Source organism: Catenulispora sp. EB89 (assembly GCF_041261445.1).
Lineage (GTDB): Bacteria > Actinomycetota > Actinomycetes > Streptomycetales > Catenulisporaceae > Catenulispora.
In genome coordinates, this window is sequence record NZ_JBGCCU010000014.1 from 1 (window position 1) to 114,455 (window position 114,455).

General features: G+C 71.4%; 101 protein-coding genes (1 of these 101 running past the window's edge). 62 read left to right on the forward strand and 39 right to left on the reverse strand.

The features are described from left to right. Positions 1 to 395: 395 nt before the first annotated feature. The 4 genes from ABH920_RS27205 to ABH920_RS27220 all read left to right on the forward strand — a co-directional run bounded on the left by ABH920_RS27205 (position 396) and on the right by ABH920_RS27220 (position 8,223). Complete coding sequence (locus tag ABH920_RS27205) at positions 396 to 3,599, forward strand: AMP-binding protein (protein WP_370351979.1); 3,204 nt, start codon at positions 396 to 398, stop codon at positions 3,597 to 3,599. Further along, complete coding sequence (gene cmdF, locus ABH920_RS27210; RefSeq protein WP_370351980.1) at positions 3,596 to 5,224, forward strand: tyrosine 2,3-aminomutase; 1,629 nt, start codon at positions 3,596 to 3,598, stop codon at positions 5,222 to 5,224. The genes ABH920_RS27205 and cmdF overlap by 4 nt, the downstream gene beginning before the upstream one ends. Positions 5,225 to 5,285: 61 nt before the next feature. Next, complete coding sequence (locus ABH920_RS27215; protein ID WP_370351981.1) at positions 5,286 to 6,815, forward strand: 4-hydroxyphenylacetate 3-hydroxylase family protein; 1,530 nt, start codon at positions 5,286 to 5,288, stop codon at positions 6,813 to 6,815. A gap of 226 nt (positions 6,816 to 7,041) precedes the next feature. Next, positions 7,042 to 8,223: an acyl-CoA dehydrogenase family protein gene (locus ABH920_RS27220; RefSeq protein WP_370351982.1), complete on the forward strand. Its 1,182-nt coding sequence runs from the start codon at positions 7,042 to 7,044 to the stop codon at positions 8,221 to 8,223. A gap of 842 nt (positions 8,224 to 9,065) precedes the next feature. On the opposite strand, the gene ABH920_RS27225 is transcribed toward ABH920_RS27220, so the two are convergent. The 3 genes from ABH920_RS27225 to ABH920_RS27235 form a co-directional block, all read right to left on the reverse strand. After that, complete coding sequence (locus ABH920_RS27225; protein ID WP_370351983.1) at positions 9,066 to 9,896, reverse strand: helix-turn-helix transcriptional regulator; 831 nt, start codon at positions 9,894 to 9,896, stop codon at positions 9,066 to 9,068. 216 nt (positions 9,897 to 10,112) lie between these two features. After that, positions 10,113 to 11,783, reverse strand: a complete 1,671-nt coding sequence (locus ABH920_RS27230) for a GMC family oxidoreductase N-terminal domain-containing protein (protein ID WP_370351984.1) — start codon at positions 11,781 to 11,783, stop codon at positions 10,113 to 10,115. Further along, positions 11,780 to 12,310, reverse strand: a complete 531-nt coding sequence (locus ABH920_RS27235; RefSeq protein WP_370352214.1) for a DUF5987 family protein — start codon at positions 12,308 to 12,310, stop codon at positions 11,780 to 11,782. The genes ABH920_RS27230 and ABH920_RS27235 overlap by 4 nt, the downstream gene beginning before the upstream one ends. Before the next feature lie 327 nt (positions 12,311 to 12,637). Here ABH920_RS27235 and ABH920_RS27240 point away from each other — a divergent pair, with 327 nt between their 5' ends. Then, positions 12,638 to 13,525: a helix-turn-helix domain-containing protein gene (locus tag ABH920_RS27240; RefSeq protein WP_370351985.1), complete on the forward strand. Its 888-nt coding sequence runs from the start codon at positions 12,638 to 12,640 to the stop codon at positions 13,523 to 13,525. A gap of 132 nt (positions 13,526 to 13,657) precedes the next feature. Continuing rightward, on the forward strand, positions 13,658 to 15,025 hold the full coding sequence (locus tag ABH920_RS27245) for an extracellular solute-binding protein (RefSeq protein ID WP_370351986.1): 1,368 nt from the start codon (positions 13,658 to 13,660) through the stop codon (positions 15,023 to 15,025). 311 nt (positions 15,026 to 15,336) lie between these two features. On the opposite strand, the gene ABH920_RS27250 is transcribed toward ABH920_RS27245, so the two are convergent. Together ABH920_RS27250 and ABH920_RS27255 are read right to left on the reverse strand one after the other, a co-directional pair. Next, positions 15,337 to 15,465, reverse strand: a complete 129-nt coding sequence (locus ABH920_RS27250; RefSeq protein WP_370351987.1) for a hypothetical protein — start codon at positions 15,463 to 15,465, stop codon at positions 15,337 to 15,339. Further along, positions 15,462 to 16,985, reverse strand: coding sequence for an FAD-binding oxidoreductase (locus ABH920_RS27255; RefSeq protein ID WP_370351988.1), 1,524 nt, complete (start codon positions 16,983 to 16,985; stop codon positions 15,462 to 15,464). Before ABH920_RS27255 ends, ABH920_RS27250 begins: the two co-directional genes overlap by 4 nt. 117 nt (positions 16,986 to 17,102) lie before the next feature. On the opposite strand from ABH920_RS27255, the gene ABH920_RS27260 reads away from it, so the two are divergent. Next, positions 17,103 to 18,380: an RNA polymerase sigma factor gene (locus tag ABH920_RS27260; protein ID WP_370351989.1), complete on the forward strand. Its 1,278-nt coding sequence runs from the start codon at positions 17,103 to 17,105 to the stop codon at positions 18,378 to 18,380. A 165-nt stretch (positions 18,381 to 18,545) separates the two neighbouring features. On the opposite strand, the gene trxA is transcribed toward ABH920_RS27260, so the two are convergent. The 5 genes from trxA to ABH920_RS27285 form a co-directional block, all read right to left on the reverse strand. After that, positions 18,546 to 18,851 (reverse strand): thioredoxin, encoded by a 306-nt coding sequence (gene trxA / locus ABH920_RS27265; protein ID WP_370352215.1) that lies wholly within the window; start codon positions 18,849 to 18,851, stop codon positions 18,546 to 18,548. Continuing rightward, positions 18,733 to 19,236, reverse strand: coding sequence for a MerR family transcriptional regulator (locus ABH920_RS27270; RefSeq protein WP_370351990.1), 504 nt, complete (start codon positions 19,234 to 19,236; stop codon positions 18,733 to 18,735). The genes trxA and ABH920_RS27270 overlap by 119 nt, the downstream gene beginning before the upstream one ends. Positions 19,237 to 19,342: 106 nt before the next feature. Then, entirely contained in the window at positions 19,343 to 20,503 is a 1,161-nt protein-coding gene (locus tag ABH920_RS27275; RefSeq protein WP_370351991.1) for a hypothetical protein, read from the reverse strand. A gap of 34 nt (positions 20,504 to 20,537) precedes the next feature. Then, on the reverse strand, positions 20,538 to 21,368 hold the full coding sequence (locus ABH920_RS27280; protein WP_370351992.1) for an SDR family oxidoreductase: 831 nt from the start codon (positions 21,366 to 21,368) through the stop codon (positions 20,538 to 20,540). A 116-nt stretch (positions 21,369 to 21,484) separates the two neighbouring features. Beyond that, on the reverse strand, positions 21,485 to 22,873 hold the full coding sequence (locus ABH920_RS27285; RefSeq protein WP_370351993.1) for an FAD-binding oxidoreductase: 1,389 nt from the start codon (positions 22,871 to 22,873) through the stop codon (positions 21,485 to 21,487). Positions 22,874 to 23,063: 190 nt separating this feature from the next. Between ABH920_RS27285 and ABH920_RS27290 the strand changes: the two genes are divergently transcribed. The 5 genes from ABH920_RS27290 to ABH920_RS27310 all read left to right on the forward strand — a co-directional run bounded on the left by ABH920_RS27290 (position 23,064) and on the right by ABH920_RS27310 (position 34,751). Then, complete coding sequence (locus ABH920_RS27290) at positions 23,064 to 24,329, forward strand: NAD(P)/FAD-dependent oxidoreductase (RefSeq protein WP_370351994.1); 1,266 nt, start codon at positions 23,064 to 23,066, stop codon at positions 24,327 to 24,329. A gap of 377 nt (positions 24,330 to 24,706) precedes the next feature. Next, positions 24,707 to 32,503: an RHS repeat-associated core domain-containing protein gene (locus ABH920_RS27295; protein WP_370351995.1), complete on the forward strand. Its 7,797-nt coding sequence runs from the start codon at positions 24,707 to 24,709 to the stop codon at positions 32,501 to 32,503. Beyond that, positions 32,500 to 32,742 (forward strand): hypothetical protein, encoded by a 243-nt coding sequence (locus ABH920_RS27300; protein WP_370351996.1) that lies wholly within the window; start codon positions 32,500 to 32,502, stop codon positions 32,740 to 32,742. Before ABH920_RS27295 ends, ABH920_RS27300 begins: the two co-directional genes overlap by 4 nt. Before the next feature lie 502 nt (positions 32,743 to 33,244). Continuing rightward, a complete protein-coding gene (locus ABH920_RS27305) occupies positions 33,245 to 34,258 on the forward strand; it encodes a Glu/Leu/Phe/Val dehydrogenase dimerization domain-containing protein (protein ID WP_370352216.1) in 1,014 nt (337 codons plus the stop codon). A 34-nt stretch (positions 34,259 to 34,292) separates the two neighbouring features. Next, on the forward strand, positions 34,293 to 34,751 hold the full coding sequence (locus ABH920_RS27310) for an Lrp/AsnC family transcriptional regulator (RefSeq protein ID WP_370351997.1): 459 nt from the start codon (positions 34,293 to 34,295) through the stop codon (positions 34,749 to 34,751). Positions 34,752 to 34,785: 34 nt separating this feature from the next. Here the strand turns inward: ABH920_RS27310 and ABH920_RS27315 are convergent, their stop codons facing one another. The 3 genes from ABH920_RS27315 to ABH920_RS27325 form a co-directional block, all read right to left on the reverse strand. Continuing rightward, complete coding sequence (locus tag ABH920_RS27315) at positions 34,786 to 34,917, reverse strand: hypothetical protein (RefSeq protein WP_370351998.1); 132 nt, start codon at positions 34,915 to 34,917, stop codon at positions 34,786 to 34,788. A gap of 161 nt (positions 34,918 to 35,078) precedes the next feature. Continuing rightward, positions 35,079 to 35,960, reverse strand: a complete 882-nt coding sequence (locus ABH920_RS27320) for a DUF4436 family protein (protein ID WP_370351999.1) — start codon at positions 35,958 to 35,960, stop codon at positions 35,079 to 35,081. Positions 35,961 to 36,053: 93 nt separating this feature from the next. Next, entirely contained in the window at positions 36,054 to 36,563 is a 510-nt protein-coding gene (locus tag ABH920_RS27325; protein ID WP_370352000.1) for a cupin domain-containing protein, read from the reverse strand. A 75-nt stretch (positions 36,564 to 36,638) separates the two neighbouring features. Between ABH920_RS27325 and ABH920_RS27330 the strand changes: the two genes are divergently transcribed. Beyond that, entirely contained in the window at positions 36,639 to 37,553 is a 915-nt protein-coding gene (locus ABH920_RS27330; protein WP_370352001.1) for a LysR family transcriptional regulator, read from the forward strand. Here the strand turns inward: ABH920_RS27330 and ABH920_RS27335 are convergent. From ABH920_RS27335 to ABH920_RS27350, 4 genes are read right to left on the reverse strand one after another with little or no spacing between them, the layout of a single operon-like run. Next, positions 37,531 to 38,304, reverse strand: coding sequence for an ABC transporter permease subunit (locus tag ABH920_RS27335; RefSeq protein ID WP_370352002.1), 774 nt, complete (start codon positions 38,302 to 38,304; stop codon positions 37,531 to 37,533). The two genes, ABH920_RS27330 and ABH920_RS27335, sit on opposite strands and share 23 nt — an antisense overlap. Beyond that, a complete protein-coding gene (locus ABH920_RS27340; RefSeq protein WP_370352004.1) occupies positions 38,301 to 39,275 on the reverse strand; it encodes an ABC transporter ATP-binding protein in 975 nt (324 codons plus the stop codon). Before ABH920_RS27340 ends, ABH920_RS27335 begins: the two co-directional genes overlap by 4 nt. Beyond that, positions 39,272 to 39,616, reverse strand: coding sequence for a hypothetical protein (locus ABH920_RS27345; RefSeq protein WP_370352005.1), 345 nt, complete (start codon positions 39,614 to 39,616; stop codon positions 39,272 to 39,274). Before ABH920_RS27345 ends, ABH920_RS27340 begins: the two co-directional genes overlap by 4 nt. 14 nt (positions 39,617 to 39,630) lie before the next feature. Next, positions 39,631 to 40,599, reverse strand: a complete 969-nt coding sequence (locus ABH920_RS27350; RefSeq protein ID WP_370352006.1) for an SPFH domain-containing protein — start codon at positions 40,597 to 40,599, stop codon at positions 39,631 to 39,633. Positions 40,600 to 40,825: 226 nt separating this feature from the next. Between ABH920_RS27350 and ABH920_RS27355 the strand changes: the two genes are divergently transcribed. The 4 genes from ABH920_RS27355 (at position 40,826) to ABH920_RS27370 (ending at position 45,521) form a co-directional block, all read left to right on the forward strand. Next, the gene (locus tag ABH920_RS27355; protein ID WP_370352008.1) at positions 40,826 to 41,803 is read left to right on the forward strand and encodes an alpha/beta hydrolase; all 978 of its coding nucleotides are present in this window, start codon (positions 40,826 to 40,828) and stop codon (positions 41,801 to 41,803) included. A 110-nt stretch (positions 41,804 to 41,913) separates the two neighbouring features. Continuing rightward, complete coding sequence (locus ABH920_RS27360) at positions 41,914 to 42,228, forward strand: WhiB family transcriptional regulator (protein WP_370352009.1); 315 nt, start codon at positions 41,914 to 41,916, stop codon at positions 42,226 to 42,228. Continuing rightward, positions 42,225 to 43,835, forward strand: a complete 1,611-nt coding sequence (locus ABH920_RS27365) for an MFS transporter (protein ID WP_370352011.1) — start codon at positions 42,225 to 42,227, stop codon at positions 43,833 to 43,835. The genes ABH920_RS27360 and ABH920_RS27365 overlap by 4 nt, the downstream gene beginning before the upstream one ends. A 120-nt stretch (positions 43,836 to 43,955) precedes the next feature. Next, positions 43,956 to 45,521, forward strand: a complete 1,566-nt coding sequence (locus ABH920_RS27370) for a response regulator transcription factor (protein WP_370352012.1) — start codon at positions 43,956 to 43,958, stop codon at positions 45,519 to 45,521. Here the strand turns inward: ABH920_RS27370 and ABH920_RS27375 are convergent. Continuing rightward, the gene (locus ABH920_RS27375; protein WP_370352013.1) at positions 45,482 to 47,863 is read right to left on the reverse strand and encodes a BTAD domain-containing putative transcriptional regulator; all 2,382 of its coding nucleotides are present in this window, start codon (positions 47,861 to 47,863) and stop codon (positions 45,482 to 45,484) included. The two genes, ABH920_RS27370 and ABH920_RS27375, sit on opposite strands and share 40 nt — an antisense overlap. Positions 47,864 to 48,002: 139 nt before the next feature. Here ABH920_RS27375 and ABH920_RS27380 point away from each other — a divergent pair, with 139 nt between their 5' ends. Further along, entirely contained in the window at positions 48,003 to 49,268 is a 1,266-nt protein-coding gene (locus ABH920_RS27380) for a flavin-dependent oxidoreductase (protein WP_370352014.1), read from the forward strand. Positions 49,269 to 49,280: 12 nt separating this feature from the next. Here the strand turns inward: ABH920_RS27380 and ABH920_RS27385 are convergent, their stop codons facing one another. Further along, complete coding sequence (locus tag ABH920_RS27385; protein ID WP_370352015.1) at positions 49,281 to 51,047, reverse strand: MFS transporter; 1,767 nt, start codon at positions 51,045 to 51,047, stop codon at positions 49,281 to 49,283. Continuing rightward, entirely contained in the window at positions 51,032 to 51,589 is a 558-nt protein-coding gene (locus tag ABH920_RS27390; protein ID WP_370352016.1) for a MarR family winged helix-turn-helix transcriptional regulator, read from the reverse strand. The genes ABH920_RS27385 and ABH920_RS27390 overlap by 16 nt, the downstream gene beginning before the upstream one ends. Positions 51,590 to 51,721: 132 nt before the next feature. On the opposite strand from ABH920_RS27390, the gene ABH920_RS27395 reads away from it, so the two are divergent. Further along, positions 51,722 to 53,422, forward strand: a complete 1,701-nt coding sequence (locus ABH920_RS27395) for an MFS transporter (protein WP_370352017.1) — start codon at positions 51,722 to 51,724, stop codon at positions 53,420 to 53,422. Between the two features lie 40 nt (positions 53,423 to 53,462). Here the strand turns inward: ABH920_RS27395 and ABH920_RS27400 are convergent, their stop codons facing one another. Beyond that, positions 53,463 to 54,683 (reverse strand): ricin-type beta-trefoil lectin domain protein, encoded by a 1,221-nt coding sequence (locus tag ABH920_RS27400; RefSeq protein ID WP_370352018.1) that lies wholly within the window; start codon positions 54,681 to 54,683, stop codon positions 53,463 to 53,465. Positions 54,684 to 54,869: 186 nt separating this feature from the next. Beyond that, complete coding sequence (locus ABH920_RS27405) at positions 54,870 to 55,469, reverse strand: TetR/AcrR family transcriptional regulator C-terminal ligand-binding domain-containing protein (RefSeq protein ID WP_370352019.1); 600 nt, start codon at positions 55,467 to 55,469, stop codon at positions 54,870 to 54,872. Positions 55,470 to 55,564: 95 nt separating this feature from the next. Here ABH920_RS27405 and ABH920_RS27410 point away from each other — a divergent pair, with 95 nt between their 5' ends. Continuing rightward, entirely contained in the window at positions 55,565 to 56,272 is a 708-nt protein-coding gene (locus tag ABH920_RS27410; RefSeq protein WP_370352020.1) for an O-methyltransferase, read from the forward strand. Here the strand turns inward: ABH920_RS27410 and ABH920_RS27415 are convergent. After that, complete coding sequence (locus ABH920_RS27415) at positions 56,256 to 57,053, reverse strand: helix-turn-helix domain-containing protein (RefSeq protein WP_370352021.1); 798 nt, start codon at positions 57,051 to 57,053, stop codon at positions 56,256 to 56,258. The two genes, ABH920_RS27410 and ABH920_RS27415, sit on opposite strands and share 17 nt — an antisense overlap. 63 nt (positions 57,054 to 57,116) lie before the next feature. On the opposite strand from ABH920_RS27415, the gene ABH920_RS27420 reads away from it, so the two are divergent. Then, the gene (locus tag ABH920_RS27420; RefSeq protein WP_370352022.1) at positions 57,117 to 57,935 is read left to right on the forward strand and encodes an SDR family oxidoreductase; all 819 of its coding nucleotides are present in this window, start codon (positions 57,117 to 57,119) and stop codon (positions 57,933 to 57,935) included. Between the two features lie 48 nt (positions 57,936 to 57,983). On the opposite strand, the gene ABH920_RS27425 is transcribed toward ABH920_RS27420, so the two are convergent. Beyond that, positions 57,984 to 60,896, reverse strand: a complete 2,913-nt coding sequence (locus ABH920_RS27425) for an RICIN domain-containing protein (RefSeq protein ID WP_370352024.1) — start codon at positions 60,894 to 60,896, stop codon at positions 57,984 to 57,986. Positions 60,897 to 61,192: 296 nt separating this feature from the next. On the opposite strand from ABH920_RS27425, the gene ABH920_RS27430 reads away from it, so the two are divergent. From ABH920_RS27430 to ABH920_RS27445, 4 genes are read left to right on the forward strand one after another with little or no spacing between them, the layout of a single operon-like run. Beyond that, entirely contained in the window at positions 61,193 to 62,305 is a 1,113-nt protein-coding gene (locus ABH920_RS27430; RefSeq protein ID WP_370352025.1) for an ABC transporter substrate-binding protein, read from the forward strand. Positions 62,306 to 62,361: 56 nt separating this feature from the next. Further along, complete coding sequence (locus tag ABH920_RS27435; RefSeq protein WP_370352026.1) at positions 62,362 to 64,230, forward strand: sugar ABC transporter ATP-binding protein; 1,869 nt, start codon at positions 62,362 to 62,364, stop codon at positions 64,228 to 64,230. Continuing rightward, positions 64,227 to 65,198 (forward strand): ABC transporter permease, encoded by a 972-nt coding sequence (locus ABH920_RS27440; protein ID WP_370352027.1) that lies wholly within the window; start codon positions 64,227 to 64,229, stop codon positions 65,196 to 65,198. Before ABH920_RS27435 ends, ABH920_RS27440 begins: the two co-directional genes overlap by 4 nt. After that, the gene (locus ABH920_RS27445) at positions 65,195 to 66,220 is read left to right on the forward strand and encodes an ABC transporter permease (RefSeq protein ID WP_370352028.1); all 1,026 of its coding nucleotides are present in this window, start codon (positions 65,195 to 65,197) and stop codon (positions 66,218 to 66,220) included. Before ABH920_RS27440 ends, ABH920_RS27445 begins: the two co-directional genes overlap by 4 nt. Positions 66,221 to 66,354: 134 nt before the next feature. On the opposite strand, the gene ABH920_RS27450 is transcribed toward ABH920_RS27445, so the two are convergent. Further along, positions 66,355 to 67,410, reverse strand: coding sequence for a LacI family DNA-binding transcriptional regulator (locus ABH920_RS27450; RefSeq protein ID WP_370352029.1), 1,056 nt, complete (start codon positions 67,408 to 67,410; stop codon positions 66,355 to 66,357). A 124-nt stretch (positions 67,411 to 67,534) separates the two neighbouring features. Between ABH920_RS27450 and ABH920_RS27455 the strand changes: the two genes are divergently transcribed. Next, positions 67,535 to 68,626, forward strand: coding sequence for an aldose epimerase family protein (locus ABH920_RS27455; protein WP_370352030.1), 1,092 nt, complete (start codon positions 67,535 to 67,537; stop codon positions 68,624 to 68,626). On the opposite strand, the gene rpmF is transcribed toward ABH920_RS27455, so the two are convergent. From rpmF to rpsN, 4 genes are all read right to left on the reverse strand, one after another. Next, a complete protein-coding gene (gene rpmF / locus ABH920_RS27460; RefSeq protein WP_370352031.1) occupies positions 68,602 to 68,766 on the reverse strand; it encodes a 50S ribosomal protein L32 in 165 nt (54 codons plus the stop codon). The two genes, ABH920_RS27455 and rpmF, sit on opposite strands and share 25 nt — an antisense overlap. Positions 68,767 to 68,818: 52 nt before the next feature. After that, a complete protein-coding gene (gene rpsR, locus ABH920_RS27465) occupies positions 68,819 to 69,076 on the reverse strand; it encodes a 30S ribosomal protein S18 (protein ID WP_370352032.1) in 258 nt (85 codons plus the stop codon). Between the two features lie 22 nt (positions 69,077 to 69,098). Then, on the reverse strand, positions 69,099 to 70,235 hold the full coding sequence (locus ABH920_RS27470) for a GTP-binding protein (RefSeq protein ID WP_370352033.1): 1,137 nt from the start codon (positions 70,233 to 70,235) through the stop codon (positions 69,099 to 69,101). Positions 70,236 to 70,296: 61 nt separating this feature from the next. Further along, positions 70,297 to 70,602 (reverse strand): 30S ribosomal protein S14, encoded by a 306-nt coding sequence (rpsN, locus tag ABH920_RS27475; RefSeq protein ID WP_370352034.1) that lies wholly within the window; start codon positions 70,600 to 70,602, stop codon positions 70,297 to 70,299. 170 nt (positions 70,603 to 70,772) lie between these two features. Here rpsN and ABH920_RS27480 point away from each other — a divergent pair, with 170 nt between their 5' ends. Next, positions 70,773 to 71,030, forward strand: coding sequence for a type B 50S ribosomal protein L31 (locus ABH920_RS27480; RefSeq protein ID WP_370352035.1), 258 nt, complete (start codon positions 70,773 to 70,775; stop codon positions 71,028 to 71,030). Positions 71,031 to 71,196: 166 nt separating this feature from the next. After that, entirely contained in the window at positions 71,197 to 71,973 is a 777-nt protein-coding gene (locus ABH920_RS27485; protein WP_370352036.1) for a hypothetical protein, read from the forward strand. Between the two features lie 72 nt (positions 71,974 to 72,045). On the opposite strand, the gene ABH920_RS27490 is transcribed toward ABH920_RS27485, so the two are convergent. Next, the gene (locus ABH920_RS27490) at positions 72,046 to 72,609 is read right to left on the reverse strand and encodes a TetR/AcrR family transcriptional regulator (protein WP_370352037.1); all 564 of its coding nucleotides are present in this window, start codon (positions 72,607 to 72,609) and stop codon (positions 72,046 to 72,048) included. Positions 72,610 to 72,729: 120 nt separating this feature from the next. On the opposite strand from ABH920_RS27490, the gene ABH920_RS27495 reads away from it, so the two are divergent. From ABH920_RS27495 to ABH920_RS27505, 3 genes are all read left to right on the forward strand, one after another. Continuing rightward, positions 72,730 to 73,275 carry a carbonic anhydrase gene (locus ABH920_RS27495; RefSeq protein WP_370352038.1) on the forward strand — a complete coding sequence of 182 codons (546 nt, stop codon included), beginning with the start codon at positions 72,730 to 72,732 and terminating at the stop codon, positions 73,273 to 73,275. Between the two features lie 84 nt (positions 73,276 to 73,359). After that, complete coding sequence (locus tag ABH920_RS27500) at positions 73,360 to 73,986, forward strand: GNAT family N-acetyltransferase (protein WP_370352039.1); 627 nt, start codon at positions 73,360 to 73,362, stop codon at positions 73,984 to 73,986. 113 nt (positions 73,987 to 74,099) lie between these two features. Continuing rightward, positions 74,100 to 75,140 carry a cation diffusion facilitator family transporter gene (locus tag ABH920_RS27505; protein ID WP_370352040.1) on the forward strand — a complete coding sequence of 347 codons (1,041 nt, stop codon included), beginning with the start codon at positions 74,100 to 74,102 and terminating at the stop codon, positions 75,138 to 75,140. 245 nt (positions 75,141 to 75,385) lie between these two features. Here ABH920_RS27505 and ABH920_RS27510 read toward each other — a convergent pair whose 3' ends face one another. Next, positions 75,386 to 75,814: a thioredoxin family protein gene (locus ABH920_RS27510; RefSeq protein WP_370352041.1), complete on the reverse strand. Its 429-nt coding sequence runs from the start codon at positions 75,812 to 75,814 to the stop codon at positions 75,386 to 75,388. Between the two features lie 97 nt (positions 75,815 to 75,911). Between ABH920_RS27510 and ABH920_RS27515 the strand changes: the two genes are divergently transcribed. The 3 genes from ABH920_RS27515 to ABH920_RS27525 all read left to right on the forward strand — a co-directional run bounded on the left by ABH920_RS27515 (position 75,912) and on the right by ABH920_RS27525 (position 77,756). Next, positions 75,912 to 76,355 (forward strand): DUF4395 domain-containing protein, encoded by a 444-nt coding sequence (locus ABH920_RS27515; protein WP_370352042.1) that lies wholly within the window; start codon positions 75,912 to 75,914, stop codon positions 76,353 to 76,355. 110 nt (positions 76,356 to 76,465) lie between these two features. Next, complete coding sequence (locus ABH920_RS27520; RefSeq protein ID WP_370352043.1) at positions 76,466 to 76,912, forward strand: hypothetical protein; 447 nt, start codon at positions 76,466 to 76,468, stop codon at positions 76,910 to 76,912. Between the two features lie 82 nt (positions 76,913 to 76,994). Next, complete coding sequence (locus ABH920_RS27525) at positions 76,995 to 77,756, forward strand: DUF4118 domain-containing protein (protein ID WP_370352044.1); 762 nt, start codon at positions 76,995 to 76,997, stop codon at positions 77,754 to 77,756. A gap of 88 nt (positions 77,757 to 77,844) precedes the next feature. Here the strand turns inward: ABH920_RS27525 and ABH920_RS27530 are convergent, their stop codons facing one another. Further along, positions 77,845 to 78,447, reverse strand: a complete 603-nt coding sequence (locus ABH920_RS27530; RefSeq protein ID WP_370352045.1) for a TetR/AcrR family transcriptional regulator — start codon at positions 78,445 to 78,447, stop codon at positions 77,845 to 77,847. Between the two features lie 111 nt (positions 78,448 to 78,558). On the opposite strand from ABH920_RS27530, the gene ABH920_RS27535 reads away from it, so the two are divergent. Beyond that, positions 78,559 to 80,079, forward strand: a complete 1,521-nt coding sequence (locus ABH920_RS27535; protein WP_370352046.1) for a long-chain fatty acid--CoA ligase — start codon at positions 78,559 to 78,561, stop codon at positions 80,077 to 80,079. Next, positions 80,076 to 81,755, forward strand: a complete 1,680-nt coding sequence (locus ABH920_RS27540) for an MFS transporter (RefSeq protein ID WP_370352047.1) — start codon at positions 80,076 to 80,078, stop codon at positions 81,753 to 81,755. The genes ABH920_RS27535 and ABH920_RS27540 overlap by 4 nt, the downstream gene beginning before the upstream one ends. 165 nt (positions 81,756 to 81,920) lie before the next feature. On the opposite strand, the gene ABH920_RS27545 is transcribed toward ABH920_RS27540, so the two are convergent. After that, entirely contained in the window at positions 81,921 to 83,348 is a 1,428-nt protein-coding gene (locus tag ABH920_RS27545) for a hypothetical protein (RefSeq protein WP_370352048.1), read from the reverse strand. A 295-nt stretch (positions 83,349 to 83,643) separates the two neighbouring features. Between ABH920_RS27545 and ABH920_RS27550 the strand changes: the two genes are divergently transcribed. The 4 genes from ABH920_RS27550 (at position 83,644) to ABH920_RS27565 (ending at position 86,596) form a co-directional block, all read left to right on the forward strand. Beyond that, on the forward strand, positions 83,644 to 85,296 hold the full coding sequence (locus ABH920_RS27550; protein ID WP_370352049.1) for a phage tail sheath family protein: 1,653 nt from the start codon (positions 83,644 to 83,646) through the stop codon (positions 85,294 to 85,296). 129 nt (positions 85,297 to 85,425) lie between these two features. Then, positions 85,426 to 85,869, forward strand: a complete 444-nt coding sequence (locus ABH920_RS27555; RefSeq protein ID WP_370352050.1) for a phage tail protein — start codon at positions 85,426 to 85,428, stop codon at positions 85,867 to 85,869. Next, a complete protein-coding gene (locus ABH920_RS27560; RefSeq protein WP_370352051.1) occupies positions 85,869 to 86,444 on the forward strand; it encodes a hypothetical protein in 576 nt (191 codons plus the stop codon). Before ABH920_RS27555 ends, ABH920_RS27560 begins: the two co-directional genes overlap by 1 nt. Further along, the gene (locus ABH920_RS27565; RefSeq protein ID WP_370352052.1) at positions 86,441 to 86,596 is read left to right on the forward strand and encodes a DUF6760 family protein; all 156 of its coding nucleotides are present in this window, start codon (positions 86,441 to 86,443) and stop codon (positions 86,594 to 86,596) included. Before ABH920_RS27560 ends, ABH920_RS27565 begins: the two co-directional genes overlap by 4 nt. Positions 86,597 to 87,085: 489 nt before the next feature. Here the strand turns inward: ABH920_RS27565 and ABH920_RS27570 are convergent, their stop codons facing one another. After that, positions 87,086 to 87,226, reverse strand: coding sequence for a hypothetical protein (locus ABH920_RS27570; RefSeq protein ID WP_370352053.1), 141 nt, complete (start codon positions 87,224 to 87,226; stop codon positions 87,086 to 87,088). A gap of 1,473 nt (positions 87,227 to 88,699) precedes the next feature. After that, a complete protein-coding gene (locus ABH920_RS27575; RefSeq protein WP_370352054.1) occupies positions 88,700 to 89,059 on the reverse strand; it encodes a hypothetical protein in 360 nt (119 codons plus the stop codon). Between the two features lie 838 nt (positions 89,060 to 89,897). On the opposite strand from ABH920_RS27575, the gene ABH920_RS27580 reads away from it, so the two are divergent. The 15 genes from ABH920_RS27580 (at position 89,898) to ABH920_RS27650 (ending at position 107,059) form a co-directional block, all read left to right on the forward strand. Beyond that, a complete protein-coding gene (locus ABH920_RS27580; protein ID WP_370352055.1) occupies positions 89,898 to 90,314 on the forward strand; it encodes a hypothetical protein in 417 nt (138 codons plus the stop codon). Positions 90,315 to 90,441: 127 nt separating this feature from the next. Next, positions 90,442 to 90,879: a phage tail protein gene (locus ABH920_RS27585; RefSeq protein ID WP_370352056.1), complete on the forward strand. Its 438-nt coding sequence runs from the start codon at positions 90,442 to 90,444 to the stop codon at positions 90,877 to 90,879. Then, positions 90,876 to 91,598: a LysM peptidoglycan-binding domain-containing protein gene (locus ABH920_RS27590; protein WP_370352057.1), complete on the forward strand. Its 723-nt coding sequence runs from the start codon at positions 90,876 to 90,878 to the stop codon at positions 91,596 to 91,598. Before ABH920_RS27585 ends, ABH920_RS27590 begins: the two co-directional genes overlap by 4 nt. 7 nt (positions 91,599 to 91,605) lie before the next feature. After that, on the forward strand, positions 91,606 to 93,588 hold the full coding sequence (locus ABH920_RS27595; protein ID WP_370352058.1) for a VgrG-related protein: 1,983 nt from the start codon (positions 91,606 to 91,608) through the stop codon (positions 93,586 to 93,588). Between the two features lie 80 nt (positions 93,589 to 93,668). Next, complete coding sequence (locus ABH920_RS27600) at positions 93,669 to 94,103, forward strand: GPW/gp25 family protein (RefSeq protein ID WP_370352059.1); 435 nt, start codon at positions 93,669 to 93,671, stop codon at positions 94,101 to 94,103. Between the two features lies 1 nt (position 94,104). Further along, on the forward strand, positions 94,105 to 96,075 hold the full coding sequence (locus ABH920_RS27605) for a putative baseplate assembly protein (protein ID WP_370352060.1): 1,971 nt from the start codon (positions 94,105 to 94,107) through the stop codon (positions 96,073 to 96,075). Further along, entirely contained in the window at positions 96,072 to 96,611 is a 540-nt protein-coding gene (locus tag ABH920_RS27610) for a phage tail protein (RefSeq protein WP_370352061.1), read from the forward strand. Before ABH920_RS27605 ends, ABH920_RS27610 begins: the two co-directional genes overlap by 4 nt. Before the next feature lie 19 nt (positions 96,612 to 96,630). Next, complete coding sequence (locus ABH920_RS27615; protein WP_370352062.1) at positions 96,631 to 98,076, forward strand: hypothetical protein; 1,446 nt, start codon at positions 96,631 to 96,633, stop codon at positions 98,074 to 98,076. Between the two features lie 340 nt (positions 98,077 to 98,416). Then, complete coding sequence (locus ABH920_RS27620; protein ID WP_370352063.1) at positions 98,417 to 99,019, forward strand: LuxR C-terminal-related transcriptional regulator; 603 nt, start codon at positions 98,417 to 98,419, stop codon at positions 99,017 to 99,019. Positions 99,020 to 99,158: 139 nt separating this feature from the next. Further along, the gene (locus tag ABH920_RS27625; protein WP_370352064.1) at positions 99,159 to 99,785 is read left to right on the forward strand and encodes a DUF4255 domain-containing protein; all 627 of its coding nucleotides are present in this window, start codon (positions 99,159 to 99,161) and stop codon (positions 99,783 to 99,785) included. Continuing rightward, positions 99,782 to 101,884, forward strand: a complete 2,103-nt coding sequence (locus ABH920_RS27630; protein ID WP_370352065.1) for an ATP-binding protein — start codon at positions 99,782 to 99,784, stop codon at positions 101,882 to 101,884. The genes ABH920_RS27625 and ABH920_RS27630 overlap by 4 nt, the downstream gene beginning before the upstream one ends. Positions 101,885 to 101,929: 45 nt before the next feature. Beyond that, positions 101,930 to 103,999 (forward strand): DUF4157 domain-containing protein, encoded by a 2,070-nt coding sequence (locus ABH920_RS27635; protein WP_370352066.1) that lies wholly within the window; start codon positions 101,930 to 101,932, stop codon positions 103,997 to 103,999. Between the two features lie 370 nt (positions 104,000 to 104,369). Beyond that, positions 104,370 to 105,971: an FAD-dependent oxidoreductase gene (locus ABH920_RS27640; RefSeq protein ID WP_370352067.1), complete on the forward strand. Its 1,602-nt coding sequence runs from the start codon at positions 104,370 to 104,372 to the stop codon at positions 105,969 to 105,971. Between the two features lie 140 nt (positions 105,972 to 106,111). Further along, the gene (locus tag ABH920_RS27645) at positions 106,112 to 106,414 is read left to right on the forward strand and encodes an adhesin (RefSeq protein WP_194911534.1); all 303 of its coding nucleotides are present in this window, start codon (positions 106,112 to 106,114) and stop codon (positions 106,412 to 106,414) included. Between the two features lie 99 nt (positions 106,415 to 106,513). Next, positions 106,514 to 107,059, forward strand: a complete 546-nt coding sequence (locus tag ABH920_RS27650) for a CGNR zinc finger domain-containing protein (protein WP_370352068.1) — start codon at positions 106,514 to 106,516, stop codon at positions 107,057 to 107,059. Here ABH920_RS27650 and ABH920_RS27655 read toward each other — a convergent pair. Beyond that, a complete protein-coding gene (locus ABH920_RS27655; RefSeq protein ID WP_370352069.1) occupies positions 107,056 to 107,283 on the reverse strand; it encodes a hypothetical protein in 228 nt (75 codons plus the stop codon). The two genes, ABH920_RS27650 and ABH920_RS27655, sit on opposite strands and share 4 nt — an antisense overlap. Between ABH920_RS27655 and ABH920_RS27660 the strand changes: the two genes are divergently transcribed. The 4 genes from ABH920_RS27660 to ABH920_RS27675 all read left to right on the forward strand — a co-directional run bounded on the left by ABH920_RS27660 (position 107,189) and on the right by ABH920_RS27675 (position 110,205). Beyond that, a complete protein-coding gene (locus tag ABH920_RS27660) occupies positions 107,189 to 107,410 on the forward strand; it encodes a hypothetical protein (RefSeq protein ID WP_370352217.1) in 222 nt (73 codons plus the stop codon). The two genes, ABH920_RS27655 and ABH920_RS27660, sit on opposite strands and share 95 nt — an antisense overlap. 16 nt (positions 107,411 to 107,426) lie before the next feature. Next, a complete protein-coding gene (locus ABH920_RS27665; RefSeq protein WP_370352070.1) occupies positions 107,427 to 109,157 on the forward strand; it encodes an NAD-dependent malic enzyme in 1,731 nt (576 codons plus the stop codon). 85 nt (positions 109,158 to 109,242) lie between these two features. Further along, positions 109,243 to 109,770: a hypothetical protein gene (locus ABH920_RS27670; RefSeq protein WP_370352071.1), complete on the forward strand. Its 528-nt coding sequence runs from the start codon at positions 109,243 to 109,245 to the stop codon at positions 109,768 to 109,770. A gap of 36 nt (positions 109,771 to 109,806) precedes the next feature. Beyond that, positions 109,807 to 110,205 carry a VOC family protein gene (locus tag ABH920_RS27675; RefSeq protein ID WP_370352072.1) on the forward strand — a complete coding sequence of 133 codons (399 nt, stop codon included), beginning with the start codon at positions 109,807 to 109,809 and terminating at the stop codon, positions 110,203 to 110,205. A gap of 96 nt (positions 110,206 to 110,301) precedes the next feature. On the opposite strand, the gene ABH920_RS27680 is transcribed toward ABH920_RS27675, so the two are convergent. Continuing rightward, a complete protein-coding gene (locus tag ABH920_RS27680; RefSeq protein WP_370352073.1) occupies positions 110,302 to 110,550 on the reverse strand; it encodes a hypothetical protein in 249 nt (82 codons plus the stop codon). 358 nt (positions 110,551 to 110,908) lie between these two features. On the opposite strand from ABH920_RS27680, the gene ABH920_RS27685 reads away from it, so the two are divergent. The 3 genes from ABH920_RS27685 to ABH920_RS27695 all read left to right on the forward strand — a co-directional run bounded on the left by ABH920_RS27685 (position 110,909) and on the right by ABH920_RS27695 (position 112,660). Continuing rightward, positions 110,909 to 111,319, forward strand: a complete 411-nt coding sequence (locus ABH920_RS27685; RefSeq protein WP_370352074.1) for a contact-dependent growth inhibition system immunity protein — start codon at positions 110,909 to 110,911, stop codon at positions 111,317 to 111,319. Between the two features lie 9 nt (positions 111,320 to 111,328). After that, the gene (locus tag ABH920_RS27690) at positions 111,329 to 111,793 is read left to right on the forward strand and encodes a MarR family winged helix-turn-helix transcriptional regulator (RefSeq protein WP_370352075.1); all 465 of its coding nucleotides are present in this window, start codon (positions 111,329 to 111,331) and stop codon (positions 111,791 to 111,793) included. Positions 111,794 to 111,895: 102 nt separating this feature from the next. Further along, entirely contained in the window at positions 111,896 to 112,660 is a 765-nt protein-coding gene (locus tag ABH920_RS27695; RefSeq protein ID WP_370352076.1) for an SDR family NAD(P)-dependent oxidoreductase, read from the forward strand. 27 nt (positions 112,661 to 112,687) lie between these two features. On the opposite strand, the gene ABH920_RS27700 is transcribed toward ABH920_RS27695, so the two are convergent. After that, positions 112,688 to 113,902, reverse strand: coding sequence for an SGNH/GDSL hydrolase family protein (locus ABH920_RS27700; RefSeq protein WP_370352077.1), 1,215 nt, complete (start codon positions 113,900 to 113,902; stop codon positions 112,688 to 112,690). After that, a protein-coding gene (locus ABH920_RS27705; protein ID WP_370352078.1) for a glycoside hydrolase N-terminal domain-containing protein crosses the window boundary here: on the reverse strand, positions 113,899 to 114,455 show its 3' end. The gene runs 1,825 nt beyond the window's last position; the window shows 557 of its 2,382 coding nt (coding positions 1,826–2,382); the start codon falls outside the window, past its right edge — the gene reads right to left on this strand; the stop codon is at positions 113,899 to 113,901. The genes ABH920_RS27700 and ABH920_RS27705 overlap by 4 nt, the downstream gene beginning before the upstream one ends.

The window sequence follows — 114,455 nt, forward strand, 5'->3', positions numbered from 1 at the left end:
ATCCGCCCCGACCAGCTCACCAGTCCACTCACCCTGCATAACAGCAGTCTGACCCCGCCGACCAAACGACGAGGTCAGAACGCATGATTTTCATCAGCCTTCTAGGGGCGGCTGGGGGACGGCCCGCGGCCGCCGGCGCCCGGTGCGGTGCGGCGGCCGCGGGCCGTGTTGTCAGGTGCCGCGGGCGATATGAGGCCCAGCGGCGAGTTCCGCGTGCCCGCGTCCGGCGCGGGTCGACCGCTTCGGTACAGCCGCACTCCAAAAGATGCCGCGTCTTCCCCGCCACCGTCATTGTGCAGGTAGGGGACCGCTCGCTGCGAGTCAGAGTCCTGATGAACAGTGCCGACGCGGTCTGTCCGATCCCCGTGAACCGTGCCGCCTGATGGAGGCTGTCCATGACCGATCCCGCATACCGGGATGTCCCGGCGACCGAGGTCCAGCAAGGGCTGTGGCTGCTGCGTGCGCTCGGGCAGGAGCCGGCGGCGCGGTGCCGGGCCTACCGGGTGGTCGGCGACCTGGACGTGGCGGCGCTGGCGGAGGCCTGGCGCGCGCTCGTCGACCGGCACGAGGGGCTGCGCTCGGCGCTGGTGCTGCAGGACGGCGCGCCGGTGCGCAGGGTCTGGACACGCTCCGAGCCCGAGGCCTTCCGTACCCGCGAGATCGACGCGCAGGACTGGACGCCGGCCGACGCCAACGAATCGGACCCGGCCGACGTCCCCGTCCGCGCGCAGCTGACCGTCACCCGGCGCGGGCCCGAGGATCACCAGATCCACCTGGCGGTTCCCCGCGCGTTCGCCGATGAGGACTTCCTGGACACGCTGGTCGGAGAACTCTCCGAGCTCTCCGCGGGCCGTGCGCTCCGTACCGACATCCCATCCGCCGGCGCGCCTGTCGCGGAAGCGGCCGACGACCCCGAGGCCCTGGCCTGGTGGGTCAATGCCCTGACTCCGCTGCCCAGCGAACTCCCGCTCCCCGCGGACCGTCCGCGCCCGGACCGCGGCTCCGGACGCTGGGGCACCGTCAGCGCCCCGGCCGACCCCGACCTCGGCCGCGCCGTCGCCCGCTGCGCCGAGGCCAGCCGCAGCAGCCCCTCCGTCGTGATGCTCACCGGATTCCAGGTGCTCCTGCACCGCTACACCGGAGGCGACCGCGTGGCCGTCGCGGTCCCGGTCCCGCAGCGTGGGGCGGGCGCGGCGGCGAACGTCCTGATCCTGCCCGCCGACATCGAAGCCGGCCAGAGCTTCAAGGACGTCCTGGAGCGCGGCACGACGCTGGCCGCCGAGGCGATGGCCCGCCGCGCGGTACCGCTGGCCCGCGTGCTCGGGGCGCTCCCGATCGTGCGCGAAGTGCGCCGGGTGCCGCTGGGCGACGTCGTGTTCGACTACCGCGGCCGGCCGCGCTCGGTCCTGGCCATCCCCGGCGCGGTCGTCGAGCCCTGTCCGGACCACGGCGGCCCGGCGCCGGCCGACCTGGTCCTGCAGGTCGACGACGGCGGGAACGGCCCGGCCCTCACCGTCCTGTACGACGCCGACCAGTTCGAACCGGCGACCGCCCGGATGATCCTGCGCCAGTTCCGCACCCTGCTCCGGCACGCCGGCCGGGCCCCGGACACCGCCGTCGGCGAGCTGACGCTCGACGGCCCCGGGGAGGCCGCGCGCGCTGCCGTCGAGGCGGACCGGCGGGCCGACGACGGGGCGCCCGGCCACACCATCGTGGAGGCCGTCCGCCGGCGCGCGTCGCAGGATCCTGACGCCGTGGCGATCGACAGCCACGACGGGACGCTCACCTACCGCGAGCTGTACGCCGCAGCGATCCAGGTCGCTGAGGATCTGCACGCTGCCGGGGTGCGCGCCGGTGAAGCGGTCGTCGTGCGGCTGCCGGTCGGAGCCCGTCAGTACGCCGCGTTGCTCGGGGTGCTGGCGGCCGGTGCGCACCTGACCTGGTTCGGAGTCGCCGACAGCGGGGAGCGCGGCCGGGCGGTCGTCGGGGCGCTGAGACCCGCCGCGATGCTGGTGGCCGACCCGGCCGACCCCGACGAGTTCGTCGGCTGGTACCGCGCGACCACTGGCGGCCGGGTCGTCGCGGTCGCCGCCGCGGAGCGCGAGCCGGAGCCGGCTCCGGCTCCGGAGTCAGAGTCGGCGTCGCAGCCATCTGCCGCATCCGCGCTGCCGATCTCAGCGTTCCCCCGCCTCGCCGACCGCGCCTACGTAGCCTTCACCTCCGGCACCACCGGCGTCCCCAAAGGCATCGCGCAAACCCACGCCGCCCTCGCACAGTTCGCCGCCTGGATGGCCGCCGAGTTCGAGATCGGCCCCGGCGTCCGCGTCGCGCAGTGGGTCGCCGCCGAACACGACCCCGCGCTGGCCGAGACCTTTGCGGCGCTCGGATCCGGCGCCACCCTGTGCCCGGTCCCGGAGAAGATCCGCGCGAACCCCGAACGCCTCCTGCACTGGCTGGGCGCCGAGCGCATCGGCGTCCTCCAGACCGTGCCGAGCTTCGCCCGCGAACTGCTCCGCGTCCTCACCGGCCGGCACTCCGCCGAGCGCCTGGGCACTCTCAGGGTCCTGCTTCTCATGGGCGAGGCGCTGCCCGCCGAGCTCGCCGACGGCCTGCTGGCCGCGCTGCCGCTGGTCCACGTCGCCAACCTCTACGGCCCGACCGAGACCGTCGCGGCGACCTGGCATCCGGTGCGCCGCCGCGCGGTGCAGATCAACACCCTGACCGGCATCGAGGCGGCGAGCACGGCCGCGTCCCTGGCCGCGCGCCGGGCCTCGGGCACGGTCCCGATCGGCCGCCCCATCCCGGGGCGCGGCATCCTCATCCTCGACGAGTCCGACCGGGTCTGCCCGGCCGGCGTCACCGGCGAGCTGGTCATCACCGGCGCCTACGTCGCCGACGGCTACCTCGGCGCGCACGACCACGCCGCCTTCGCGCCGCTGCCCGGCATCGACGCCCCCTGCTACCGCACCGGCGACCTCGCGCGCCGCCGCCCCGACGGCGCCCTGGAGTACCGCGGCCGCAAGGACAGCCAGGTCAAGCTCTACGGCAACCGCCTGGAGCTCACCGACGTCGAGGCCGCGCTGGCCGGCCACCCCACCGTCGCCGAGTGCGCCGTCGTGGCCGTGGCCGACCGCGACGGCCTGGCCGTGCGCCTGGTGGTCTGCGTCGTCCCGCGGCGCGGACCCGACGGCCGGCCGGAGGGCGCCCCGGACCAGTGGCGCACCCAGCTGCGCCGCCGCTTCGGCCGGGCCCTGCTCCCCGCGCTCTACCGCACGCTGGACCGCCTGCCGCGCACCGTCACCGGCAAGGTGGACCGTCCGCAGCTGGCGCGCAGCGTCGCCGCCGCCGAGCGCGACGCCTCCGCCCGGCGCCCGGCCGCTGGGACCGAGGCCGTCCTGGCCGCGATCTGGGCGTCCCTGCTCGGGGCGCCGCCGGAGCACGCCGACCAGAGCTTCTTCACGCTCGGCGGCAGCTCCCTGATGGTCCCGCGGCTGCTGCACCAGGTGCGCCGGCGCCTCGCGGCCGATGTGACCGTCCCCCAGTTCTACGCCCATCAGAGCCTGGCCGCGCTGGCGGCTTTGGTCGACCGAACCAGATGAAGGAGAACGTCGTGTCCACCCCCAATAGCGCAGCTGTCAGCGCGCCTGTTGTTCTCGACGGCGAGACGCTCGACATCCCGGGCGTGCGCAGGGTCGCCGAACAGCGGGCCGAGGTCACGCTGACGCCGCAGTCGCTGGCCAAGGCCGGCAAGAGCCGCGCCGTGTTCGAGGACGTGGTCCGCGCCGGGATCCCGGTCTACGGCGTCACCACCGGCTACGGCGAGATGATCTACATGCTCGTCGACCCCTCGCGCGAGACCGAGCTGCAGACCAACCTGGTGCGCAGCCACAGCGCCGGCGTCGGACCGCACTTCCCCGAGGACCAGGCCCGGGCGATCGTCTCGGCGCGGCTGAACGCCCTGGCCAAGGGCTACTCGGCGGTGCGGCCGGAGATCCTGGAGCGCCTGGCCCTGTACCTGAACACCGGCCTGATCCCGGCGATCCCGGAGATCGGCTCGCTGGGCGCCAGCGGCGACCTGGCGCCGCTGGCGCACATCGCGGCCACCGTGATCGGCGAGGGCTACTTCCTCGGCCCGGACGGCCCGCGGCCGGTCGAGCCGGTGCTGCGCTCGCTCGGGATCACGCCGCTGGAGCTGAAGTTCAAGGAGGGGCTGGCGCTGATCAACGGCACCTCGGCGATGACCGGGCTCGGCGCGCTGGTCGCCGGCCGGGCGCTGGAGCAGGTGCGGCACGCCGAGATCGTCTCGGCGCTGCTGGTGGAGGCGGTGCGCGGGTCGATGGGGCCGTTCCAGCCCGAGGGCCACGACATCGCCCGGCCGCACCCCGGCCAGATCGACACCGCGGCGAACATGCGCGCCCTGCTGCGCGGCAGCGGGCTCACCGTGGAGCACGCCGACCTGCGCCGCCAGGTGGCCGCGGCCAAGGGGGACGGGGACGTCACCCGGACCGAGATCTACCTGCAGAAGGCGTACTCGCTGCGGGCCATGCCGCAGGTGCTCGGCAGCGTCCGGGACACCCTGTCGCACGTCACGGCCCGGGTGCAGACCGAGCTGAACTCCGCGAACGACAACCCGCTGTTCTTCGAGGACCAGGAGGTCTTCCACGGCGCGAACTTCCACGGCCAGCCGGTGGCCTTCGTCATGGACTTCACCACCATCGCCCTGACCCAGCTCGGGGTGCTGGCCGAGCGGCAGCTCAACCGGGTGCTGAACCGGCACCTGAGCTACGGCCTGCCGGAGTTCCTGGTGGCCGGCGACCCCGGGCTGAGCAGCGGCTACGCCGGCGCGCAGTACCCGGCCACGGCGCTGGTCGCCGAGAACCGGACGATCGGCCCGGCCAGCACCCAGAGCGTGCCGTCCAACGGCGACAACCAGGACATCGTCAGCATGGGCCTGATCGCGGCCCGCAACGCCCGCCGGGTGCTGGCCAACAACCAGTACATCCTGGCCGTGGAGTTCCTGGCCGGGGCCTCGGCGGTGGACGTCTCCGGGCGCTACGACGGCCTGGGCCCGGCCGGCCGCGCCGCCTACGACGCGGTGCGCTCGCTGGTGCCGCCGCTGAACCAGGACCGGTACATGGCCGACGACATCGAGACCGTCGCCGCGGCCCTGACCCGCGGGGAGTTCATCGCCGCCGTCGAGAACTGCGGCGTGGAACTGCGCTGACACCGGTGTCCGGGCGGGCCGCCGCGCGGTCCGCCCGGACCGACAGGAGGGCAGGACAGCTATGGCCACTCGGCCGATGACCGGCGAGGAGTACGTGGACAGCCTTCGCGACGGTCGCGAGGTCTACGTCTACGGCGAGCGCGTCAAGGACGTCACGACGCACCCGGCGTTCCACAACCCGGTGCGCATGACCGCCCGGCTCTACGACGCGCTGCACGACGAGCGCTACCGCGACGTCCTGACCTGCCCGGTCGACGGCGGCGGCGAGGGCTACACCCACCGCTTCTTCACCACGCCGCGCAGCGCCGAGGACCTGGTCGCCGCGCAGGGCGCGATCGCGCAGTGGGCCCGCCTGAGCTACGGCTGGATGGGCCGCAGCCCCGACTACAAGGCCTCCTTCCTGGGCACGCTCGGCGCGAACGCCGAGTTCTACGGGCCCTACGCCGACAACGCGCGGCGCTGGTACCGGGAGTCGCAGGAGAAGGTCCTGTTCTGGAACCACGCGATCGTGCACCCGCCGGTGGACCGGAACCTGCCGCCGGACGAGGTCGCCGACGTGTTCGTGCACGCCGAGGCCGAGACCGACAACGGGCTGGTGGTCAGCGGCGCCAAGGTGGTGGCCACCGGCTCGGCGCTGACGCACTACAACTTCATCGCGCACTACGGCCTGCCGATCCGCAAGCGGGAGTACGCGCTGGTGGCGACGGTGCCGATGGACGCGCCCGGGGTGAAGCTGATCTGCCGGCCCTCCTATAGCGCGACCGCGGCTGTGGCCGGGAGCCCGTTCGACTATCCGTTGTCCTCGCGGCTGGACGAGAACGACACCATCCTCGTCATGGACAAGGTGCTGATTCCCTGGGAGAACGTCTTCATCTACGGGGACCTGGGCAAGGTGCAGATGTTCACGGCCCGGTCCGGGTTCCCGGAGCGGTTCACGTTCCACGGCTGCATCCGGCTCGCGGTGAAGCTGGAGTTCCTGGCCGGGCTGCTGTCCAAGGCGCTGGAGGTGACCGGGACCCGGGACTTCCGGGGCGTGCAGAGCCGGATGGGGGAGGTGCTGGCCTGGCGGAACCTGTTCTGGGGGCTGGCCGACGCGGCCGCGCGGAATCCGGTGCCGTGGAAGGACGGGGCGGTGCTGCCGAACCCGGACTACGGGATGGCGTACCGGTGGTTCATGCAGATCGGGTATCCGCGGATCCGGGAGATCATTCTGCAGGACGTCGCCAGTGGGCTGATATACGTGCCCTCCAGCGCGGAGGACTTCCGGAATCCGCAGACGCGGCCCTATCTGGACAAGTACGTGCGCGGCTCGGGCGGGGTCACGGCGGTGGAGCGGGTGAAGCTCATGAAGCTGCTGTGGGACGCCGTCGGGACCGAGTTCGGCGGGCGGCACGAGTTGTACGAGCGCAACTATTCGGGGAACCACGAGAACACCCGGGTCGAGTTGTATACCGCGCAGCTGGCTTCCGGGCAGCTGCGGGGGTACGAGAAGTTCGTCGAGGAGTGCCTGGGCGAGTACGACCTGGACGGGTGGACGGTGCCGGATCTGGAGTCGTTCCCTGATCTCAGGGGGCTGACGAACCGGCCTTGACGGCGGTCGGTGGCGGGGCGGGGCGGGGCTGTCCCGGGCTGGCGCTGCCGCTGCCGCTGCCTCGGCTGGGGTCGTTCGGGCCGGCGTCATCCGGGCTGGCGTCGTCCCGGCCGGCGTCGTCCCGGGCCGGCGTCGCCCCGGGCCAGCACGGCCGAAGATGCCCCGGCCGGCGGCCGGTGGCGAGAGTTGACACGTATCCACGTTTCGCGAATCTCAAGGAGCTTTCATGTCCGACACGAACGCGCCGTCGCGCCAGGAACTGCTCGGCCGCGCGACCGACCTGGTCCCCCTGTTGCAGAAGAACGCGCCGTGGATCGAGGAGAACCGGCGCCTGCCCGACGACGTGGTGGGCGCGCTCACCGACGCCGGGCTGCTGAAGATGCGGGTGCCCAAGCACTACGGCGGCTACGAGTCGCCGATGCGCACCGTCGCCGACGTGGTGTCCGAGCTGGCCCGCGGCGACGGCTCGACCGGCTGGACCGCCGCGGTGTGGGCGATCAGCTCCTGGATGGCCGGGATGTTCCCCGACGCGGTCCAGGACGAGGTCTTCGGCGAGGCCGACGTGCGCATCAGCGGCATCCTGAGCCCGACCGCGGTCGGCGTGCCCACCGAGGGCGGCATCGTGCTGAACGGCAAGTGGGCCTTCAACACCGGCAGCCGCCAGAGCGCGTGGAACACCAACGCAGCGGTGCGCGCGCACCCCGACGGCTCCTTCGAGCCGATCATGGTGCTGATCCCCCTGTCGGACCTGGCGGTCGTCGACGACTGGCACACCGCCGGCATGCGCGGCTCCGGCAGCGTGAGCACGGTGGCCCAGGACCTGTTCGTCCCGGACGCCCGCATCCTGTCGATGCCCCCGGTCCTGGCCGGCGTCCACCAGCTCGGCCGCAACGCCGCAAGCCCGGTCTACCAGGCCCCCTTCATGCCCACGGCGTGCACCACAGTGGCCTCGGTGGCACTGGGCCTGGCGCGAGCAAGCCGCGACGCCTTCTTCGAGCGCCTGCCCGGCCGCAAGATCTCCTACACGGCCTACGAGAACCAGGCCGAAGCCCCGATCACCCACCTCACCACCGCCGACGCCATCACCCGCATCGACGAGGCGGAGTTCCACGTCATGCGCGCCGCCGGCATGCTGGACGACAAAGCCGCCGCCGGCGAGCAGTGGACCCTGGAGCAGCGCGCGAAGGCACGCCTGGACCTGGGCGCGGCGACGCAGCGCTCGAAGGAGGCGGTGGACCTCCTGAACTCGGCCAGCGGCGGGTCTTCGGTGTACTCCACGGTGCCGATCCAGCGGATCCAGCGCGACGTCCAGACGCTGACGCTGCACGCGATCATGCACCCGGCGACGAACTTGGAGCTGTACGGGCGGGTGGTGTGCGGGCTGGAGCCGAATACGCATTACATCTGAGCTTGTGAGGGGGAGGGGCTGAGGGTTGGGGGTGGGCTGGGGGAGTGTGCTGGAGGTGGGGAGTGCCACCGCGCCGGGTTCGGGGCGGTGGCACTTTTGGTGGGGTGGGGTGGGGGTGCTGATGCTGGTAGCGCCGGCGCCGGGTAGGGGTTCGGTTAGCTGGCGAGGTGCGGTTGGGCTGTGGTTTACAGGCAATTTTTACGGCTTCGCCTAAGGTTTGGTGACCTCGCTGGGAGACGCAGTTCGGTTGAGCACAGCATGGCGCGCTGGCGGCCGCCGGTTTTCGCGTCCATGACCGCGCACCGGTCCGAGTCACTGCGCACACGTCATGCGGGCGGCTGGCGGCCGCGTTTGGTGGGTGCCTAAGATCAAAAGCAGGGCCTCCGGCGGGCCTCTACAGCGAGGGGGCGACCCGTGCGACCTGCTGTTTGGCGGCGGTCCGCGACGGGTCGGCTTTCTTTACGCTGTTGCCTGCGCCGCGCTTAGCGGTGGCGGTGTTGCTTGTGGTCGCCGGGTTCTGGGTCCCTCGCCGCGTCGTCGCCGTAAACGGAACCAGTCCGGTCCGGTGGTGTCCAGCCGCATCACAACTGCTGTGGCCGGGCTCCGTCCGGCTGGACACCACCGGCCCGGCCAGGTTGGCAAAGCCCGCCGACGCGGCGAGGGACCCAGAACCAACACCCCGCATGGTCCTTCGGACCCCCTCACCACGTGGCCGGCCGCGCGCGGCCCGTCACCAACCGCAGCTACTCCCGCGCCGGCGGCGCGCCTGCCAGTTCGTCGAAGTGCTCTACCACGCCACGCTTCGCCGGCCCTGAATCGCGCCGTCGCCTCAAGCCGTCGCCTCAAGCCGTAGTCCAAACCCCCGCCAGCCCCGGCTGGAAAACCAGCCCCAGTGGAGGCACCGGGTGCGTTCCGCGCCGGTCGAACTCCGGCAGCGCCAGCAGGATCGGCAGGTCCATGACCTCCGCGGGGCGTAGCTCCAGGTCCACGTCGACGCAGCCGCCGCCGCGCTGTACCACTGCGCGGGCTGTGCCTACGGCCAGCTGTTGCGGCTGGGGGTCGGGGTGGTGCGGGGTGAGTGGTACCGCGGTGGCTCGGATGTGCCAGTGGCCGGCTGGGAGGGCGGTGAGGCGGTAGGGGCCGGGGGCGTCCAGGACGTCGCGGGCTATCGGGGCGCCGCGGACGATGGGGCCGGTGAAGGCTCCGACGTAGATGCGCATGCCGGGGGTCTGGAGGGGGACGCGGATCAGGCCTCGCATGCCGCCGCGGCGGATGGTGGGGTGTTGGGCGCAGGTCAGGGGGCGGGGTTCGGCGTCCTGGGCCAGGTGGCGGTAGCGCTCTGGTGGGGTTCCGACGCGGGCGGTGAAGCCGCGGTCGAAGGTGCGGGGGCTGTGGTAGCCGGTTTCGAAGGCGATGTCGGCCACGCTCAGGGTGGTCTCCTGCAGGAGGCGCTTGGCCTGGTACATGCGGATCGCGGCCAGGAAGCGGAGCGGGGAGGTGCCGGTCTGGGCCCGGAACGCCCGGGACAGGCGGAAGGGGCTCAGACCCGCGGATTGCGCGACGCAGGACAGGGAAAGTGGTTCGCGATGGCGGTCCCACAGGGTCACGATCGCGCGTTCGACGGCCGCTCGGAGACGGGGTTCGGTGGAAAGGGTGGTCTTGGCGCTCTGCATCCCCGTCTCCGGTCGATGGTGGCCGCTGCCCCGCGGGCTCGATCCGCCGCGCCTGGCGCCGACTGTTCCCCGAGGTCCTCCAGCCGGCGCCGGAGCGCGGGGCCCTACCTGGTCGATCACTCGTGGTGGAGAGTAGTCATGTGACACATCTTTGGCAATGCGTCACCCTCGGTGATCGGTGGTGCCCGCGGCCGTCCGGACCAGCGCCGGAGTGCGTCAGGCCCCTGCGGCACCGGCCAGTCGGACGGCCTGTGTCCAGGAGGCGTCGCGGGCCGCGGTCTGGCCGTCCGGGGACGGCGCCCCGTAGCGGACGTCGATGCCCCGCTCGCGTGCCGCGGCCACGATCCCGGGCATCGCCCGCTCGGCCAGCGCCGCGATCGTGAACGCCGGGTTGACCAGCAGGGCGCCGGGGACCGCGGAGCCGTCGGTGACGAAGATGCCCGGGTGCCCGCGCAGTTCGTGCGTGTCGTCCAGGGCTGAGGTGTCCGGGTCGTCGCCGATCCGGCACGAGGCCAGCGGGTGCACGGTGTACGCGCCGACCACCTCGTTGGTCCACGGTCGCACCTCGGCCAGCCCGTCCTTCTCCAGCACCCGCTTGATCTCGGCGTCTGAAAGTTCCCATCCGTGCAGCGTGTTCGCCGTCGGCCGGTACGTCAGCGGGCCGAAGCCGAGCATCTGCTGGGAGAACCGGGTGGCGTTCCCGGTCGGCGGCGGCGGGCCGAAGACGCCCTCGTTGTCGTCCTCGCTGGTGGTGAAGATGGTCAGCCAGGACTGCCAGCGCTCGACGATCTCCTTCTTGCGCGGCCCGAACCAGGCCGGGACGGACGCGTCCGGGTTCGGCGTCTGCGCCAGGATCGTGCCCAGCCCCGGCGGGAAGTAGAGCTGCTCCAGGGAGAAGCGCTCGAACTCCGGCTTGCTCGCGTCCAGGTCGTCCCAGGAGGCCACGGTCGGCCCCTTGCCGATCTGGTTGGCCGCGTAGGCCAGGCCGTCGCCGCGGTCCAGGCCCAGCACGATGCGTGCCTTCTCGTCGTCGATGATCGCGGTGTTCAGCCGCTCCCCGTTGCCGGAGAAGAAGCGCCCGACCGCGTACGGCATCTTGCCCAGCACCGGCTCGGAGCGCTGGAGGATCACCGGCGTCGCGCCGGCCCCGGCGGCCAGGATCACGATCTTGGCCTGGATGGTGCCGCTGCCGGTGATGACCCGGTAGTCCACGTCGTGCAGGGTGTTGTACGCGACCTCGTACGAGCCGTCCTGGTTCCGCGCGATCTGCTGCACCTCGTGCAGCGGCCGGATCTGCGCACCGTGCGACACCGCCGCCGGCAGGTAGTTCAGCAGCATGGAGCGCTTGGCGTCGAAGCGGCACCCGGCCAGCATCCAGTTGCAGTTCGTGCACAGCTCGCGGTCGATCGCCGCCGGCACCGGGTTGGCGGTGCGGCCCGCGTGTGCGCACGCCGCGGCCCACAGCCCGCCGGCGTACGTGGCGTCGTTCCAGTTCAGCTGGGTGATCGGCAGCGCCTCGGCGACCCGGTCGTACCACGGCTCCAGCGTGTCGCGGCTGATCGCGGCCGGCCACATCCGGCGCCCGATCGACCCCTGCCGCTCGAACACGAAGCGCGGCGCGCGGGGCATCGCGGCGAAGTACACCACGCTGCCGCCGCCGACGCAGTTGCCGCCCAGCAGGCTCATGCCGTTGCCGATGACGAAGTCGAAGATCCGGGTCCCGGAAGCCCCGAACCGGAAGTCCTGGTCGAAGTCCTCGCCGGTGAGCCACGGACCGCGCTCCAGCACCACCACCCGGGCGCCGCCGGCGGCCAGGTGGTAGGCGGCGATGGCGCCGCCGAAGCCGCTGCCGACGACCAGGACGTCGGTCTGCTCGACCGTACTCATGCCGGACTCCCGGTGGGGGTGGTGTGCGGATGCAGGGGGGCCAGCGGGCGCCGGTAGGAGAAGTCCGGGAACCGCCACAGGCCGTCGGCGTCGGGCTGGGAGTAGCCCAGCGCGGTCAGGCCGGGGTGGCCGGCGGCCAGCGCCTCGACGGTGCTCAGGTGGGCGCCGGTGTCGAAGGCCATGTTGCTGAAGATCGCCAGCCCCACCCACAGGAACTTCTCCGGGTGTCCGGGCCGTACCAGCTCGGCGACCAGCGTCGCCCGGTGCCCGGCCGGCAGCGCCACGAACGCCGGGACGTCGGGGTCCAGCTCCAGGCGCAACTCGTCGCGATAGGCCTCGGCGTGCTTGTTCAGGGCCTGGACCAGGTTCGGCAGCGCCTCGGCCATCCCGCCGGCCTCGGTCCGCATGAGGTCCACGGCGCCGGCCGCCACGGCCCCGCCGCCCTGGGCCGTCCCGGCGATCGCCAGGTCCCCGGGAAAGCGCTTCTCACCAGGCACGATCGTATCGGCGAACGCTTCCAGCGTCATCGTCTGCAGCTGTTCGTCAGCCAACGGTGGTCTCACGTGGATTCCTCCTCCTCAATCACGGTCGTGTTCATTGTCAGAGCGCGTGTTCGAGGCGAGCGTCTTCGCTCGTGCGCTGGGCCAGGGCCGCGGCGCACAACGCACAAAAACCGCACGGACCGAGAAGGCGGGCAAATCAGATGTCTAGCATGCTGGAACACGTCTCGTTCCCGGATGCGCCGCCAGGGTTGCGTCGGCCGCCGGAGCGACACATAGATATCAGAGCACAGATTCAATCCGCTGCCGTGCGCGGACGCCGTCCGGACCACGGTCTACCTAATGGGGCACGCGATGAACGACGCCATCACCCGGGCCGCCGAGCGGGCCATCACCACGATGCACGAACGACTCAGCGAGCCGGTCACCGTCGACGACATGGCCCGCGCCGCGATGTTCAGCAAGTTCCACTTCACCCGCATGTTCCAGCGCGCCACCGGGGTCTCCCCGGCCCGGTTCCTGTCCGCGCTGCGCCTGCAGCGGGCCAAACACCTGCTCACCTCGACCACCATGACCGTCGTGGACATCAGCGTCCTGGTGGGCTACAACAGCGTCGGCACCTTCAGCTCGCGCTTCAGCCGCAGCGTCGGGCTCTCGCCGACCGACTACCGCCGCCGGGGCGGGCACACCGACCGGATCCGGCTGGCCGAGCCGCGCGGCTCGGCCTCGGGCGTGGCCACCGTCAGCGGCGTGATCGAAGGGCACGACGAACGGCGCGGGCCGGTCTTCGCCGGCCTGTTCCCCGAGTGCGTGCCGGAGGGTCGCCCGGTCTGCTGCACCATCCTGGACGGACCGGGTTCGTACCGGTTCGACAACGTCCCCACCGGCCGCTGGTACCTGCTGGCGCAGTCCATCGTGGAGGACGACGGCCCGGCGCAGGCGCCCCGCCCGAACCGTGGACGCCCCGGCACCGAGGCGCCGCGGGGCGGAGAATCGCGCGGTGGCGAATCGCGCGGCGGGGAGTCGCCGGTCTGGGTCGGGACGCTCGGCCCGATCATCGTCCGCCGCGGCGTCGAGCACTACGTCGCCGACCTCGCGCTCAAGCCCGCCGGCGTGCTCGACCCGCCGGTGCTGCTGGCGCTCCAGGCGGCGCGGGAGGAGGCTGTGGAGCGGGCCGCCGCGGCCGCGGCCGCCGCGGCGGAAGCATCCGTCGCGGCCGGGGTCGGGGCGGGCGCGCGCTAGCCAGTTTCGCAGAAGCCTTACATACCTTCGCAGAAGCCTTACATACTGGTCCCGGCCGGACGTTCTCGGGCGTGCGGCCGGGACCTCACCGCAGCATCGGGCAGATTTCCAGGCACACGCAGGGAGTGCGGCATGACGACGACCGCTGGTGCGGCCGAAGCGGCGGTCGATGTGTGGCTGCCGCGCCACCCCGGGAACCCGCGCTACATCAACGGGATCCGTGAGGCCGCGGCGTCATTCCTCGACCTACACCCCGAGTACGTGATCACCATCCGCGAGACCGACCCCAGGACGCTGCCCGAGGACGTGCACGCGGCGTCGCGCCGGGGCCGTCCGCCGGCGCTGGTGCAGTTGGCGCAGACCAGGACGCAACTGGCCCGCGACATGCTCTCCGGCTCCGGCACGCCGCTGTTCGCCTCCGTCCACGACGCCATCGCCGGCCGCCGGGAGATCCTGGGCCATCCCGTCGTCACCGAGGACATCGTGGCCGCCGCGCGCGCCTGCTACTCCTCCGACGGCGCGCTGATGGCCGTCCCGTCGCTGATCTCCACGACGCTGCTCTACGCCAACACCGACCTGCTGGCCGCCGCCGGCGTGACCCGGCTGCCGCAGACCTGGAACGAGGTCGAGGGCGTCTGCGAGGCGGTGCGCGGCCTGCCCGGCGTCAGCCACGGCAGCACCTGGCCGAACCACGGCTGGATCTTCCAGCAGGCGGTCGCGCAGTCCGGCGGCCTGCTCGCCGACCAGGGCAACGGCCGCCGGGGGCGGGCGGAGAAGATGCTCCTGGACTCCCCGGAGATGCTGGCCTTCGTCGGCTGGTGGCGCCGCATGCACCGGCAGGGCCGCTACCTCTACGCCGGTCAACCGGTATCCGGGGAGAACGCGCGGCAGGCGTGGGAGGACACGTTCACCGCCTTCGTCGAGCAGAAGGTCGCCTTCATCATCGGCTCCTCGGCCGAGGCCGACCGGCTGGCGCGCGCCGCCCGCGAGCGCGGCTTCCGGGTCGCGGCCGGGCGCACGCCGTACAGCGGGCGCTTCCCCTTCGCCGGGACGCTGATCGGCGGGGACGCGATCTGGCTGGTCGACGGCCTGGAACCGGCCGTGCGCGACGGCGCGCTGGCGTTCCTGCAGTACCTGATGACGCCGGCGCACGTCGCCGACCGGCACCGCGACACCGGATTCGTCCCGGCCACCGGCGCGGCGACGAAGCTGCTGGCGGCCCAGGGCTGGTTCGACGAGCAGCCGCACGCGGCGGTCGCGCTCGACCAGCTGGCCGCCTCGGACCGCTCGCCGGCCGCGCTCGGCGCGCTGGTCGGGGACCTCACACGGATCCAGGGCGTCCTGGCGCAGGCGATGCACGACGTGCTGCTCGGCGAGGACGACCCGGCCTGGCGCTTCGCCTCGGCGAACGTCGAGGCGCAGCGGCTGCTGGACGAGTACAACGGCCGGGGGCGCGGGGGGCCGGACTGCGGGAACGACCCCCCGCGCCGGCTCAGGTGAGGGTTTCCAGCGCGCGATCGATGAAGTCCCGGCTGTGTGCCCGGATGTCGCTCATCGCTTTCGCCTTTCCTCGCTATGGCTCCGAGGGGACGCTGGAGACCCCGCTCGACCATTGGTCGGAGCTGAGAACGAGAAAGCGACACGCGAAGACGCCGCAGGGCCGGCGTTAGGGGAAATCACTGCACGCCGGCCCTGCGGACCCTGTTAGCTGTGTCAGTTGTGCCACTTGCCACTTGCCACTTGAGCCGCCTGCCGCCGAGCCGCGGGCCGCCTAAGCGCGGGCCGCCGGGGCACACGGCGGCCCGCGCCGCTTATGCCGACTCCGGCAGCCGCAGCAGCCGCAGCAGCCGGCGCGGCGGCAGGGCGCCGGGGACCGCCGTGATGGCGCGCGCCGAAGCCGAGCCCGGCGCCGCCGGTGCCGCCGGTGCCGTCGGGCTCACGGCAGCCGCACCGACAAGCCGTGGTGGAACACGTCGAGCGGGTCATAGGCCTGCTTCGCCCGCTGCAACCGCGGGTAGTTGCCCTTGAAATACAAGGCCGACCAGTCGACTCCCGAGCTGTTCCACGCCGGGTCGGCCAGGTCGGTGTCGGGGTAGCCGATGTAGGACCCGTCGCCGGTCGCGTCCGGGACCGGCACGCCGCCGGAGTGCGCGTAGACGTCGCGGTAGTACTCCCGGACCCACGCCAGGTGGCGCTCGTCGTCGGCGGGGTCGGTCCAGCAGCCGGTGCTGTAGGAGGCCTTCAGGATGCTGTCACGCTGCGGCACCGCCGTCGTGTCCGACGCCAGGGCGTTCACCTGGCCGCCGAAGCCGGTCACGACCAGGCAGCCCATGGGGTTGTCGTAGTCGGCGGCGGACAGGTGGCGGTGGATCGCGGCGATCTGCGCGTCGGTGAACCCGCGGCGCAGGTAGGCCGCCTTGTTCTTGTACCGGCCCTGCGGATCGCTGGGCCAGCTGTAGGACGGCAGCCAGGTGTCCAGCCACGGCGCGAGCTCGGAGGTCGAGGACATCGGCGCGGCCTGCATGCCGCGTGTGATCGCCTCGGTGTGCGCGTCCAGGAGCTTGGCCGCGTCCGGGGCGTCGTCGGGGATCACCGAGGTCAGGATGAACATGTTGCCCGAGCGGTGGGTGATGATCAGGTTGCTCCACAGCGGCGCCGCCGGGGCGCCCGGCTCGCTGTTCTCCTCGTACCAGGTGCAGTAGTTGCGCAGGAGCGTGTGGAAGTCCGCGTCCGACATGGTGTCCCAGGACCACATGGTGTCGCGGCGGTGCACGGCGCGCGGCGCCCGGGGCAGCTGGCGGGCCGGGTCGCCGTCGGGCGTCCCGGGGGAGCGCAGCCAGTACTTGGTGACGACGCCGAAGCTGCCGCCTCCGCCGCCGGTGCAGGCCCACCACAGGTCGTGGTGCGGGTCGTCGGGCTGGTTGGTGCCCACCACGGTGCGGACCCGGCCGTCGGCCTCGACGACCACCGCCTCGACCGCGACCAGGTGGTCCACGACCAGGCCGTCGCGCCGGGACAGCGGGCCGTAGCCGCCGGCCGCGAAGTGCCCGCCGGCGGCGACCTCGAAGCAGGTGCCGGCCGGGATGGTCACGCCCCAGCCGTCGTGCAGCGTGCGGTAGACGTGGTCCAGGCGCGCGCCGGGCTCCACCACGAAGGCGTCGCGCTCCGGGTCGTGGCCGACGTGGTTCAGCGCGGACAGGTCGATGAGCATCCTGACGTCCGGATGCGCGGTGAAGTCCTCGAAGCAGTGGCCGCCGCTGCGGACGGCGACGTCGCGCCCGGAGTCCACGGCGATCTGCACCGCCGCCTGCACCTCCGCGGCGTCGCGGACCAGCCGGACCTGGTCCGGCCGGCCCACGAAGCGGTGGTTGTAGCCCTCGACGAGGGCGGCGTAGCGGGGGTCGTCGCGGGTGACGACGTCGGCGGTGGCGCCGGTGGTGGCGGCGGTCGTGTCCGTCATGGCGGCCTTCCTCAGCGGTTCGCGGTCCCTGCCCAGACGGTGTCAAACACCCCGTCCGGCGGCATCTCGCCCCGTGCGCTCCCCGGGCGCCGGTCCCGGCGCCTATACAATGAGCTGGTGCGTTCCGACCAACGCCTGGAAAGTCTGCTCGCGGAGCTCAGGCCCTCGGTCCTCGGTGCCATGGTCCGGCGCCACGGGCAGTTCGACGGCTGCGAGGACGCGGTCCAGGAGGCGCTCGTCGCGGCCGCGACCCAGTGGCCGGCCGAGGGCGTGCCCGACAACCCGCGCGGCTGGCTGCTGACCGTCGCCGGCCGCCGGCTGACCGACTACTGGCGCAGCGACCAGGCGCGCCGCACCCGCGAGGTGACGGTCGCGACGATGGCCGCGCCGGAGGCTTCGCTGGCCCCGGGCCCGGACGACGAGGAGCGGGTGTCGGCCGACGACGACACGCTGATGCTGCTGTTCCTGTGCTGCCACCCGGCGCTGACCCCGTCCTCGCAGGTGGCGCTCACGCTGCGCGCGGTCGGCGGCCTGACCACCGAGGAGATCGCCCGCGCGTTCATGGTCCCGCTGACCTCGATGACGCGCCGCATCTCGCGCGCCAAGCAGCACATCAAGGACGCGGGCATGACGTTCCGCATGCCTCCGGAGGAGGAGCGTGCCGAGCGCACCCGGGCTGTCCTGCACGTGCTGTACCTGATCTTCAACGAGGGCTACACCGCCACCGCCGGCCCCGACCTGCTGCGCCCGGACCTCACCGCCGAGGCGATCCGCCTCATGCGCCAGGCGCACCGCGTCCTGCCGGGCCACGGCGAGGCCGAGGGCCTGCTCGCGCTGATGCTGCTCACCGAGGCCCGCGGCCCGGCCCGGACGCACGCCGACGGCGCGCTGGTCCCGATGGCCGAGCAGGACCGCTCGCGGTGGGACACGGAGCTCGCCGAGGAGGGCCTGGCCCTGGTCGTCGAGGCGCTGGCGCTGCCCGGCGTCGGGCCCTACCGGCTGCAGGCGGCGATCGCGGCCGTGCACGTGGAGACCCCGGTCGGCGGCCAGACCGACTGGCCGCAGATCCTGGCGCTGTACGACCTGCTCGAGCAGGTCACCCCGAGCTCGGTGGTGCGCCTGAACCGCGCGGTGGCGATGGGGATGGTCAAAGGCCCGCGCGAGGGGCTGCGGCTGCTGGAGCCGCTGGAGGAGGACCGGTGGATGGCCGGGAGCCACCGGCTCAGCGCGGTGCGGGCGTACCTGCTGGAGCGGGACGGCGACCTGGACGGCGCGCGCGAGGCCTACGAGACGGCCACGCGGCAGGCGGCCAGCGGGCCGGAGCGGCGGTTCTTGAAGGAGCAGGCGGAGCGGGTCGCGGGGATGCTTGGGGCGGCGGGGCGCGGGGATGCCTGAGGCGGCGCGGCGCGGGGATGCTTGAGGCGGCGCGGCGCGGAACGAAGTAGCGGGAGCGGGCTCCGGCGCGGCCGGTCGGCGACGCTCCCCGATCGTCAGTGCTGCCCCGTCAGTACCGGCCTGTCAGTACCGGCCCGTCAGTACCGGCGTGTCAGCACCGGCCTGTCAGTACCGGCCCTCGATCTCCGCCTGCAACCGCCGCTTCGACCGGGCGCCGATGATCTGGTGCACGACCTCGCCGTCGCGATAGAGGTTCAGCGTCGGGAACGCCCGGACGTTGTAGCGCAGAGCGATGCCGGGGTGGTCGTCGCCGTTGAGCTTGGCGATCGTCAGCTTGTCGCCGAGCTCGGCCTCAAGCGCCTCCAGGATCGGGGCCATCGCCCGGCAGGGCGGGCACCATTCCGCCCAGAAGTCGACCAGTACCGGCTTGTCGGCGTGCAGGACCTGCTCGGCGAAGTTCTCCGCGGTCAGGGTGATCATCGTTCTCCCCGGGGGACAGGGCGCAGTTCTCGCAGGAGCGCGCCAGTTGGGCGGCCAGGGCGGTGCGCTGGCGGGTCAGGGCGCGGATGTCCGCGTCGATCTCGGCGAGCCGGCGGCGGGCCGTCTGGATCGACTCCGGGCACGAGGCGCCGGTCTCGTGGCCGGTGCGCAGGCACTCGACGAAGGGGCGCGCGTCGTCCAGGGTGAAGCCCGCGGCCAGCAGGGTGCGGATCTCCTCGACCAGGCGGACGTTCGACTCGTCGTAGTCGCGGTAGCCGTTGGCGGTGCGCCGCGCGGTGATCAAACCCTGCTGCTCGTAGTAGCGCAGGGCACGGGTGCTCACGCCCGCGCGCTCCGCCAGCTCTCCGATCTGCATGGTCCTCCCCGGTCGGTGCCGCTCGATCACGGTAGACCTTGACACCGGCGTCAAGGTCAAGCGCGGGCCGGAGCCTGGTGGCCTGGGCTCAGGAGAGCAGGCCCGGCTACCTCGACCATCGACGCGACCGTGGCTTGTCCGCGTCCTTCGCGTCCTTCGCGTCCTTCGCCTCCTTCGCCGGGAACTCGGCGCGGGCGCTCTCGATGGTGTCCAGCCACCCGGCGTAGTCGTCGCGGAGCGTGACGTTGTCCGCTTTCACGCAGGCGTCCACGCACAGGGCGACAGCGTTGCCCCACGCGGAGATGTGGCCGCCGTCGAGGTGCGCGTCCGGGCCCGCGAGGCTGCCGGTCAGCCGCGTGGTGGACCATGCCGCGGCGATGAGGTAGTGCGCTTCTCGGGCGAGGAAGACGCTCGGGTTCGGGGCGTCCGGGTAGGCCGCGACCGCGAGTCGTGAGAGAAGGGTGCCGATCCCGGCGGAGCGTGACAGGCCGTGTCGCTCCGAGGGGCACGTGGCTGATTGCTCGAGACCGGGTTCCTGATTGAAGCGCGCCAACTCGAGCGCCTGGTCTGCGTGTCTCCTGGTACTGCGCGGCACGGTGCGGTCGCGCCGAATCGCGTCGAGCGACGCGTACAGTTTCTCGCCCTCGCTCCGTCCCGTGCGGACGATGTCGTCCGCCTCGCTGATGAGCGGGGCGTAGCCGACGTATTGGAGCTCGCCGAGTTCCAAGAACAGGTCGCTCGACTCGTCCGCGGAGTTCGTCGCCAGGCCGACGTCGCCGAACTCGGCCAGGATCCGGGCGTTGAAGGCCAGCAGACGTCCCACATCACCGTCGGACGTCAGGCCCTGCTGACGTAACCGGCGGCACAGGCTGACGGCGCGATCGCTGTCCACGACCGCGCCGGCCCCGCAGCCGAGCAGCAGGCGGCTGTAGGCGCGGCGGCCGTAGACGTCCGCCAGCACCGGGGCCGCCCGCTCGTCACCGGCGTCGATGAGCGTGACGCACTCCTGCTCCGCCGTGTCCAACGCCATGACGGCCTTGTCGGGCGCGCCGACGGCGTTGCTGGTGCTGGCGAGCTGGTAGCGCGCGGGCAGCGCCAGCCTCAGCAGATCCAGGTCCCCCGGCCGATCGAGCAGCAGTTCGTCGGCCTGCTCCAGGGCCCGCTCGAGGAACGCGCCGACCCGGCCCGGATCACTGCCGGCCGCAGCCTGCGACTGCTCTATCAGTATTTCGATCCGCCGTATCGCGGAGTGATCGCCGTTCGCCATCCGGCCAGTGAAGCACAAGGCCGTTCTGGGCGTTTCAGGAGTGGAACTCGCCCCCGTCGACGTTGAGGCTCTGCCCGGTGATCGCCCTGGCCAGGTCCGAGGCCAGGAACAGCACCGCGTTGGCCACGTCCCCTGGGTCGGGCAGCCGGCGCAGGTCGAACGACGCGGCGGTCTCCGCGTACACGTCCTCCAGCGTCACCCCGCGCTCGGCGGCCTGGTACGCGAACCAGCCCTTCAGCCCCTCGCCCCAGATGTAGTTCGGCACGACGGTGTTGACCCGGACGCCGCTCGGTCCGAGCTCGCTGGCCAGGCTGCCGGCCAGCGACCTCAGCGCCGACTTGGACGCCTTGTAGGCCCCGAAGTTGGCCCGCGAGTGGTGCACCACGGCCGAGCTGACCATCACGATCGAGCCCGCGTGCGCGGTCAGCGTCGGGGCGAGCAGCTGCACCAGGCGCAGCGCGGCGAACGCGTCCGTCTCCAGCGACGTGCGCACCGCGTCCACGTCCATCGTCGCCAGATCGCCCATCGTCGGCGGCACGAAAGCGTTGCTGACGAACACGTCGACGCGCCCGAAGGCGTCCACGGCCCGCTCGGTGAGCGCCCGGCAGGCGTCCGGGTCGAGGATGTCGGTGGGGACCGTCAGTGCCCTGCGACCGTAGGACTCGACATCGGCGGCCACCGACTTCAGGACCGCCTCGGTTCGGGCCGCCAGGACGACGTCGGCCCCGGCCGCGGCGCCGCGCACCGCGATCTCGCGGCCCAGGCCCGGTCCGACGCCGGACACCAGCAGAACCTTGTCCTGGAGCAGCGCGGCGCCGGCCTCGGTGATACCGGGCGGCTCGGGGATGGTGAAGGGCTCGGGCATCTTCGCCTTCTTTCCTACGTGGTCATGGACATGGTCATGGTCAGGTGAGGACGTGGTGGAAGAAATGGGTCACGCCGGAGGAGTGCACGACGCGCTCCGTCTCCAGCCGACGGCGGTCACGACCGCTTCCCGAGCACGGTCTCCGGCATCGCGTCGCCCCGGAACAGGCCGTCGGGGTCCACGCGCGCCCGCACCCGCTCCACGGCGCGCAGGTCGTCCTCGGTCAGGTGGCCGCGCGGCCGGTCCAGGCCCTTGACGAAGCCCGGCGCGGTCCGTCGGGTGTCCCAGGGCTCCAGGGCGGCGCGGACCTTGTCGCAGTGTTCGATGATCCCCGCCGGGGTGCCGCGCAGCGCCGGCACCCCGGCTCCCATGTAAGCCAGGCTCGGGTCCAGGTGGTTCAGCACGCCGCCGGACGGATCCGGGACCGCGAACCGGCCGCCGAGCTGCCGCAGCTCGGCCACGATCAGCGGCGAGCCGGAGCCTTCGCCGGTCAGGCGCAGGAAGGCGGCCATGCCGTCGCGGCCCGGTTCGGCGAGCAGGAAGTGGTCGCCGATGAACGCGCCGGGCTCCTCGGGGTCCATATGCACTTCCGGCACCACTTCGGGGCCGCCGTCCTGCCAGGTGTCGAGCACCGCCCCGCCGATCGCGCGCAGCGGATCGAGCAGGCCGAGCGCGTGGGCCCGCGCCGAGTCGGCGTCCGCTCCCAGCGCGACGCCGGCGATGCACACCACCGGCCCGCCCTTGAGCATCGGCGGGATCTCCGGCAGGTCCGGGAGGTTCATGATCCGCAGCGAGGTGGACACCTCGTCCGGGGCGTGCAGGGTCCAGTCGTACCAGGCGTGGACCACGGCCTCGGCGTGCGTCCCCGACCAGAAGGCGGCCCCGGCGACCAGGCCGGTGACCGGGAACAGCGCGAGTTCGACGGAGGTCACGACGCCGAGGCCGCCCCCGCCGCCGCGCAGCGCCCGGAACAACTCGGGGTCCTCGTCCAGGCTGGTCCGCCGCAGTCGTCCGTCGGCGGTGACGAGCTCGATCGCGCGGACGTGGTTGGCGGCCATGCCGAGCTTGCGGCCGTAGAGGCTGACGCCGCCGTGCAGCAGGTAGCCGACGGCGCCGACGGTGCCGGAGGTGCCGTGCGGGGCGGCGAGGCCGTGCGGCGCGGCGGCGTGGACGACGGCGTTCCAGGAGGTGCCGGCCGGGATGTGCGCCAGGCGGCGCTCGACGTCGATCTCGACGCCGCCGGCCAGCAGCGGCCGGATCAACAGCGCGCCGTCCATCGGCGGGGCCGCGGCGGCGGAGTGGCCGGTGGTGTGGACGCGGACGGCCTGCCCGCGCGCGGCCGCGTAGCCGACCGCGGCCTGCACCTCGGCGACGCCGGTGGCGGTGAGCGCGGCGGCCGGATGCGCGGGGCCGGCCAGGTTGTAGACCTGCGTGGCTTCGGCGTAGGCGGCGTCGCCGGGAAAGGCGACGCTCGCCGGCGCGGTCTCTTGTCGGGCATCGACCATGACAGCACGGCACCTTCCTGCTCGGCGCTCCGGGAACAGGTCCGGGCGGCTCCGCTTATCAGGGTGCGTGCTCGCGCGGGGCGGAGGCATCCGCCAACGTGCTCGTGCTCGTGCTGGTGCTCGTACTCCTGCTTGAATCGCCCCGGCGTACATCATGCGTACCGCGCCGACCCGTTCTACTGTCGGTGACATGTCTGGGCAGGAGGACGAGGCGCGGCCGGCCGTGACCCTCGTCGGCGACCAGTGGTCGCCCGAATGTTCGGTGGTGCGGACCTTTCTGACCCGCAGCGAGGTCGCCCACACCTGGCTGCGGCCCGGCGACCCGCGCGGCGGCCGGCTGCTGGCCGAGCACGGCCTGACCGCCGCGGACACCCCGGTGCTGGTCGACGGGGCCGGCCGGATGCTGCGGGCGCGCGGGCTCGAGCAGGTCGCCGAGTGGCTGGGGCTGCACACCGACCCCGGCGGCGGGGCGTACGACCTGGTGGTCGTCGGCGGCGGCCCGGCCGGCATGGCGGCGGCCGTGTACGGGGCCTCCGAAGGGCTGCGCACCGTGCTGGTCGAGCGCTGGGCGATCGGCGGACAGTCCGGACTCACTTCACGGATCGAGAACTACCTCGGGTTCCCCGACGGCATCTCCGGCGCCGACCTCGCCGACCGGGCCCGACGGCAGGCGGAGAAGTTCGGGGCCGAACTCGTCCTGACACGCCACGCGAGCACCCTGGCCGCGTCAGAGTCCGGCGACGGCTTCACCCTCGGCTTCTCCGACGGCGGTAGCGTCACCGCCCGCGCGGTCATCCTCGCCACCGGCGCCAACACCCGCACCCTGCACGCCCCCGGCGTCTCCGACTTCGTCGGCCGCGGCGTCTACTACTTCTCCGCGCTCACCGAGGCGCCGCTGTGCACCGGCGCCGAGGTCTACATCGTCGGCGGCGCCAACTCGGCGGGGCAGGCCGCCATCTACTTCTCCGACTGCGCGCACAAGGTGGTCCTGCTGGTCCGCGGCGAGTCGCTGGAGCAGGAGATGTCGACGTACCTGATCAAGCAGATCGCCGCCATCGCCTCGATCGAGGTCCGCACCCACACCGAGGTGGCCGGAGCGGCCGGCGACAGCCACCTGGAGCACCTGACGCTGCGCGACACCCGCACCGACGCCACCGAAACCGTCCCCGCGACCTGGCTCTTCGCCTTCATCGGCGCCGCCCCCGACACCGCCTGGCTGGGCCCGCGCTTCCTCCGCGACGACACCGGCTGCCTGGTCACCGGCAACGACATCGCAGCCCTCGGCGCCCCGCACCCCGCCTGGCCGCTCCCGCGCGCCCCGTACCACCTGGAGACCACGGTCCCCGGCGTCTTCGCCGCGGGCGACGTGCGCGCGTGGTCCGGGCGCCGGGTCGCGGCTGCGGTGGGGGAGGGGTCGATGGCGGTGATGTTGGTGCACAAGTATCTGGCCGATTGAGCTACGTTGGTGGTCGTCCCCGGGGTGCCGTTGTTGTTGTAGGCCAGTAGCGCGCCGTTCGCCGGGGTGCGAGCGAGGACATCGACGGTTCCGTCCTTGTTCCAGTCGGTCAGCCCCGCGTGGGCGCGCCCGACCCCACCGATGATCGATTTCGTTGATCGAATACTGCCGACCGTCGAACGTATAGACGAACAATGACATCCGGTGCCGGGTGTCGCGAACCGATCTTTTCAAATCTCCCGCGACCTGTTTCAAATCAATGGTCGAACCTCAGTTTCGTGATTAGAGTCCGCTGAGTCTGTACCGGATCATGAAGCGGCACGGTTTGCCGCCGTGCGCGATCTTTGGGGGATTGGGTGGCTGGCACCAGTCGTTTCATGAGGTTTGACAGGGCCCGGCGCCGACGGCGCGAGCGGGTTGTGGCGGTGGTGGCGATCGCCGCGCTGGGTGTGGGTGTGCTGTCGTCGCCGTCGAACGGGGCCACGCCGGCCCCGCCGAAGTCGAAGTCGTCGTTGGTGAAGTACAACGGCAAGGCCCGGACGCTGGATTCGACGGTGGCGGGTGCGGCGTGGAAGCCGTCGCCGATCAAGGCGCCGGCGCGGCCGAAGGCGTTGGATTTGGCGGCGAGTCAGTTCCCTGCTGCGGCTACTGCTGATGTCGCGGTTGCCGCGCGCACGTCGACGAAGACGACTCAGGACTCGAACTCGACGGCGTCTGGCCTGGTTCAGGCGTCTGGCACTCCAGTCCTTGTCGGGGCCCCAGCCTCGCAGGCCGCGCGTAGCGCAGCCTCGGCCGCAGGTCTCGGCGCTGATGCTGCTGCGGTGGCGGCTCCGGCGAAGGTGACGGTCAACGTTGCCGACCACGCGGCGGCGACTGCGGCGGGTGTCGACGGTGTGGTGGTTTCGGTGGCCCGCTCTGATGGTCAGACCGGTCCGGCGTCGGTGGCTGTGGGCCTGGATTATTCGACGTTCGCGCGGGCTTTTGGTGGTGACTTGCCGGACCGGCTTCAGCTGGTGGCTTTGCCGTCGTGTGCCCTGTCGACGCCGAAGGTGGCTGCGTGTCGTACGCAGACCCCGGTGAAGTTCGTCAACGACGGCGCTGGGAAGAAGCTGACCGCCACGGTGACGCTGCCGGGCGCTGCTGCTGTCTCTTCGCATTCCACAGCATCTACATCTGCCTCGACGCCGAAGCCGCAGGCGATGGTGTTGGCCGCGACGTCAGCGCCGGCTGGTTCGACCGGGTCGTACAGCGCCACGTCGTTGTCGGCGTCGAACGGCTGGGGTGAGGGTGGCGACTCGGGGTCGTTCACCTATTCGTATCCGATCACGATGCCGCCGGCGTTGGGTGGTGGGGCGCCGAGTGTGGCGCTGTCGTATGACTCCGGCAGTGTCGATGGCAAGACCGCTGTCGAAAACTCCCAGCCGTCGTGGATCGGCGATGGCTGGGACTACAGCCCCGGCTACATCGAGCGGACCTACACCCCGTGTGCCAAGGCGATGCCGACGGCGTACCCCACCTCCTCCGACAACTGTTTTGCCCGGGACAAGAGCGGTAATCTGCTGCCGTCGTTGACGATGTCGTTTGGTGCGCATGGCGGGCAGTTGGTGCCCACCAACTCCAGCAACACCTCGTTTGTGTTGCCGACCGATGACGGCACCCGGGTTGATGTGCTGTATGGGCAGTTGAACAACGGCACCCGCGGTGGCGAGTTCTACCGGGTGCGCAGCCCCGATGGTTCGGTGGCGTTTTTCGGTGCCGAAATCCTGCCCGATTCCAGTGCCGTCACCGCCGCCCCCGGCTCCACCGTCCCAGGCAGCAGTGGCCTGGTCGACGGGTCGGCGTGGATCGAGCCGGTGTTCAACGACACGGCCGCGTCTGGGTGTCAGGACCCGACGAAGGTGACGAACCCGCAGCCGGCCGGCTCGAACTGTATGCAGGCGTGGCGGTGGAACGTCGACTACGTCATCGACGCGCACACCAATGTGACCCGGTACAGCTACCTGGATGAGACCAACTACTACGGCTTCGGCACCGCCAAGTCTCCGAACTGGTATGTGCGTGGCGGGGTGCTCAGCGAGATCGACTACGGCTTCCAGCTGGGGGATCTGCAAAACGGCGCCACCCCCACCCCGGCCGCGAGCGTGTCGTTCACTACCGCCACCCGCTGTGTGGACCCGAACACTGATGACGCCTACGCCTCCACTTACGGCAAGGGCGCGCCTGGTTGTGGCGGCGCATCGTTCGATACGGTGGCGTCCGCCAGCATGGTGGACACACCGGTCGACTTGAACTGCCCGTCCACGGGGACCGCCAATAATCAGTGTCAGATCCAGTCGCCGTCGTTCTGGTCCTCCCGGCGTCTGGCCTCGATCGTCACGCAGGTGGCGGTCAACGGCACCCTGCAGCCGGTGGACCACTGGGACCTGTTCAACCAGTTCCACACCTTGGACACCGCGAACTCCCCGATGTGGCTGGCCGCGATCCGCCGCTGTGCCGCCTCGGCTGTCGGCAGCAACGGGGTGTGCCCGGCGGAGACCGGTGCGGCCAACCAGCAGGTGCTGCCGGATGTGCAGTTCATCCCGCAGGTCCTGGCCCAGCGGGTGCCCGGCGTGACGGGTGCGAACGTGCCGCCGAACCTGCCCGCCTACCAGCGTGAACGTATCGCCGAGGTCTTCGACGAACTCGGCGCCACCACGTCGGTCACCTACGACGACCCGACGGTGAACCCCAATACCGGCAAAAGCAACTACGCTCCGCTGGGTTGTACCGCACCGCCCACGGTGACACCGGACTGGCACAACACCCAGTTGTGTTACCCCGAATACTGGACCGCGCCAGGGACCAGCGGCCCGTTCACGGACTGGTTCCAGAAGTACGTGGTGACCGGAATCAGCACCCAAGACAACACCCACGCTGCGAATGTTCCGGCGCCGGTGACCACCGCCACCTACACCTATGGCAGTAGCACCTCCAGCATCTACAACACTGCGGCCTCCAACGGTGCCGGTGCGGCGTGGCACTCCAACGACTCGGAGTTGCTGACCGATCCCAACTCCCGCACCTACGACCAGTACCGCGGCTTCGCGGTGGTAACCACGACCACCGGCTCCTCCACCGATGCCCCCGGGCATCCGCAGACCCAATCCATCACCACGTATCTGCGGGGTATGGATCAGGACCCGGATAAGGCTGCGGCCGCGGCGGGGTCCTGTACCTCCGGGACGTTGACGGTGGTGAAGGACTGCACCCCATTCAACTTCACCGATGACTTGTCGGGGGTGGCCACCCGCGACGACAACGCCCTGGCCGGCACAGTCTTCGAAAGCCAGACCGTCGACACTGTTGCCAACAAGGTGTATTCCACCGTCGCCACCGTGCCGTGGATGTCCACCGCGATCGCGCAGCACACCCGCATCAGCCCCCTGCCGACGCTGCGCTCCTTCCAACTGGGTACGGCCCGCAGCATCACCTCCATGCCAATGTCCACCGGCGGCAACCAGGTCACCGAAGACCGGTACTGGCACGAGCAGTCACTCGGCGGCGCCGTCATCGCCACCGACACCCTGCCGGCCAACGTCGCCGACGGCAGCGCCGAGGTGTGCACCAACACCGGGTATGCCCCTGCGGATCCGTCCAAGCCGTGGATGATCGGCTATACCAACCAGACCGTGACCACGGCGGCTCCGTGCGCGTTCACCTCTCCGGTGTATTCCGGTGAGCCGCCGGCGGCGCAGGCCACCGGTGCGGTGTTGTTGGCAACCCGTGACTACTACGACAACGGCACTACCTGGCCGACCACTGTGTTGCATGGCGACGTGACGCGTACCGAGGCCCAGATCGACCATGCGTCCCCGCCTACGTGGCAGATGCGCTCCACCGCCGCCTTCGACGGCTACGGCCGCGCTGTCGCCACATCCGACGCCGCCGGCTCGCAGACCACCACCACCTATACCCCGGCCACTGGTGTGTTGCCGACGGATCTGACGGTGACGGCCCCCGCGCCGCTCGCTGGTGGTGCTGGATGGGTCACCAAGACTCACTTCGACCCGACCCGTGCACTGCCGCTGTCGGTCACGGACGCCAACGGCCGTGTCACCAACGTCAGCTATGACGCCTTGGGCCGCACCTCGGCGGTGTGGCTGCCCGGCCGGCCCTATACCCCTGGCGGTAGTAGCAACCCGCTGCCGAACAGCCGGTTCTCCTACACCGTCAACGGCATCGCCCCCGGGGTGACCACCACCACGATCCCGGCCACGGTCCCGCCCTCCATGGTCGAAACCGACAACCTGCTGGAGGACGGCACCTACGGGGTGTCGACCACGTTGCTGGACTCCCTGGGTCGCACCCGCCAAACTCAGGCGACGCCGCCGTCGGATGACCACGGCCGGGTCGTCACCGACACCACGTACGACAGTGCCGGACGCGTCGAAGCGGTCTCAGGGCCCTACTACGACTCCACCACCAGCCCGTCCGGGTCGATGTGGATCCCGGCCAGCCAGTCCGCGATACCCAGCCAAACCCAGACCCAATACGACGGACTGGGCCGCACCATCAACTCCATCGCGGTCGCCTCCGGGGCCGAGTTGTGGCGCACCCACACCGACTACCCCGGTGCCGATCGCACCGATGTGACACCTCCGGCCGGGGGGTCGCGTACCTCCACCTTCACCAACAGCCGCGGCAAGACCACCGCGCTGTACACCTACCACTCGGGTGTGGCCTTCGGCACCGTCGACGCTGCCGACGCCGACGCTCTCACCTATACCTACGACCTGCTGGGAAACCTGACCGAGGTCGATCAGCGCGCGGACAAGACCGGCGACGTCAACAAGTGGACGTTCGGCTACAACATGCTCAGCCAGAAGACCCAGGCCGGTGACCCCGATGCCGGGAACTCCAGCTACGGCTACGACGTCAACGGCAACCTGCAAACCGTCACCACCGCCATCGGCACCCCGGTGCAGAAGTCGTTGTTCTACACCTACGACCTGCAGAACCGACGCACCGCCGAATACGCCGGGACATCCACCAGCGGAACCGAGCAGGCGTCCTGGTCCTTCGACAACGTCCCGGCCCTGACCGCCGCACAGTCCCTGGCGAACCCGGGCTCCGACATGCTGGGCAACCTCGGCCGGGCCGCCGGCTCCATCCGGTACAGCTCCAGCGGCCAGAAGTACACCGAGTCGGTCAGTGGTTTCGACGCTTCCGGCAACCCGCTGAGCAGCAGCGTGAAGATCCCCAACGCTGACGGCAACGGTGCCCTGGCCGGGACCTACACCACCACCAACCACTACACGGCACTTGGCCAGCTGACCAGCACGAATCTCCCCACCGGCGGGGACCTGCAGCCGGACACGATCGGCAATGGCTATGACGTGCACGGTCTGCTGGTCGGTACCACCGACTCCTACGCCGACCTGCTCATCGACTCCGCCTACAGCCAGTTCGGCGAGCCGGAGCGCCGGGTCATGGGCGACTACCCCAACCAGGTCGTCCAGGACACCATCTACGACCAGCCCACCCGCCGCGTCACCAACTCCACGGTCTCCCAGCTGGCCTGGACCGCACCGATCGACACCACCACCTACACCTACGACCCCGCCGGCCACATCACCGCCGCAGTCGACATCCAAGGCAAGGCAGCCTCCTACAACAGCACCACCGGGATCGCCACCGCGAACGTGTCGACGGATGCTGAGTGCTACCACTACGACTACGCCGGACGCCTGGACGCGGCCTGGTCCGACACCGGCGCCGTGAACACCTCGCTGATCACGGTGGTCAACGGCCAAACCCAAACCACCACCACGCCGCTGAACGGCACCAACTTCGGCTCCGTCAGCTACCCCGGCGGCGCTCCCGGCGGCTCCGGACAAGCCAACACCACCACCGCCCCCACCACCGGCGGTCTCGGCTCCTGCGCCAACGTCGCACCCACCGCCGGCGCCACCGCCACTTGGCAGATCGGCGGCCCCGAGCCCTACGCGCAGGTGTTCGGCTACGACGCCTACACCGGCAACCGCACCCAGGAAACCGACTACAACACCACCGGTGCGGTGACCAACACCAGCAACTACAGCTACAACGCCCCCGGCACCAACCAGCCCCACGTCCTGAACAAGGTCACCCACAGCGCCGGGAACACGGCCGATCAGTACCAATATGACGCCGCAGGCAACACGACAGTGCGTGCCGTCGCCGGCCAACCCACCCAGAACCTGTCCTGGGACGCCGAAAACCGGCTGTCCGGTGACACCGACGGCTCCGGTGCCGCAGCCGCATACCTCTACGATGCCGACGGCAACCAGCTGATTCGCCGCGACGCCAGCACCGCAACCCTCTACCTCGGTACCACCGAGCTGCACCTGGACCTGGCACACAACACCGTTACCGGCGATCGCTATTTCGCCTACTCCGGTGCCCCCACCGTCGTGGAATCCGGCGGTGCCACACCGCACTTGTCCTACGAGGCCGGGAACCCGCAGGGCACCGCGTCCACCACCATCGACGCCTCACCCACTACCGCCGACCAGGCCGTCACCGCCCGCCGCGCCTACACACCCTTCAACACCCCCCGCGGCACCAGCCAACCCAACACCTTCGGCACGTTCCTCGACGACCACACCTTCCTCGGCAAAACCACCGACGGCAGCACCGGTCTCGTCGATATGGGAGCCCGCAAGTACGACCCCGCAACCGGACGCTTCATCTCCATCGACCCTCTGTTCCAAGCCACCAGCCCGCAGGACATCGGCGGCTACGTCTACGGCGGCGACGACCCCACAGACGTCACCGACCCCACCGGCCTTGGCCACTGGACCGACACCAGCAACCCTGCTGCGACCAAGACCAACGACCCGCAGCCCAAGACCAACTGCCCCGGTTCCCAAGCCGACGATGGATCGTGCGCGCCACCGCCCCCGGCGTCGAACAAGAACAGCACGGATGCCATGAACGTGGCCGCCAAGCTGACGGCCAAGCAGAAAGCGGACATCCAGAAACACATAAACCTTGCGAAGAGCCTGTATCCCACCACCTGGTACGTTCCCGGGACCGATGCTTATCGAGGTTTGGCAGAGTACCTTCGGCATGACATCTACGGCGGTCCGACATGGAAGGATTTCTGGGACGCAGCCAAGGGGCCCGGCGCGGCGATGCTCGTGGCAGTCGTTGGCGTCGCGCTCTGCCCAGCCTCCGCAGGGGTGACCTGTACGGTGGCGGTTGGTGCAGCAAGTGCGTTCGCAGGGCAGTGCGCCACTAATTGCTCGGATAGAACGAGCCTGGTGATCAGTACCCTGGCCGGCGCGGTCACTGCCGGTGCATTTGCCAAAGCCGGCGATCTCTTTGACGGCATGGCTTCTGACGCCATGTCTGGCTGCGACAGCTTCGTCGGCGGCACAGAAGTGCTCATGGCCGACGGGCGAGTCAAACCCATCCAAGATGTCCGGATCGGCGACGATATAGCGAACACGCAGCCGGGCCAGAAGGTGACCGAGCATCATGTGGTCACTGCGATCCACGTTACCGATACAGACCGTGACTACACCACTCTCACGATCGAATCGGGATCGAAAGCCGGATCTGTAACCGGAACCTCGCACCACATCTTCTACGACATTTCGAATCACGCGTGGACGCCTGCCGACCACCTCATGGTCGGAGACAAGCTCCAAACCCCTGACGGCGGCCTTGCCATCGTCACAGCAGTCCGCAACTTCGTCCAGACCGAGCGCACGTACAACCTGACCGTCGACGGTCTGCACACGTACTATGTGGTCGCGGGGGACACGCCGCTGCTGGTGCACAACTGCCCCGATGGTGTGCCGGCACCGACCGTCGCGCAGGCGACTGTCGCCGAGAGGGATGCGGCGATTACGGTCGCAGCAAGTCACGGTACAACGCTCGGCAATCTGGGCAGAGGCGTCGGGGGTGCAAACGCGGGCGAGGGCGGATTCAGATTGTGGGACAACCAAGACGGCAGTCTCGCATTGATGACCCAAGACCAGTTGGACGCGGTTCGCGGCTCGGGCTATACGCCCGAAGAGATCAAGGTCTTCGCTGACTACTTCAGTAAGGTTTCGGATGCATCCGATGCTCGCGGAAACCCGAACCCGAGTGCCCAGCAGCGGGCTGATCTGTTGAATTGGTACATCGATAGCTGGGGAAACAAATGATCAGGTTCGATATCGTCGCCGACAGCGGTGAGCCGCTGACGATCCAGTTCGAGCCGGCGGCGAATGAGCTGGTGCTTGAGCCTGGCGACAAGATCACGATCGAATGGCCGGACTGGGATGGAAGGACGGAGGGCGCCTTTTATTACCGGGCCGGGAAGGTGGTGATTCTGGAGCCCAGCGCCAAGCGGGGGGAGTGGCCGAGGGTATGGAACTCTCAAGGCGAAGAAATTACCTACTGATTGGCCGCGTCTTCGCTGATCCTGGCTGACTGGCTATTCGTGATTTGCTCAAAGCGAGCCGGCTTGTCTGTCGAGTCATAACACGTCGGGTCCTCCGGATCGTTCCGGAGGACCCGACGTGCGCTGGTCTCGGTTGAGGGCGGCACGGCCCCCAGCACGAAGACGCCATCCGGCACCGGGCCCCTGACTGTCTCGGCACTTGGCTGACTGATTCATGGCTCTGGTCGTTCGACCGCTCTGCCGATACGACAGCTGGACATTTGACCGGCCGCGGCCCCGCTGTGCCGAACCACGTTCGTTTCCGCGCGGAGTCGCGCGCGCATTCCGGCCATTCGATCGGCTCGGGCCCGCTCGGGCCGTCGGATGCCCGATGGTGGGATCACCGAAGCGGTCATTCGTCCGAGAGGCGGTTCCTTCCATGCCTGGGTTCCCGCAGTGGCCTGATCACGAGGCGGTTCTCATCCGGACCGGCGTGCGTTCCGGGCTGCCGGTGGTCATTGCGATGCACTCCTCGGTGCTCGGGCCGTCGGCCGGGGGGTGTCGGATCTGGCGGTATTCGCGGTGGCAGGACGGGTTGGAGGATGCGCTGCGGTTGTCGGCGGCGATGACGGCCAAGTTCGCGGCGGCGGGGTTGGCGCGGGGCGGTGGCAAGACGGTGGTGGCGATGCCGGAGGGGTACGAGCTCACGCCCGAGCGCAAGCGCGGGATCCTGCACGATGTCGGCGACGCCGTCGAATCGCTCGGCGGACGGTATGCGACCGCGCCTGACGTCGGTACGTCGCCGCAGGACATGGTGGTGATCGGGGAGCGGACCGGCCACGTGTTCTGTAAGCCGGCTGAGTACGGTGGCAGTGGGGGTTCCTCGCTGGCCACGGCGGAGGGGAGCGTCGCGGCGTTGCGGGCGGTCGCGGTGCGGTTGAACGGTGGCGGTGGCGGTGGCGGTGGCAACGGTTCGTCGCGTGAGCTGGACGATTTGAGCGGCCTGCGCGTGGCGGTTGTCGGGCTCGGCAGCGTCGGCGCACGTATCACGGCCCTGCTTTCCGAAGCCGGTGCCGATCTCGTGCTCAGCGACATCGACGCGAGCAAGAAAGACCTCGCAGATGGCCTCGGCGCACAATGGCACGGCGATCCGCACCAGGCGCTGACCGCGGACGTCGACATCCTCGTCCCGGCCGCGCTCGGCGGCGTGCTCACCGGGGAGATCGTCCCCGACCTGCGGTGTCGGGCGATCGTGGGACCGGCCAACAACCAGCTCGCCGTTCCGGATGTCGTTGACGCGCTGCACAAACGCGGCATCGCCTGGGTCCCGGACTACATCGCGAGCGCCGGAGGCGTGATCCACGCGATCACCGTGGAGTTGGACAAGCGCTCCGAAGACGAGGCGCAGCAACGGGTTCGCGGTATCGAGGACACCGTCGCCGAGCTGCTGCAGAGTGCTGATACGCGGGGTGTGACGCTCGCGGTGGTCGCGGAAGAATTGGTGCGCTCCCGGCTCGGTGCCGCTGCGGACCGCTGAGCCGGCCAGGGTGCCCGAGTGCCAGGATCGGAGAATGGATCACCTCGACGCGGAGATCGTCCGCCTCCTGCAAGCCGATGCCCGCCGGTCGAATCGCGAACTGGCCCGTACGCTCGGTGTCGCGCCCTCGACCTGCCTGGAGCGCGTCAGATCCCTGACGCGCCGGGGCGTGATCCGCGGCTACCACGCCGAGATCGACACCGCGGCCCTCAACCGGGGGGTGCAGGCGCTGGTCGCGGTGCAGATCAGGCCGCTGAGTCGGAGCGTGATCGACGCCTTCTCCGACTTCGCCTCGGGGTTGCCGGAGGTGCTCAGTACGTTCGTGCTGTCCGGCGGGGACGACTTCGTGCTGCACGTCGGTGTGCCCGACCTGGATCGGCTGCATGTGTTCCTGACCGACCGGATCGCCAAGCGGCGTGAGGTCACCGGGTTCCGGACGTCGGTGATCTTCAAGCAGGTGCATCAGGCGGTGCCGGAGCGGTTGCCGGACTGACGCGCGGGCGGCTTCGGCCCCGGGATCCCGCGGCTCAGCCCAGTAGCGCGATGCACGCCGCGGTGCCGGCGAGCACGATCATCGCCAGGACGATCAGCATGATCTCCTTGTTGCTGACGATGCTCACGTCGACGCTCTGCTGAGCCTTGGGCTTCTGGGACGCCATGCTTGATGCCTTTCGCAGGTCGATATCGCGGCAACACTAGCCTGGTGACTTGTGGGGCTCGCAGTCGGGGCCGGAGCGGGCCACGGCGGTCGCGCCTCCTCGCGCGGCGGGCCACGGCGGCGGCCCCTCCTCGCGCGGCGGGCGCCGACGGTCGCGCCTCCTCACCCCGTCTTCGGCTCCCGCACCGAGTTGCGCAGCCAGGACAGTGCCGCGGCCACCAGGCACAGCCCGATGATCATCAACGCCCAGAAGAACACCAGGAAGTCGGCCAGCGTCCCGACCGGCGGTGTGTTGGGCATGCCGTTGCGGATGCCGGGGATCGCGAACAGTGTCGCGGCCAGTGCCGCCAGCGTCGTGAACTCCACCTTTCGCAGCCGGATCGCGCGCACGACCATCGCGACGTTCACCACCACCAGCAGGCCCAGCACGGTCATCAGGCCGAAAGCCATGATCAGTACCGAGCTGGAGCGGCGCGCGTTGACGTCCAGGATCACGTCGCCGGGTGCCGCGTCGGGGGAGACGGCCGGGGTCAGGGCCCAGTCGTCGGAGGAGGAGACCCAGTCCGTCCGTACCGGGACCGGGGCGCCGTTCTGATCGCGGACGTGCAGGTCCAGGGTGAAGGAGTGGCGGTCGACCGGGTAGGTGTCGGTCTCGCCGACGGCGTCCAGGGTGGCGTCGGACGTCGGGATCACCTGGCCCGCGGTGTACTGCTGCTTCTTCGCGCCGCCGACGTCGTCGACGAGTACGGACAGTGGCTTGGCCAGCTCGTTGTGCTCGGGGCCGGCCCAGGAGCCGGTCGGGGTGAAGTTCAGCCGCATCTTGTAGGAGTTCATGACCGGGTCGACCGTCAGCATCGTCGCCTGCAGGGTCAGGCCGCCGTCGGCACCGGCGCCGCCGACCGGGGCGAAGGTCTCCCGGCGCGCGCCGCCGGAGTGCACGAAGCCGACGATGACGTAGGCGTAGGCCGCCGTGAGTAGGGCCAGCGCGGCGATCGCGGCCGGGACCCGGTTCCGGCCGCTCTTGGTGGGAGAAGTGCTGGTCATGGCGGCCTTTCTCGGCGGCGAGCAAACGATCTTGATGATGCTGCCAAGCCGGGAGATCTGCTGCGGTTCGGCACCGTCCGGGCTGCGGTGTTTTCACTCGATAGAGGTATGCCGAGCCTCCTGCCACACCTCGCTCTCGACGAAGTACGTGTCGAACCGCTCCTGCGAAGCGCGCAGCGTCTCCGGCGCCTCCAACCCGGCCCGCGTCCGCACGACGAGGTGGAAGTAGTCGAAGCGCTGCACCCCCGGCGTGATCACGATCAGCGCCTCGGCGGTCGAGCCGGCGTGCGCGCCGAAGGCGTGGTTCAGGCCCGGCGGGACGACCAGCAGGTCGCCGGCGTCCGCGGTCTGCACCGAACTCCCTACCAGGACGTCGAGGCGGCCGTCGAGGATGTAGAAGAGCTCGGAGGAGCCGCTGTGGTAGTGCGGGACCGCGCTGTCGGCGCCGGTGGCCAGCGCGACGCGGTGGGTGCTCAGCGCGCCGCGCGTGGAGTCGGCGTCGGCGAGCAGGAAGTGGCCGATCGAGGGCAGGTGCTCGGCCTCGTCGGCGCGGATCAGGACCGGCGGGTAGAGGCCGGGGTTGTCGTCTGCGTGGTTCGCCATACGTCCAGCGTCATGCCGCGTCGCACCATCGGTCCAACAGATGTTTCCGCTCATGTGCATGGCTACGATCGATACATGGAGCTCAGGCAGCTGGAACAGTTCGTGGCGGTGGCCGAGGAGCGGCACTTCACCAGGGCTGCGGCGCGCGTGCACGTCGGGCAGTCGGGACTCAGCGCCGCCATCGCCGCCCTGGAGCACGAGCTCGGCGACGCCCTGTTCGTCCGCAACAACCGGCAGGTGACGCTGACCGCGGCCGGACAGGCCCTGCTGCCGGCGGCTCGGCGCGCGCTGGCCGCCGCGCAGGACGGCCGCGACGCCGTCGCCGGGGTCCGCGGCGTGCTGCACGGTCGGCTGCACGTCGGCGCGATCCAGACCTTTGGCGCGGTCGACCTCCCGGCCGCGATCACCGAATTCCGGCGTCGGCATCCGGCGGTGACCGTGCGGTTCATGCATGACGCGGCCGGCGCGCTGGCCCGCGCGGTCGCCGAGGCCGAGCTGGACATCGCGTTCGTCGACGGGCCAGTCGATTCGCGGCTGACCCGGGTTCCGCTCGGGCGGGATCGGCTCGTGCTGGCCGTCCCGGCCGGGGATCCGCTGGCGCGCGTCGCCGAGATCCGGCTGGACGATCCGGTGCTGCGCGACCGGGACTTCGTCGCCTATCGGCTGGATTCCGGGATGGAGAGCCAGATCTCGGCGATGTGCGCGGCGTCGGGGCTGGCTCGGCGGGTCGTCGCCGAGGTGGTGAACCTTCAGTACCTCGTGGAGTTCGTCGGGCACGGTGCCGGAGTCGCGATCCTGCCGCCGGGGGCGATCGGCGAGGCGGCGCGGCAGCGGATTCGCACGGTCCCGATCACACCCGCGATCCACCGCGACCTGTGCGCGGTCGTGCCCGGCCGACGTCCGCCGACCGGGCCCGCGCAGGCGCTGCTTGACGCCGCACTGGAAGCAGCGACCGCTACTTCGACCGCTACTTCGAGCGCCGCGCCGTGATCAGCCGCTCCCGGTCGAACATCGGCGCGATGAGCCGGTAGGCCCCGATGTCGAGCACCAGCAGCCCGACCGCGAACAGCAGCGCCACGCGGAACGTCGGCGTGATGACGTTGAACGCCATCAGCGCCGTCACCGCCAGCGGCGGCAGGCTGGCCAGCGTCCCGAGCTGCTGCGCGACCCGCACGTCGTTGGCCCGCACCGACACCGCGAGCCCGGCCCAGATCGCCCAGCCGGCCAGCAGCGGGACGAACAGCACCTGCGCCAGGATCCGCGGGCCCTCCAGGGCGACGTCGGCGATCTGCTGGTGCGCGAAGAGCTTCACCATCAGCAGGAAGATGCCGAGCATCGCGTAGGCGATGCTGACCGCCGGGATGAGGGCGGCCAGAGCCTTGCCGATCAGCAGCTCCTCGCTGCGCACCGGCGTGGTCAGCACCGGCTCCAGGGTGCCCTGCTCGCGTTCGGTGACGATCGACGTCGCCGCGATCGTGGCCGGCAGGATCACCGGGACCAGCAGCAGGAACAGCATCGTGGAGCCGACGCGGGCGTCCAGGGCGGTGCGCGAGACGTCGGTCGGCGCGGTGAAGATGTTGATGATCGGGTTGGCCAGGAAGACGATCGGCAGGACCGTCATCGTCCCGAGCACGAAGCGGTTGCGGCGGTAGTCGGTCACTTCCTTGCGGACCACCGCTCGCACGCGGGTGGCGTCGATGCGGCCGGATCGGACCGCCTGGATCGCTCTGATGGCACTCATCGCTGCGTCGCCTCCACGTCCTCGTTGACCAGCTCCAGATAGACGTCCTCCAGCGAGTGTCGGGACTCGCTCACCGACAGCACGTCGGCCTGCGCGTGAACCAGGGCCCTGACGACCTCCGGAGCCGCGACCGCCGGGTCGCTGACCGCCAGACGGTAGGCGCCCGCGCCGGCCGTACCGGCCCCGGCGTCGGTGTCCCAGCTCTCGACGCCGGGCAGGCCCGCGAAGACCTGGCCCGGATCGGCCAGCGGCGCGGCCGTGGCGACGATCAGGCCCTTGTGGAACAGCTGCTCGCGCAGTTCGGAGGGCTTGCCGATGCTGCGCAGCGTGGTGTTCAGGATGGCGACGCGGTCGCACAGCGCCTCGGCCTCGGCCAGCCGGTGCGTGGTGAAGAAGATGGTGACGCCGCGATCCCGAAGCCCGCTGATCAGGTCGTGGACGCCGCGGGCGGCGACCGGGTCCAGGCCGGAGGTGGGCTCGTCCAGGAACAGGATCTCGGGGTCGTTGAGCAGGGTGCGGGCCAGGCCGACGCGCTGGCGCAGGCCTTTGGACAGGCTGTTGCAGGTGTCCTGAGCGCGGTCGGTGAGGTTGACGGCCTCCAGCGCCCGCTTGATGCGCCGCTCGCCGTCGGACAGGTGGTAGAGCCCGACGAAGTACTGGAGGTTCTCGGTGACCGACAGCCGGCCGTACAGGCCCGGGGCCTCGGTCATGATCGCGATGCGCTCGCGGATCTCGACGGCGTTGGCGGCCTCCAGCGGGATGCCGGCGACGGTCGCGCGGCCGGAGGTCGGGGTGATCAGGGTGCCGAGGCTGCGCACGGTGGTGGTCTTGCCGGCGCCGTTGGGGCCGAGGAAGCCGAAGACCTCGCCGCGGCCGACGGTGAACGAGACGTCGGAGTAGGCGGTGCGTGAGCCGAACTTCTTGGTGAGTTTGTCGACGACGAGGACGGGGTCTTCCTTGGTGGCGGTCATGGCCCCTCCTCGGGCTGACGGTCTGGTGTCGGGTCGGGCGGTTCGGTGGGTGCGTTCGGTGCGTTCGGTGCGTTCGGTTCGGTGGTGTCGGTGGTGTTGTTCGACTCGGTCGTCTCGGTGGTGCCAGTCGTCACGGCCGTCTCGTCCTCGTCCTTCGGCGGCCGCCCGCGGCGGGGCATCTTCCCCACGTTCGACGGCAGCCGCCCGGCCTGGGCCAGGGCCTGGCGCAGCACGTACTCGATCTGTGCCGTGGTGCTGCGCAGCTCGTCCCCGGCCCAGCGGGCCAGAGCGTCGTGGACGGCCGGGTCCAGGCGCAGCAGGATCTGCTTGCGGTCGGCCATACGCGCGCCCGCGCCTACTGGTAGAGCGTGCCGGTGTTGACCACCGGCTGCGTGGCCTGTTCGCTGCACAGCACGACGAGCAGGTTGCTGACCATCACGGCCTTGCGCTCCTCGTCGAGCTCGACGATGCCCTCCTCGCCGAGCTCGGTCAGGGCCGAGCGCACCATGCCCACGGCGCCCTGCACCATCCGCTGCCGGGCGGCGACGATCGCGTCGGCCTGCTGCCGGCGCAGCATGACCTGCGCGATCTCCGGGGCGTAGGCCAGCCGCGTGATGCGCGACTCGACGACCTCGATCCCGGCCAGCGCGACCCGCGCCGCGATCTCCCGCGACATCTGCGAGGTGATCTCCTCGGCGTGCTCGCGCAGCGAGATCTGGCCCTCGCCGCGCGCGTCGTAGGGGTAGCTGGTGGCGGTGTGCCGGACGGCGGTCTCGGCCTGGATGGCGACGAACTGCACGAAGTCGTCGACCGCGTAGACGGCCTGCGCGGTGTCCCGCACCTGCCACACCACGACCGCGGCGATCTCGACCGGGTTGCCGTCGGCGTCGTTGACCTTGAGGGTCGCGGTCTCGTGGTTCCGCACCCGGGTGGAGACCTGCCGCCGCGTGGTCAGCGGGACGACCCAGCGCAGCCCGGTGGTCCGCACCGTCCCGGAGTAGCGGCCGAACAGCGCGACCACCCGCGCCCGCCCCGGCGCCACCGGCACCAGCCCGAGCAGCATCACCGCGGCGACGACGATGAGCACGACGTGCGGCGCCGGACCGCCGCTGCGCAGCGCGATGGCGGCGACGATCGCGGCGGCGGCCACGATCAGCGGGAGCCAGCCGGGCACTTCCCAGGCGGCGTGCTCGGCGATCGGGGTCGCGGCGGCCGGGGCCGGGAGCGGCGGGATGGGCGAGCCGGGAGGGATCGGTGACCCCGGCGATCCCGGTGTGGTCGGTGGCGGTGGCGGTGGCGGCGGCGTGACGGGGTTGGTGGACATGGCAGACGTCTCCTCGAGCCCTGGGTCCCGGTGTTCTCCAAGAAAAACTCTAGCAAAGTGATATCACTTTTGGTATCCCGAAGCAGACGCCCTGGTCCGGGCGCGGTGACTCAGTCCGTTCAGCCGCGCGTTCAGCCACGCCACAGTCGTTCGACTGATGCGGCGCAGTCGCCGTGGTCGGCAGGCTGGCGGCATGTCAGTGGCACGCCGATCACAGGAGAACACCATGTCCGACAACGTCCCCACGGGCCCGAAGCCCGTCCTGGAGCCGGAGGCGCAGGCCTTCGTCGAGGCCACCGCGAACCCGCCCTACCTCGCCGACCTCGGCCCGGTCGAGGGCCGCAAGGCGGTGGACGAGGTGCAGTCCGGCGCGGTCGCCAAGCCCGCGGTGGACGAGGAGTGGGTGACGGTCCCGGGCGGCCCGACCGGCTCGGTGCGGGCGCGGATCGTGCGGCCCGCCGGCATCGCCGGGGAACTGCCGGTGATCCTCTACATCCACGGCGCGGGCTGGGTGTTCGGCAACGCCCACACCCACGACCGCCTGGTGCGCGAGCTGGCCGTCGGGGCCGGCGCGGCGGTGGTGTTCCCCGAGTACTCGCTGTCGCCGGAGGAGCGCTACCCGGTCGCGATCGAGCAGAACTACCTCGTCGCACAGTGGATCGTCACCAACGGTGCGGCCCAGGGCCTGGGCGCCACGCGCCTGGCCGTCGCCGGCGACTCGGTCGGCGGCAACATGGCCGCGGCGCTGACGCTGATGGCCAAGGACCGCGGGGACGTCGCGCTGGTGCAGCAGGTGCTCTTCTACCCGGTGACCGACGCGAGCTTCGACACCCCTTCGTACCACCAGTTCGCCGAGGGCTACTTCCTGCGGCGCGACGGCATGCAGTGGTTCTGGGACCAGTACACGACCGATCTGGAGCAGCGCAAGGAGATCACCGCCTCCCCGCTGCGGGCGAGCCTGGAGCAGCTGGCGGACCTGCCGCCGGCGCTGGTCGTCACCGGCGAGGCCGACGTGCTGCGCGACGAGGGCGAGGCCTACGCGAGCAAGCTGCGCGCGGCCGGCGTGCCGGTGACCGCGGTGCGGTTCGAGGGCATCATCCACGACTTCGTGATGCTCAACGCCCTGCGCTCCACGCACGCTGCCGAGGCGGCCATCACCATGGCCGTGCAGACGCTGCGCTCCGCGCTGCACCCGGAGGTCTGAGTGGTGGCGAGCCGGACCCGCTTCCCCGCTGAGCACCTGGCTGAGCACCCGGCCGGGCACCCGGTCGCGGCGGCTCCCGAGCCCGACCGGGACTGAGGCGAGAGGCCCGCGTGAAGCCGCTCGCCGCCAAGCCGTTGCTCACCGAGTGGGCCTGGCAGGCGCGGGCGGCCTGCCGCGGCATGGACGTATCAGTGTTCTTCTCCCCGCACTACGAGCGCGGGGATTCGCGCAGGCGCCGCGAGGAACGGGCCCGCACTGTGTGCCGGGGGTGCCCGGTGCTGGAGTCGTGCGCGGCGTTCGCGGTGCGGACCGGCCAGGCCTTCGGGGTCTGGGGCGGGCTCACCGAGGCCGACCGGGGCCAAACGCCCGACACGACCGCCGCCTACCCTGAAACGCCACCCACCGACGAAACGGCGCGCCGATGACCTCCGACACCTCGACCCCCGCCGCCGCCCGGACCCCGGCCCCGCCGTCCGCCTGGTCGCCCCTGCGCCAGCCGGTGTTCCGTGCGCTGTGGTTCGCGCAGTTCGCCTCGAACGTCGGCAGCTGGATGCAGACCGTCGGCGCGCAGTGGCTGCTGATCGCCAAGGGCGCGGCGCTGCTGTCCCTGGTCCAGGTGGCCGCGGGGCTGCCGGTGCTGATCCTGGCGCTGCCCGCCGGGGTGCTGGCCGACCTCGTCGACCGGCGGCGGCTGCTGCTCGGGGTGCAGGGCGGGATGGCCGCGGTGGCGGCGGTGCTGACCGTGCTGGCCTTCGCCGGGCACCTCGGACCCTGGACGCTGCTGGCGCTGACCTTCCTGCTCGGCTGCGGCGGGGCGCTGAACGGCCCGGCGTGGCAGGCTCTGCAGCCCACGCTGGTCCCGCGCGACCAGCTCCGGCCGGCCTCCGCGCTCGGCGCCGTGAACCAGAACGTGGCGCGCGCCGTCGGCCCGGCGCTGGGCGGACTGCTCGTCGCCGCGGCCGGCGTGGGCTGGACGTTCGCGTTGAACACCGTCTCCTTCGCCGGGATCCTGGTGGTGCTGGCGCGCTGGCGGCCGGCCCGGCCGGCGCCGCGTCCGGGGCAGGAGCGGGAGCAGGCGGTGGCCGCGCTGCGGGCCGGGACCCGGTACGTGAGCCACAGCCCGCGCGTTCGCAGGATCCTGCTGCGCAGCGCGCTGTTCGTCCCCGGCGCCGCCGCTTTGTGGGCGTTGATCCCGCTGACCGCGCACCAGACCCTGCACATGGGCTCGGCGGGCTACGGCCTGCTGCTGGCCGCCGTCGGGTTCGGCGCCGTCGGCGGAGCCTGGGCGCTGCCGCGGGTCTCCGGGCACCTCGGCGGCGACTGGACGCTGGCGTTGTCCAACGTGCTGTTCGCCGCGGCGCTGCTGGCCGTCGACTACGTCGCCGACGCGGTGGTCGCCTTCGTCGCGCTGGTGATCGCCGGCACGGCGTGGATCTGGGCCCTGTCGACGCTGAACGCCGCGCTCCAACTCGGCCTGCCGGCCTGGGTGCGGGCCCGCGCGGTCGCCTTCTATCTGCTGGTGTTCCAGGGCGGCATGGCGATCGGCGCGCTGGTGTGGGGACAGGTCGCGCAGTGGGCCGGTCTGTCGGCGGCGCTGGTGTCGGCGGCCGTGCTGCTGGTGGCCGGCGCCGCGACCGTCCGCCTGCTGCCGCTGCGCGACCGGCAGCTCGACACCGACGCCGGCGTCACCTGGCCGGAGCCGCGCCTGGAGCTCGAGCCGGCGCCGACCGACGGTCCGGTCATGGTGACCGTGGAATACCTGGTCCCCGAGGAGAACGCAGAAGCGTTCCGGCGGGCCATGGCACGGCTGGAGCGGACGCGCCGGCGGACCGGTGCCACGACGTGGGGCCTGTACCGGGATCCGGAGCAGACCGACCGGTATCAGGAGACGTTCACCGTCCGGTCGTGGGCGGAGCACATGGCGCAGCACCACGAGCGGTACACCGGCAGCGACCAGGAAGCCGAAGCCGACGCGCGCGCCTTGGCCGAACGGACACCGGAGGTGCGGCACGCGCTCATGCAGCATCTGTAGCGGATCGACGCGGGGCTGGTCATCAGGGCCAGTCATCGAGGTCGGTCACTCGACGGTAACTCGATGCGAACCGGGTCTCCCTACCGTGGCCGTGCACAAGGCCGACGTAGGGAGAACCGCATGATCACGGAGCCGGTGGCCGGCCCGCACGACCCCGCCGAGCGCGAGGCCGACCGGAGCCGGCCGGGCCGCTCCGAGGCGCTGCTGGTCAGGGCTCGGCGAGCCACGTTCGCCACCCGCGTCCGCTGCGCCGACGACGAACCCCGGGCCCTGATCGCCCTCGCCGGGGAGCTCGCCGCCGACGGTGAGCGGGACGCCGCGCTGGACCTGCTCCTCGCGGCCTGCACGCGGCAGTGGATGTCCGGAAACGATTCCGGTCACGCGTTCGGTTGGCGCGTGGCGGCCGCGACAGCCGTGAACATGACCGGAGCCGCGCCCGAAGACCGCCGAGCCCGCGCCGTCGCCGCCTTCGCCGACCCGCGCACCGCGTCGCCGAACCGGGGCTGGAACGCAGAGCTCGAATTCAGCCGGGACCCGGACGTGTTCGCGGCGGCGGCGCTGGAAGCCCTGGCCCGCGCGGACGTCTCGCGGGCCGCGATCCTGCTCGACATCGCCGTCCCCGAAGCCCGGCGTGCCGGCCGCATCGGACGGCTGACGCACCTGTGCACCCTGCGGTCCCGGGCCGCGATCGTGCTCGGCGACTGGCACGCGGCCGCGAAGGCCGCCGAGGAGGCGTGCGTCGCCGCGGTGTGCTCGGCCCAGCCCTGGTGGCTGGCCCACGCGACGGCGGCCGCGGCGGTGGCGCACGCCGCGACCGGGGACGCCGAGCGGGCCTGGCGGCTCGCCGCCGAGGCGGAGGTGCGGGCCGGATCCACGGTGCGGGAGACCGCGCAGCTGGCGCGGGCGGTGGCGCTGTCGGGCACCGGGCAGTACGCCGAGGCCCGGCACGTGCTGGTGCCGCTGCTGCGGCAGATCCGGGCCGACGCCGGCCGGTGGGAGGCGGCCATCGTCGAGGGCTACCTTGCCGAGGCGGCTGTCTACGCGAAGGGGATCCCGGCCGCGCTGACCGAGGCGCTGGCGCTGGCGCCGGCGCAGACGTCGGCCGCGACCCCGAACAACGGCGACTGCGACGGCGAAGGCACCTGGTCCGTGACCGCACCGGTGACGGCGAACCGCCTTTACGCCCGAGCACTGCTGGCCGGAGACGACACCGCGCAGGGCGCCTACGAGCACGCTCGCGAGGCGGCGGCCGGGTCCTCGCCCTGGCTGGCCGCCCGGGTCGACCTGGCGCACGGCATGTGGCTGCGCCGACAGCGCCGCATCGCCGAAGCCCGCCCGATCCTGCAGACCGCGGCGCACATGTTCGACTCGCTCGGCGCCGTCGCCTGGGCCGAACGTGCGCGCGGCGAGCTTCGGGCCTCCGGTTCGGCGGCACAGATTCCTGAGTCGCCGTCGCTCCCGTCCTCGTCGGTGCCCCCGCTGCTGACATCCCGGGAGCAGCAGATCATGCTGCTGGTCGCGGAGGGCCTGACGAACCGCGAGATCGGCCGGCGGATGTTCCTGTCGCCGCGGACGATCGGCTCGCACCTGTACCGGATCTTCCCCAAGCTCGGGATCACCTCGCGCGCGCAACTCGCGGTGCGGGCTCAGGAACTGCTGGCGCCGGAGGCCGTGGGCAGAGGCTGACGTTCCGCCGAACCGAACTCGCCTCGGCGGGTTTTGATGACGGCGACCGCGCGCTCGGACTCGGCGGTCAGTGCGGGGTCGCCGAGGCGGCCGGCGGCGGCCAGGCCGGCCAGGATGTAGGGCTCGATGTCGGCGACAGTGTCCACGCTCAGCGCCATCGGCCGCCAGTCCAGGACGATGCGCGCCACGACGGTGTCCATGCCGTAGCCGTCGGCTATGTCCACGATGCGCCGCAACACGATGTGCTCGCGTTCGTACCATTCCGTCGCCTCCGGGATGCCCGCCGGAGCTTCCGGGACGATGCCTTCGGCCGGCGGGGGGAGCGTGCCGATCGGCGGCCGGCCGAACACCGCGTAGGCGTTCGCCGTCGAGTGCGTGTAGTGCCAGGCCAGCCGTTCGAACGCGTCCCGTTGCTCGTCCGGGGCGCACAGCTCCGCGCCGAACGCGCGCAGCAGGTCGTGCAGCGCGTAGCGCTCGGGCGCCGGCTCCTCCAGCAGGTTCGCGGCGCGCAGCGTCGCCAGCCCGCGGCGGACCGCGTGCTCGTCGGAGCCGGTCATGCTGACGGTCGCCGGGACGCTGATCTCCGGGCCCGGATGGGCCGCGAGCTGGCGGAAGAGCTTCGCCACCGGCTCCGGCAGCGCCTCGTACGACCAGGAGAAGGCGGCCCGCACGTCGACGCCGTCGCCGTCGGTGGTGAACGCGTGCAGCGTGGAGGCGGCGCGCTCCAGCTGGTCGGCGGTGACCGAGAGCGGGAAGTCGTTGTGCGCGGCCCGGGCGGCCACGACGGCGAGCGCCAGTGGCAGCCCCGCGCACGCCTCGATGATCCGGTCGGTCGCCGCCGGATCGGCCTCGACCCGTTCGGCCCCCAGCCGGCCCGCCAGCGTCTGCCGGGCCTGATCCGGCGGCATCGGACGCAGCGGAACGGGGCGCGCGCCGTAGCGCGTGATCAGGCCGCTGAGCTGCGTGCGGCTGGTGACCAGCGCCGCGCATCCCGGCGCGCTGGGTAACAGCGGTTCGAGCTGTTCGCTGTCGCTGGCGTTGTCCAGGACGACGAGCAGCCGCCGCCCGGCCACCAGGCTCCGGAACCGTCCGGTGCGCGCTTCGACGTCGTCGGGCAGCCCGGCGGCGGAGACGCCGAGCGCCTCCAGGAACCCGGCCAGCGCTTCACGAGGGGTCACGACCATCCCGGCCGGATCGAAGCCGCGCAGGTTGACGTACAGCTGACCGTCGGGGAACTCGCCGGCCACCTCGTGCGCGCACCGGATGGCCAGGCACGTCTTGCCGACGCCGGCCATGCCGCTGATCACCGTGACCGGGACCGCGGCCACGGGGCTGCGGCCGGGGCGCAGGCTCGCGATGACGGCCGCCTCTTCGGCTTCGCGGCCGACGAAGCCGCGGGCCAGCATGGGGAGCTGCGCGGGGCGGGGGACGGGGGCGGTGTGGCCGCTGGTGGTGACGTTTTCGCGGCCGGCGTCGCTGTCGGTGCCGGTGCCCGCGTCGGTGCCGGTGTCGGCGATCGTGCTCGACAAGTCGTCGGCGGTCCGGGACTCATGATCGGCGCTGGTGGTGAGACCGGTGCCTTCGCTCCGCGCGTCGGCATCGAGAATGCCCTGGTAGGCATCCCGCAACACCGGACTCGGATCGATCCCCAACTCCGCCGCCAACCGATCCCGCACCGCCCCGAACACCGCCAGCGCCTCCGCGTGCCGCCCGGCCGCGGTCAGCAGGCGGATGAGCGCGGCGTGCACCGGCTCGTCCAGCTGGTGGCAGCCGGCGATCCGCCGGACCGCGGGCACCAGCGCCGTCGCCGCGCCGTGCCGGAGCGCCGCATCAGCTGCTTCGGCCGCCGCCGCCACGACCTCACCGTCGATCGCGACCACCCGCGGATGTCCGCCCAGGGCTGGCACTCCCGCCGCGATCTCGCCCTGCACGACCTCCAGTGCCCGCGTCCAGCGCTCGGCCGCCAGCGGCGACCGCTCGGCGCGGGCTTGCGCCGTCCGCTCCCGGAAGACGCTGAGGTCCAGATCGGCCTCCTCGACGCCGACGCGGTAGGCGTCGCCGATCCGGAACAGGAAGCGGCCGGTGGCGCGGACCGGCAGGTCGGGTTCGAGGATCCGCCGCAGCGCCCCGACGTAGCGGTGCACCAGGTTCACGGCGCTCGACGACGGCTCGGCGCCCCACAGCGTGTCGATGATCTCGCCGAGCCCCACCGGGCGCCCGGCGGCGACCAACAGCAGGCCCAGCAGCGCGCGCTGTTGAGGCGGACCGAGCGGGACGTCGGCGTCGTCGCGCAGCACCCGCACGCCGCCGAACACTCCGAACCGCACTCGGGAATCCGCCACCGGCCCATCATGCGGTGCCGAGGAGTGGATCTGCTAATTCCGCGCCAGCCGTCGCAACCTGTGCGCGCCTCGGTACGTTCTCCGATGGGAATGATCGCCATCGGTCATGATCGAGTGACCGGGAGCACGAGGGGGCATTGTGAGGATTCTGATCGTCGGCGCCGGCATCGCGGGGCTGAGTACGGCGCTGAGCCTGCACGACGCCGGGCTGGGCAGCGAGATCACAATTATCGACGCGGTCGCCGAGCTGCGGCCGCTCGGCGTCGGCATCAACCTGCTGCCGCACGCCACGCGCGAGCTGATCGAGCTGGGCCTGGGGCCGGAGCTGGCGCGGATGGCGGTGCCGACGGCGGAAGTGGTCACGATGGACGCGCTCGGCAACCGGATCTGGTCCGAGCCGCGCGGGGTCGGGGCGGGCTACGACTGGCCGCAGTACTCGGTGCACCGGGGCGAGTTGCAGGCGGTGCTGCTGGCCGCGGTGCGCGAGCGGCTCGGGCCGGAGTGCGTACGGACCGCCACCACGCTGGCCGAGTTGCAGCAGGACGGCGACTGCGTGGTCAGCCGGCTGGTCGGACGGGACGGCGAGGACCTGGGGACGTTCGAGTCGGACGTCGTGATCGGCGCCGACGGACTGCACTCGGCGGTGCGTGCGCAGCTGCATCCCGAGGAGGGGCCGGCGCGCTGGAGCGGCATCACGATGTGGCGCGGGTGCGCCGAGGGCGAGCCGTTCCTCACCGGCCGGTCGATGATGTGGGGCGGGAGCAACCGGACCGCGAAGTTCGTCGCGTACCCGATCTCCCCGCCGCGCGAGAACGGACGTGTCCTGATCAACTGGGTCGCCGAGGTGCGGGTCGAGCCCGCCGCCGGGCGCGCGCCGGACTGGAACCGCACCGGCCGGCTGGCCGACGTCCTGCCGCACTATCAGGGCTGGAAGCTGGCCGGCGTGGACGTGTGCGGGCTGATGGCCGCCAGCCCGAGGATCCTGGAGTACCCGATGGTGGACCGGGACCCGCTGCCGTTCTGGGGCACCGGCCGGGTCACGCTCGCCGGGGACGCGGCGCACCCGATGTACCCGATCGGCTCCAACGGCGGGTCGCAGGCCATTCTGGACGCGCGCCACCTGGCGTACCAGCTGGCGCACCACGCCGACGACCCGGCCGCGGGGCTGGCCGCGTACGAGGCCGTGCGGCTTCCCGCGACGGCGAAGATCGTGCGGACGAACCGGTCCTTCCCGATGGACCGGATCCTCGACCTGGTCGCCGACCGGGCTCCGCGGGGGTTCGCCGCGATCGAGGACGTGCTGAGCGCGGCGGAGATGGCCGAGATCACCACGGCGTTCCGGAGCACGACGGGGACCGACGCGGAGGAGCTGAACGCGCGCGCGTCGCTTTCGGTGGGACCCTGATCCCTATGCTCCCTATGCCACCCCGGCCGGCTGTGGCGCCTCGACCGCCACCGGCCGGGTGAACTCCCGCAGCTGCGGCGTCTTGACGACGATCACCGCGAGCGCCGCCAGGCACAGCACGCCGCCGCTGACCAGCGCCACCTGTCCGGACGTCGCGGCGGCGGTGAGCCCGGCGCGCAGGTTGCCGAGCTCGGGCCCGGCCTGGCCGGCGATCTGCTCGGCGGCGGCGACCCGGCCCAGCATCTCGTTGGGGGTGTTGAGCTGGACGACGGTGCTGCGCGAGACCACCGCCAGGGTGTCGGCGGCGCCCGCGACGGCCAGGCAGGCCAGACCGAGCCAGGCGTTGGAGACCAGGCCGAGCATGAGCAGGGCCGCGGCCCAGACCGTCGAGCCGAGCAGCATCACCGCGCCGGGGCGCGGCAGGCGCGTGAACGTGCCGGAGAAGACGGACGCGACGACGCCGCCGACCGCGATCGCGGTCAGGAACAGGCCGAGCGTGCGCGGGTTGTTGCCGAAGCGCTCCGCGTTGAGGAGCGGGAAGAGGCTGATGGGCATCGTGAGGACGGTCGTGGCGAGGTCGGTGAGCAGCGCGCCGCGGACCGGCGCGGCGTGCATGAGGTAGCTGAGGCCGTCGGCCACGCCCTGCAGGCCCGGACGCGGCGCCTGCTCGGAGCGCATCGCCAGGCGCGGCAGCCGGAAGGCGCCGTAGAGCGCGACGGCGAAGGACAGCGTGTCGATGAGATAGCAGGTCCCGACGCCCGCCACCCCGACCACCAGCCCACCGAGCGCCGGCCCGACCATCATCGACCCCTGGAACGAGATCCGGTTCAGCGCGATGGCGGAGCCCATGTGCTCGGTACGCACCAGGTGCGGCAGGAACGTGCGCGCGGTCGGCCCCGCTCCGGCCCCGAACACTGACTGCCCCGCAACGATGAAGAGCACGGCCAAGACGGGGAACGTCCCGAGCAGAGCCTGCGTGGCGAGCAGCGCTGAGCACGCCCCCTGACCCACAGTGCACGCCATGAAGTAGCGACGCCGATCAAGCCGATCGGCCAACGCCCCCGCGAACAACCCGAACGCGATGAGCGGCACAGCCTGCGCGAGCCCGATGGCCCCGGTCCACGCGGCACTGTTGGTGGAGTGCCAGATCTGGAAGAGCACGGCGACGGTGGTCATCTGCCCGCCGAAGCTGGAGCACAGGCTGCTCAGCCAGAGCCGCCGAAACGCCGGCGACTCGCGCAGTGGCGCGGTGTCGGCGAGCATCGCGGTGAGGCGGCGGGCGCGGCTGCCGGGGCCGGGGCTCGGCTGGGATTCGGGGCGGGGAGGCTCGGCCGGCTCGCTACTACTTCGCGCTGAGCCGGAGTCATGCTGCGGTTCGGGCGGCGAGCTGTTCTGTGTGGTGCCGTGGTCGTGCTGTGGTTCGGGCGGCAGGCTGTGCTGTGCGGTGCCGGAGTCGTGATGCGGCTCGGGCGGCGAGTTGCGCTGTGTGGTGCCGTGGTCGTGTTGCGGTTCGGGCGGCGAGCTGCGCTGTGTGGTGCCGTGGTCGTGCTGCGGCTCGGGCGGCAGGCTGCTCTGAGCGGTGCCGCGGTCATGCTGCGGCTGCGCAGGGCTGATGTGCGGGGCGCCGGATTCTTCCTGCAGCTCGATGTGCGGCGAGTCTGGCGGCTGGCTGCTGCTCGCGGAGGCGCGGGCGTCGTGCGGTGCGGTGGGCTGTGCGGCGTTGGTGTCTTGCCGCGCCGCGTCCCGCCGGCGCCCCGGCCACCCTATTCGCCGCGCCATGCCGGGTCCTCCCTCAGTCGCTCCGTGATCCGGTCGCGGAAGCTCTTGCGCGCCAGCGCCTGCTCCACGTCGGCGACCGCCTTGCTGATCGGGTACGGGATCTCCGTCTCCAGCTCGGCCAGGGCCGCTTCGGTGGCGCGCCACTCCGCGGCGAGGCGGGGGGCCAGGCGGCGGGATTTGGCGGTCAGGGTCACGCGCTTGGTGCGGGCGTCGGGGCCGGGGGTGGTGCGGACGAGGCCGGCGGTGCGCATGGCGGCGACCTTCTGGCTCAGGGCCGAGTGGGTGCGGCCCACGGATTCGGCCAGTTCGGTGATGGTCATCGGGCCGTGGAGGTGCAGGCGGAGGAGTTCCATCACCCACGTCGGCTTCACGCCCTCGATGGCGGCGTCGGCGTAGACCTGCGCGATCGAGGCGTCGATGTCCGCGGTCAGCAGGTGCAGCGGACGCCACAGGCTGGCGCCGGTCGGGTCCTCGAAGGCCTGGTCGGCGGCCTGGTCGGCGGCGCGCGCGACCGGCTGCCCGGCAGCTTGATCATCCGTCATGCCGCAATCGTAACAGCACTTCTATAAGCACTGTTGGAATTATTCGGGCACCCGGTCGTCCGCGTGGCGTCATGCCGAGTAGTCAACTGATCACTATCTTGAGGGAAAGAAGTGAGAAAGGTGGCCGGCCCGGTGCCCATCGGAGCAGACGCCCCGCCCGCAGCCCCGCCCGCCGCCCGGACCGCCGGCGCCCCGCGCGGCCGGTCGGTGGTCTGGGCCGCGGCGCTGATGTCGCTCGTGCTCGCCGCGATCTGGGCCCGCTACCTGGCCGGTGTCGGCGGCGACCTGGCCGCCCAGTGGTCCTGGGCCGACTTCGCCGCCAAGTACCCCGGCTCGGCCTACGACCTGGCCTGGTACGGCGGCATCCACCCCGCCTCCTACAGCCTGCTCGCCCCGTTCCTGATGGCCGCCGTCGGCGTCCGCGCCGCCGGCGTCCTGTCGGTCGTGGTGTCGGCGGTCCTGCTCGCCCACATCCTTACCCGCGCCGGCCTGCGCTGGCCGCTGCCGGTGGCGCTGTGGGGCACCTTCGCGCTCTGGTGCGACCTGGCAGCCGGCCGTGTCACCTTCGCCATCGGGCTGATGTTCGGCCTGGCCGCGATCGCCGCCGCCGGGAACGACCGCACGCCCGGCTGGGGCCGCGTCGCGCTCGCCGCCGCCCTGTCCTTCCTGGCCGTCTGCGCCAGCCCGCTGGCCGGCTTGTTCGTCGAGGTCGCGGCCGCCGCCCTGCTGCTCACCGGACGCGTCCGGGCCGGCATCGCGCTCGGCGTGCCCGGACCGGCCGTCGTCCTGCTGACCAGCCTGCTGTTCCCGTTCGGCGGCGTGGACCCGGTCGGCGGCTCGACGATCATGGTCACCGCCGGCTGCGCCGTCGCCGCCGCCCTGCTGGTCCCCGGCGGCCCCGACGCCGCGCCGGTCTGGCGCGTGGTGCGCATCGGCGCCCTGCTCTACGCCGCCGGCGCCGGCCTGACCCTGCTGATCGACACGCCGCTGGGCAGCAACGTCGAACGCCTCGCGCTGATCTTCGGCAGCGTCGTCTTCCTCGCCGCACTCTGCGCCCGGGGCGACGTCCCCTGGCCGAAGCTCCCGCGCCCGAGCCTGACCTGGCTGCGCACCGGCGCCCTGGTCGTCGCCTTCGCCATCGCCGGCTTCTGGACCGTCAGCAGCGACATCGTCGGCATCCCGATGCCGTCCTCCAAGGCCCAGGGCGCCGGCCTGGTCGCGGAGCTCCAGAGCCTGCACGTCGAAGCCACCGGCGCCCGCGTCGAAGCCGTCCCGATGCAGAACCACTGGGAATCCTGGGGCCTGACCGGCGTCGCCGAACTCGCCCGCGGCTGGAACCGCCAGGCCGACGTGCAACGCAACGCCCTGTTCTACGACGGCACGCTCACCGGCACCGCCTACTACGACTGGCTCCAGAAATGGGCCGTCGGCTACGTCGCCGTCCCCACGCTGCCCGCCTCCGAGCTGGACTACTCGGCGCGCGCCGAAGCCGTCCTGATCGCCACCCACCCCGCCTGGCTCCAGCAGGTCTGGCAGGACTCCTCCTGGCGGCTGCTGAAGTTCACCGACGCCGTCGCCCTGGCCTCGCCGCCCGCGACGATCGTCGCCACCGACGCCGCGCACGTCGTCCTCGACGTGCCGCAGAACCCGGAAGGGGTGGTGACCACGACGGTCCGCGTCCAGTGGTCCCCGTGGCTGCGCGTCGACGGACCGGCAGGCGCCTGCCTGGTCCGCGACGGCGACTGGACGCAGCTGGAAGTCGCCGCCCCCGGCCGCTACACGATCGACAGCGACTACTCGCTCCCGCGCGGATCGGGCTGCCGGCGGCCGTAGCGGCACGACCGTCGGCAGCGGCGAATCAGGCCTCAGAGACTCACGGAATCGCCCACCGCTGCGCATTGGTCCCGTTGCACGTGTAGATCTGCAACTGCGTCCCCGTGGTCGTCGTGGAACCGGGATCGTCCAGGCACTTCCCGGACTGCGGGTTGACCAGCGACCCGTTCGCCCCGTTCTGCCACTGCTGCGACCCGGTCCCGTTGCAGTCCCACGCCTGCACCTTCGTCCCGTCGGTCGTCCCGCCCTGATTCACGTCCAGGCACCGGCCCAGCACCGTCAGCGTCCCGTCGGAGTTCACCGTCCAGCGCTGCGCGCCGGTCCCGTTGCAGCTCCAGATCTGCACCTTCGTGCCGTTCGTCCGCGCCGACTGGTTGTCGTCCACGCACAGCCCGGACGACACGCCCGACGTGATCTGCCCCGTCGGCCCGACCGAGCTGGACTGCGCACAGCCGCCGATCGCGTTGCTCCACAACGGCTGCACCGCGTAGCCGCCGTTCGACGTGTTCAGCACCGACAGGTTCTGCCACGCGCACTTGTCGCCGATCTCCGAGCCGCCGCTGTCCAGCCACGCGTTGATCAGCGGGTCGGTGATGCTCTCGGCCATCTCGTGGCCCTCGACGATGCTGACCCCGTCCAGCGGGCCCTGCACGGAGTTCGCGCCGCACGAACCGCCGGCGTCGGTCATGTACGGCAGGTCGGTGTACGTCGTGTTCGCCAGCGCGGAGACGGCGCCGTGGTACGCGCACCACTGCGTCCCGAAGCCCGACGTGCTGTGCCCGGTCGGCGTCGCCACGACCACCTGCACGTTCACCGACGTCCCGGTCCCGAAGTGGTTGGCCGCGCGCACGGCCTCGGCCTGGATCTGCGCGTCGGTGGGGGAGGAGGGCACGCTCGCGGAGTCCGACCACGTCCCGGCCAGCAGCCCGGACTGCCAGCCGCCGCCGTACTGCTGGACCGTGGCCAGCCACGAGGTCCCGCCGACCGAGGACAGGAAGTTGTTCAGATACCCCTGCTCCCCGCTCGGGTCGGACGTCCAGCCCCAGTAGACGACGTAGACCTTCGGCGTGTCCTGCACCGGTCCGTGGTTGTCGACGAGGTTCGCCGACGAGGCGGCCGGCGCCGCGTGCGGGGTGCGGGGCTTGAGCAGGTGGGGGCCGCTCGGGTGGGCGGCGGTGGCGTCGGCGGCCGGTGCCACTGCGACCCCCAGAAGAGTCACCAGGGCCACGGCGGCAGCGCCGAGCGCACGTCTGTAGGACACGATCCTGTCTCCCTTTCACAGTTGCGAATACGAGCACTGGTTCAGGCGAGCTGGTGGCCGTGCGTGGGAACGTTCACATGCGGGAGGGTACGAGGAGGATTGTCGGAACCGGCCGGACGCTTGTCAACGGTCGGTGAAGCAAAGCTTTGATTCAGGGTTCCGATGCGCCGCCGAGCGCAAGCCCGCTCAGCTGCCGCCGTACCCCTTGACGAAGTGCTCGACCAGCCCCTCGACGAACCGGTCGTCGACCGGATCGCCGGTCATCAGGATCCGGTGGTACAGCGGCCCGACCAGCAGGTCGACCGCGGTGGCGACGTCCAGATCCGCGGGCAGCTCGCCGCGGGCGATCGCGCGGTCCAGCGGCACCCGGTCGCGCTGGCGCTGCTCGTCGAGGTAGTGCGTGCGCAGCTTCTCGGCGAAGACGGCGTCGTGCTGTGCGTGGCCGATCAGAGCTTTGAAGACGGCCCCCGCGTCCTCGCCGGTCAGGAAGCCCGCCAGCTGCCGCAGATGCCCGCGCAGGTCCTCGGCCAGGGTATCGTGCTCCTGGGGGGCCAGGTCGCGGGCGGCGTCCTCCAGGAACGTGTCCAGCAGGATGTCCGTCTTGGAGCCCCACCAGCGGTAGATCGTCTGCTTGGCGACGCCGGCGGCGGCCGCGACGCCCTCGATCGTGACGCCCGCGAAGCCCTTCTCCACCAGCAGGTCGTCGGCCGCCTGGAGTACCGCCTGCCGGGCGTCCTCGCTGCGTCCGTGCCGGTTGCCGTGGTGCTGTGCCGGCAAGCGTGCCACCTCCTCGACGTGCCGTGCCGTGTCCCGATCGGGAAAGGACAGGATAGGGCCCGATGTCCTAGACAAGACGCAACGTTGCGTCTACTCTACAGCACATGACCTCGACCAGCACCCTCAGCACCCTGCGCGACCCGCGCGTCTCCGAAGTCCTCCGGCGCATGTTCGCCGACGCGCAGCTGGACGACGCGGCCTACCAGCGCGCCCTGGCCGGCCGCCCCGACGGCTTCGACCCCACCGACCACCAGGAGCGCGCGGACGCCTGGTCGGAGATCTACATGCCGATCTCCGCCGACGCCGGGCGCCTGCTCTACACCCTCGTGCGAGCCGTGAAGCCCAGGACGGTGATCGAGTTCGGCATGTCTTTCGGGATCTCCACCCTGCACCTGGCCGCCGCGGTCCGGGACAACGGCGTCGGGCACGTGGTGACCACCGAGATGTCGGCGGCCAAGATCGAGGCCGCGCGGACCACGTTCACGGAGGTCGGCCTGGACGACGTCGTCACCGTGCTCGAAGGCGACGCGCTCCAGACCCTCCCGGAGTATCTGGACGCTGACAACGCAGATGTCGGCGCGGGTGCGGGCGACGGCGTCGACTTCGTCCTCCTCGACGGCTGGAAGGACCTCTACGTCCCCGTCCTGCGCGCCCTCGAACCGCGCCTGAACCGCGGCGCCCTGGTCATCGCCGACGACATCGACATGGCCTCGGTCCGGCCCTACCTGGACTACGTCCGCGACCCGGCCGACGGCTACGAGGGCGTCGCGTTCCCGGTCGAGGACGGCATGGAGATCAGCTGCCGGCTGTGAGCAACCGGGCCAGGGCGTCGGCCGACCGACTTCCCGGCGCGGCCTGGTACACGATGACGACCTGCTGCTCGGCGCCGCCGACGGTCAGCGCTTGCCGCCGTAGCGAGAGCTCTCCGACCTCCGGGTGCGCGAAGCGCTTGAGCTCGTCGCGTGACGGCCGCGCGTCGTGCCGGGCCCACAGCCGTCGGAAGTCCTCGCTCGTCTCCAGCTCGGCGATGAGCCGCCCGGTCGCCGGGTCCCGCAGGTCCGCCTCGGCGCGTAGGGCCGCCACGGTCTGCTCTGCGATCTGCGGCCAATCCGGCAGCAGCTCACGCACTTCCGCGGAGAAGAACACCTCCCGCGCCAGATTCCGCCCCGGCTCGTACATCGAGGCCAGCATCCTGGCCGGCTTGTTGGCGGCCAGCACGTCGAAACGCCGGTTGCGCACGTATGCCGGAGTGTTCGTCCACGCGTCGAGCAGCCGGTGTACGTCCTCGCTGACATTGGGCGCGACCGGCGGCGTGGACTCCGGCGCCGCGAGCGAGAAGAAGTAGGCAGAGGTATCGGCGTCCAGTTCCAGAGCCCGCGCCAGCGCCTGCAAGACCTGCGGCGACGGATGCCGGTCGACGCCCTGCTCCAACCGCGTCAGGTACGGCTCGCTGATCCCGGCCTGCCGGGCCAGCTCGTCGCGTCGCAGCCCCGCGACCCGTCGCGGCCCGGACAGCGCCAGCTCCCGGGCCGACGGCGCGATCCGCGCCCGCCGGGCCTTCACGAACTCTCCCAAGAGGTTGTCGGACGGCATGTCGTGAGGGTAACCCTCCCGGGGTGCTGGTTGCAGCTCCGCGATCACCGCAGGGTTGAAGACATGAACACGACGACGAAGACCTGGTTCATCACCGGAGCATCCCGAGGGTTCGGCCGCATCTGGGCCGAGGCCGCCCTCAAGCGCGGCGACCGCGTGGCCGCCACCGCTCGCCGCCTCGAATCCCTGCAACCCCTCGTCGACGCCTACGGCGACGCGGTCCTCCCGCTCGTCCTGGACGTCACCGACCGCGCCGCGGCCGTCGCCGCGGTCCAGCGCGCCGCCGAGGCCTTCGGCCGCCTCGACGTGGTCGTCAACAACGCCGGCTACGGCCTGTTCGGCACCGTCGAGGAGGCCACCGAGCAGCAGGCCCGCGAGCAGATCGAGACCAACCTGCTCGGCCCGCTGTGGGTGACGCAGGCCGCGCTGCCGTTCCTGCGCGAGCAGGGCAGCGGCCACATCCTGCAGGTCTCCAGCATCGGCGGGCTCGCCGCCTTCCCCACGCTCGGCCTGTACAACGCCTCCAAGTGGGGCCTGGAGGGGATGAGCGAGGCGCTGGCGCAGGAGGTCGCCCCGCTCGGCATCCACGTCACGATCGTCGAGCCCGGCCCCTACGGCACCGAGTGGTCGACCGGCTCGGCCGTGCACACCGAGCCGATCGCCGCGTACGAACCCGTGCGGGAGGCACGCCGCGCCGGCGCCACGGCCCGCGCGCCGCAGGACCCGCAGGTCACCGCCGACGTCATCCTGGAGCTGGTGGACACCGAGGAGCCGCCGCTGCGGCTGTTCCTCGGCCCGTACCCCTATCCGGTCGTCGAGGCCGTGTACCAGAAGCGGCTGGAGACCTGGGAGGCCTGGCGTCCGCTGGCCACCAAGGCCTGATCCGCGGACCCGTGCCGGTCAGAGGAACGTCCGTCAGAACAACGTCCGTCAGAGGAACCTCCACAGGTGGTCCGCGGTCCCGTTGTCCTCGAACTGCACCACGTTGGCCGAGTCGGCCGTGGACATGCCGTCCACGCCGAGCATCAGTCCGCTGTTCATGTTCTGGATCCGGAACCACGGGCCGCCGCCGGGCCGCAGCCGCCACAGGTGGTCCGAGGTCCCGTTGTCGTCGAACTGCACGACCTGCGCGGAGTCCGCGGTCGACATGTTCGACACGCCCATGACCTTGCCGGAGTTCAGGTTCTGGAGCTTCCACCAGCCGCTGGAGTCGCTGAGGAAGGTCCACCGGTGGTCCGCGGTGCCGTTGTCGTCGTACTGCACGACGTTCACCGAGTCGGCGGTCGACATGTTCGCCACGCCGAGCACCTTGCCGCTGTTCTTGTTGATGATGCGGACCGGGCCGTCGGGGATCAGGGTCCAGAGATGGTCGGCGGTGCCGTTGTCGTCGTACTGGACCACGTTGACCGAGTCGGCGGTGGACATGTTCGCCACGCCGGCCACCTTGTTGCTGTTGACGTTGCGGATGCGCATCCGGCCGTCGCCGTTGTCGATCAGGGTCCAGACATGGTCCAGGGTATTGGTGTTCTCGAACTGCACGACGTTCGCGGAGTTGGCCGTGGACATCCCGTCCACACCGAGGACCAGGCCGCTGTTCGCGTTGCGGATGCGGACGTTGCCGTCGCCGTTGTCGAGCAGCTGCCAGACGTGGTCCGCGGTCCCGTTGTCGTCGAACTGGACCACCTGCGCGCTGTCGTCCCAGGACATGTTCGACACGCCCATGACCTTGTTGCTGTTGGCGTTGAGCAGCCGGACGTAGCCGCCGGCCGGGTTCCAGGCGGCGCCGCCCGAGGCGACGGCCGGGAAGGCGGTGATCCGCAGCCGCGCCGCTCCCATGGGGATGAGCGTGACGTCGGTCGTCCCGGACGCTTGGAACGGCCCGGGCTGGAGCTCGGTCGCGATGTTCTGATCGTCGGCGGTCCAGCCGGTGATCTGTGCGGCCGGTGCGGTGATGCTGACCGGGACGCTCTGCTGCGTGAACGGGTTCGCCGAGACCGAGCCGCTGGTGCCGTTGAACGTCAGGGCACTGGCAGGGTTCGACGCGGGCAGCGCGAGGCCGTAGTTCCAGGCCGTCGTGGCGTGCACTTCGTACTCGGGGAACTCCGAGTCCCCGGCGAACTGGACGTAGTTCTCGCCGATCTGCAGCGAGTAGTCCAGCGCGCCGTTCGACACCGACAAGGCGCCGCCGATCGCGCTCCACGCCGTGACCACCGGTGTGGACGGCAGCTGGATTCGCACCGTGTCGCCGTTGTGCCAGGTGCGGGAGATCGAGGTGTAGGCCGGGCCGGACGGCGCGCTCACGCCCTGGCCGTTCACGGTGATCGACGGCGCCGAGCACCAGCCTGGGACCCGCAGGTACAGCGGGAACGTGGTCGGCCTGGACATCGTCACCGTGAGCGTCACGGTGTCAGTGAACGGATATCCAGTGTCCTCGGTGATGGTGACCGAGGTGCCGCCGGATACGTTTGCGGTGACCGAACAGGGGGCGTACATCGCCGCACACAGTCCGTTGTCCGGAGTGGCGGCCCACAGCTCCTCGGTGAAGTACGGCCAGCCCTGGCCGTAGTTGTGCGGGCAGCAGCGGTACTGGTCCACGCCGGGCATGTAGGCCTGCATCGGCTTGGCGTTGCTGAACTGGCCGTGGCTCGGGGTGTTGTCGGAGATGTCGACGCTGTTCATCGACGTGATGTAGTGCGTGCCCTTGCCCTGCGGGTCCAGGGTCGCGGGCAGCATGTTGAACGCCAGCTGCTCGCAGCGGTCGGCCCACACCGGGTCGCCGGTGATCCGGTTCATCAGCTCGTGGCTGGCCATCAGCTCCACGACGCCGCAGGTCTCGAAGCCCTGCCGGGGGTCGGTGTAGCCGATGCGGCCGTTCTCGTCGCCGGCGAAGCCGCCGCCGGGGAACTGGCCCCAGCGGCCCATGATCGAGGCGTAGTTCTGGTACGAGTTCTGCGTCATGCCGGACTGGCCGGAGCGCAGCGCGTACACCGCCGGCTCGCGGAAGCCCTGGGCCAGGTTGACGTTGTGCGGCGTGGGCAGGTTGTCCAGCCAGTTCGCGCTGTTGCTGTGCATCGTGTCGGCCAGGTCGAGCAGGAAGGCCTCGCCGGTGCGGTTGTAGAGCCAGAACAGCACGTCCAGGCCGTCCGCGACGCGGAACGAGAGCCAGTAGGCGGAGAACACCGAGCCCGGCTGCGTGTGCATGAACCGGCAGAACGCGGTCATGGCGTTCAGGATCATCTGGTCGCCGGTGTACTCCTGGCGGCTGCGCATGGCCTGCAGCAGCGGCAGGTACGGCCAGAAGTCCCCGTAGCCGCCCTGGCTGGTGCGCAGGCCGGTCGGGCCGAAGAAGCCGTCGGAGGCCTGGGTGGCCAGGATGCCGTCGATCCAGGTGGCGGTGTTCGCCTGGACCGTGCCGTCGCCGGTGAGGTAGCCGAGGTCGCCGTAGCCGCGCAGCCAGTACGGGACCTCCTCCCAACCGTTCTGGGACGGGTTGAGCCAGCCGGTCGTGCTCGGGTTCAGGTAGTGGGAGGTGTCCTGGTACTTCCCGCACAGGCCGTCCACCTGCAGCTGGAGCTGGCCGGCCAGCCAGCCGGCGGCGCGGACGGCGCCGGTCGGCAGGCGGAGCAGGGCCGTCGGCGCCAGGGGAGCGGCGTTCGGCGAGTAAAGCCCTCCGCGCGCTGGTGCGATCCGGGCGGTCGCGGCCGAGGCCGAGGCCGTCAGGTAGGGACGGGTGGTCAGCGCGGCCGCAGCGGTGAGGGCGCCGGTGCTCAGCACGGCACGGCGGGACAGCGACATGTCAGGCAGCGGCACGCGGGGCACACGGGGATCTTGGGGCAGGGACATGATGAGGCTCCGGTGGGTAGAGCAGCCCTGATTCAACGATGTAAAGCCTCATTCAGGCACCGGTCGCCGGGTGCGTCAAGACCCTGTGTTGAGGTCCGAGATTCATCGGGTACTGATCGCGACGGTATAACCGCAGCTCCCGTCCGTCATCGAGCCCTGATCGCGGCTTTGCGCGACGAGACAAGAGGGTTGACACACATCCGCCGGACGTGCATGACTAGCGTTACATCGTTGGAATGAACTCCCTCGGTGGCGCACACGCACCATCCCGATTCCCTTGTGACGAGGATGTGAACATGCCTGCCCGCTTGCGTGTAAGGACTCTGACCAGGCCGGTGGCGGCGGCGACGGTCGTCGCGGCCTGCCTGGCCGGCACCGCCGCCTGCGCCAAGTCGGCGCCCAAGGCCGCCGCCTCCGGCGCGACCTCGACCGGGACCGCGGCCCAGCAGGTGGTGGCGACGTCCGCCTCCGGCCCGGGCTGTACGTACCAGAGCTACGGCGGCGGCGTGCCGCAGCTGAACCTGACCGATCCCTCGACGATCGTCGGCTTCTCGCAGTCGGAGTCCACCAGCAACCCGTTCCGCTCCACCGAGACCGACTCGATCACCAGCCAGGCCAAGTCGCTGGGGATCAAGCTGATCCAGCGCAACGCCAACGCCGACGTCAACGCGCAGAACTCGCAGATCGAGGACATGATCGCGCAGGGCGCGAAGGTGCTGATCGTGGCGCCGGAGAACTCCGACGGGCTGGGCCCGGCGCTGGCCGAGGCCAAGGCCAAGAAGATCCCGGTGCTCACCATCGACCGGACGGTCACCGGCACCGCGTGCGGGGACTACATCGCCTTCATCGGCTCGAACTTCTACGGCCAGGCCCAGATCGCCGCCGACGACCTGGCGGCCGCGACCAACAACCAGGCCAAGGTCGCGATCCTGTCCGGCACCCCGGGCAACAACGTCAGCTCCGACCGGACCAGCGGGTTCCAGGACGAGCTCAAGGCCAAGTACCCGGGGCTGACCGTGGTCGCCTCGCAGACCGGCAAGTTCGACCAGACCGACGGCCAGTCGGTGATGGCCCAGATGCTCCAGGCCAACCCGGGCATCAACGCCGTCTACGCCGAGAACGACGAGATGGCCCTCGGCGCGATCCAGGCGATCATCGCCGCGGGCAAGGTCCCGGGCAAGGACATCAAGATCGTCTCGATCGACGGCACCCAGCAGGCCGTCCAGGACGTCGTCTCCGGCTCGATCTACGCCGACGTGGAGACCAACCCGCGCTTCGGCCCGCTGGCGTTCCAGTCCCTGCAGGCCTTCTACGGCAGCACCGGCGTGTCCAGCAAGGTGATCATCAAGGACAGCCACTTCACCCAGGCCAACGCCAAACAGGCGCTCGCCGGCGGGCAGGTCTACTGAGCTGGTGGCCGGGGGTTTGCGACATCTGAGTTCCTGGGTTGACCGAGGGAGGAACCGTGCCGTCGAGGCCGGATGAACCAGACCCCTCCGGGCCGCCGGAGGCAGGAGCGCCCACGGGCGCTCCTGCCGCGTTGCAGGCGCGCGAGGTGGCCAAGAGTTTCGGCGGCGTGCACGCGCTGCGCGGCGCGGACCTGCTGGTCCGCCCCGGCGAGGTGCACGCCCTGATGGGGGAGAACGGCGCGGGCAAGTCCACGCTGATCAAGCTGCTCACCGGCGTCTACCGCCCGGACGACGGCGTCATCACGCTGCACGGGCAGGAGCGGTCATTCCGCACGCCCCTGGAGGCGCAGGCCGCCGGCATCTCGACGATCTACCAGGAAGTGAACCTGGTACCGATGATGTCGGTGGCCCGGAACCTGTTCCTGGGCCGCGAACCGCGCCGCCGGGGCCTGGTCGACCTGCGCGCGATGAACCGGATGGCCGCCGAGATCCTGGTGCGCTACGGGGTCCACGTGGACGTGACCGCGCCGGTGCACACGCTGGGCCTGGGCGCCCGGCAGATGGTGGCGCTGGCCCGGGCGGTGCGCACCGACGCGCGGGTGGTGATCATGGACGAGCCGACGTCGAGCCTGGAACCGCGCGAGGTCCAGACCCTGTTCGGGGTGATCAGGACACTGCGGGAGCAGGGCGCGGCGGTGGTGTTCGTCAGCCACCGGCTGGACGAGCTGTACGAAATCTGCGACCGGGTCACGGTGCTGCGCGACGGCCGCACGGTGCACAGCGGGCCGATGGCCGGGCTCCCGCGCACGGAGCTGGTCGCGCTGATGCTGGGCCGTGCGTTGCTGGCCGCGCACGACGGCCGGGTGACGGCGTTCGCGCCGGACAAGGCGCAGCGGCGGCCGGCGCCTGATGACGCGGCGCTGGGGGACCTGCTGCCGGCGGCGCGGCGGGGGCGGGAGCGGGGACGCGGTTCAGGGTGGGGGCGCGGCCGGGACCGTCAGGCGGGCGGCCCCGGCGGCTCCGATTCGCATGCCGCGGTCGATGCCGGCATGGAGTTCGGGGCGCGGGCTGCTGCGGCCGCGGCAGCCGAGGCTGCGGGCTTGGAGGTTGCGGCTCGCGATGGTGCGGGTGCCGGTGCTTCGGGCTCGGGCTCGGGTGCTGCGGGTCACCCCGCACTCAGTATCAGCGGCCTGACCGACCGCCACCGGCTGCGCGACGTCAGCCTGGACGTCGCCCCTGGCGAGGTCGTCGGCCTCGGCGGTCTGCTGGGCGCGGGCCGCAGCGAGACCGCGCAGGCGGTGATCGGCGCGCATCCCGCCGCCGGCGCGGTTTCCGTCGACGGCAAGCTGATCCGGCGCCGCAGTCCGCAGGCCGCCGTGCGGGCCGGGATCGCGATGCTCGCTGAGGACCGCAAGGCCGAGGGGGTCATCCCGGGCCTGTCCGTGCGGGAGAACATCGTGCTGGCTGCGCTTCCACGCCTGTCACGTGCCGGGATCGTTTCCACCGGGCGGCAGGACCGGATCGTCGAGTTCTTCATGAAGCGCCTGCGGATCAAGGCCTCCAGCCCCGAGCAGAAGGTCCAGGATCTCTCCGGCGGCAACCAGCAGAAGGTGCTGCTGGCCCGCTGGATGTGCCTGAATCCCCGCGTCCTGCTCCTCGATGAGCCGACGCGCGGCATCGACGTCGGCGCCAAGGCCGAGGTCCAGACCATCATCGACCAGCTGGCGGCCGAGGGGGTCGGCGTGCTGCTGATCTCCTCCGAACTCGACGAGCTGATCGAGGGGTCCGACCGGGTCGTGGTCCTGCACACCGGATCGGTCGCGGCACGGCTGGACGGCGAGGAGGTCACGGCGCCGAACCTGATGCGCGCCCTGGCCGGGGAGGCCTCTGGCACTGAGCAGTCCGATGAGGAGGGAGCCCCGTGACCGCCGCCGTGATCGAGCCGGCCGACGGCGCCGGCGCGCGCGAACGGATCCTGGACCTGGCGCAGCGCTACGGCGTCTACGCCGCGCTGGCCGTCCTGATCGCCGTCGCCACCGCGCTCGACAGCGACTTCATGTCCGTCTCCAACTGGCGCGTGCAGCTGTTCCAGGCCGCGCCGATCGTGCTCGTCGCGCTCGGGATGGCGCTGGTGATCGGCACCGAGGGCGTGGACCTGTCGGTCGGGGCGACGATCGCGCTGGCCGCGTCGATCATCCCGCTCTACATCGGCTACGGCCCGGTGCCGGCGATCGCTCTGGCGCTGCTGCTCGGTGCGGCGGCGGGCCTCGTCGGCGGCGCGATGGTGGCGTTCGCCGGGGTGCAGCCGATCGTGGCGACGCTGTCGCTGATGATCGGGCTGCGCGGGGTCGCCGAGCTGATGAACGGCGCCGCCGCCAAGCCCGTGGCCGACGCCACGATCCTCGACCTCGGCGAGCGCAACCTGGCCGGGGTGCCGCTGATGGCGTGGATCGCGCTGGCCGCGACCGGGGTCGTGGCGTACACCGTGCGGCGCACCACCTTCGGCCGCCAGCTGGTGGCGATCGGCGACAACAAGCGCGCCAGCCTGCTGGCCGGGCTGCCGGTGCGGCGGGTGCTGGTGACCGTGTACGTGCTGTCCGGGGTGCTGGCCGCGCTGGCCGGCGTGCTGATCGTCGGGCACGGGGCCGAGGCCGATCCGGCGAATCAGGGGTTGAACATGGAACTGAGCGCGATCACCGCCGTGGTGGTCGGCGGCACGCCGCTGTCCGGCGGCCGGGTGCGGGTGCTCGGCACGGTGGCCGGGGCGCTGTTCATGCAGCTGGCCTCGGCGGTGCTGATCCAGCACAACGCGCCGACCTCCACCACGCAGATCGTCGAGGCCGTGCTGATCTGCCTGGCCGTCTACGTGTCCAGGGAACGGGGGACGCGATGAGCGTGCGGACGTCGGAGACCGCGGCGCCGCTGCCGGCTCCGCCGCCGCGGCGCGCCGGCCGCGACGGCCTGCTGGAGACGCCGCGCGAGCGCTGGATCCGGCGCGCGGAGCGGCGCGGGCCGCTGGTGGTGCTGGTGGCGGTGTGCGCGGCGGCGACGGCGGCCTCGCCGTCGGACGCCTCGTGGTCGGACGTGAGCACCATCCTGGGCAACAACGCCTTCGTGTGGTTGCTGGCGCTGGGGATGACGTTCGTCATCACCACCGGCGGCATCGACCTGTCGGTGGGGTCGCTGTACGCGCTCGGCGGGGTGCTGGCGGCGCGAGCTTCGTCGAGCGGGCCGTGGCTGGCCATCCTGCTGCCGCTGGTGGTGTGCGCGGCGTGGGGCGCGGTGCAGGGGCTGCTGGTGGCGTACGGCGGGATGGCGCCCTTCATCGTCACGCTGGCCGGGCTGCTCGGCGCGCGCGGGCTGCTGCAGGCGCTGACGAATCAGGGCTCGACGACGTACCTGGTCCCGGCACACTCCTGGTTCCGGCACCTGGGCGCGGGCACGTGGGTCCCGGTGGGGATCGTGGCGGTGCTGTTCGCACTCGGCTGGATCCTGATGGAGCGCACCGGCTACGGCGCGACCCTGACCGCGATCGGCGGCAACCAGGACTCCGCGGTCCTGCTGGGCCTGCCGGTGGCGCGCGCGAAAGTCCTGGTCTACCTGCTGTCCGGCACCCTCGCCGGCGCGGCGGGAGCGCTGGCCGGCGCGCGCCTGGGCTCCGGCGTGACCACGATCGGCGTCGGCTACGAACTGACCGCGATCGCCGCCGTGGTGATCGGCGGCACCCTGCTGACCGGCGGCTACGGCACGATCGGCGGCACCGTCTGCGGCGTCCTGCTGCTGGCGGTGATCCACCACCTGATCGACCGCTACCTGTCCCAGTACGGCTCGGCGATGACGGACGCGGTCAACGGCGCGTTCCTGGCCGTGGTGGTGCTGGCGCAGGCGCTGCTCGAGCGCTCGCGCCGGCAATGACCGAGGCGGGGGAGGAGGCGACGGCGAGGTCGGGGGCCGCCGGCTGCCGCGCCGACTCGCCGGGTGGAGCGTGCCCGGCGACGAGTGCCGGCCCGCATGGCATAAGCCTGAGCCGGCAGACCAACCAGCGAGCCTCACTCCCCGCTGCTCTCCCGCACCACCAACCGATGCCCCGGCTGAATCAGCCGCCCCGGCTCCGCGTACCCCTCCGCGATCCGCAGCAGCAGCGCGTCCACCGCCGCCTCGGCGATGCCGGTCTTGTCCGGCGCCACCGTGGTCAGCGAGGGGATCGCGTACTCCGCCTCCTCCACGTCGTCGAAGCCGACCAGTGCGATGTCCTGCGGCACCCGCAGTCCGGCCTCGTGGATCGCGCGCAGGGCTCCGAGGGCCATCAGGTCGTTGAAGCAGAACACGGCGTCCGGCCGCTCCGGGAGCTTCAGCAGGCGTCGCATCGCCGCCGCGCCGTCGGGGCGGAAGTAGGCGCGGACCGGTGGGCACAGCGCCGGTTCGGCGGGCAGGCCTGCCGCCGCCAGCGCTTGGCGGTAGCCGGCCATGCGCTGCTGGGCGGTGGCGCGGGGGCTCGGGTCCTGCCAGCCGATGGCGGCGATGCGGCGGCGGCCCGCGGCGATCAGGTGGTCCACCGCCTCGCGGGCGGCGGTGACGTTGTCGATGTGCACGTGGTCGCAGACCAGGCCCAGGTCCGCCTCGCCGAGCAGGACCAGGGGGATCTGGCGTTCGCGCGCCGCCAGTTCGTGCTGGTCCAGGCCCAGGGGGCTGAGGATCACGCCGTCGATCATCGGGTCGCCCAGGCCGCTGGCGATGCGCAGTTCGGCGCGGGGGTCGCCGGCGGTGTCGTCCATCAGGACCGTGCAGCCGTGGCGGCGGGCCGCGGCGATCACCTCGACGGCCAGTTCCGCGAAGTACGGCGAGGGCAGTTCGGGGAACGCCAGGGCGATCACGCCGCTGCGGCCGGTGCGCAGCCGGCGGGCCGCCATGTTGGGGTGGTAGCCCAGGGCGTCGATCGCGGCCTGGACCTTGGCCCGGGTGTCGGCGGCGACGTGCACCGTGCCGTTGACCACGTTGGACACCGTCTTCACCGACACGCCGGCGGCCTCGGCGACGTCCTTCAGCCGCGGCGCGGAACCGGCGCCGTTCGGGCCGTCCGCCGGCCCGCCTATCGCCCCATCCATGGTCGCCTCAACGCTCCGTCCGCCTGATGTGATCTGATGTCAGTGTTCCAACGTTAGAATAGCTCATTTCCTGACAATCGTCACAAACTTCTGATTCCCCTGAACCGCGCCGAGGAGCAGCCCCTTGCGATCTCCAGCCCTCCGACCATTCGGCACTCTGTCCGACGGCACACCGGTCGACGACTGGCGGCTGACCGACTCCTCCGGCGCCCGCGCCACGATCCTCGCCTATGGCGCGACCTTGCAGGAAATCAGTGTCCCGGACCGGGACGGCCGGATGGCCAACGTCGTGCTGGGTTTCACCGACCTGTCCGACTATGTCGAGCGCAGCGCCTACTTCGGCTGCGTCGTCGGACGTTACGCCAACCGCATCGCCGGCGGCACTTTCCCGCTGGACGGCCGCGAGATCCGCCTGCCGCTCAACGACGGCCCACGCCCCAACACCCTGCACGGCGGCACCCCCGGCTTCGGCTCCCGCCTGTGGAGCGCCCCGGACGGCGTGACCGATGTCGAGAACGGCACGTCCGTGACCCTGACCCGCATCAGCCCCGATGGCGAGGAAGGCTTCCCGGGCGAGGTCACCGTCAGCGTCCGCTACACCCTCGCCGCCGGCCGCCTCACCCTGGACTACCGCGCCGAGACGACCGCCCCCACGGTCCTGAACCTGTCCAACCACGCCCGCTTCAACCTGGCCGGCGAAGGCGTCGGCACGGTCCTGGAGCACGAACTCACCGTCGCCGCCGACGGCTTCCTCCCGGTCGACGCCGCCCTGATCCCCCTCGACGGCGCCGCCCCGGTGGCCGGCACCCCCTTCGACTTCCGCACCCCGACCCCGGTCGGCGCGCGTCTGTCGGACCCGCACCCGCAGCTCACCCTTGTCGGCGGCTACGACCACTGCTTCGTGCTGCGCGGCGGCCGCACCGCCGACCCGCGCCCGGTCCTCACCCTCCACGACCCGGCCGGCGGCCGCACCATGCGCGTCGCGACCACCGAGCCGGGCCTCCAGCTCTACCTGTCCTCCGAACTCGACGGCACCCTGACCGGCCCCGGCGGACGCCCCTACCAGCGCTACGGCGGCATCGTGCTGGAGACCCAGCACTTCCCCGACTCACCCCACCGCCCCGACTACCCCTCGACCCTGCTGCTGCCGGGCCGGGTCTTCACCTCGACGACGGTCCTGGAGTTCGGCGTTCAGGGCTCGAGCACGCCGCGCTGATACGCCGCGACGAGCCGGCGGGGCACGCGCAGCGCGACCCCGTCGACCGTGATCGGCACCAGCTCGACCGGCGCGGCCTTCCACTGGGCCCGCCGGTGCCGGGTCCGGCTCCGGGACTTCTTGCGCTTGGGGACGGCCATGGTGGCTCCTGTCTGTAGTGATCGTGGATAGCGACAAATCAGGCGGCGTGGATCACCGTCCGCCCTTGAACGAGCTCGACGCATACGGCAGCAGCGCCATCTCCCGCGCGTTCTTCACCGCACGCGCCATCGCGTGCTGCTGCCGCACCGTCAGCCCGGTCACGCGGCGGCTGCGGATCTTGCCGCGGTCGGAGATGAACATCCGCAGCAGGTCGGTGTCCTTGTAGTCGATGTGTTCCAGCCGGGCGATCAGCGCCTTGTCGAGGCGCTTCTTCTTGCGCGGTTTGCCGGTGGGGGAGAGGCGTGGCATCAGGGTTCTTCCTTCCAAGTGTTCAGGCAACGGGGTTGAGGAGTTCCTCGAAAGCGTCGGGCAGCAGTCGCCAGGCGGATTCGCCCGCCGCGATCTCGTCGTCGGTGAGCAGGCAGCCGTCGAGGATCTCGGTGATCGCCTCGACGTCGAGCCCCGGAGAGGTGAAGGAGAGCAGCTGCATGCGATCGCCGTAGTGCGGATCCCACTCCATCGCGGCGGCGGCCCGGCGCTCCGGCGGGAACTCCTCCCACTCCTCGTCCGACAGCGCGGCCAGCCACGGCCCGCAGTCGCCGACGCTCAGGCTCGCACCGGCCGCGTCCCACGCCAGCAGCGCGCCGGGCCGGTTGGCCAGCCAGAACCGGCCGCGGCTGCGCTCGGCTACCGGCACCAGCTGCTTCAGCGCCTCGTACAGCCGCCCCGGGTGCAGCGGACGGCGCCGATGCCATAGCAGCGTGTGGACGCCGTCGTCCTCACCCTGCGTCGGCAGCAGTGCCAGCGCCGGATCGACGCGCTGCGCCGCCTCCTCGACGTCGAAGCCGGCCAGCGCCGCCGGGATCAGCTGCCGGGTCGCCAGCGTCAGGGCCCGCGCGGTCGGGTTCAGCCGGCGCAGCATGGCCAGGCCGGTGCGCAGCTCGCGCTCGTCGGAGTCCGTGCCCCGGTGCGGGTCGTAGCCGACGGCCAGCACGTTCGCGTACTCAATCTGGTGCGCCAGCGTCTCGGCGACGGAGCCGTCGTCCTCGGGGTTGGTGTGCAGGTTGTGGTCGGCCAGCGCGTCGTCGCACCGCAGATCGGCGAGGACGCGCAGCGGATCGATGGCTGCGACCACGCCGACGACCTTCACGTACTCGTCCATGTTGCTCTGGCCGGTGCCGTCGATGTTGACCGGCACGACCGCCCCGGCGATCGTCTCGACCAGCGGCTCCGGATCGCTGCCGTCCCACAGGTCGACGATCGCCAGCCGGTTCCGGCCGGCCACGGACAGCCGCACCAGCTGCGGCAGCAGCTCCTCCCGCAGCGCGCAGCACGGGCAGCCCTCGGACATGCCGTGGTACAGCACCGCGGACTCCGGGTAGCGGGACAGCTCGCGCACCGCCCTGCGCCGTTGCTTCCGGTGCAGGCCGGTCACGACCACCACGGGCAGCAGACTCGCGACGGACACGGTGGTTCCTCTTTCGTTCTGGGCTGTCGGGTGGATCGGGCGATCAGGTACCGGTCGCCGACTACCAGCTGGACTTGCGGACGCCGGGAAGGTGTCCGGCGTGGGCATGCGTGCGCAGGTTGATGCGCGACAGGCCGAAGGCGCCGACGTAGCCGCGCGGCCGGCCGTCCACCGAGTCGCGGTTGCGCACCCGCGTGGCGCTGGCGTCGCGCGGCTGGCGCTGCAACTCCGCGATGGCGGCCGCGCGCGCCTCGTCCGAGGTGCGTGGGGACTTGATCAGCCGCTTGAGCTCGGTGCGGCGCTCGGCGTACCGGGCCACCACGTCGCGCCGCTTGTCGTTCTTGGCGACCTTCGAGGACTTGGCCATCAGAACGGAGGTCCTTTCCAAAGAGGGGTTGCTTCGAAGCGCCACCCTAGATGAAAATGAAAACGGTTGCCAATAAGCTCGCGGAATAACCCGGCGCGGATCGCGTTGAACACCGCGGGCCCGATCGTTCATCGCACTGTCAACCCCGCGAAGAGCGCAGGAGGAACACCATGAAGCCCGGAATCCACCCCGAATACCACGCCGTCGTCTTCCGCGACCAGGCCGCGAACTACGCCTTCCTCACCCGGTCCACCGCCACGAGCGCGCAAACCGTGCAGTGGGAGGACGGCAAGACCTACCCGGTCATCGACGTCGAGGTCTCCTCGGCCAGCCACCCCTTCTACACCGGCAACAGCCGCGTCGTGGACACCGCCGGACGGGTCGAGCGCTTCAACCGGCGCTACCAGCGCCCCACCTCCGGGGACTGAGGCCGGTTCGGGCCGGCTCCGAACCGAACCGGCCCGCCACCCGTGTCATGCAGGCAGCCTCGCACTCCTTAGAATCCCGTTGAGGAATCGGAGCACCCGAAGTCGGGGTCGCGTATAACGATCCTGGTTTGTCTCCCGCTGCGGCGGGCTCGGGTGAAGGGATGCCATGGAGGAGAAGCGGACGATCCCGCTGCCGGCGGATCCGCTCAACGCGAGGCGCAAGCGCACGATCGCGATCGCCGCGGGAGCAGTTGTCGCCGTGGCGGTGGGCGTGGTGTCGGTGGTCGCGGTGGCCGGCGGTTCGGCCCCGCACAAGCCCACCGTCGGCGTGGCGGCGGCCGCCGAGAGCTCGTCGCCGTACGCCACTGATGCCGGAGGCGGCTACTCGCAGCAGCCGTCGTTCACCTGGTCCGCGCGGGCCGGGCTGCCGCCGGGGTCGCCGACCTCCAAGCCGTCGTCGCCGGCCGCGCCGCCGCCATCGTCGCCGTCGACGTCGATTGCCGCGCCGCCGCCCACCGGCCCGGTCGGCAATCCGGTGCAGTCGACCTCGGCCGCCGCGCCGCCTCCGTCCACGGTGACGAAGAGCGCCGCGCCGCCGAAGACCTCGGCGCCGCCCCCGCCTCCGACGTCGAAGGCCCCGACGACGTACGCGATCAGCGGGACCGTCTCCTGCGTGTCCGGGCACTCGGTCGAGGGGGTCTGGGTGCAGGCCGCCCAAGGCTCCGGGTACTCGCCGTGGCAGGGCATCGGCAACGGATCGACGTCGCGCTACTGGTACACGCTGCCCTCGACGATGTCCTTCTCCCTGCACGTCGGCTGCGGCGGTACGACGGCCTCCTGGGGCGTCGCGCTCACCACGGCGCAGGCTCCCGGCCCGGTCGCCAACTTCACCTGCCACGACGTCTCCGGACAGGCCGAATACGGGACCTGCGACCTGCAATAGCCGGCGGCAGCCGCTGTTGTGATCGGTCCGGTGCCTCCTTGGCGCCGTGCCGCCGTGCCGCCCTACAGCCCCTCAGCCGTCGAGCCGCAGCAGGTCGCGCCCGGCACGGATCACCGTGTCCCGCACCTGCTGCGGATCGTCGAGTTCGGCGGCTGACAACGCGCCGTCGTGCAGCAGCACCAGCACGCGTCCGGCGTACTCCGGATCCGGATGCCCGGCGCGCTCGGCGAGCCGCGTCACCGTGTCCTGGAACCAGGCGCGGTGCTCGGCCACGGCCACCCGGATCGGGTCCTCGGGGTCCGGGTACTCGGCCGAGGCGTTGATGAAGTGGCAGCCGCGGAAGCCCGCCGAGCACGTGACCTCGCCGATCAGCTCCAGCAGCGCGGCGGCGCTCTCCTGCGGGGTCCCCTTGTCCAGCGCCTCGGCGACCGCGGCGCGCAGCTCGTCGTCGGTGGCCCGCAGGTAGGCCTCGACCAGGTTCTCCTTGGCCGGGAAGTGCCGGTAGAAGGTCGCCCTGGTGACGTTGGCCTCGGTGACGAGCCGGTCGACCGGCACGGTGTGGATGCCCTCGGTGTAGAAGAGCTTCCGCGCCGTCTCCAGCAGGCGGTCTCTGGGGCTCTGGGCGGAGTTCGGCATATCTCGATGGTAGTGGAAGGAACGTTCTGTTGACTTCGCTCGGCGGCGTCTCCTAGAGTCGGAGCAGAGGGAGAATGAACGTTCCTTCTGTGTGAGCAGCCATCGAGAGGACCCGACTCCATGTCGTCCCGCTTCACCACGTACCTCGAGCGCAACCAGGCCTTCGCCGCCACCGACGCCAAGCTCCGCATCCCGGAGATCCCGTTCATCCCCTTCCGGCAGGTGTACCTGCTGACCTGTGTCGACCCGCGGGTCGAGCCGGCGGCGATCGCCGGGGTGGGGTTGGGGGAGGCGATCGTGGCCCGCAACATCGGCGGCCGCGTCACCGAGTCCGCGATCAACGACCTGGCCTGGGTCTGCCACCTGCACGAGAACAAGACCCCGGACGCCGACTGGTTCGAGGTCGCGATCCTGCACCACACCGACTGCGGCTCCGGCCTGCTGGCCGATCCGGAGCTGCGGCGCACCTTCGCCGAACGCGGCGGGTACGACGAGCAGGCCGCCGCCGCGATGGCCGTGCTCGACCCGGCCGAGACCGTGCGGCACGACGTCGAGGCACTGCGGCGCGCGCCGGTGCTGGCGCCGAGCATCGGCAAGCTCAAGATCGGCGGGTACGCCTACGACCTCAAGACCGGCGTGATCACCACCGTGGTGGCGCCGGAGTGACCTGACCGGTCGGGAACCAGTGACTCCGTCGGCTCTCCTCGGTAAGGTTCAATCATCACAAGGAATCATTACGGGGAGGGCCGCATGACCGCCGATCTGATGCACCGTTGGGCCGAGGGCTGGAGCGTGTCCCGCGGTACTGAAGCGCCGGTCCCGACGCCGTGGGGGCTGCGGATCGAGGTCGGTGCCGACAACCAGCTGCGCCGCCATCTGCTGCTCGATCCCCAGGAGCAGGGCGTGCGCGAACTGGTCGCCGCCATCGACGAGCCGCTGACGTGGCTCAAGAGCCACGTGGAGCCCGCCGAGCTGGCGCCCTGGCTGCCGGCCGGCTGGACCGAGGACGAGCCGGGCTGGCTGATGGCGGTCGATGTGGCGCCGGCGGCCGTCGCGGTCCCGGACGGCTACCGGCTCACCTCCGAGTCGAAGGACGGCACGACCTTTGTGCGGATCCTGACATCCGACGGCGCACTCGCGGCGCGCGGGCAGTACGGCTACGTCGGGGACCACGGCGCCGTCGACCAGATCTCGACCGAACCCGACCACCGGCGCCGCGGCCTGGGCTCGGTCGTGATGAACGCGTTGGCCAACAAGGCCTACGAGCTGGGCGCCTCGACCAGCGTGCTGGGCGCGACGACCGAGGGCCGGGCGTTGTACGAGTCGCTGGGCTGGAAGGTGCACGCGCCTTTGGCGGGGTTCATCTACAAGCGGTAGGCCGTGGTCCGCGGTGACATGGAAACCGATGTCGTTGCCATCTTTGCGTCCATACGCAAATGTGCGATTCACTTCGGGTGTCACCTTCAGGATCCCGGCCCGGTGGGAGCAGAGTGTCTGAGCATGAGCACGACCACGACGAGCGTGGCGGCCACGGCGACGATGGCGGCCACGGCGGCCACGCCGGCCACAGCCACGGCGTGGCCGTCGACGCCGACCGCCGCTGGCTGCTGATCGGCCTGGCGCTGATCCTCGGCTTCATGTCGGTCGAGGTGGTCATCGGCGTGCTCGCGCACTCCCTGGCCCTGCTCTCCGACGCCGCGCACATGCTCACCGACGCCGCCTCGATCCTGCTCGCGCTGTTCGCGATGCGGCTGGCCGCGCGGCCCGCGCGTGGCGGCTACACCTTCGGGCTCAAGCGCGCTGAGATCCTGTCCGCGCAGGCCAACGGCGTGACGCTGCTGGTGCTGTCCGCGGTGCTGGCGTTCGAGGCGGTGCGGCGGCTGATCAGCCCGCCGGACGTGACCGGCGGCCTGGTGCTGGCCACCGCGCTGGTCGGGGTGGCGGTGAACATCGCGGCGGCGTGGTCGATCTCCAAGGCCAACCGCACCTCGTTGAACGTCGAGGGCGCGTTCCAGCACATCCTGACCGACCTGTACGGCTTCATCGCCACCGCGATCGCCGGGCTGGTGGTGGTGCTGACCGGCTTCGCCCGCGCCGACGCGATCGCCACGCTCGTCGTCGTGGCGCTGATGCTCAAGGCCGGGCTCGGGCTGGTGACGGCGGCCGGGCGGATCTTCCTGGAGGCCGCGCCGGCCGGCGTCGACCCGGACGCCGTGGGGGATCAGATGGCGGCCGTCGAGCAGGTGATAGAGGTCCACGACCTGCACATCTGGGAGATCACCTCGGGGCAGGCGGCGCTGAGCGCGCACGTGCTGGTGGTGCCCGGCGGGGACTGCCACAACGTGCGGCGGGTGCTGCAACAGCAGCTGCAGGACGCGCACGGGATCAGCCACGCCACGCTGCAGGTCGACCATCTCGGGGACGTCGAGGGCGACGTGCTGCAGATCGCGCACAGCGTGCCGGCCAACGGTTCCGGGCACTGCGAGGACACGCACGGTCCGGTGCACCGGACCGGTCCGCACGATCACTGACCGGCCGGCCGGCGATCTGCCGGCCACGGATCTGCCTGCCAGCCACCGGTCTGCCCGCCAGCTACCGACCTGTCTGCCCGGCTACGGATCTGCCTGCCGGCCACCGATCTGACCGCTGGCTACCGGTCTGACCGCTGGCTACCGGTCGGCTTGCCGGCTACCGATCTGACCGCCGGCCACCGGTCTGCCTGTCGGCTACCGATCTGACCGCCGGCTACTGACTGCTCTGCCTACCGGCCTACCGCCTACTGATCCGCCCCGACCAACGCCCCGACAGCCGCCGCGAGCTCAGCCCGCCGCGGCGGCCCCGAGACCCGGTGCGTGATCCGGCCCGCGCCGTCGAGCAGCAGCACGGTCGGCGTCCGCAGCACGGTGAGCCGGCGGGCCAGATCCAGCCGTTCCTCGGCGTCGATGTCGAGGAACGCCACAGCGTGCCGCTCGGCGAGCTCGGTCAGGACGCGCCGGGTCGGACCGCAGTACTGGCAGACCCTCGAGGAGAACTGGACCAGCGTCGCCCGCGGATCCAGCTCGATGCCGAGGTCCGTGGCCGTGAGCTGTTCCGTGCCCGCCGTCGGGGCCGCCTTCACGGCGCCGTCGGTCCGTCTGCGCCACAGCCCGAAGGCCGAGGCCGCCGCCAGCACGCCCACCGCCGCCAGCACTCCGGTGACATCCATGCAGGACACAGTGACGCCGTCTCGCGGGTTATTCCCCCCTTGTCCGGTGCGTGAGACACCTATCGTCTCACCGGAATCCCCGACCTACCTTTGCCGCATGACGGAAACGCAGGTCACACCGCCCGCGGGCATCGATGTCCGGGGCCCGAGGTTCGGCGCGACGGTGACCACCGCCGTGCTCGTCGTGGTGCTCGCGACCGGCAGCGGATGGCTGCTGGCGGCGCAGGCGCTGGTCTTCGCGATCGGCGCCTTCGCCGGACTGCGGCGCGCGCCCTACGGTCTGCTGTTCGCCCGCCTGGTCCGTCCGCGCCTCGGGCCCCCGACCGCGTTCGAGGACGAGGCGCCGCCGCGGTTCGCGCAGGGCGTGGGCGTGGTGTTCGCGGTCGTCGGTGTCATCGGCTACCTGGCCGGAGTGCCGGCGCTGGGCATCGCCGCCACCGCGTTGGCGCTGGCCGCGGCGTTCCTCAACGCGGCGTTCGGTTACTGCCTGGGGTGCGAGATGTACCTGATGCTGGTGCGGCTGCGGGGACGAACCACCTGAGTTCGATGCTAGGGTCCTGACCTAAAGTCAGCGGCCTGGCTCGTCTATACGGCCGCTGACAACGGGCGTCTCGTGGAGAACGAGCCAGGTTGAACTGTGGGGGTTGGTCCATGTCCACTCGTCCTCGTATACCCGCGCTGGCCGGTGCCGTGTGCGCCGCGCTGCTGCTCGCCGGGTGCTCGAGTTCGGGCACGGTCGGTGCGGGCGGGTCGGCGAGCGGTGGCGTGGCGGGTCTCACCGGCGGGACGTCCGGCGGCACCGGGGGGACTTCCAGCGGGCCCGACGCCGGCTGCACGTCGGCGATGCTGGCGATTCAGAGCGCTGAGCGGGCCCAGACCAACACCAACCTCCAGGCCGCGGTCAGCGCCGCGAACACCTCGATCGGCCAACTGCGGGCCGCCGCCGCCACCACCCAGAAGCCCGGCGGGAAGGACGCGATGAACAAGGTCGCCGACGACCTGCAGTCGATCGTGAGCCAGGCGGCGGCCGGGCACCAGCCCGACACCTCGGAGGCGCTGCGCGACGCCCAGATCGTCGCGAGCATCTGCGGGATGTGAGCCGCCCCGCCGGTCGAAAGCCTCATTGAACGCACACGCGATGCAAACAGCCGGACGCCCCGAACCGGGGTATTCGTGGGGTATGAGGATTTTCGACCGGGTGCACCGCGACCGCTGGGCCGGGACGGCCGCCGTGCTCCTGCCCCTGGCGGTCGCGACGGTCTTCCTGCCCTGGCGGGCCTCGCTGGCGAACTCCGCGATGGCGCTGCTGCTCGTGGTGGTCGTCGTCGCGGTCGCCGCCAACGGCCACCGGGTGGCCGGCATCGTCGCGGCGGCGTCGGCCGCGCTGTGGTTCGACTTCTTCTGGACCATGCCCTACGAGCGGCTGAGCATCACGCACGGCACCGACATCCAGACCACCGTCCTGCTCCTGGCGGTCGGCGCGGCGGTGAGCGAACTCGCGGCGCGCGCCCGACGGGCCCGCCGCACCGTCGTCTACGACACCGCGTACCTGGCCGAACTGCGCTCCACCTCGCGGCTCGTCGCGGACCAGCACCAGTCTCCGGAAGTGGTCGAGCATGTGCGGGCCCAACTCGTGATGCTGCTCGGCCTGCGCGCGGCGCGCTTCGAACCCGGCCGCATCCTCGGCCATCCGCCGCGCCTCACCGATGACGGCACGCTTATCTGGAACGGCAAGCCCTGGAACATCGAGGGCTACGGATTCCCCGACGCGGACGTCGAACTGCTGGCCCGCTCCGGCGGCCGCACCCTCGGCCGCTTCATGCTGACCCCGCAGCCCGGCACGACCCCGTCGCCGGCCGCCCGGCAGGTCGCTGCGATGCTCGCGGCGCAGGTCGGGGTGGTGCTCGCCCGCGATGCGGGGCGGGTGCCGGCGGACGCCTGAGCGTGCTGATCTGTCACTTGGCGATACTGCTGACTTGGCGATATTGCTGGCTTGGCGATAGTGCTGCCGACGTCAGCCTGCCGCCGCCTCAGGCGACCCGGACGCCGTCCAGGAACAAGCCGACCATCTGCTTCCCCAGCTCCCGGCGCGTCAACGGCCCCTCCGCGTGGAACCAGCGGTGGATCTGCACCACGCTGCTCAGGAACGTGTTCGTGATGACGCTGGCCGCCACGTCGGCCCGGAACACCCCGGCCTTCTGACCCTCCTCGACCAGGTCCTGGAACAGGTGCTGGTAGCGGCGGCGCTCGGCGCGCACGGCCGCGGCGTGCTCGCCGGCCACCAGGTGCATCGAGCGGGCCCAGACCGTCAGCGGCTCGGCGTGGTCGTCCATGTGCGCGAACAGGTCCGTGACCGCGCGGGACAGCCGGACGTCGGCCGGGCCGTCGGCGGCGGCGATCGCCTCCAGGCGCTGGGTCTGTTCGGCGAGCAGTTCTCGGTAGATGCTGGTGAGCAGCTCCTCCTTGGAGCTGAACCAGTGGTACAACGCGCCCTTGGTGACCTGCGCGGCCTCCACGATCTGGCGGGTGGTCGTGGCCTCGTAGCCCTGGCGGCCGAACAGGTTCGTGGCGGCGGCGACGATCCGCTCCCGGGCCTGCCCGCGCTGCACCTTCGTCCGGTCCTGCTCAGTCATGTCGCTCCTCGTCAGGCTCCTGATCGGACCCATTGACAGCACGGGATTCAAGACGATACTAAGGCGAAACATACCGGGCGGTCGGTCTGTGACCGGGAAGTGAGAGCGCCGATGACCTTCAACCTCGCGACGATCCTCCGCGAGTCGCGGCACGCCTGTCCGGGCAAGCCGCTGTGCCACAGCAAAGACCGGACCCTCACCTACGAGCAGGCCGACGAGGACTCCGGCCGAGTGGCCGCCGCCCTGCTCGCGCTCGGTCTGGAACGCGGGGACCGGGTCGCGGTGCAGCTGCCGAACCTGCCGGAGTTCCTGCTGTGCTACTTCGGCATTCTCAAGGCCGGGCTGATCATGGTGCCGCTGAACCCGCTGCTCAAGGGCCGCGAGATCGCGTACCACCTGCAGGATTCGGGATCGAGGATCCTGGTGGCCTGTGCTCCGTTGGCCGCCGAGGCGGTCGCCGGGGCCGAGGAGGCCGGCGGAGTCCCGGTCTACGTCGTGGGGGTGCCCGGATTCGACGAGACGCCGGCCGGCACGCACCCCTTCGCCGAACTCGTTAACGCCACCGACACCGGCGACATCGCGCCGACCGACGCCGACGACACCGCCGTGGTCCTCTACACCAGCGGCACCACTGGCAAGCCGAAGGGCGCCGAGCTGACGCACTTCCAGCTCTTCATGAACTGCACCGTCTCCGGCGAGCTGTTCGGCATCCGCGACGACGACGTGATCCTCGCGGTCCTCCCGCTCTTCCACGTGTTCGGCCTGTCCAGCGTCCTGAACGTCGCGGTCCGCTTCGGGAGCACGATGGCGCTGGTGCCGCGCTTCGAGACCACGCCGGTGCTGGAGATGATGGAGAAGCACCGCTGCACGATCTTCTCCGGCGTCCCCACGATGTTCTTCGCGCTCCTGCACGCCGACACCTCCGAGCACGACCTGTCGGCGCTGCGCGTCGGCTGCTCCGGCGGCGCCGCGATCCCCGGCGAGGTGATCCGGGCCTTCGAGGAGAAGTTCCCCGGCGTGGTGATCCTGGAGGGCTACGGCCTGTCGGAGTCGGCGAGCACCACGACCTTCAACATCAGCGCCGAACAGCGCAGGGTCGGCTCCATCGGCAAGCCGGTCTGGGGCATCGAAACGCGCGTGGTCGACGACGCGGACCGCACGCTGCCGCCGGGGCCCGAGCACGTCGGCGAGATCGTCATCCGCGGCCACAACATGATGAAGGGCTACTGGAACAACCCCGAGGCCACCGCCGAGGTGGTCCGCGACGGCTGGTTCCACACCGGGGACCTCGGCTACGCCGACGAGGACGGCTACTTCTACATCGTCGACCGGAAGAAAGACCTGGTCATCCGCGGCGGGTTCAACGTCTACCCGCGCGAGGTCGAGGAGGTCCTGTACACGCATCCGGCGGTCGCCGAGGCCGCGGTCATCGGACGCGCGGACGAACGGCTGGGGGAGGAGGTGGTGGCGTACGTCGCGCTCAAGGCCGGAGCGCAGGCGGACGAGCAGGACGTCATAGCGTTCTGCAAAGACCGGATGGCGGCCTACAAGTACCCGCGTGAAGTGAAGTTTCTCAGTGCCCTGCCGACAGGGCCGACCGGCAAGATCCTGAAGAAGGAGTTGCGGACGTGAGTTCTTCGAGCATCGCAGTGGACGCAGGTCCTGGCGTCCTGAACCGCCTCTGGCGCCGAGACCTGGCGGCCTACCCGGAGTCCGCACGCCGCTACGCCTATCTGGGCATCGTCGTGCTGACCACCATCGTCCTGTACTACCTCCTCTACATCCAGTACGCGGTCGCGACGTCGATCATCACCCGCTACCACATGACCTTCACCTACTTCATCTGGATGTCGGTCATCGGCAACGCCGTCGGCGCGGCCTCCTCGCTGCTCGCGGGCCTGGCCGACCGCTGGGGCCGGGCCAACCTGGTGGTCTACGGGCTCCTGGTGGCCGGCATCCTGGTGCTGATCCTGCCCAGCACGTCGAGCAAGGGCGAGTTCCTGGCCCTGTTCGCCGCGCTGTTCTTCGTCGAGGGCATCATCCTGGTCGCCACCCCGGCGCTGATCCGCGACTTCTCGCCGCAGCTGGGCCGGGCCACCGCGATGGGCTTCTGGGCGATCGGACCGGTGGTCGGCAGCCTGGTGGTGACCACCGTGACCAGCCACACCCTGGGCAGCTCGACCTGGCAGGACGAACTCCACTACTCGGGGATCAGCTCCCTGATCGTGTTCGTGCTGGCGCTGTTCGCGCTGCGCGAGCTCTCGCCCCGGCTGCGCGACCAGATCATGGTCAGCATGCGCGACCGCGCGCTGGTCGAGGCGCGGGCCCGGGGCATCGACCCGGAGGAGGCGCTGGCCGGGCACTGGCGGCAGATGCTGCGGCCGGGCATCGCCGGCCCGGCGTTCGCGGTCAGCGTGTACCTGCTGCTGTACTACGCGCTGGTCGGCAACCTGGTCATCTACTTCTCCTCGGTCTACGGCTACAGCGAGCAGCGCGCCAACGCGGTCGCGAACTGGTACTGGGGCGCGAACGCGGTCTCCCTGGTGGTGGCCGGGGTGATCTCGGACAAGCTCAAGGTCCGCAAACCCCTGATGATCGTGGGCTGTGTCGGCACCATCACCACCACGACTGTCTTCGCGCTGCTGGCCACACACGCGCACACCGGCTACTACACCTTCGCCGTGCTGTTCTTGATCGGCGGCGCGCTGGCCGGGGTGACCTACGCGCCGTGGATGGCGGCGTTCACCGAGACCGTCGAGGAGAAGAACCCGGCGGCCACGGCGACCGGCCTGGCGGTCTGGGGCTGGATCCTGCGTGTGGTGGTCGCGGTGTCGGCGGCGTTCGTGCCGGTGGTGGTGACCTCGGTGACGCCGATCGTGGACCACGGCGCCGAGGTGGCCGCCGCGCAGGCGAAGGCCGGACCGGCGCTGGCGATCATCGACGCGCACCCGGCGATCTTCGCCGAGCTGGCCAAGTACCCGCCGAACCCGGCCGCGATCCCGCCGGCCGTGCTCGGGCAGGCGGTGGCCCAGGTCGGGCTGGCGAACCTGCAGACGGTGCAGGCGGCGCAGCCGGACATCGCGATCCTGCAGGCCCATGGCGCGTCCGTCGCCAAGGCGGTCAAGGACGGGCCCAAGCAGTGGCAGACCTGGTGGTGGGTGGCGTTGGCCGGGCAGATCTTGTTCCTGCCCTTCGCAGCCACCATGCGGGGCCGGTGGAGTCCGCGCAAGGCGCGGGAGGACGCGGAAGCGCACGAGCAGGCGGTCGCGGCGGAGTTGGCGAAGTTGCAGGAGGCGCCGGCTTCGTGAGGTGAGCGCGGGCTGATTGTCGCTGACCGCGATGATCGTGCCCTGATACGACGCGGCCCGCCGTCACGCACTGCGTGACGGCGGGCCGTCGGTTGTCGCCTCGAATCAGAGGCCGAATCAGGCGCCGAATCAGGCGCCGAATCAGGCGCCGAATCAGACGCCGAATCAGACCCCGAACAGCCAGAACCACTGGCTCTGGTCCGACGTGTTGCACGGCGCCATCGAGAGCCACTGCTGGTTGCCCTTGCCGGCCAGGCAGGTCCCGGTCTGCTTGTTCTTCAGCACCCCGTAGTTGGTGTTGCCGGGGATGGCGGTCACAGTCCACAGCTGGAAGGGCGCCGTCAGGTGCGCCTGGAGGCCGGGCACAGCGTTGAAGTCGTCGGAGATGTCGACATCGGTGGCGTTGCTGGGGTCCACCTGGAGGACCTTCGTGCCGGCGGTCGCCGGTTTGTCGTTGGACTGGATGACCGTGGTGCCGTCGGAATAGGTCCACACGGTCCAGGTCTGCGCGAGGGAATGGTTCGTCGGCCAGAGGTCCACCTGCTGGCCGTCGTTGAACTTGTCCTCGTTCAGGTCGACCGAGGCGTTGGCCGCGTAGTTCAGGATGTTGGTCGTCTTCTGCTGTGTCGGCGGCGCGGGCTTGGACGGAGCCGGGGGAGCAGCGGGCTTGGAGCTGGAGGCCGGGGCCGGCGGGGCGGCGGGGCTCGAGGTGGATGCCGGTGGGGCCGAGCTGGGCGTCGACTTCGGCGGCGGGGTCGGCGACGGGCTGCTGGGCGGCGCTGATGGTGTCGGCTGGATGACGATCACCTGCGGCCCGGTCGCAGCGGCCGGCTGGGGTGACGCCTGTGCGCTGGAGGCGAAGGAGGGGTGGATCCCGAACCAGAGTGCCAGGATGGCTGCTGCGGCGCCGGCGAAGATCATCACAAGTCGTTGGAGCCAGCGGGGCAGGAGTGCCGATTGTAGGTAGGTGCCTTGCAGGCTGACGGGCTGGCCCAGCCCCGATGGGGTGATGGTGATGTTGTATTGGTGCCGGGCTTTGACGCCGAACCACAGCAGTCGTCCGGGTCGGACGGCGAATTTGCTGAATTGTGCGCGTCCGGGTTGGAGTCGTAGTGCTGGGGTGCGGATGTCGATGCGCAGGTTGGTGTTGTTGGAGGTGGTGGCGACGGCGGCGCTGGTGGCGATGTTGCTGTAGTTGTCGACGGCCAGTTTGACGCGGCCGCGGTGCCAGCCGCGGGTGGTGGCCGGGACGAGTTCGGCGCGGAGGTCGGCGAATTCTGCGACGCGCAGGATGCCTTCGATGGCGAAGGTGTTTTCGCGGTCTTCGCGTGGGGTGACTTTCACCGCGTACGGCTGTGGCCCGGCTTGGGCTTCGGAGCTGCGGGGCGGCGTGAAGGTGAGTTGTGCGGTGCCGGTGGTGCCGGGGTACAGGCGCAGCGTCTGTGGTTCGACGACGGCCCATTGTCCGGGGTCCCCGGTGGCCTGCAGGTGGTACTCCTCGACGATGTCGCCGGTGTTCCGCACGGTGATCGCCACCGTCGCCTCGCCACCGGGCTCGACATCCGCCGTCACCGGGTTCACATCAACCCACACGATCCGCTGCTCCCTGCGTTCCTTGCCGGCGTGCGCCCGCGCCGACTGCTCGGCCGGGCCTGCCCGGACACCTTACGGGCCGGTCAGAGGCTTTCGACCACGGCTTGGGGATTCCCGGACCAATCCCGGACTCAGGGGTCTACCGGCCCCGCCCGTACGGGCAGAACCGAGTGCACCTGTGTCCGTCCCTGTGGACCTGTCGAGGGGGCGCCGACATCGGTCAGTGTGGCGGCTGAACTTTTTTGCCCGAGTACGGGTTTCGCACCCGAGTACGGTTTTCGAGGAGACATCGACCATGCCGACATATCTGTCGCCGGGCGTCTACGTGGAAGAGGTCGCCAGCGGCTCGCGGCCGATCGAGGGCGTGGGCACCTCGGTCGCGGCCTTTGTCGGCCTCGCGCCGCGAGGGGCCCTGAACGCGCCGACGCTGGTCACCAACTGGTCCCAGTACGTCGCCGAGTTCGGCGAGTTCACCGAGGGCTACTACCTGGCCCATTCGGTGTACGGGTTCTTCAACAACGGCGGGACGACGGCCTACGTGGTCCGCGTCGGCGGTGTCGAGGGCGGCCTGGCCGGCCCGGGCGCCGTGGACGGGGGCAACGGCCGGGCCGTCAGCTCCGGCCACCGGGGCGTCGTGACCGGCGCCGAGCGCCAGGCCCTCACCGCCGGCGAGCCGGTCGCGCTGGGCGGCTTCAAGGTCACCGCGCAGCCCGGCGCCGCCGGCCAGGTCACGGTCGAGGTCACGGACGTGCCGGCCGGCGAGGGCGGCGGCGACAAGGGCGGCGACGCGGCGGACCGCTTCCGGCTGCTGGTCAAGGTCGACGACAAGGTCGCAGAGACCTTCGACGTGTCGGCGAACAAGAAGGCCGGCCGGTCGTACGTCACCACCCAGGTGCGCGAGCGTTCGAAGCTCATCATCGTCGAGGAGGCCGGTTCCGGGACCCTGGCCCGGCCGGACAACCAGAGCGTGGCGGTGCCGGTCTCGGCCGCGTCCGCGGGTGGCAGCGCTGCCGGCGGCGACGCGCCGTCGTCGGCCCCGGTGTCCACCGGCTCCTACATCGGCGACTCCGCCGACCGCACCGGCTTCGGCGGCCTGGAGGCCATCGACGAGATCACCATGGTCGCGGTCCCGGACCTGATGTCCGCCTACCAGCAGGGCACGATCTCCGAGGAGGAGGTCAAGGCGGTCCAGACGGCGCTGATCGGGCACTGCGAGCTGATGGGCGACCGGGTCGCGATCATCGACCCGCTGCCGAACCTCAACGCCCAGCAGATCCGCACCTGGCGCCAGACCGGAGCCGGCTACGACTCGCACTACGCGGCGATGTACTACCCCTGGATCCGGGTCTTCGACCCGGCCGTCGGCAAGTCGATCGCGGTCCCGCCCAGCGGCCACATGGCCGGCGTCTGGGCCCGCAGCGACGCCGAGCGCGGCGTGCACAAGGCCCCGGCCAACGAGATCGTGCGCGGCGCGGTGGACCTGGAGCTGCAGATCACCAAGGGCGAGCAGGACCTGCTCAACCCGATCGGCGTGAACTGCATCCGCGCCTTCCCCGGCCGCGGCATCCGCATCTGGGGCGCCCGCACCCTGTCCTCGGACCCGGCGTGGCGCTACCTGAACGTGCGCCGCTACTTCAACTACCTGGAGGAGTCGATCCTCAGCGGGACGCAGTGGGTGGTCTTCGAGCCGAACGACCAGGCCCTGTGGGCGCGCGTGCGCCGCAACATCTCGGCGTTCCTGGTGAACGAATGGCGCGGCGGCGCGCTGTTCGGCTCCCGCGCCGAGGACTCGTTCTACGTCAAGTGCGACGAGGAGACCAACCCCCCGGAGTCGGTGGACGTCGGCCGGGTGATCTGCGAGATCGGCATCGCCCCGGTGAAGCCCGCCGAGTTCGTGGTGTTCCGCCTCGCGCAGATCTCCGGCGGCGGCAGCGAACTGGAGGAGTAGGCGAGCCCCGCGCTCCGGCCGGTTCGCCAGAACTCGCATGCGGCCGGGGCGCGCGGCCTGCCTTCCCTCCCACAATCTTCGACCCCTTATTCACCGCGGTAAGCGCACACTTAAAGGAATCGGATCACCATGGGTTTGATGAACGGCGACTCCGCCGCCGCGCACAATTTCGCCCTCCAGATCGACGGCGTGCAGGTCGAGTACCTGGCCGAGGTCGGCGCGCTCCAGCTGGAGCAGGACGTGATCAAGCACGTGCAGAACAACCCGCAGGGCAAGCCGATCGTCCGGATGATGCCGGGCATCTCCCAGGGCGGCACCGTGTCGGTGACCCGCGGCCAGACCCAGAGCTCGTCCTTCACGAACTGGATCAACGAGTCGCTGGCCGGGAACATGGGCTCGGCGCGCAAGAACGCGACGATCATCTACATGGACTACATGAACAACCCGATCAAGCGCTACGACCTGCGCAACGCGTGGTGCTGCAAGGTCGAGACGGCCGGCACCAAGGCCGGCGAGGCCCAGGTGCTGACCGAGCAGGTCACGATCACCTTCGAAGAACTGGTCATCGCCTGATGAAGCGCTCGCTCCCGGGGGCCGCGACGGCGGCCCCGGCGGTGCCGGCGCAGGCCGCCGCGGTTTCCGGGGCGGTTTCGGGCGCGGTGCCCGGGGTCGTGGACGGCGGCGGGACGGCGGTCGCGGTGGCCGAGGGTGGCTTTGCGGCTGCTGCCGCCCCTGGCTCTGCTCCCGTTTCCGCCTCTGCTCCCGCCCGCGTCGACACCCTCCGCACGGAATTCGACTTCGAACTCCCGCGCGGCTACGTCGACGACGCCGGCACGGTCCACCGCCGCGGCACCATGCGCCTGTCCACGGCCCGCGACGAACTCGTCCCGCTGCGCGACGTCCGCGTCCGCGAGAACCCGGCGTACCTGTCGGTGGTCCTCCTCGGCCGCGTGATCACCCGCCTGGGCACCCTGCCGATGGTCCACGACGGCATCGTCGAGAACATGTTCGCCTCCGACCTGGCATTCCTCCAGGACTTCTACGAGCAGATCAACGCCGAAGGCCACACCCTGGCCTCGGTGACGTGCCCGAACTGCGCGGAGGACTTCGAGATCGACCTCGGCGGGAGCCGCCTGGGGGAATCGTGACGTACGCGGCCGACCAGCTCCGCGACGAGGTCGCGTACGTCGCCTACCACTTCCACTGGGCCCTGGACCAGATCCTCGACCTGGAGCACGGCGACCGGCGCGACTTCGTGACCGGCATCGCCGGCCTCAACGCGCGCGCTTCGGAGGGGTGAGGGGATGGGGATCTTCTCGCGGCGGGGGCGGGATGCGGCTGATGCCGATACCGCTGGCGGTGCCAGTACCGACGCCGGTTCTGATGCCGGTTCCGATGCAGGGGTGGTCGGCCCGATGGCCGACGTGAGCGCTGTTGCCGCGGGCGCAAGCGCGGCGGGCGCAAGCGCAGCATCGGCTGACTCGTCAGGTGACGTGTCGGGTTCCACGGCTTCAGCGGTCTCGTCGGTCGGAGCAGCGGTGCAGCGACGCGAGTGGGCAGCGGTCCCGACGATGCGCGGCGTCAGCCGCTCCGCCGCGGGCGGCGTGTCGGAGTTGAACTTCGGTGCGCGCCTGGCGACGTGGCAGAACCCTTCGTTCCAACGCGAGCCGCGCCGCCAGGTCCGTACGGACGCGCCGACCGGCCGCGTGGTCGCGCGCTCGATCGCGCGCAGCGGCACTCCGGCGTCGCTCGAACTCCCGGCGCTGAACCTGCCGCTGACGACGCCGGTTCAGCGCAGCGCGGAGGCGTCCGAGTCCGTGGCGATGCCTGCCGCGCCGTTGCAGTCGCTGCCGACACCGACGCCGACGCCGGTCGTACGCCAGTCGACGATCCGCAGCTCCGCGCAGCCCGTCGCACGCCCGAACCCCACGCGTACAGCCCGCCCCCGCCTGACGGAGGCGGCAGTCACGCCCCGCGTGCGACCGTTGGCGCCGATCCAGCGGGCCACGTCGCCTTCGGCCCCGCCTGCGCCACAGCCTAAGACGCCCCCCGAGACGCCGGTGGCCCAGCCTTCAGCCGCCTCAACACCGCCAGCGACTCAGCGCTCGCAATCGGGGCCGTCTGCGAACACGCGCGGCGGCATCGGCGACCCGTCGACGGTCCAGCGTGCCTCTGCGCCCGACGCGTCGCATGCCCAGCGCCCCGACTCAGCCTCGGCCGACTTCACCCTGCCCACGGTCCAACGCGCCGTCCCGTCGACCCCCCAAGCCATGCCGATCCGTGCCGTCCACCGGCGCGCGGCCTCGACGCCACCGCCTACCTCCGCACCGGACTCGCCAGCCACCGCGCCTTCGCCCACGAAGTCCCCCTCCACTCCGCCTGCCTCCTCACCCGCCACACAGCGCGTGCCTGATGTGCAGGTACAGCGTGCTCCCGCTTCGGACACGCGTGCCCCGGTGCGCCTGAACACCTCGCGACCGGCGTCCCCCACCCCAACGACGTCGACGAGGCCACTGCTCGGCTCACGCCAGCTCTCCGGCTTCCCCACCCCCGAGACACCGCCATCGAGCACCGGCGCCACCCGACGCGAGCCGGTCCGACCGATCTACAACCGCCCGCACAACACCTCCGCTTCAGGCGCACCAACCGCCGACCCGCCACCATCGCCCCAGCCAACCGCCACCACCGGCGCGATCCAGCGCTCGGCATCAGCCGCGCCGACCGGCACGGCGACCACTGGCGGCACACAGGCCGGCACCGGCTCAATCCAGCGCGCCTCCGCCAGCCCGATGGAACACTCGGCCACAACCTCGCCGAGCTCCGCTTCGACCGGCGCGGGCTCCCAGCCCAGTCCTGGCCCGAATCAGCGCACGGCATCGGCCTCGCCAGGCGGTGCTGGTGAGCCGACCGGTGTGGCCTCGGGTCCCGTCCAGCGCTCGGCATCGAGCTCGCCAGGCGGTGTTGGTGAGCCGACTGGTGTGGCCTCGGGTCCCATCCAGCGTTCCGCATCGGCCTCGGCAGGTGGTGTTGGTGAGCCGACTGGCGTGGCCTCCGGTCCTATCCAGCGCTCGGCATCGGCCTCGGCAGGCGGTGCTGGTGAGCCGACTGGTTTGGCCACCGGTCCCATCCAGCGTTCCGCATCGACCTCGCTAGGCGGCGCTGCTGAGTCGGCCAGTGCGGCCTTCGGCCCGACCCAGCGCTCAGCTCCGGCCTTGCCGGGCTCCGGTCCGACCGGCGCGGGCTCGCAGGCTGGCTCTGGCGCGGTCCAGCGTTCCGCGTCGACCTCGCCAGGCAGCGCTGCTGAGTCGACTGGTGCCTCCTCCGGCCAGTCCCAGCGCTCAGCTGCGGCCTTGCCGAACTCCGGTGCGACCGGCGCGGGCTCGCAGGCTGGTCCCGGCCCGATTCAGCGTTCGGCATCGACTTCGGCAAGCAGCGCTGCTGAGTCGACCGGTGCGTCCTCCGGCCAGTCCCAGCGCACAGCGATGCCGAGCGCTGGCTCGATCCAGCGTTCGGTATCGAGTTCGCCAACGAGCGCTGCTGAGTCGACCGGTGCGTCCTCCGGCCAGATGCCGAGCGCTGGCTCGATCCAGCGTTCCGCGTCGAGCTCGCCAGCGAGCGCTGCTGAGTCGACCGGTGCGTCCTCCGGCCAGTCCCAGCGCTCAGCTGCGGCCTTGCCGGGCTCCGGTGCGACCGGCGTGGGCTCGCAGGCTGGTCCCGTCTCGATCCAGCGCTCTGCCACAGGCTCGCCGATCTCTGATTCCACCAGCGGCTCGGCGGTCCCCGCTGGCTCAAGCGCCCGGCCGACTCCTGGGCTGAGCGGGGGCTCGGCAGCTGGCCCGTCGGCGTCCGCAGGATCTACCGGTGGCGCGGGACAAAGCCTGTCGGCGTCCGCTGGCCCGATCCAGCGTTCGGCCACATCCTCAGCCGCACCGATCCGACGCGTGGCCCGACCCGTCCCGACCACCGCCGCGATCGAGCGCTCGGGCACGCAGGGGCCTGGCTCGATGGAAGGTCCGGCAGCGACGTCGATCCAGCGTTCGGTGACGGTGGCTGGTTCGCACAGCTCCGGCCAAAGCGGTTCTGTCGCGGGCTCGCAGGCGCCTGGCCAGACTGGCGGTTCGACAGCAGCCCCCGGGCCGGTCCAGCGTTCGGTGAATGCTCGGCCCACCCCGATTCGGCGCCTGGCAGCGGCCTCAACCAGCACGCCGTCGATCGCCGCGCTGATTCAGCGCGCGGCGGTCGCACCCGCCAGCCAGGCATCTGACTCGCTTAGCCGCTCGGGAGGTTCCCAGCTGTCGTCCGCTTCGGGCATCGGCCCCGGCGGAGCACCCGGGCCTGCCACGCCAGCAGTCGGCCCGGCCGGAGCAGTCCGCCACGCCGCACCAACAGCTGGTCCCGTCGCGGCGCTCGGGCGCGCAGTCCCGGCAGCCAGCCCCACCGCCGGAGCACCGACACGCCCCGCCCCCGCATCCAGCCCCACCCCGGCCCGCATCCAGCGAGCCGTCCCCGTCCACCGCCCCGCCGCGCCGGCGACCGCGCGCCTGCCCCTCCCGATGGCCTTCCGTGCGCCGGCCCCGCCGCCGCCGGTGCAGCGTGCGCCGATGGCCTCCTTCCTCGCCGACGCGGTCAGCGACCAGGCGCGCGACACTCGGCAGCGGCTCAACGACACCGTCGGTGACCAGGTCGGGGGCTTCAGCGACAAGATCGCCGATGTTCGGGACGCTGCCGCGCTCATTCGTGATCCGTCGCAGTTTCGGCAGGTCGTCAAGCAGCGGGGGTTGGACATGCTCGCCGAGTCCAATCCCGTTGCCGGGACGTTGTTCGGGTACCGGCGTACCGAGCAGGAGTCCGGCTCCGGGGCGCGTGGCGGTGGCTCCGGACGGAACCGGGGCCGCGGCGAGCACCAAGAGATGGAACAGCTCGCCGAGAAGCTGGTCGCGCCGCTGGCCCGGCTGCTTCGCACCGAGTTGCGCATGGACCGCGAGCGGACGGGGCGCCTGCGTGACTCAGGACGTTAATACTCCCGGCGCGCCACCACCACCACCAGCTGCGCCGCCGACCGCCGCGCCGCCACCGCCACCGCCAGCCGCGTCGCCCCCTCCGCCCCACCAGAACACCAGCACCCCGAATAAGGACTGACCGACCATGACCACCGCCACCCAGGACCCCGGCTCCAGCCTGTTCTTCAAGCTGACCATCGACGGGCAGGACCTCGGCCTGTTCAACCAGTGCGAGGGCCTGACCGCGGAGGTGGAGGTCTACCAGCACAAGGAGGGCGGCAACAACGGCTACACCACCTACCTCCCGGGCCGGGTCAGCCACGGCAACATCACGCTTATCCGGCCCCTGACGCCGGACAGCAGCAAGATCGCCGCGTGGATCTCCTCCATCGCCACCGGCATCCAGCGGCCGACGGCGCAGATCGCCGCCTTGCGCGCGGACGGCTCGTTGGTCGTGCAGTGGGGCCTGCTGGACGTCCTGCCGGTCAGCTGGAGCGGCCCGACGCTGGACCCCACCTCCAACACCGTGGCCACCGAGCGGCTGGTCATCGCCCACCACGGCTTCACCGAATCGGGAGCGTGATCCGCGTGTCCTCGCAGCCCGGAGTCAGCCTCGTCAAGGCCTCGCTCACCATCAAGGAACCGCCGATCGGCCCGGCGCTGGAGCCCGGCGGCACCATGCGGGAGATCAACTTCCAGTTCAACCCGGAGACGCTGACGCTGGCCAAGAGTGCCAACTGGAGCAGCACGCCGCTGCCCCTGTTCAAGTACGTCAGCATCCCCAGCTTCGGCGGCGCCGATCCCTACACCCTCTCCTTCCAGCTCTTCCTCGACTCCTCCATGACCCCGGCCGGCACCAAGGTCCAGGACGACGTCGAAGCCCTCCTGAAGTGCTGCGAGGTCACCGACCAGTCGATCGCCGCCTTCCAGCCCTCCACGCCGTGGGTCTTCTTCCAGTGGGGCAGCTTCTCAACGGTCAGTTTCAACGCATATGTCCAGAACATCTCTGCTAACTACACGTACTTCGACCCCTCCGGAGTTCCCCTCCGGGCCACCTGTGATCTGACGATCACTCAGATCCCGTCGCTCACCCTGGGTCAGAACCCGACGTCCGGCGCGCTGTCCGCGCACCGCTCGCACCGCGTGCGCGCCGGCGACACGCTGCAGTCCATGGCCTGGTCCGAGTACGGCGACGCCACCGCCTGGCGCACCATCGCCGAGGCCAACGAGATCGACGACCCGATGCGCCTCACGCCCGGCCACGAACTGCTCATTCCCGCCCCCGACCAGGTAAGGCGGTGACGCGACAGTGAGTTTCGGCTCCTTCTCCTCGGTCCCCAAGGTCGAGATCGGCGGCGCGCTGCCCCGGCTCCTGAAGGCCTCCCTGGACTCCTGCTGGGTGGAGTCCAGCCTCAATGTGCCCTCCACGTTCCACATCGCCTTCAAGGACAAGACCCGCCTGCTGATGTCCCTCTACGGGCAGCTGAAGATCGGCGCCCCGGTGACCGTCTTCGCGGTGGCCGGGCTCATCGGCGAAGACCAGCCGCTGATCACCGGCCAGGTCACCGGCATCGAGGCCGACTACTCCGGCGGCGACTTCTACACCGTCATCCGCGGCATGGACCACGCCTTCAAGCTGCTGCGCAAGCGGCGGGTGGCGTTGTACAAGAACATGTCCGCCTCCGACATCGTCCGCCAGGTGGCCGGTTCGCACGGGGTGTCGATCGGCAAGATCGAGTCCACGCCCCCGCCGCCCCCGGACTCGCAGACCTCGCAGCCCAACATCGACGACTGGACCTTCATCCAGGGCCTGGCCGAGCGGGCCGGCAAGGTCGTGTACTTCGACAACATGGGCCTGCTGCACTTCCGCGCGCCGGTCAAGGCCGTGCCGCTGGCCGGCGTGAGCGCCGACAAGAGTCCCTACGTGCTGGAGTTCGGTGCCAACACCCTGCGCTGCCGCTCCGGCTTCACCGCCGCCGACCAGGTCTCGATGGTCACCTCGCGGGGCTGGAACATGGTCACCAAGCAGACCCTGGTCGGCCGGGCCCCGGCGGTGGAGAACCCCGACGTGCTGGCCGGGCTGATCCCGGGGCAGGTGTCCTCGCCGTTCGGCACCGGCACCCTGGTCGAGACCGGTACCCCCTACGTCAGCCAGACCGAGACCGACTCCGCCGCCAAGTCCCTGGCCACCGACGTCACCTCCTCGTTCGCAGAGCTCGAAGTCGCCGTCCGGGGCACGCCGCAGCTGCTGCCCGACAAGTCCGTCACCCTGACCAAGGCCGGCACGCCCTTCGACGGCGCCTACACCGTCACCGGCGTCCGGCACGTGTTCGAGCAGGGCACGTACGAGACGTGGGTGTCGATGACCGGCCGCCAGTTCCGCTCCCTGTACGGCCTGGCCTCCGGCGGCGCAGGCGGCGCCGGCGGTCCGGGCGGCCCCGGCGGCACCGGGCACCGCATGAGCGGCGTGGTCAGTGCGATCGTCACCGACATCCACGACCCGCTGCGCATGGGCCGGGTCAAGCTGCGCTTCCCCTGGCTCGACGACGACTACGTCAGCGACTGGGCCCGCACCGTGCAGCACGGCGGCGTCAGCGCCGAGGGCGGCATGGTCCCCAACGGCGGCGGCGCCGGCGGCCACATCCCGGCCGGCGCCCCGGGCTCCGGCGGCTTCATCGGCTACGCCGTCAACGACGAGGTGCTGGTCACCTTCGACCGCGGCGACTTCGACCAGCCCTACGTCCTGGGCGGCCTGTACAACGGCGTGAACAAGCCCACCAAGTTCACCGTCGACGACCTGGTCTCCCGGGACGGCATCCCGAACGTCCTGGCCGTGTCCTCCCGGCGCGGCCACCGGCTGGAGCTGCTCGACGACGACTACGCCATGAACGCCGGCGTCAAGCTCCTGACGAACGACGGCGAGCAGCTGGTCCATCTGGACAAGATGGAGAACGAGATCGGCGTCAAGAACACCTCCGGCAAGATCACCATCGAGAGCCGGACCCCGGTCGGCGGCGTCACGATCCGCGCCGGCAGCGCCAGCATCACCCTGACGCCGGAGGGCGCGGTGACCATCGACGGCGCCGCCGAGGTCAGCATCAGCGCCGGCGCGGCGATGTCGCTCAAGGCGCTGGAACTGAACCTGGCCGCGGCCACGACCACCGTGGAGTCCGCGGAGATCAACTTCACCGGCGCCTCGCTGTCCGTGGAGGCCGCCGAGATCACGCTGACCGGCAACGTCGCCATCGTCGGCGAGGGCACGCTGGACGGCCAGCAGATCCTGGCGGTCTGAGATGAGCGACCTGACTGTGAGCGGCCCGACCACATCAGACCCGACCACAACAGACCCGACCACAAGGGGCCTGATCCGCCATGGGTGAGCGATTCGTCGGCTCCGGCTGGGGCTTCCCGCTGCGCGTGGACGCCGGCGGCCGCATCGGCCTGGTCTCCCACGACCAGGAGATCGAGGAGGCCATGCGCCTGGTCCTGGCCACCGCGCCGGGGGAGCGGCCGATGCGCCCGGAGTTCGGCTGCGCCGTCCACGACCTGGTCTTCGCCCCGGTCAACGACAAGACCGTGGGCCGCATCCAGCACGAGGTGCGCTCCAGCCTGGACCGCTGGGAGCCGCGCATCTCGGTGACCGGCGTCGAGGTCAGCGTGGACCCCGACCGCCCGACCGTGCTCTACATCGACGTGCACTACCAGCTACGCGGCACCAACAACCCGCGGTCCCTGGTCTTCCCCTTCTACGTCATCCCCGACCACGAAGGACCGGGCACCGCAGCGACAGATACGGAAGCAGCCTGACATGGCTATGCCCTCGCCGAACCTCGACGACCGCCGGTTCCAGCAGTTCGTGGACGACGCCAAGCGGTACGTCCAACAGCGCTGCCCGGAGTGGACGGACCACAACGTGTCCGACCCCGGCGTGACGCTGATCGAGGCCGTGGCCTACATGGCCGACCAGCTGGTCTACCGGCTGAACCGGGTCCCGGACAAGAACTACCTGGCGTTCCTGGACCTGTTGGGCATCAACCGGTTCCCGCCGGCGCCGGCGCGCGCCGAGGTCACCTTCCGGCTGTCCGCACCGCAGCCGAACACGGTGCTGGTCCCGGTCGGCTCGCAGATCGCGACCCTGCGCACCGAGTCCGAGGAGGCGCTGGTCTTCAGCTCCGCCGAGCCGCTGCGGATCGTGCCGTGCGCGCTGACCGCGGTGGTGGTGCAGAACAACGGCGCCGGCCCCACCGACCGCACCGTCGACGTGCTCGACGGCAAGGACGTGCCGGTATTCTCCCCGGCCCCCTCGCCCGGCGACGCGCTGTACTTCGGCCTGTCCGCGCCGGTGCCCTCGTGCCTGGCGGTGCTGCGGCTGAGCAGCCAGGTCGACGGCGTCGGCGTGGACCCGCGGCAGCCGCCGCTGGTCTGGGAGGCGTGGTCGGCCGACGGCTGGCTGCCGTGCGAGGTGGACTCCGACGACACCGGCGGCCTGAACCGGCCCGGGGACGTGGCCGTGCACGTCCCGTCCCGGCACATCGTCTCCCGGCTGGCCGGGATCGAGGCGGCGTGGCTGCGCTGCCGGGTGCTGGAACCGCGTCCGGCGCAGCCGTTCTACGCCGTCAGCCCGAGTCTGCGCGGCGCCACCGCGCGCACGATGGGCGGCACTGTCAGGGCCCTGCATTCCGAGGCGGTCCGGGACGAAGAGCTCGGCGAGTCCTCCGGGGTGGCCGGCCAGCGCTTCCGGCTGTCCCGCACGCCGGTCGCGGTCGACGACCCGATGCTCCAGCTCGACTCCTCCGACGGCGAGGGCTGGCAGCGCTGGGAGCTGGTCGACACCTTCGCCGGCTCCGGGCCGGAGGACCGGCACTTCCAGCTCGACCCGGTGACCGGCGAGATCGCCTTCGGTCCGGCGCTGCGGCAGCCCGACGGCAGCGTGCGGCAGTACGGCGCGGTCCCGCTCAAGGGCGTGCGGATCCGGGCCACCGCCTACCGGATCGGCGGCGGCCGGTCCGGGAACGTCGCACGCGGCGCTCTCAGTGTCCTGCGAACCTCGATCCCGTATGTTTCCAGCGTGGAGAACCGCGAGGCCGCGCGCGGCGGCGTGGACGGCGAGTCGGTCGCCGAGGCGAAGGTGCGCGCCCCGATCTCGCTGCGGGCCCAGGACCGCGCGGTCACGGTCCGGGACTACGAAGAGCTCACCCGCCGCGCGGCCCCGGAAGCCGCGCGCATCCACTGCCTGCCGGTCGACGAGCAGACCAAGCTCAACGGCAAGGAGGCCGGGATCGGCGCGGTCCGGCTGCTCGTGGTGCCGCAGGCCGTACCGGACGTCGGCGGCTTCCTGCGCTTCGAGCAGCTGGTCCCGGGCGACGAACTGCTCAGCCGGATCGCCGCCTACCTGGACGAGCGGCGCCCGATCGGCACCCGGCTGGCCGTCGGCCCGCCGTACTACCAGGGCGTCACGGCCGCGGTGACGCTGCACGCCTTCCGCGGCGCCGAGACCGACCTGGTCCGCACCGGCGCGATCAACGCCCTGTACTCCTACCTCGATCCGCTGACCGGCGGCCCGACCGGCGGGGGCTGGCCGTTCGGCCGCGCGGTCCACTCCGGCGAGCTGTACGCGGTGCTGCAGCGGGTCCCGGGCGTGGAGATGGTCGACGAGGTGCGCCTGCACCCGGCCGACCCGCTGACCGGCAAGCGCGGCGACGCCGCCGAACGGATCGAACTGGACCCCTCGGCCCTGGTGTTCTCCTACGATCACCGGGTGAAGGTGGTGGGCGGATGAGGGGCGCGGTCGACGGGCTCGGCAGCCCCTTCCCGCTCGGCGAGCAGCTGCCGAGCGTCTACGCCGACGACGACTTCGCGCAGCGGTTCGTCGGCGGCCTGGACGACCTGTTCGCGCCGCTGCTCTCGGTGCTGGACAACATCGCGGCCTACCTGCGGCCCGAGCTCGCGCCCCCGGACTTCGTGTCCTGGCTCGGCGGCTGGGTCGGCGCCGAGCTGTCCGGGGACGAGTCCGACCCCGACCTGCGCGCGGCGGTGTCCGGCGCGGCCGCCATGCACCGGCACCGCGGCACCGTGCACGGCCTGGCCGAGGCCGTCCGGCTCGGCTTCGGCATCGAGCCGCGGATCACCGAGAGCGGCGGCATGTCCTGGTCGGCGCGCCCGCTCGGGCCGCTGCCCGGGGAGCCCGAGCCGCGCCTGGAGGTGCGGCTGACCGCCGCGCAGGCCCGCTCGGTCGACCTGGCCCGGCTGCAGGCGCTCGTCGCCTCGGTCCGGCCGGCGCACGTGCCGTGTTCCATCGTCGTCGAAAAATCCTGAAAGGTAGCGTTCCCCGCCGATGTCCACCGATCTCAGTGAGCTGACCTGCCCCGACTGCGGTGCGCGCGACCAGCGGGAGGCCTTCTGCGACAGCTGCGGTGCGGCGCTCACGCGGGCCAAGCCGGCGCCGGTCACCGTCGGCGCGGCAGCCTTCGACGAGTCGCCGGCCGAGGATTCGGCTCCGGATTCCGCCGAGAGCTCGGGTCCGAGCCGGAGCCCGAAGGCGGATCCCGGCGCGAGCCAGAGCCCGGTTCCGAGCCCGAAGGCAGAATCCGGGGCGAGCCAGAGCACGGTCCCGAGCCAGCGCGACTCCTCGACCGCGAGTGCGAACCCGGTCGCGAGCATGGCCGCGAATCCGGTCGCATCCTTCGCCGACCGCATCGCGGCGTCCGAGTCGACGTCGACGTCGACGTCAGCGCCGACGTCAGCGCAGGCTCTGCCGACCTCTCCGGCACCCGAGCCGCAGGTCGCCGACGAGGCCGACACCGTGCCCCTGGTCGAGGTCGCCCGCGCCGCTGCCGAGAAGGCCCAGCAGGCCGCGCGCGAGCAGGCCGACGCCGAGCGCGCCGAACGGGCCCGAGCCCTGCTGGTCCCGGTCGCCGACCAGAGCGCCCCGACCGGCGGCATCCTCCCGGTCCTGCCCGGCAAGCCCGAGCCGATCGCCCCGCAGCGCAAGGGCTCCGATCGGCTGGAGGCCCTGGACGCGGGCATCGAATGTCAGTGGTGCGCGACCCGCAACCCGCCGGAGCGCCACTTCTGCCGGCGCTGCGGCCAGCGCCTGGCGTACGCGCCGGTGGAGGCGCGGCGTCCGTCGTGGTGGCGGCGGCTGATCTTCTTCTGGCGCAACCGGCCGCTGCCCTACGCCGGCCAGCGGCCCCGGCTGCGGCGCGGTCCGGGCCAGGCGATCCGGCCGGTGGTGTGGACCGCGGTGGGGGTCGTGGCGGTCGTCGTCGTGGTCCAGGAGTACAAGCCGGCCTCCACGAACGTCCGCGACCACTTCGCCAAGCCCAACGAGATCTCCAACTGGACCATCACCGCCTCGCACGAGGACCCGAACCACGCCGCCAAGCTGCTCCACGACACCTACTCCGACACCTGGTGGGGCAGCGGCTTCGCGCCGCAGAACAGCAACGGCACCAGCCTGACGGTGACCTTCACCCAGCCGGTGAACCTGCTGGACATGGGCCTGACGCCGGGCGCCGGCACCGCCGCGGACACCTTCGGCGCGCAGGGCTCGCCGGAGACCGTCGACGCCGTGCTGATCCCGATCCCGGGCAAGGGCGACCCGGTCAGGAAGACGTTCACGCTCGACGACCAGCCCGGATTCCAGAAGCTCCAGTTGCGCGGCGACGACATCCGCCAAGTGGTGCTCACCATCACCTCGTCGTACGAGCCCACCTCGGCCAACCCCCCGAAGGCGGTGGAGACGGCGATCACGGAGCTGGAGTTCTATACGCGCCACTGAACGGCCGTCGCCGAGGCAACAGCGGACCAACGCCGAACCAACCACGGAGCAACCCCCTGGCATCGGCGACCGACGGGGCCGCCGAACCGGCCCCGTCACCGTCAACCTCATAATTCTCATCGTCCGGCCCTGAGCCGCTCACGTCGCCCTCGCCTGGCGGTTTTCGATCAAGGCGCGGATGCCGGCGTGGGCGTTCCCGTGCTGTTTCGTTGAGGTGCGTTGGTTTCGCAAACGTTCCCGTGATGTCCTTCATGCGGCGGCAGCCGCCGTCCCGGCTTCGGCGACCCTGGCCGGAGAAGGCGAGGGGGGACATCCTGTGCGACGCGTCCAGACTGTGGTGATGGCCGCCGATCCGGTGCTCCGCGCCGGGATCGTCAACCTGCTCGACCACCGTTCCGAGATCGAGCTGCTGGATGCGGACGGCCCCGGCCGCGACCCGCTGATCGTGATGTGCGCCGACGACGCCGGCGAGCTGCTGGCCGCCGGGCCCCAGAACGCGCCCAAGCCCGCGTACACCGTCCTCGTGGTGAGCCGGATGAACAAGGCCCAGCTGCTGGAGGTGGTCGAGCTCGGCGTGACCGCCGTGGTCTGGCGCCGCGAGGCCACCGCCGACCGGCTGGTGCGCGCCGTCCAACTGGTCGACCGGGGCGCCGGCGACCTGCCGGCCGATCTGCTCGGCGGCCTGCTCGGCGAGGTCGGCCGGGCCCGGCGGGCGCGCGGCGCCGGCACCGAGCCGCTGCCGATGGGCCTGTCCAGCCGCGAGGTGGACGTCATCCGCCTGGTGTCCGAGGGCATGGAGACCAAGGAGATAGCGGCGAAGCTGTGCTACTCCGAGCGCACCATCAAGGGCGTGCTGCACGACGTGATGACGCGGCTGGAGCTGCGCAACCGGGCGCACGTGGTCGCGCATGCCGCCCGCGAGGGCTACCTGCGCTGGACCTGATGGGCGCCATGCGCTGCCCGTCCGGACATCGGGCACTGCCCGGGACGCCGTCCCCGCGCACCTGGCAGGCTCCGGCCGCGCGCGCCGAGGATGTGGTGGCGAAGTGTAGAGCGGCCAGTGAAGTGGAAGAGAACCGAGCTTGATCCCCGAAATCGACGAGGCGTTGCGCAGCCTGCTGCGATCCTCCCTCCCGGACAAGGGCGTGGAGATCGCCTTCGACGCCCCCACCCGGGACTGGGCCGCGCGCCGCAACACGCCCACGGTCGACGCCTACCTCTACGACATCCGCGAGGATCTCAGCCGGCGGGAGCGCGGCGTCGTGGCGATCCGCGACGAGCGCGGCATCGTCGTGCGCCGCCGCCAGCCCCCGCGCTACTTCCGCCTGTCCTACCTGGTGACCGCCTGGACCAAGCGCGCCGAGGACGAGCACCGGCTGCTGGCCGTGGTGCTCGGCTGCCTGCTCGCGCACGACTCGCTGCCGATCCCCGAAGGCCCCGGCCAACTCTCCGCCCTCGGCCTGCAAGTCCCGATGACCCCGGCCGCACCGCCGCAGGAGTCCCGCTCCATCGCCGACATCTGGTCGGCCCTCGGCGGCGACCTCAAGCCCTCCCTGGACCTGGTGATCACCGCGCCGTACCCGGTGGGCCCCGAGTACCCGGTCGGGCCGGCGGTCACCGAGGGCGCCGGACTGCGCAGCCACCGGCTCGACGAACCGGAGGCCGAGGCGCCGCTGCGGCTGCGCCGCTACGGGAAGATCGAGCGATGAGCGGCGGGAGCCCCTCCGACGCGGCCGCCAGGATTCCCGCCGACGCGGCCGCGGCCCGCCGCTGCCTGGACCGGCTGGCGGAGCAAGTCAGAGACCTGATCGAGGCACGCTCGGAGCAGGACCCGAGCGCCGACGATCCGCTGCGCGGGCTGCGGCTGTCCGCGGACCACGTCGAATGGCTGCTGGATGCCGATCCGGCGCACGGGAGCGTGGTGGCTCCGAGCGCCGAATGGCCACGGCTGGCCGGGCTGAGCGAGGCGTTCGGGCTCACCGACTTCGACCTGGCCGTCCTGGTGCTGGCTCTGGCACCGGACCTCGACCGGGTCTTCGAGTCCTGCTACGGCTACCTGAACGACGACGTGACCCGACGGCGCGCCACCGTCGGCCTGGCGCTCGACCTGTGCGGATACCAGGCCTGGGATCCGGCGGCGCGGGCCCGCTTCGGCGCCGGAGCGCCGCTGGTCGAAGGCGGGCTGCTGGAGCTCGAGGACGCCGATCGGCCGCTGCTGTCCCGAGCGCTGCGCGTGCCAGACCGCGTGGTGGCGCATCTGCTCGGCGACGACACCCCCGACGACATCCTGCACGGCCTGATTCAGACCATTGCTTCCAACGCCGATTCCCACACCGATTCCTCCGCCGGCGTATCCGACAGCAACGCAGTTGATCCGGCCGCCCCCGACGCCGCGACCCTCGCCGAAATCGCCCGCCGCCCCGGCCTGGTCGAGCTCCTGCGCGCCGGCCCCACCCTGATCCAGCTCCGCGAGCACCGCAAAGGCAGCGCCGACGCGGTCGCCCTGGCGCTGTTCGCCGCCGCCGGCCGTCCCGCGCTCCGCATCACCCTCACGGAGCAGGTCCTGGCGCGCGCCGACCAGATCGTCCCCGCGCTCGTCCGCGAAGCCCGCCTGCGCCGCGCCGGCCTGGTCGTGTTCCTGCCCGAACCCGTGGATCCGGGCCCGCTGTGCACCGACCGGGTGCCGGTCCTGCTGGTCGGCGAGGCGCGCCGCGAATCGGGCGGCTGGCCGGTGCGTCCGCTCGTCGTGGACATCGAGTCCCCGCCCGGCGGCGCACCGGAGTGGATCGCCCGCTGGCACACCGAGCTCGGTCCGGTCGCCCCCGGAACGGACCTGGAAGCGACCGTCGCGCCGTTCCGCCTCACCGCGACCGGAATCGCCCGGGCCGCCGGCACGGCCCGCGCCCTCGCCGCGCTCGAAGGCCGCCAGCCCGACGAGACGCACATCCGCCGCGCGGCGCGCCAGGAGAACGCGCGCGGCATGGGACCCGGCGTCCGGCACGTCGAACCCGCCGTCGGCTGGCCGGACCTGGTCCTGCCGGAGACCGAGGGCGCGCGCCTGCGCGAGCTGGTCGACCGCGTCCGCAACCGGGACCGCGTCCTGGGCGCCTGGGGCCTGCGCACCGGCGGCGGCCGGGGCCGCGGCGTCGCGGCGTTGTTCGCGGGGGAGTCCGGCACCGGCAAGACCCTCGCGGCCGAGGTGGTGGCCGGCGAGCTGGGCCTGGACCTGTACGTGGTCGAACTCAGTGCCCTGGTCGACAAGTACGTCGGCGAGACCGAGAAGAACCTGGAGCGCCTGTTCGCCGAGGCCGACCGGGTCGACGCGGTCATCCTGTTCGACGAGGCCGACGCGGTCTTCGGCAAGCGCTCGGAGACCAAGGACGCGCACGACCGCTACGCCAACATGGAGAGCGCCTACCTGTTGCAGCGCCTGGAGTCCTTCAACGGCGTCGCCCTGCTCACCACCAACCTGCGGGCCAACATCGACGACGCCTTCACCCGCCGCTTCGACCTGATCGTCGACTTCCCCTTCCCCGACGCTGCACTGCGCAAGGCCCTGTGGCAGCGCTGCCTGGCCGGGCCGGTCCCGCTGGAGCCCGACGTCGCCGACGGCTCGGCGCTGGCCCCGGTCGCCGACCGCTTCGAACTGGCCGGCGGCGCGATCCGCGCCGCCGCCACCACCGCGGCGTACCTCGCGGCGGCCGAGGGACGTTCGGTGGGCGCCGAGGACCTGCTCACCGGGGCCCGCCGGGAGTACCGCAAGATGGGCCGGCTGTCCGAGGAAGACCTGGTGGGCCTGGAGTTCTGATGGAGCCACTGACTACTGGAGCACGTTTCCCGGACGGAGCCTCGCATGCGTGATCAGGACCCTGGCAAGGCCGGCAAGAAGAGCGAGGCGCGGTCGGCCCCGGCGGCCCGTTCCGGCGCCGCGCAGTCCACCGATCCGACCGGCATCCTGACCCTCCAGCGCAGCATCGGGAACGCCGCTGTCGTGCAGCTGCTGGCGGCGGCCGGCGACGAGTACTCCCAGGAGCGCCACAGCCACGGCCCCGGCTGCGGACACGGCGTCGTCGGCGACGTTGGCGGTGGCGTGGCGCCGGTGCAGCGCTCCGAGGTCCAGTCGGTCCTGTCCTCCCCGGGCCAGCCGCTGGCCGGACCGGTGCGCGCCGAGATGGAGACCCGGCTCGGCGCCGACTTCGCCGACGTGCGCCTGCACACCGGCGGTGCCGCGCGCCGCTCCGCCGCCGAGATCGGCGCGCGCGCCTACACCTCCGGCAGCCACGTCGTCATCGGCGACGGCGGCGCCGACAAGCACACGCTCGCGCACGAGCTCACGCACGTCATCCAGCAGCGCAGTGGCCCGGTCGCCGCGACCGACAACGGCTCCGGCCTCAAGGTCTCCGACCCCTCGGACCGTTTCGAGCGCGAGGCGGAGGCCAACGCCACGCGCGCGCTCGGTGCGCCGCTGCCGACGGCTCCGACGGCTCCGACGCAAGCTGATGCGAGTGCCGGAGGCGCCGACACGACCGGCTCGGTGCAGCGCACCGCGTCGTCCGCGTCGTCCGCGTCGTCCGCGTCGTCCGCAACCTCCGCCGCCCCGGCCGTCACCGACCAGATCCAGCGCGCCGGCGGCACCAGCCTGCTGGAGCGCGGCAAGGCCGCGGTGAAGAAGGGCGCGCACACCGCCGACAGCGCCGCGGACAAGTCGGCGAGCCGCAGCGCCCCGGTCGCGGACTTCATGGCCGGCGGGTTCAACGCCGGCGGCAACACCCCGGGCGACTTCGGCATCGCCAGCGGCATCGGCGCGGCCGCCATCGTCGGCGGCGTGCTGGCGACCCCGGACATGGCCAGCTCGCTGCTCGTGGTGTGCCACCGCTTCTCGGCCTGGCGCCACGCCCCCGAGGGCGAGGAGAAGACCAAGGCCCGCAACAAGCTCCTGAAGGCGCTCGCGGACACCACGTCGAACGGCTCGGCGGTATCCGGCGGCGTCGCCACCGGGGTCGGCACCGTCACCGGAGCCGTCGGCCCGGGCATCGCCGGCGGCTCGCTCGGCGTCTTCACCGGCCTCTACACCGCCATCACCAAGGCGGTCAGCGCTTACAAGACGCACGAGAAGAAGGAAGCGCTGAAAAAGGCTGACTTCGCGGAGAAGGACTTCAGGAAGCTGCTCAAGGAGTTCCAGGACCTGTCCAAGCGCCTGGACGAGAACCACGAGCAGCAGGTGGCGAACCTGAAGGAGCAGTTCGAGCTGGAGAACCGGCAGCTCCAGCAGCTCCCCTCGGCGGCCCGCCGAGTCAAGGAGGCCGCGCTGACGGCCCGCCAGAACGACCGGCTGGCCGACTGCGACTCCCGCTACGCGCTGAGCAAGACGACGGTGCAGGACAGCATCGCCGAGTGCGCGGAAGCAGCGAACCTGCAGGGCGCGAAGGAACTCGGCGTCCGCAAGAGCGACCGCAAGACGGTCCGCGACCTGCTGGGCGCGCTCGGCGGGACGATGGGCATCTCCGCCGGCGCCCTGTCGATCGTGGCCGTCGCCCTGGGCCTGACCGCCGGTGCGATCCCGATCGCCGGCTGGGCCATCGCCGCGGTCGCCGGCATGGTCGCCGCCGGCACCCTGAGCTGGATCTTCGTGAACAAGGTGCGGGCCAACCTCAAGGCGATGTCGTCGGACCCGGCGTTCAAGGACCATTCCGGATGGGGCCTGTTCTACGAGGCCATGAAGGTCTGGAAGCCGAAGGCCGAGAGTTCGCGCGACCGGGCGGCCGCGACCCTGTTCGAGGGCCTGAGCTCTCAGTACTCGGAGAACAAGGCCGGGGCCGAAGCGCTGGTCAAGGCGCTGAGTCTGGATCCGGAGCAGCTGCTGAAGATGCCCGAGGCCAAGGACGCGATCGCGAAGATTAAGGGCAGGCTTGCCTCAACATGAGCCGCCGCGCGCACAAACAGTGCGCGCGGCGCCACGCGGTTAGGGTCGAAGTCGACAAGATGTGCGCATCTGTCGGTCTCGACCGGAAGGAGGCCGCTGTGGCTGCGTCAAGAGGACGTCCCTCGGGGCTCATGCTAATGGTTTTCATCGCCGGTGGACTGTTGATGGTCGGAGCCATCCAGGCCGGGAACGGAATGCTCGTCATCATCACGCTGCTGCTCATGGCCGTGAGCGTGGACACTCTGCGGCGTCGGTGAGGGTGGCGGCCGTCGGCGGGGCGCTTGCCGGCCGCCGACGGCCGCCGACTGTCACCGTGCGGCTATGTGGGTGAACGGGGTTTCAACTGCTTCAGGTCGGTTACCCGGCGTCAATGACCGACGAGGCTTACTGGACGAACGGCGGCGGCGAGACGGGGTACCCGAGGCTGGACGGTCGAGGCCGAGCCGACGTGGCGGTCATCGGCGGCGGCGCCGCCGGACTGTGGACGGCCTGGGAGCTGGCCCGGACCGGACGCCGGGTGGCGGTGCTGGAGGCCGGGCGCATCGTGGAGGCCGCCAAAGGCGGCGGAGCGGGTCAGGCCTCGATGATCCAGACCCTGGCCTACGACCGCATTGCGCGCGCCGCCGGCCCGGACGCGGCCCGGTGCTTCGCCGAGGCGCAGGCGCTCGCCGTGGAACGCCTCGCCGAGGTGGCCGGGGCCCTGGACGCCGACTGCGAACTGGAGCGGCGCCCGGCGTACATCTACGCCGCCGACGAGCACGCGCTGCCGGAGCTGCACGAGGAGTGGGCCGCCGCGATCGAGGCCGGCGTCCCGGCCGTCTACGGCGGCGGCAGCGGACTGCCGTCGCCGATACTCGGCGCGATGAGCGTCGACGCCCAGCTCCAGTTCCACCCGCGCAAGCTGCTCATGGCGCTGGCCCGCGACCTCGTCCGGCGCGGTTCGGCAGTGTACGAACACAGCCGCGTGGTCACGGTCGACGAAGGAGAACCCTGCGTCGTCATGACCGAGAACGGCGGTTCGGTCGCCGCCGAGCACGTGGTGGTGGCCACCGGCTTCCCGATCGCCGCGCCCTCGGCCGTCCGGCGCGCGCTGCGGCCCCGGCGTGAGCTGCTGCTGGCCGGGCCGGTGCCGGCCGGGCAGGCGCCGGACGGGATGTACACGGCCGTTGGCGACCTCGGCGGATCGGTCCGCACCGCGCCGATGCCCGATGGGGCCGACGGAGCCGGCGGAGCCGACGGGACTGACCGGGCTGACAGGTCTGACCGGGCCGGCGGATCCGACGGCCGCCGCATGGTCGTCGTCGCGGGGGAGCAGCACGAGCCCGGCTCCGGCGGCATCGGCGAGCGCTTCGCGCGGCTGTCCGCGTGGGCCGCTGCTGCCGTCGGCCTGACCGAGGTGACCCACCGCTGGTCGGCTCAGGACTATGAGACCGCCGACCACCTGCCGGTGATCGGGCGGGCCTCGGCCGACCCGGACCGGCGCGGCGTCTGGCTCGCGACCGGGTTCGGCGGCTGGGACGCGACGAACGCGGTGCTGGCCGGGCGCCTCATCAAGGCCGGGATCCGCGGCGAGAAGCTGCCGGCGTGGGCCGGGCCGTTCGCGCCGCTGCGGCTGGAGCAGGACCTGCGGCCGGAGGACACCTGGAGCGGGCCGGTCCGCTCGATCGTCCGGCACCGCGTCGAGCCCGACGAGCGGCAGGCGCTGGACGCGATCCGGCCCGGCGACGGCGCGGTGGTGGAGGTCGGCGGCGAGCACTGCGCGGCCTACCGCGACGAGAGCGGGCTGCTGCGGATGGTCTCGGCGCTGTGCCCGCACCGGGGCTGCACCGTGGGCTTCAACGACGCGGAGAAGACGTGGGAGTGCCCGTGCCACGGATCCCGCTTCGCCCCGGACGGCGCGCTGCTCCAGGGTCCGGCCGTCGAGCCGCTGGCCCCGGCGCGCGCCTATCTGGCACTGGCGGCGGCGGAATGATGGACGCACTGTGAGGGTGTGATGATCGCACCTCAGTTTTGCCTCGTTCCGCGGACGTTTGACCGGCCGTGATCGGGTAACCAAGGGGGAACCCATGGATCCGTGGGCTTCTCCGACCGTCCCAGCACCTGGAGGATGTCGTGCTGTCTCTCACCGATCGGGCCGCGGCCGCCATTCAGGTCCTGACCTCGAACTCCGAACTCCCACCGGACACCGCCGGGCTGCGCATCGTGGCCGCCGACCCGAGCCTGAACGGCAACCAGGACCAGTTCTCGGCGTCCCTGGCCACCGGCCCCGACGCCGGGGACCAGGTCGTGGAGTCGGGTCCGGCGCGTATCTTCCTGGAGTCCACGGCCGCCACCGTGCTGGACGGCCGCGAGCTCGACGCGACCGTCGACGTCGACGGGAGCGTGAAGTTCGTGGTCGGGGAGCCGGGCTTGTAGCCGTCCGGCGCAGGCCGGAGCCTGTTGTCCGACAATCGTCCGATTCGCGGATTTCGTCGTTCTCGAATCGACCGCCGATTTCGGGGCAACGGGCCCGGCATGAAGCTCCTCGCCTACGCCGACCGAGCAGTCGAGCTGGTGAACACGGACGACCACGGGGCCGGCCTGGACCGGCTGCAATCGTGCGACGACGTGTGCCGCCTGATGCCGCAGGGCTGGAACGTGTCCCGCACCGCGGCCGAAGCGGGCCTGGACGAGCTGCGCGAGGCCCGCCCCCGGCTGCGGCGCGTCTTCGAGCTCGCGGCCACCGGCCGGGTCGAGCGCGCCACCGACGCCCTGAACAAGCTCCTGTGCGACTTCCCGGTCTCGGCGTCGATCAGCGACCACGTGAACGGCGACTGGCACCTGCACCTCACCGACGAGCCGAAGGGCCCGGCCCGCTCCTACCTGACCGGGGCGGCCTTCGGCCTGGCGTGCACGATCGCGGAACGCGGCCCGGAGCGCCTGGGGGTGTGCGAGGCGCTGCCGTGCCGGAAGGTGTTCGTCGACACCACCACGAACAGCTCGCGGCGGTACTGCTCGGACAAGTGCGCGACCAGGGCCAACGTCGCGGCCTATCGGGCACGCAAGCGCGGCGACGCTTAGGCGCCCTGGGAACGCTGGGAACGCTGGAGGTACGCCTCCGGCATCGCGTCCTCGGTCTTCAGCGGCGGGCCGAAGACGATCCGCGACGGCGCCGCCACCTCAACGTCCCGTGCCGAGAGCTTCACGCTCCTGGAAGACGCCGGCGAAGCGCTGCTGCGCTCGGCCGTGGCAGCCGGCTCGGCGCGCGCCGACGTCTCCGTCGCCGACCTTCTGGTCGTCGTCAACGCGATCGCCGGGGCAACAGCCGGTGCCCCTGCGGGCGATACGCTCCGCTTGCTCGCTCTCGTCCGGGACGGCGTGAGGCCACGGGATGAACCCTTAGCTCCCTTAGTTGCAGGCCGCCCTCGATGAGGCAGATGCTGGTTCCGTGACGAACGAGGGCGACGCGCAGAGCGCGCACGGCACGCGGACAGAGCAGGCCAGGCGCCTGGCGACCATGGCCCGGGGCCGCTCGGTCCTGACCGATCCGCGCCTGAACCGGGGCACCGCCTTCACCCTCGCCGAGCGGCACGCCCTCGGCCTGGTCGGGCTGCTGCCGCAGGCCGTGGTCACGCAGGACCAGCAGGCGGCGCGCGTCTACGACCAGTTCCGGTCCCAGCCGACGGCGCTGGAGAAGTACGTCTCGCTGGCCGCCCTGCGCGACCGCAACGAGGTCCTGTTCTACCGGCTGGTCACGGATCACCTGGCGGAGATCCTGCCGATCGTCTACACCCCGACCGTCGGCACCGCGATCCAGCACTACAACGCCGAATACCGCAGGCCGCACGGCGTGTACCTGTCGGTGGACGCCCCGCAGGACATCGAGCGCTCGCTGAGTGCCGCCGGGCTCGGGCCCGAGGACGTGGACCTGATCGTCGCCACCGACGGCGAGGCGATCCTGGGCATCGGGGACTGGGGCGTCGGCGGCGTCGACATCGCGGTCGGCAAGCTCGTCGTCTACACCGCCGCCGCCGGCATCGACCCGGCCCGGGTGTTGCCGGTGATGCTGGACGTCGGCACCAACCGCCAGGAACTGCTGGACGACCCCGGCTACCTGGGCAACCGGCACCCGCGGGTGGACCCCGAGGCGTACGACGAGTTCATCGACGCCTATGTGCAGGCCGCCGGGCACCTGTTCCCGAACGCGCTGCTGCACTGGGAGGACTTCGGGACCGCGAACGCCCACCGCATCCTGGACCGCTACCGCGACAAGGTCTTCACCTTCAACGACGACATCCAGGGCACCGGCGCGGTCACCCTCGCCGCGGTCCTGGCCGGCGTCGCGGCCAGCGGCCGGCCGCTGCGCGAGCACCGCATCGTGGTGTTCGGGGCGGGCAGCGCCGGCGTCGGGATCGCCGACGACCTGCGCGAGGCCCTGCACGGCGACGGTCTCACGCCGGAGGAGGCGACGGCCCGGATCTGGTGCGTCGACCGCTACGGCCTCCTCACCGACGACCAGGACACGCTGCGCGACTTCCAGGTCCGCTACGCCAGGCCCGCCGCCGAGAGCGCGGACTGGGCCCACGACGCCGACCGGAACGGCGTGACCCTGGCCGAGGTCGTCGACCGGATCCACCCGACGATCCTGATCGGCACCTCCGGCCGCGGCGGCGCCTTCACCGAGCCGATCGTGCGCGCCATGGCCGCGCACACCGACCGGCCGCTGATCCTGCCGATGTCGAACCCCACCGAATTGGCCGAGGCCACCCCGGCCGACCTGCTGGACTGGACCGACGGCCGGGCGCTGATCGCCGCCGGCAGCCCCTTCGACCCGGTCGAGCGGGACGGCGTCACCCACCAGATCGCGCAGGCGAACAACGCCCTGGTCTTCCCCGGCCTGGGGCTGGGGGCCATCGTCGCGCGGGCCTCGCGCGTCACCGACGGGATGCTCGCCGCCGCGGCCCAGGCCGTCGCCGACCGCGTGGACACCGACACGCCCGGCGCGCCGATCCTGCCGCCGGTGCCGCAGCTGCGCGAGACGTCCGTGGCGGTCGCCGTCGCGGTGGCTCGGGCGGCGGCCGCGGCCGGGGTGGCCGGTGCGGAGGTCGGGGACGGGATCGAGAAGCAGGTGCGGGCCGCGATGTGGCAGCCGGTGTATCCGGAGATCGTCGCGATCTGACGGCCCTGACCGGTCTGGTCTGTCTGTTCCTCCTCCCAGCGGCGCCGTATATTCGAAAGAGACCCACGGGTCGAGGAGTGCGGCGATGAGCGATTCCGCGATATTCGAGTTGGGGAGCAGGGTGTACTGCTCCGACGCCGACTGCGGGGAGCTGCTGCAGTTCGTGGTCGAACCGGACGTCCCGCGCCTGACCGACCTGGTCGTGTGCTCGGTCGGCGGCGGTGCGCGGCTGGTCGCGGCTTCGTTCGCGCGGCCTACCGCGTACGGCGTCCTGCTGGATTGCGACCGCCGCGAATTCAACCGGCTCCCGGCGGCGCGGGTGCGCGACCCCGAGGCTCCGCCGGTGACGCCGGCGACGCCGAGCCTGCCCGACGCGCAGACCCGGATCCGGCGCGGCGACCATGTGCAGGCGCTGGACGGCGACGCCGGGCGCGTTCTGGGGCTGGTCGTGCGCAGCGCGGACGGTGCCATCACGCACGTGCTGGTGACCGCCGGGCATCTGTGGCACCGCAAGCACGTCGCCGTGCCGGTCGACTACGTCGCAGGGCTCGGCTTCGCCGGCCTGGACCTGCTGCTGACCAGGCAGCACGTGGCGGAGTTCCCGCTGGTGTAGGGCTGGGCTTCAGCGCGCCATGAGAGTGTGGTTTTCATGCCCTTGAGCGACTACGAACTCCGAACGTCGATCGCTGTCTCCGACATTCAGCAGGCCGTCGCCTTCTACGAAGGCAAGCTCGGTCTGCCGGTGGTGAAGACCGTGCCGAGCGCCCACATCGCCGGCGGCGCGCGTATCTACGCATCCGGCGGCGGCCCGGCGCTGAACGTGTACCAGTCGGCGACCGCCGGGACGACGGCGGCGACGCTGGCCGTCTGGTACGTCGACGACCTCGACCGGATCGTCGACGAGCTCACCGCGGCCGGCGTGGAGTTCACGCGCTACGAGCAGTTCGAGCACGACGCGCGGGGGATCACGCCGCGGGCCGGCGGTGGGCGGATCGCGTGGTTCCAGGATCCGGACGGGAACACGTTCGCGCTCGAGTCCGACGTCTGACTCGGTGCGGCGGATCCGACGTCTGACCCACTGCGGATCCGACGTCTGACTCACCTCGGATCCGCGCCGTCCGTCAGACTCAGCCGACAGCGGAACTCAGTCCGGTGGCGGCCCGGTCCGCGTCAGCTGCACCATCTCGGCGGTCACCGCCGCCAACCGCCGGGAGTCCTTGTCCGCCTCGACCGCACGCCGCCGGGCGGCGCGAGCGAACGAGGCACGCTCGCGTTCCAGGATCAGCCGCACGGTGGGATCGGCGTGCTCGGCGTGGTCCAGGCCCTCGATCCACACCGTCTCCACGAGGTCCTCGGCCTCGCGGACCAACGCCCGACCGCACAGCTCCCGCATCAGGCGCTCACACGTCGCCTTCTGCCTCGTTTCACGATACCGACGCCAGGTTGCCGGGCCGAACATCATCCACCACCGCCTCGTCACACTCGGGCCATGGGCGACTCAAACTGATCGCGACCGGTTGCCCCGGATTCTGCGATGTAAACGCCCCCGCCGCCATCCGGCAGCCGCTTCGCAACAGGATCGACACCTGCGCGAGCTGTGCGAACGCGCCGCCGCGCCGACTGGTCCATCCGGTGGACGTGCGGGGGAGCGCGGCGGTCCATGGCGCGCACGTGTCGCGTACTCGTACCCGGCGTGAGCAAGGACCCATATTCACCGGGCTCTGTCGGCGAGCTCGTCGCACAATTGCGCCATGACCCCGATCACCGTCCGCACGCTGGAGGACCTGGACGGCGCGTGGGGCGACCCGCCGGCCGCCGCCACCCGCCTGATCGCCACCGCGCACAAGCTGCGCCGGCTCCCTCTCTCGGCGCTCCAGGCAGAAGACCTGCGCCTGCTGATCGGGCAGAACATCGGGCTCTCAAATCTCGTGCCGCTCGCCCTGGAGCTCCTGCGGAACGACCCGCTCGCGGCCGGCGACTTCTACGAGGGCGCGCTGCTCAAGGCCGTCCTCTCCGTCGACCGCACGTTCTGGGCCGCCCACGATGAGCTGGCCGACCAGGTCCGAGCCGTCGTCGCCGCGATCGAGGACCCGCCGTCGCTCCTCGCGGCCGCCATCGCAGCCTTCGATGTGCTCCGACCGGGCCCGGATCCCCGACGGTAATGTCGACGCATGACCCGCGAGGACGAGACGACGCCCGCCGCGCTGCCCACTCCGGGAGGCGCCGACGCGATGCTGAGCGACCTGTTGTGGGAGGTCTCGGCGCACGTCGAGCTCCTCGGCGAGGCGGAGCTGGCCGATCTTCCGATCTCCACGGCCTCCAGCGGGATGCTCATGACCGTCCACGCCGAGCCCGGTGTCACGGTCGCCGAGTTGGCCCGCCGCAAGCCCAAGTCGGCGCAGGCCATCAGCCAGATCGTCGCGCGCCTGGAGAAGCTGGGCCTGCTTGAGCGGCGCCTGAAGCAGGGGCGCGGTGTCGGTCTGCACCTCACCGCCGAGGGTCGGGACATGGCCGAGGTGGCGTTCCAGCGCGAACGCGCGGTCGATGCGCGGCTGGTCGGGATCCTCGGCGAGGAGAACCACGAGACCCTGCGCCGCCTGCTCGTCGAGACCCGGGGCCGGCTGCGTACCGCTTAATGCAAGACCTTGCATAACCAACATCTTGTGCTAAGTTCGGGGTGTCGGCAGCCGGACTCCGCAGGAGAGCCGCGGCGCGCGCAGCTTGGCGGGAGTCTCGCAATGGTCCACGCATCCCTGACAGACGTCATCGACCTCACCGGCCGCCGCGCGGTGGTGACCGGCGCGGGCTCCGGCATCGGGCAAGCCGCCGCGGTCGTCCTGGCGAAGGCGGGCGCCTCGATCCTCGCCCTCGACGTCAACGAAGCAGGCCTCGCGGAATCGAAGGCGCTCGCCTCCGCGTGTTCGGACACGCAGTTCGACGTCGCGACGGTCGACGTCGCCGACGCCGCCGCGGTCGAGCACGCCCTGGCGGACCAGAGCTTCGCCATCGTGGTCAACGCGGCCGGCATCATGTCCCCGGACTCGCTCGCCGCGACCGGCCGCCAGGACTGGGACCGCGTCCTGGCGGTGAACCTGACCGGCTGCTTCACCGTCCTCAAGGCGGCCGTCCCGCACCTGCGCCGGCCCGGCAGCGTGATCCAGATCGCCTCGATGATGGGCCACGCCGGCCTCGCCTTCCCGGCCTACACCGCCACGAAGGGCGCGGTCCTGGCCCTCACCCGCCAGCTCGCCGCCGAGCTCGGCCCCACCGGCATCCGCGTCAACTCGGTGAGCCCCGGCATGATCCTCACCGGGATGACGCGCGACCACCTCGCCGAAGGCGAGAACCGCGGCCACATCGCGGACCGCACCCCGCTCCGCACGATCGGCGCACCGGAGGACATCGCGCACGCGGTCCTCTACCTCGCGAGCGACCTGTCCGCGTTCGTGACGGGCACGGACATCCTGGTCGACGGCGGGCTCACCTCCGTCATCAACCTGTGAACGACGGCGCGAGAGCCATCGGCTCCCTCACCCCCGCAGCAGCTGCAGATCGATCGCATCCGCCATCGCCCGCATCCCCACATCGTTCGGATGCAGGTGGTCTCCGGAGTCGTACACCGGATTCAGCGCCGCGATGTTGTTCAGATCCCGCATCGTCTGGTCGAAGTCGACGACCCCGTCGAACGCGCCGCTGGTCCGGATCCACTCGTTCACGGTCTGCCGCAGCGTTTCGGCGGCCGCCGTGTAGTACCCGTTGCCCTTGATCGGCATCAGCGTCCCGCCGATGATCCGCACGTGCGCCGCGTGCGCCTGCGCGATCAGCGTCCGGTATCCGGTGATCAGGTCCTGCGCGGTCAGCGGCGCGCCGCCGGGCCCGGCGTTGTTCCCGATGTCGTTGATGCCCTCCAGCAGGATCACGTCGCGCACCCCCGGCTGCCCGAGCGCGTCGTGCCCGAAGCGTTTGAGGGCGCTGACCCCCTGCCACAGGTTCGGCACGTCGGTGAGCACCCGGTTGCCCCCGATCCCGGCGTCCACGACGCTCAGCCGCTGCGGGTCCGGCCCCGCGCCGAGCCGGTCGGCCAGCAGGTCCGGCCAGCGGGTGTAGGTGCCGGTCGAGGAGTGGTACCCGTCGGTGATCGAGTCGCCGAACGCCACCACGGTGCCCCGCGCCGTCGCCGGGACCACGTCCAGCCCGGACAGGTAGTACCACGACGTCGTAGTACTGCCGAACGCCGCTGGGCTCTCGTCACTGCTGTGGTCACCGGAGGCGAGGTACGTCGTGTCGAAGGCGTCCGAGTGCCAGGTGGAGGTACCGGTCGGGCCGGGCAGGTAAAGACTGACCAGCAGGTTCTCCCCAGCGCTGACTGTGATCGGAACGGCATCGCTGACCACTTCCTGCCCGGCCGGCACGGTCACGGTGCCGGAGTGGCCGAAGGTGACCTTCTGCGTGCTGCCACCCACCGGCGTCGCACCGCTGGCCTGCGGAGCGACGGCCACAGCGCTCACGACAAGCGGGCTGCTGCTGTACCGGTTGGACAGTGTGATCCGAGCGTCCGATCCCGCGACGCTGCTGTGCGCGACCATCCGCACGGTCTGGTCGGTGAACGACGGCCCGCCGGTCGTCATGCTCGGCGACCACGCACCCACCCGACTCCCGGACGCCTGCGCGGCGCCCTGCGGCGCGATCGTCAGGGCGAGGCCAACCATGGCGGCGACGACGGATCTCAGGACGACGCGTCTCACAGCTCCTCCAAGGAAACGGACTGCCCGGCCCGCAAGCGCACGACCTGCGTCTTGCCGTTGACCACCACCGTCGTGCTCTGACCACCGACGCTCCGCAACCTGGCCCGGGTGACCTTGCCACCCTTCCAAGCGATGTCGACACTGAAGCCGCCCCGCACCCCGACCCCGGTGACCGACCCCGAAGCAGCCCACGCGGCAGGCAGCGCCGGCAGCAGCTCGACGTACCCGGGCCGCGAGTACACCAGCATGTCGACAGCCGCGGACGGAGTCCCGAAGTTCGCGTCGATCTGGAACGCGCCGCTGCCGGCCGAGAGGTTGAGGATGTCGAACAGGTTCTGCGCCGTGCCGTTGCTCCCGTCAGTCGATGGCTTCAGGTTGTTGACGTACAGCTGGTAGGCGTTCTGCGAGTTCTTCAACCGCGACCAGCACAGGCTGCGCCACGCGTTGGCCCAGCCATAGCTGTTCATCCCACGCGCCGTGAGCAGCGCGGTCGCGCCGGCGACGATGTCCGCAGGCGTCGAACCGTCGGGCCGGATACGGTCGCCGGGGAACA

Bases quoted from the DNA above. Each gene is read 5' to 3' on its own strand.
- ABH920_RS27205 (WP_370351979.1), top strand. From the start codon at position 396: ATGACCGATCCCGCATACCGGGATGTCCCGGCGACCGAGGTCCAGCAA.
- cmdF (WP_370351980.1), top strand. From the start codon at position 3,596: ATGAAGGAGAACGTCGTGTCCACCCCCAATAGCGCAGCTGTCAGCGCG.
- ABH920_RS27215 (WP_370351981.1), top strand. From the start codon at position 5,286: ATGGCCACTCGGCCGATGACCGGCGAGGAGTACGTGGACAGCCTTCGC.
- ABH920_RS27220 (WP_370351982.1), top strand. From the start codon at position 7,042: ATGTCCGACACGAACGCGCCGTCGCGCCAGGAACTGCTCGGCCGCGCG.
- ABH920_RS27225 (WP_370351983.1), bottom strand. From the start codon at position 9,896: ATGCAGAGCGCCAAGACCACCCTTTCCACCGAACCCCGTCTCCGAGCG.
- ABH920_RS27230 (WP_370351984.1), bottom strand. From the start codon at position 11,783: ATGAGTACGGTCGAGCAGACCGACGTCCTGGTCGTCGGCAGCGGCTTC.
- ABH920_RS27235 (WP_370352214.1), bottom strand. From the start codon at position 12,310: ATGACGCTGGAAGCGTTCGCCGATACGATCGTGCCTGGTGAGAAGCGC.
- ABH920_RS27240 (WP_370351985.1), top strand. From the start codon at position 12,638: ATGAACGACGCCATCACCCGGGCCGCCGAGCGGGCCATCACCACGATG.
- ABH920_RS27245 (WP_370351986.1), top strand. From the start codon at position 13,658: ATGACGACGACCGCTGGTGCGGCCGAAGCGGCGGTCGATGTGTGGCTG.
- ABH920_RS27255 (WP_370351988.1), bottom strand. From the start codon at position 16,985: ATGACGGACACGACCGCCGCCACCACCGGCGCCACCGCCGACGTCGTC.
- ABH920_RS27270 (WP_370351990.1), bottom strand. From the start codon at position 19,236: ATGCAGATCGGAGAGCTGGCGGAGCGCGCGGGCGTGAGCACCCGTGCC.
- ABH920_RS27275 (WP_370351991.1), bottom strand. From the start codon at position 20,503: ATGGCGAACGGCGATCACTCCGCGATACGGCGGATCGAAATACTGATA.
- ABH920_RS27280 (WP_370351992.1), bottom strand. From the start codon at position 21,368: ATGCCCGAGCCCTTCACCATCCCCGAGCCGCCCGGTATCACCGAGGCC.
- ABH920_RS27285 (WP_370351993.1), bottom strand. From the start codon at position 22,873: ATGGTCGATGCCCGACAAGAGACCGCGCCGGCGAGCGTCGCCTTTCCC.
- ABH920_RS27290 (WP_370351994.1), top strand. From the start codon at position 23,064: ATGTCTGGGCAGGAGGACGAGGCGCGGCCGGCCGTGACCCTCGTCGGC.
- ABH920_RS27295 (WP_370351995.1), top strand. From the start codon at position 24,707: ATGAGGTTTGACAGGGCCCGGCGCCGACGGCGCGAGCGGGTTGTGGCG.
- ABH920_RS27300 (WP_370351996.1), top strand. From the start codon at position 32,500: ATGATCAGGTTCGATATCGTCGCCGACAGCGGTGAGCCGCTGACGATC.
- ABH920_RS27305 (WP_370352216.1), top strand. From the start codon at position 33,245: ATGCACTCCTCGGTGCTCGGGCCGTCGGCCGGGGGGTGTCGGATCTGG.
- ABH920_RS27310 (WP_370351997.1), top strand. From the start codon at position 34,293: ATGGATCACCTCGACGCGGAGATCGTCCGCCTCCTGCAAGCCGATGCC.
- ABH920_RS27315 (WP_370351998.1), bottom strand. From the start codon at position 34,917: ATGGCGTCCCAGAAGCCCAAGGCTCAGCAGAGCGTCGACGTGAGCATC.
- ABH920_RS27320 (WP_370351999.1), bottom strand. From the start codon at position 35,960: ATGACCAGCACTTCTCCCACCAAGAGCGGCCGGAACCGGGTCCCGGCC.
- ABH920_RS27325 (WP_370352000.1), bottom strand. From the start codon at position 36,563: ATGGCGAACCACGCAGACGACAACCCCGGCCTCTACCCGCCGGTCCTG.
- ABH920_RS27330 (WP_370352001.1), top strand. From the start codon at position 36,639: ATGGAGCTCAGGCAGCTGGAACAGTTCGTGGCGGTGGCCGAGGAGCGG.
- ABH920_RS27335 (WP_370352002.1), bottom strand. From the start codon at position 38,304: ATGAGTGCCATCAGAGCGATCCAGGCGGTCCGATCCGGCCGCATCGAC.
- ABH920_RS27340 (WP_370352004.1), bottom strand. From the start codon at position 39,275: ATGACCGCCACCAAGGAAGACCCCGTCCTCGTCGTCGACAAACTCACC.
- ABH920_RS27345 (WP_370352005.1), bottom strand. From the start codon at position 39,616: ATGGCCGACCGCAAGCAGATCCTGCTGCGCCTGGACCCGGCCGTCCAC.
- ABH920_RS27350 (WP_370352006.1), bottom strand. From the start codon at position 40,599: ATGTCCACCAACCCCGTCACGCCGCCGCCACCGCCACCGCCACCGACC.
- ABH920_RS27355 (WP_370352008.1), top strand. From the start codon at position 40,826: ATGTCCGACAACGTCCCCACGGGCCCGAAGCCCGTCCTGGAGCCGGAG.
- ABH920_RS27365 (WP_370352011.1), top strand. From the start codon at position 42,225: ATGACCTCCGACACCTCGACCCCCGCCGCCGCCCGGACCCCGGCCCCG.
- ABH920_RS27370 (WP_370352012.1), top strand. From the start codon at position 43,956: ATGATCACGGAGCCGGTGGCCGGCCCGCACGACCCCGCCGAGCGCGAG.
- ABH920_RS27385 (WP_370352015.1), bottom strand. From the start codon at position 51,047: ATGGCGCGGCGAATAGGGTGGCCGGGGCGCCGGCGGGACGCGGCGCGG.
- ABH920_RS27390 (WP_370352016.1), bottom strand. From the start codon at position 51,589: ATGACGGATGATCAAGCTGCCGGGCAGCCGGTCGCGCGCGCCGCCGAC.
- ABH920_RS27410 (WP_370352020.1), top strand. From the start codon at position 55,565: ATGACCTCGACCAGCACCCTCAGCACCCTGCGCGACCCGCGCGTCTCC.
- ABH920_RS27415 (WP_370352021.1), bottom strand. From the start codon at position 57,053: ATGCCGTCCGACAACCTCTTGGGAGAGTTCGTGAAGGCCCGGCGGGCG.
- ABH920_RS27420 (WP_370352022.1), top strand. From the start codon at position 57,117: ATGAACACGACGACGAAGACCTGGTTCATCACCGGAGCATCCCGAGGG.
- ABH920_RS27425 (WP_370352024.1), bottom strand. From the start codon at position 60,896: ATGTCCCTGCCCCAAGATCCCCGTGTGCCCCGCGTGCCGCTGCCTGAC.
- ABH920_RS27430 (WP_370352025.1), top strand. From the start codon at position 61,193: ATGCCTGCCCGCTTGCGTGTAAGGACTCTGACCAGGCCGGTGGCGGCG.
- ABH920_RS27445 (WP_370352028.1), top strand. From the start codon at position 65,195: ATGAGCGTGCGGACGTCGGAGACCGCGGCGCCGCTGCCGGCTCCGCCG.
- ABH920_RS27450 (WP_370352029.1), bottom strand. From the start codon at position 67,410: ATGGATGGGGCGATAGGCGGGCCGGCGGACGGCCCGAACGGCGCCGGT.
- rpmF (WP_370352031.1), bottom strand. From the start codon at position 68,766: ATGGCCGTCCCCAAGCGCAAGAAGTCCCGGAGCCGGACCCGGCACCGG.
- rpsR (WP_370352032.1), bottom strand. From the start codon at position 69,076: ATGCCACGCCTCTCCCCCACCGGCAAACCGCGCAAGAAGAAGCGCCTC.
- rpsN (WP_370352034.1), bottom strand. From the start codon at position 70,602: ATGGCCAAGTCCTCGAAGGTCGCCAAGAACGACAAGCGGCGCGACGTG.
- ABH920_RS27480 (WP_370352035.1), top strand. From the start codon at position 70,773: ATGAAGCCCGGAATCCACCCCGAATACCACGCCGTCGTCTTCCGCGAC.
- ABH920_RS27485 (WP_370352036.1), top strand. From the start codon at position 71,197: ATGGAGGAGAAGCGGACGATCCCGCTGCCGGCGGATCCGCTCAACGCG.
- ABH920_RS27490 (WP_370352037.1), bottom strand. From the start codon at position 72,609: ATGCCGAACTCCGCCCAGAGCCCCAGAGACCGCCTGCTGGAGACGGCG.
- ABH920_RS27495 (WP_370352038.1), top strand. From the start codon at position 72,730: ATGTCGTCCCGCTTCACCACGTACCTCGAGCGCAACCAGGCCTTCGCC.
- ABH920_RS27500 (WP_370352039.1), top strand. From the start codon at position 73,360: ATGACCGCCGATCTGATGCACCGTTGGGCCGAGGGCTGGAGCGTGTCC.
- ABH920_RS27510 (WP_370352041.1), bottom strand. From the start codon at position 75,814: ATGGATGTCACCGGAGTGCTGGCGGCGGTGGGCGTGCTGGCGGCGGCC.
- ABH920_RS27515 (WP_370352042.1), top strand. From the start codon at position 75,912: ATGACGGAAACGCAGGTCACACCGCCCGCGGGCATCGATGTCCGGGGC.
- ABH920_RS27520 (WP_370352043.1), top strand. From the start codon at position 76,466: ATGTCCACTCGTCCTCGTATACCCGCGCTGGCCGGTGCCGTGTGCGCC.
- ABH920_RS27525 (WP_370352044.1), top strand. From the start codon at position 76,995: ATGAGGATTTTCGACCGGGTGCACCGCGACCGCTGGGCCGGGACGGCC.
- ABH920_RS27530 (WP_370352045.1), bottom strand. From the start codon at position 78,447: ATGACTGAGCAGGACCGGACGAAGGTGCAGCGCGGGCAGGCCCGGGAG.
- ABH920_RS27535 (WP_370352046.1), top strand. From the start codon at position 78,559: ATGACCTTCAACCTCGCGACGATCCTCCGCGAGTCGCGGCACGCCTGT.
- ABH920_RS27550 (WP_370352049.1), top strand. From the start codon at position 83,644: ATGCCGACATATCTGTCGCCGGGCGTCTACGTGGAAGAGGTCGCCAGC.
- ABH920_RS27555 (WP_370352050.1), top strand. From the start codon at position 85,426: ATGGGTTTGATGAACGGCGACTCCGCCGCCGCGCACAATTTCGCCCTC.
- ABH920_RS27560 (WP_370352051.1), top strand. From the start codon at position 85,869: ATGAAGCGCTCGCTCCCGGGGGCCGCGACGGCGGCCCCGGCGGTGCCG.
- ABH920_RS27580 (WP_370352055.1), top strand. From the start codon at position 89,898: ATGGCCTCCTTCCTCGCCGACGCGGTCAGCGACCAGGCGCGCGACACT.
- ABH920_RS27585 (WP_370352056.1), top strand. From the start codon at position 90,442: ATGACCACCGCCACCCAGGACCCCGGCTCCAGCCTGTTCTTCAAGCTG.
- ABH920_RS27600 (WP_370352059.1), top strand. From the start codon at position 93,669: ATGGGTGAGCGATTCGTCGGCTCCGGCTGGGGCTTCCCGCTGCGCGTG.
- ABH920_RS27605 (WP_370352060.1), top strand. From the start codon at position 94,105: ATGGCTATGCCCTCGCCGAACCTCGACGACCGCCGGTTCCAGCAGTTC.
- ABH920_RS27610 (WP_370352061.1), top strand. From the start codon at position 96,072: ATGAGGGGCGCGGTCGACGGGCTCGGCAGCCCCTTCCCGCTCGGCGAG.
- ABH920_RS27615 (WP_370352062.1), top strand. From the start codon at position 96,631: ATGTCCACCGATCTCAGTGAGCTGACCTGCCCCGACTGCGGTGCGCGC.
- ABH920_RS27620 (WP_370352063.1), top strand. From the start codon at position 98,417: ATGGCCGCCGATCCGGTGCTCCGCGCCGGGATCGTCAACCTGCTCGAC.
- ABH920_RS27630 (WP_370352065.1), top strand. From the start codon at position 99,782: ATGAGCGGCGGGAGCCCCTCCGACGCGGCCGCCAGGATTCCCGCCGAC.
- ABH920_RS27635 (WP_370352066.1), top strand. From the start codon at position 101,930: ATGCGTGATCAGGACCCTGGCAAGGCCGGCAAGAAGAGCGAGGCGCGG.
- ABH920_RS27640 (WP_370352067.1), top strand. From the start codon at position 104,370: ATGACCGACGAGGCTTACTGGACGAACGGCGGCGGCGAGACGGGGTAC.
- ABH920_RS27650 (WP_370352068.1), top strand. From the start codon at position 106,514: ATGAAGCTCCTCGCCTACGCCGACCGAGCAGTCGAGCTGGTGAACACG.
- ABH920_RS27670 (WP_370352071.1), top strand. From the start codon at position 109,243: ATGAGCGATTCCGCGATATTCGAGTTGGGGAGCAGGGTGTACTGCTCC.
- ABH920_RS27675 (WP_370352072.1), top strand. From the start codon at position 109,807: ATGCCCTTGAGCGACTACGAACTCCGAACGTCGATCGCTGTCTCCGAC.
- ABH920_RS27680 (WP_370352073.1), bottom strand. From the start codon at position 110,550: ATGCGGGAGCTGTGCGGTCGGGCGTTGGTCCGCGAGGCCGAGGACCTC.
- ABH920_RS27685 (WP_370352074.1), top strand. From the start codon at position 110,909: ATGACCCCGATCACCGTCCGCACGCTGGAGGACCTGGACGGCGCGTGG.
- ABH920_RS27690 (WP_370352075.1), top strand. From the start codon at position 111,329: ATGACCCGCGAGGACGAGACGACGCCCGCCGCGCTGCCCACTCCGGGA.
- ABH920_RS27695 (WP_370352076.1), top strand. From the start codon at position 111,896: ATGGTCCACGCATCCCTGACAGACGTCATCGACCTCACCGGCCGCCGC.